Raw genomic sequence first — 88,183 nt, 5'->3', positions numbered from 1 at the left:
GGGGTCATCAATGTTGACGGAATCGAAACTTCCCATGGCTATATTGACCTTGTTCCTCTCTTTTGTTCTTTCTGATTTATGACTATAATTTAATCGGAATCAAACTTAAGCTGGCTATAATTCATTGTTCCCTATTGCCTTGAACTAAATCCCCTACTTTTTAAAAAACAGCCACTCGTAGCCGAGACCGTTGGCAAAAAGCCAAGCATCCCACTAAATATAAGATTCAGGCAACCTTTTTAACACAATTCACGTCTTTAGGAGTAGAGACCTGAATAACTATACTTAAAAATCGAAGACGATGTTGGAAAACCCAAAAATTAATATCAAAATAAAACTAGCTGCTTTGTGGGCCTCTGTTACCTTATGTTATTTATACGGAGACTACTTTGAGCTATACACACCAGATAAAGTCAATAGCTTAATCACTGGACAAAATAATCTGGACAGTCCCATCAAATTACTAATTGCATCCATAATTTTGGCAATTTCTTCCCTGATGGTTGCTACATCGGTTATTCTCAAATCTAAAACAAACCGAGTTCTGAATATCCTATTTGGTTCCTTATTTACCATAATGATGGTGGTTATAGGAATTTACTCCACCCATGAATGGTACCTATTTTATGCGTTCTTGGCTTTTTTGGAAAGTATTATAACTGCCATAATTGTTTGGTATGCTTGGAATTGGCCTAAAGAGACATCAAAATCTTAAGAAAAAACTTAAAATGAAAATTGAGCATATCGCCATTTGGACTTCGGATCTAGAAAAAATGAAAGAGTTTTACCAGCGTTTTTTCGAACTGGAATCCAACGAAAAATATTACAATCCAAAGAAAAAAATCAGTTCCTATTTTCTCTCCTTTAAAAAAGGGGCACTCATCGAATTAATGCACAGACCCGATATTTCAGAATTCATGGATAACGGGGATGCCCAACTTGGCCTTGCCCATTTTGCCATATCCGTGGGTTCAAAACAAAAAGTGGATGCCCTTACCGAAACCATCCGTAACAACGGATATACCGTAATCGGAGAACCCAGAACCACCGGAGATGGCTATTACGAAAGTGTTATTGCCGACCCAGAGGGCAATTGGATTGAAATAACGGAATAAAGTTCCGATGGAAAAATCCAGATTTCTCACACTCGCAGAGCTCGGTTCAAAATGACATTTTCCTTCATTCGTGCATATTCGTGCAATTAGTGTCAGCCCGTGAGCGTTTGATAGCAAAGCTGTGTATCTTTGAGGAAAGGAAATTAGTATTCCACATCTTGGGGAATGACTGCATTATGGAGAATAAAAAAATAATCCTGTTCGATGGCGTTTGCAACTTGTGCAACAACTCTGTCCAGTTTGTGATCAAACGGGATAAAAAGGATGTGTTCCGCTATGCCGCATTGCAAAGTGAAATCGGTCAGGAATTGGTAAACCAACGCCATATCGATATCAGCAAGGTGGATTCCATTATCTTAATAGAGCCAGGTGTGGCCTACTATACCAAATCCGACGCTGCTTTGGAGATAGCTCAGGATTTAGGAGGCTTATGGAAACTGTCCGCAATTTTCACTTGGATTCCCACATCTATTCGCAACCACATTTATGATTTTGTTGCTAAAAATCGGTACAAATGGTTCGGAAAACAGGATGCCTGTATGATTCCCACGCCCGAATTAAAGGCCAAATTTTTGGATTAGTTGTCGCTATCCTTTTGATAGTTGTCGTCCCAATTCTTCACTTTCGGCTCGCCCAATTTACCTACTGATTTTGCCACCACCATGGATACGGTCGCATCCCCAGAAACATTTACCACGGTACGGCACATATCCAGCGGTCGGTCCACTGCAAATATTAGGGCCAATCCCGCTTCTGGAATTCCCGCTTGTGCCAATACGATAACCAACATTACCATTCCAGCTCCGGGAACCGCAGCACTGCCAATGGAGGCTAAGGTAGCCGTTACAATGATGCCAAGTTGCGCGGACAGACTAAGGTCCATACCAAATGCCTGCGCAATAAATACGGCGGCCACAGCTTGGTACAAACTGGTGCCGTCCATATTAATGGTGGCTCCAATAGGCAACACAAAACTGGTAACTTCCTCTTCTACCCCCAGATGCTCCTCGACCCTTTCCATGGTCACGGGCAAGGTCGCCGCACTGGAACTTGTAGAAAATGCCAATAACTGTGCAGGAGACATCCCTTTCATAAAAAAGGCCGGGCTTCTTTTTGCAAAAACCCAAGCAATCAAGAGGTAAACACATAGCATTAACGCCAAACCAAGCAGCACACAGAACGAATACCAAGCCAACGCCTTGAACAAGTCCAAACTTGGCGATTCCACTACAAGCGCAGCCAACAGGGCGAATACACCATATGGTGCGGCCAACATGATGATATCTATCAATTTGAGGATGACCTCGTTAAAGCCATCGAAGAATTTTTTGACAGGTTTTGCGGTTTTTTCGGGAATCAAAATCAAACCTATTCCAAAGAAAATAGCGAAGAAAATGACCTGAAGCATGTTGCCGTTATCACTCGCCGCCTTAAAAATATTGCTCGGCACCAAGTCTTCCAAAGCCTGTAAGGGACCAGCTTCCTTCTGTTTATCCGCGGCAGTTTTAATGTTATCGGCGTCTCCTTTGTAGTTTTCCACCAGTTCGTTTCGGGTATCTTCGCTTATGGAGCTTCCCGGCTTAACCGTATTCACCACCAATAAACCTATGGTTACAGCAATAATAGTGGTCACGATATAAATACCAATGGTCCTACCACCCATTTGGGATAGCTTCGATATATCTTTTAAATCTGAAACCCCTTTGATAAGCGAAGCCAAAATCAAGGGCACAGCAATCAATTTTAGGGAGTTGATGAAAATATTTCCAAAAGGCTTGATCCAATCGGAGACAATTTTAGGTCCCCATTCAAATTGAACCATCAATAACGCGAACAAAACACCTGCGGCCATTCCGATTAGGATCTGCCAGTGTAATTCCAGTTTCTTCATAAAGAGTTAAGTTAGGGACGGAAAGATACTTTATTGAATGGAAACGTCCTAACCTCTACCTAGATTTTGTTGGTCCTAGCCAAAAGTGAATAGTCGGCCAAAACCAATGCAGCCATGGCCTCCACGATGGGAACCGCTCTTGGTACTACACAAGGGTCATGCCTTCCCTTACCTTGTGTGGTCACTTTTTCACCTTCCTTGTTGATGGTCTCATAGGACTGCAACACGGTAGCCACAGGTTTAAATGCAACACTGAAATAAATGTCCATACCGTTGCTAATACCTCCTTGCACACCGCCACTTCTATTGGTTTTGGTGGTCCCGTCCGTATTGAATGCATCGTTGTGCTCACTGCCCTTCATGGTTACTCCGGCAAAGCCACTTCCGTATTCAAAGCCTTTTACGGCGTTTATAGATAACATGGCCTCTCCCAAGCGCGCATGCAATTTGTCAAAAACAGGTTCTCCAAGACCAATTGGTACATTTTGAATAACGCAAGTGATAACGCCACCAATGGTATCGCCTTCTTTTTTAATGGATTTGATATAGTCTTCCATTCTTTGCGCCATTTCTGCGTCTGGACAACGAACGGCATTGGACTCAATCTTGGAAAAATCCAAGTCTTGGTAGGGTTTGTCCAATTTCAATTCTCCAACCTGAGAGACAAATGCATTTATCTTGATTTCACTTAAAAACTGTTTGGCAATGGCACCGGCCACTACCCTACTGGCGGTTTCACGGGCCGAGCTTCTACCACCACCTCTATAATCACGGAAACCATATTTTTTATCGTACACGTAATCCGCATGAGATGGTCGGTAGGAATCTTTGATGTGCGAATAATCCTTGGACTTCTGGTTGGTATTGTGAATCGCAAATCCTATGGGCGTTCCGGTGGTTTTCCCCTCAAATACTCCGGAATAAATTTCAACCGTATCAGGTTCCTTTCTTTGGGTTACAATGGCGGATTGTCCCGGTTTTCTACGATTCAATTCTTCTTGAACCTTATCCAAGTCCAATGTAATTCCTGCAGGACACCCATCAATGATGCCTCCCAATGCTTTTCCGTGAGATTCACCAAAAGTGGTGAGCTTAAAAAGTTGTCCAAAAGAATTTCCAGCCATTCGGTATAAAAATTATATCGCCATCAAAGGTAGATGTTACAAAGCTAATTCAAAAACAGGGGTTTGACTTAATGTTATTGTAACATAATTCATCTTAACGTGATATTATTTTAACAATATGCTCATGAATTAATGATTTGGATTTGATTTCTATTTTATTCCTACCGTTTTATTTTGTAATAAATCCTATACCATTGAAAAAAAGGAAGATAGAATTGGCCGTAATCTCGGATGTACATCTGGGAACCTACGGTTGCCACGCAGAAGAACTCATCACATACCTCAATAGTATTCAACCTAAAAAGTTGATTTTAAATGGTGATATTATTGATATTTGGCAGTTTAGCAAACGTTATTTCCCGCCTTCCCATCTTAAGGTTCTGAGAAAGATTATAGGTATGGCCTCAAAAGGCGTAGAGGTTTACTATATCACTGGTAATCACGATGAAATGCTCCGTAAGTTCAGTAATACTTCAATGGGAAATTTTAAGGTAATGGATAAACTGGTACTTAATTTGGACGGTAAAAAAGCGTGGATTTTCCATGGTGATGTGTTCGACGTTTCCATTCAAAATGCAAAATGGCTGGCCAAGCTCGGCGGCTATGGCTACGACCTTCTTATTTTGATCAACAGCTTCCTCAATTGGTGCTTGGCCAAAATGGGCCGCGAGAAATATTCCCTGTCCAAAAAAATCAAAAATAGCGTCAAGGGAGCCGTCAAATACATCAACAACTTTGAAAAAACCGCTGCTGATCTTGCCATAGAAAATGAGTATGATTATGTGGTATGTGGCCATATCCATCAACCCAAAAAAGAGGTATACGAGAACAAATACGGTAGCTGCACCTATCTGAATTCCGGGGATTGGGTGGAAAATTTAACCGCTCTTGAATACTCTTTCAAACGATGGAAGATTTACCATTATAACCATGATAGGCTTTCCCCGTTTTTTATGGACGAGGATCTAAAGGAAATGGATATGAACGACTTAATCGCTTCCATTACCGACAAGGAAGTGAACATGTATGATGTAACTGAAGAACACTTAAGCGAAACCGAAGAAGAGAATATCGAGAACGACTTCTTAGACGATAAGGGCCTGTCTCAAGATTGAAACCGGGTGTTGCGCCTCCCTTTTCGTCCCATCTTTTATTTGATGCCTACAACTGGTTCCGTTTGCCGCAATTAACGTATCCTCTGAACTCTTCTTCACTGCAGGGAACAGTTTTAGCCCACCTACCTGCATACTGACTTCATAATGTTCCTTCTCATACCCGAACGAACCCGCCATACCACAACAACCGGACGGTATAATGGTCACCGTATAGTTCTTGGGCAGATTTAAGATGTCAAAAGTTACTTTTTGATTGCTCAATGCCTTTTGATGACAATGCCCGTGTATTTTGATGGTCTTTTTCTCATCGGTAAAACTACTGGCAAAGATATGGCCTTTAATGATTTCACCAGCCAAAAACTCCTCTATCAAAAATGATTGTAAGGACAATTTTTGTAACTGTGCTTTATCATCGTGAAGACGCTGGTACTCATCCCTGAAAGATAAAATGGCCGATGGCTCCAATCCAATGATTGGGGTTCCTGCACTCAAAATATCCTTTAGGTTCTCCATGTTCTTGTCCACTAATTTTTTGGCCTGTTTTAGAAAACCTTTGGATAAATAGGTCCTTCCGCTTTCCCCATAGAACAATTCCACATCATAGCCCAATCGGCATAACAATTCAATGGCATCTTTACCCACCTGAATATCCAAATACCTAACGAATTCATCAATATATAAAACAACAGGTCGTTTGGAAACTTCCTTTCGCTGGCCACGGTTGGCTTTAAGATGCTCTTCAAAATTGAAACGACCTACTTTGGGCAAATTTCTTTCAGGAGCCACGCCAACAGCCTTTTTGAGCATACCACCCATAACTTTGGACTCGTACATCCAGTTGGTTATACCCGAAACCTTACTACCCAAGGCATTTAATTGGGTGTTGTGAGCGAACAATTTGCTTCGTAAGCTATATCCGTTAGCTTCTTGATAGTTGTACAGGAATTCAGCTTTTAAAGCCGAGACATCCACGTTACTGGGGCATTCGCTGGCACAGGCCTTACAGCTCAAACACAGGTCGAATGCAGATTTGAGCTCTTTGTGGTCGAACCTATTGGTTTTGCCTGAGTTCGTTAAAAATTCCCGTAGCGCATTGGCTCGGGCACGTGTTGTGTCTTTCTCATCTTTGGTAGCTTGATAGCTCGGGCACATACCCCCGTTCATGTGATGGCTCTTTCTACAGTCCCCGCTACCATTACATTTTTCAGCGGCCTTTAAAATTCCTTCGCTGTCCGAAAAATCCATAACGGTTGCCACATCCGGCTCCTTTCTATCGATCTCATAGCGAAGTGATTCGTCCATGGGATACGCATCCACGATTTTCCCTGGATTAAGAATCAAATTGGGGTCAAAAATAGCTTTGACCCTTTTCAACAGCTCATAATTCGCCTCTCCTATCATTAACGGAATAAACTCGGCACGAACAATACCATCTCCATGCTCCCCGCTAAAACTGCCATTGTACTTCTTTGTCAACTTGGCCACATCGGTGGTAATGCTTCGGAAAAGCACTACATCTTCCGATTTCTTAAGATTCAATATGGGCCTTAAATGAAGCTCACCTGCACCTGCGTGGGCATAATACACCGCACTTTGGTTGTACCCTTTCATTATTAGGGAGAACTCCGCAATAAAGTCTTTTAAATCTTCCAAGGCCACGGCGGTATCCTCGATACAGGCCACTGCTTTTTTATCGCCGACCATGTTGCCCAAAAGCCCAAGACCGGCTTTTCTCAATTCAATAGCTTTGTTGATGTCTTCACCATATAAAATGGGGTTGGCATAGCTTAATCCTGATGCTTCAATAGTTTTGAGAAGTGATTCAAGTTGTCTTTCCAGGTCTTCTTTGGAATTTGCTTTCACCTCCAACATCAAGATTCCTGCAGGATCTCCCTCAACAAAAAAGCGATTGGCCAATTGGGCCCTGTTATTTTTGGTGCAATCCAAGATTACCTTATCCATCATCTCGCACAAATGCAGGCTATGCTGCATTACGGGAGCAACATCGGTCAAGCAATCTTCCAAAGTTTTGTAGTGGGTGGCAACCATTGCCGCGAAGGATGGCGGTAAATCGTCCAACTGTAGGGTTATTTCCGTGGTAAAGGCCAATGTGCCCTCACTACCGGATAACAGCTTGCACAGGTTAAAATCCGCGTCATTTTCTCCAAAAATGGAGTTGTGCAGCAATTCATCTACCGCATAGCCCGTGTTTCTTCTATGAATACTTGGCTTAGGAAATTCTTCCCGTATCTTATTCTGTGTTTTCGGGTCCGAAAGCTCTTCGTACAGTTTCCTATAAATGGTAGCTTCCAAAGAGCTACCTTCTTTTTTCTTTTCAAACTCCTCTTTGGAAATATCGGAGAAGAATGCATCACTGCCATCGGACAGCACACATTGCATGGACAATACTTTATCCCGGGTGACACCATATTGTATGGATGTGGTTCCCGATGAATTGTTCCCGACCATTCCCCCTATCATACATCTATTGGAGGTAGAGGTATTTGGCCCAAAAAAGAGACCAAATGGTTTTAAATACTGATTGAGCTCATCTCTGACCACCCCAGGTTGAACGGTAACCTGTCTTTTATCCTTATCCAAACTGACAATTTTGGTAAAATGGCGACTGACATCCACAACGATACCTTCACCGACACATTGTCCAGCCAAAGAAGTTCCCGCAGTACGAGGTATAAGACCTACCTTATTTTTGGTTGCAAAAGCAAGCAAAGTTTTAAGGTCATCAGTGTTTTTTGGATATGCAACGGCTATTGGCAACTTACGATATACCGAAGCATCCGTAGCGTAGATTGCCTTACTCAAATCATCGAACAACAACTCACCTTTCAGATGTTCAGAAAGACCTTTTAACAAATTTTTATTCAATTTGGAATACTTTTTGGGAACTAAAACGGTTTTTCAAACGTAAATCTAACACAAAACTATCTCTAATTTTTAACTTAAAAGAGAAACTCATGAAGATTACCACATTATTTGCCGCTGTTATGTTATTTGCAACAGCTAGCGTAAGCGCTCAAAGTATTTCCGAACATGCCTTGGGGCTACGATTGGGAGACAGCGATGGCTTTGGGGCCGAAATTTCGTACCAAAATGCCCTTGGAGCCAATAACAGGTTGGAAGTTGACCTAGGCTGGAGGGATAGCCGACACTTTGATGCTTTTAAACTTGCCGGACTTTACCAATGGGTATTTCCTTTAGACGGCAATTTTAACTGGTACGTTGGTGCCGGTGGTGGATTGGGAAGCGTTGACTTTGAAGATCCCATTTTTGATGACGATGAAGGACTATTCATTTTCGGGGCCGGTGATATTGGTATTGAATACAATTTCAATATCCCTTTACTGTTATCATTGGACTTTAGACCGGAAGTCGGCCTTGTAGGCTATGATGGCTTCGATAATGATTTTGATTTTGACATTGCGCTAGGTATTAGATACCAATTCTAGTAGAGCACATATATGTAAAAACCCTTGGCCAATAAAAGTCAAGGGTTTTTTTATGCCATAAACATTGAATACCTTAGCAACTTAAACATTCTGAAATGAAAAGACTTTTAGCAATAACCTTGGGAGTTTTGTTTTTATCATCATGTAATTCAGACCCTAAAGGATACACATTGAGTGGAACCATTACCGGAGAGCCCGAAAATGGAACAAAAATATTTTTGAAGACCACAGATTCCATCAATCAATTGATTGATATTGACACTACTACGGTAGAGAATGGGCTGTTTAGTTTCAGCGGAAATCAGTCCGGTCCTAAAATGCACTACCTATTTGTGGATAAAGTTCGAGGAAACGTACCGGTAATTCTGGAAAACGGCACCATAGAAGTAGAGTTTCCGAAAGATAGCATTGAATATGCTAAACTAAAGGGTACGGAACAAAATGAATTGTTCATGGACTTTTTGGATGAATCCCGCAAACTGTCCGAAAGAGCAAGGTCTATGCAAAATGATATGCGAGTAGCAGCCCAACAACAAGATACGGCCACGGTCACCGCACTTCGTGAGGAGTTTATCGAGTTTCAAGAAGATGCGAAAAACTTTAATATCGATTTTGCGAAAAATAATCCAAATGCTTTTGTTTCCGTATTGGTTATTGGCAATCTTTTGGCCACAAAAGCAGTGCCTGTTGATGAAATCAAATCAATGTTTGAGGGTCTTACCCCTGAAATGAAGCAAACAGAACCCGCAAAGAAAATTGCGGAACAGCTTGAAAATTTAAAGTCGACCGAAATCGGTGCAGTTGCCCCAGATTTCTCGGCCCCTACCCCATCTGGCGATGTTTTGGCGCTCAGTGATGTGACCAGTAAGGCTAAACTTACGTTGGTGGATTTTTGGGCCGGTTGGTGCAGACCTTGTCGTGCTGAAAATCCGAACATTGTATCGGTTTACAAAAAATACCACGATAAAGGTTTTGATGTATTGGGCGTTTCTTTGGACAACAAAGAAGACCTTTGGAAAAATGCCATTGCTTCAGATGGGTTGGAGTGGAACCATATTTCCAATCTACAACGGTTCCAAGACCCGATTGCTCGACTTTACAATATAAATGCTATACCTGCCGCATTCCTATTGGATGAAAATGGGGTTATTGTAGCAAGGGACCTTAGGGGACCAGCCTTGGAAGAAAAAGTTGCCGAAATACTTGGAAAGAGCTAAACAGTAAAATATATTTTGATAAAAAGAAGGTCTTGATGTTTCAAGGCCTTTTTTAATACACTAAATCTTGCCCATCTTATCCAGCACAAACAAAATGATGATAGGAATGGCGAGCAAAATCACAATCAAAGTGTCCGTTACAAACAGCCCTGGCATAAACAATAAGGTAGTCGCATACCCACCTATGGCACCACCAAAGTGGGCCGTATGACCTATATTGCCCATTCTACTCTTCATCCCCCAGATAGAGTATAATAGATAGGCTATACCCAAAACATATGCAGGTAGCGGAATCGGTATAAACATAATGCCCAATTGCATATCCGGATTCAATAATATCGCGGCATAGAGAACTCCCATGACCGCTCCACTCGCTCCCACAGCACTGTAGTATGGCTCATTTTTATGAAAAACCAATGCCAAAAGACTTCCCGCGATCAAACTAACCAAATAGATGATCAAGAATTTTATGGGACCGAACCAACCTATAACAACTGGGGCAAAAAAATACAGCGTAAACATGTTCAAGAACAAATGCGAAATATCAACGTGCAAAAACCCGGAGGTCAGCATTCGTTCCTTTTGCCCTGCCTGAATGGCGCTGATACTGAATTTGTATCTATCAAAAAATGCCTGACTGTTGAATCCGCGAAGGGAAACCAAAACATTGGCGGCCATAATAGCAATGGTAGCGATATGTAAATTGAGCATGTAAATAAAGGTTTGGGTTCAAATATAGCTATATTTGTACACAAGAATAGTCTATGCAGCTGGTAGTTTATATCCTTGTTTATCCTTTGCTCTGGTTGATTTCCAGACTTCCCTTTAAAATCATATATTTTATTTCTGATGGTGTTTACGCACTGCTCTATCATGTAATCGGTTACCGTAAAAAAGTGGTCCGCAATAATTTAGCGTTGGTTTTCCCCGATAAACCGGAAAAGGAACGTTTACTGATAGAGAAAAAGTTTTACAAGCACATGTGCGATATGTTTTTGGAAATGATCAAGACCATGGGCATAAGTAAAAAGGAAATCCAAAAACGGTTTACAGTTACCAATATTGAGGTATTAAATGGTCTCGAAGACAAAGGAATAAACACCATGCTAATGCTTCCCCATTATGCCAGTTGGGAATGGGTATTGTCTTTGAACCTTCAGATCAAATCGAAAGGTTACGGGATCTATCAGAAAATACAGAACAAGTACTTTGATAAATTGGTGCGAAATATAAGGGGCAAATTTAACACTGAACTGATTTCCACAAGGGAGTCCCGAAAAATCTTAAAAGCAGCCAAAGACAGCGAAAAATTGACCATGGTCGGTATCATCAGTGATCAATCGCCCATGGTGAGCAAGGCTAAATATTGGACTAAATTTATGGGCATTAAAGTTCCTGCCCATGTGGGAGGCGAAGAAATCTGCAAAGCGAACAACTTTGTACCCGTCTACCTTAAGGTTAAAAAACTAAAAAGGGGATATTACCAAGGCACCTTTAAGGTGCTTTTCGGGGAACCTACGACTGTTCCCGATTACCAAATCACAGATGCCTTTTTAAGAGAAACAGAAAAATCCATCAGGGAAGCTCCAGAATATTATTTCTGGACACATAAACGTTGGAAACACAAGGACAAAGCACCTAAATCCCTGAAAAAGTAATATCTTAACAGGAAAAGGTAGTTCAGCATGAAAAAATCAATTGTTATCTTTTTTTGTCTTGGAATTGGTCTGTGCTTTGGGCAAACATCTCCCAAACAAATACCACAAGAAATCATGGAAGCCATTAAAAACGACGTTTGGGTCCCTTTTATGGAGGCTTACGATCAGCTGAATTCCAAGAAAATCAAATCCATCCATACTCCGGATATTGTTCGGGTTACCATTTCCCAAAACAATGTTGCATCCGGGGGTCAGTACCTGAATGAATTTGGCGGGTTTTTAGATGGCGTAAAAAATCAAGGAAATCATTTGAGTATAGCTTTTGCAATTCGTACCACCGCCCTCAATTTCAATGAAGATGTTGCCTACCAAACCGGTTATTACCGTTTAGTACGATATAATTCAACAATTGCCCAACCTCAATACACGGGATATGGTTTTTTTAACGTTGGACTTCGTAAGGAAAATGGAACTTGGAAAATTTGGCTGGATTCCGATAGCCGCACCGATATTTCTGACGATGAATTTGATAGTTCAAAAATCATCTATGAGCTGAAAAAATAGATTTATTCCAATCCTGCCACTTCTTTAATTTCACCAATAATTCGGTCCGCCAGACCATCAGCTTCATCCTGTGATTTTGCCTCGGTATAAATTCGGATAATGGGTTCTGTGTTCGATTTCCTCAGGTGTACCCAGTTTTCAGGGAAATCAATTTTTACTCCATCAATTGTGGACACTTCCTCATCTTTGTATTTGTGGTGCATGGCTTCCAAAAGAGCATCTACATCCAAATCAGGGGTGAGTTCGATTTTCTTTTTGCTCATAAAATAACTTGGGTAGCTAGCACGCAATTCGGCAACCGTCCCGCCTTTTTCCGCCATTAACATCAAGAATAATGCAGTTCCTACCAATGCATCGCGCCCGTAATGACTTTCTGGATATATGATTCCGCCATTGCCCTCTCCACCTATAATGGCATTGTTGGCTTTCATTTTGGTCACAACATTTACCTCTCCAACCGCAGCAGCTTCGTAAGTACCTCCATGTTTTTCGGTAACGTCACGCAAAGCTCTGGAAGATGATAGGTTGGAAACCGTGTTCCCTTGGGTTTTGGACAAGACATAATCGGCACAGGCCACCAATGTATATTCCTCCCCGAACATTTGTCCATCGTTGCTGATGAATGCCAAACGGTCCACATCTGGGTCGACCACAATTCCAAAATCAGCCTTTTCTTCAACCACTTTTTTACAGATGTCTCCCAAATGCTCCTTTAAAGGTTCAGGATTGTGCGGAAAATGACCGGTTGGGTCACAATATAACTTTACTACTTCCACTCCCAATTCTTCGAGCAATTTGGGTATGGCAATGCCTCCTGTGGAATTTACACCGTCCACAACCACTTTGAAACCTGCCTTCTTGATGGTATCCGCATCCACAACGGAAAGCTCTAGGACTTCATCAATATGAATATCGATATAGGAATCATTCTTAATGATTTCCCCAAGGTGATCGACTTCGGCAAACTCAAAATCCTCTTCCTCGGCCAGTTTTAAAATTTTGGCACCCTGTACGGCATCCAAAAACTCACCTTTTTCATTCAGAAGCTTAAGGGCGTTCCATTGTTTTGGGTTATGACTGGCGGTTAAAATGATACCACCATCCGCTTTTTCCAAAGGAACTGCAATTTCTACGGTAGGTGTAGTGGACAATCCTAGATCAATCACATCAATGCCAAGACCGACCAAAGTGGAGACCACCAAGTTCTGAATCATCTCTCCGGATAATCGGGCATCACGTCCAATGACAACTTTCAAATCATCGGTTTCCGAATACGATTTTAACCAAGTACCGTAGGCCGCTGCAAATTTAACCGCATCAACAGGTGTTAAATTGTCATTAGTTTGGCCTCCAATAGTGCCTCGTATTCCAGAAATTGATTTGATTAGTGTCATAATTGTTAAAAAAGTTTTTGCAAATATAATCGGGCATATCCGATTCCATGTTCTGAATTTGTAAATTTCGACAGAAAAGGAATTTGTCCCGATGAACTTCTTAGCGCATATCTATCTTTCTTTTGATGATGAAGAGATTACTTTGGGTAATTTCTTTGCCGATCATATCCGTGGAAACAAGTTTGGTCATTTGCCCATAAGGATTCAAAAAGGCATACTATTGCACCGCGAAATCGATACTTTTACCGATTCGCATCCCACGGTTCGGAAGAGCAGTAAACGTCTTCATAAAAATTACAGTCATTACAGTCGGGTCATTGTAGATATATATTACGACCATTTTTTGGCCAAGAACTGGAGCGATTATTCAGACGTGCCCTTGGATGAGTATGTGGAAAACTTCTATAACCTATTGGAAGACAACTATGATGTGCTCCCGATGGCCACCAAAAGAATGATGCCCTATATGATGGCGGACAATTGGCTGCTAAATTATGCCAACTTAGCCGGTATCAACAATGTTCTGCATGGCATGAACCGACGCACAAAGAACAAATCCAAAATGAACTTTGCCATTTTGGACCTTGAAGAACATTATACCGAATTCGAAAATGAGTTCACCTCCTTTTTTGAAGAATTAATTACCTTTTCCAACCAAAAATTTATTTCTCTATGCGAAGACTGATACTCCTTCTGCCCTTCCTAATCTTTTTTGTCAATTGTAAGCAACAGCCAGCGGAACCTACCGGATTAGTAGCCGAAAAGGCTATGGTTGTCTCTGCCCGTAAAGAAGCATCGCAACTCGCTGTTGATATTATGAAAAAGGGAGGAAATGCCTTCGATGCCATGGTAGCTACAGAGCTAACCTTGGTTATTGCATACCCTTTTGCTGGAAGCGTTGGTGGTGGTGGATTTATGGTGTACCGCAAGAGCAATGGTGAGGTCGGTGGAATCGATTATCGCGAAAAAGCCCCTCTGGCAGCCCATAAGGACATGTATTTGGACTCATTGGGCAATGTGATTCCCGGTTTGAGCACTTCTGGCGGAACAGCAGTTGGAGTCCCTGGTACTGTGGCAGGAGTGTTGGAAGTCCATAAAAAATTTGGAAAACTTCCCTTGAATGAAATTATTGAGCCGATTATTGCCCTTGCCAACAAAGGTGTGGTAGTTACGGAGAACCAAGCGAATAGACTGGAAAGAACACGTGAACGATTCATAGAGGCCAATGGCGATAGTACAAAATTTGCAGGACCTTTTGTAGCAGGTGATACCATAAAATATCCCAACTACGCCAAAACCCTTGGTAAAATAATGAATGAGGGGCGAGATGGCTTCTATAAAGGTGAAATCGCCCAAAAACTCGCCGCATTTGTTCAAGAAAAAGGTGGTCTGATCACCGAAGAAGACTTGGCAAAATACGAGGCGGTTTGGCGAGATCCCATTGTTTTCAGTTATAAGGATGTTAAAATTATTTCCATGAGCCCACCTAGCAGCGGAGGTGTGACCATCAATCAAATCTTTAAAATGATGGAGCCATACGACATTTCCGATTTCGGACATAACTCCGTCAAAACCATCCAGTTGTTTACCGAAGCATCCCGAAGGGCCTATGCGGATAGAAACTTTTACTTGGGAGACCCCGATTTTGTGGATATACCTTATAGTGTTCTTTTGAGCGATGATTACCTCCAGGATAGAATGGAAAATTTCTCATTTGATAAAGCAACCTTGTCATCAGAAGTAAGCCATGGCGAAATCGAAATAATTGAAAGCGACCAGACCACCCATTTTTCCATTGTTGATGGGGAAGGCAACGCTGTTTCGGTAACGTCAACATTAAATGGTGGATATGGTTCTAAATTGTTCTGTGAGGAGTTGGGCATCTTTTTGAACAATGAAATGGACGATTTTAGTGCTAAACCGGGAGTTCCCAATATGTTTGGTCTTATTGGGGCCAAAGCGAATAGCATTCAACCCGAAAAACGTATGTTGAGCAGTATGACCCCCACGATTGTGGAAAAAGATGGGGAACTGTACATGGTCGTGGGCACTCCCGGAGGGTCGACCATTATCACCGCTGTAGCACAAACTATCCTAAATGTATATGAATTTAATTTGAGCATGCAAGAAGCTGTCAATGCACCCCGCTTTCATCACCAATGGTTGCCGGATATGGTCATATTTGAACCACAAGGATTCTCGGAAGAGTTGATAGAACAACTAAAATCCAAAGGGTATATCATTAACGAAGAACGTACGCCCATCATCGGAAAAGTAGATGCTATTCGAGTACTGCCCAACGGTAAACTTGAAGGAGGAGCGGACAAACGTGGAGATGATACCGCAGTCGGATATTAACCCCATTTGAATGAAATACGATGTTGTTGTTTTAACGGACCATCGATATGTGTCCCCCAAAAAAAGCACCCCTTATGTTGAAAATGTGCTTTTGGAAGACCAACTGGTTGTAGATGCATTGAATAATAAAGGTTTAAAGGTAACCAGAAAAGCTTGGGACGACCCCAATTTTGATTGGTCGACGACCAAATATGCGTTGTTCCGAACGACTTGGGACTACTTTGACCGATTTGAAGAGTTTTCACTATGGCTGGAAAAAGCTTCTAATCAAACCCAGTTCATCAATTCTAAAAAATTGATTTATTGGAATATAGACAAGCATTACCTGCAAGATTTGTCCAATATTGGGGTGAACGTTCCAAATACCCTGTTTGTTGAGCAAGGCTCCGATAAAAGTCTCGCTGACGCTATCGCACATGCAAAATCGGAAGAAGTTTTTTTAACCGATACCTTTATTTTGAAACCATGTGTTTCCGGTGCGGCCCGACATACCTATAAATTGGACGATAGCACTGTTGCAGAGCACGAATCCATCTTTTCGGAACTGATTAAGGAGGAGGCCATGATGCTTCAAGAATTTCAACACCACATCGTATCCGAAGGGGAAATCTCCATGATGCTTTTTAACGGAGAGTTCACCCACGCAGTTTTAAAAATTGCCAAAACAGGTGATTTTAGGGTGCAAGACGATTTTGGCGGTACCGTACACCCCTATTCCCCGAGTGCAGATCAAATTGCTTTTGCCAAAAGTGTTGTGTTTGCCGCTCCCGAGCTCCCCATGTATGCAAGGGTCGATATTTTTAAGGACAATCAAGGCAAATGGGCTTTGGCCGAACTGGAGATTTTTGAGCCCGAACTATGGTTTAGACTCCATCCAGAAGCAGCGGACACCCTGGCCATTGGGATTAAGGAACATCTATTTCAAAAATAGAAACATCTTAAGATAGCGATGTCTTATATTTACGTAAATGATTAAAAATGAAAAAATTAGCCCTACTGTTTGTTCTTGTTACAATAAGTTGTTTTGGTCAAAACAAAACTAAATTGGTCGCATTGGATGATGCATTTTATGATTACATAGATAAAAATGCAAAAATTGAAGTGCTTGCCGAGGGTTTCATTTGGGCCGAAGGTCCTGTATGGGTGAAGGAAGGCTCGTTTCTTCTTTTTTCAGATGTTCCCCAAAACACCATTTTTAAATGGAGTGAAACGGAAGGTGTTACCGAATTTTTAAAACCATCCGGATATACAGGAATTTCTCCTTATAGTCGTGAACCAGGAAGTAACGGTTTGATCATAAACAAGCAAGGAGAACTGGTTTTCTGCGAACATGGCGACCGTAGGATTTCAAAAATGCCATTGGCAAATGGAGGCAAAGTCACCATTGCGGATAATTGGAAAGGCAAACGCTTCAACAGTCCAAACGATATTGTTCAAACCTCCAATGGCACCTATTACTTTACCGACCCACCTTACGGTTTGCCCGAGCAACAAGATTCACACTCCCGGGAAATTGATGCGTTCGGAGTCTATAAAATTGATTCCGACGGCAAGGTCGAAATGGTGGTCAGCAACCTCAAAAGACCCAACGGGGTGGCCCTTTCTCCAGATGAAAAATTACTTTATGTAAACCAATCCGATTCCGACGAGCCATACATCATGGTTTACCAAATAAAACACAACGGCACTTTGGATGAAGGCCGTATCTTTTTTGATGCCTCTCAGTTATTGAAAGAAGGATTTGTAGGTTCCTTGGACGGTCTTAAAGTAGCTGCGGACGGAACTATATTTTCCACTGGACCAAGTGGAGTTTTAGTCATCACTCCAAAAGGAAAGTTATTGGGACGAATTGAAACCGGACAGCGAACAGCGAATTGTGCATGGGGCAATGATGGTTCAGTCCTGTACATGACTGCTCATAATTATCTTATAAGAATCCAAACAAAATCAAAGGGTCTGGGATTCTAAAAGCCTATACTAACTTCCTGCTATTTGCTTTTTCAGCTCCTCCATCGATTCCTGTAACTGCCTTAAAAGTCCAGTTTCAGTTGTGGCATCCACATTGAAAGTCAATTTACTGCTCACTTCCCAAATCTCCTGTATTTGAAAGGGCTTTATTTCGTATGGCGGGTAGGTTTCGTTTAAAGAAACCAAGGTAATATTGTTGGAGTTTGGCTTTCGCTCAATCTTCTTTACCATAACAGAGTCCTGAAGGACCACCACATACATTTTATTTGGGCTCACATAATCGATATGTTCGATGGCACGGGCCAAGACCCAGTCATTAGGTCTTAGATTCGGCAACATACTGTCCCCTTCTACTTGAAACCCCCTATACGTTGCATTCCGGAACTCTGGAATGGGCATGTCAAAAGCAGGCAATTGTCTGTACCAACTCGTATCGGAAATATTCTGCGGATAGCCCGCAGCGGCCTTGGCATTTACCATCACCATGTTATCGTTATCTGAATTATCAACCGTTACGACTTTTGGGATTACGCTAGTTTTGGAGGTATCCAGATGTTTCTGGTCACTTTCCCCAAACAACCAAAGAGGATTGATTTTAAATTGCTTTAAAAGTTCGGTCACCACTTTCCCCGAAAGTTTGGTCCTCCCCCGCTCTATATCCGCTGTTGTATTCTTAACACCGAGTAAATCGGCAAATTCAGTTTGAGTAAAACCAAGTTCCCTTCGTAAATCGGTAAATCTTTTTAAGGTTATTTCATTTTCCATCATCAAGTCAATAATGTCATGTCTAAGAGAATCATTCAGACAATCTATTCTCAAATATAAGGTTTTTGGAATATTTCCAAAAATATTTATGGATTATTTCCATTTATTGGAATATTTCCATATTTTTGATTGGAATATTTCCAAGTTATGGATTTTGATAGGATACGAGAAAAACTGAACATATTGGCCGATGCCGCTAAATACGATGTTTCTTGTGCAAGCAGTGGCAGTGACCGCACCAACAAGAACAAAGGTTTGGGCAATGCTTCTAAAATGGGGATTTGCCATACGTATACCGCAGATGGTAGATGTGTTTCCCTGTTGAAAATTCTGTTGACCAATCATTGTATTTTTGATTGCGCTTATTGTGTGACCCGAAAAAGCAACGATGTACCAAGGGCTGCTTTCAAGGTGCAGGAAGTGGTGGACCTCACCATAAATTTTTATCGTAGAAATTATATCGAGGGGCTTTTTCTGAGTTCTGGAATTTTCAAAAGTCCGGACCATACCATGGAACGTCTAGTGTCCGTAGCCAAAAAACTTCGTGAAGAGGAAAATTTTAATGGGTATATCCATTTAAAATCCATCCCCGGTGCCAGCGATGAGTTAATGTACGAGGCCGGCCTTTATGCCGACCGCCTTTCTGTCAATATAGAGGTGCCGACCGTTTCAGGATTAAAATTGTTGGCTCCCGACAAAAAACATGAAGACTTCATCAAACCCATGCAAAAGGTGAAAAATGAAATTGTACGGTATAGCGCAGAACGAAAAATCATAAAAAGTACACCCAAATACGCCCCTGCAGGCCAAAGTACCCAAATGATCGTAGGAGCTTCTGGCGAGTCGGACAAAGATATTATGTATTCGGCGACCTATTATTACAAGACTTTCAACATGAAACGGGTTTATTATTCCGGGTACGTGCCGGTAACACATGATTCGCGCTTGCCAGCCATAGGTTCTCAAGTGCCTATGTTGCGTGAAAACAGATTGTACCAAACCGATTGGCTATTACGTTTTTATGACTTTTCTGTTGGAGAACTTCTGAACAACCAACATCCTAACTTGGACATGGATGTGGACCCAAAGCTTTCTTGGGCGCTGCGGAACCTTCATCACTTTCCCGTAAATGTGAATACAGCTGACAAACAATTGTTGGCTCGAATTCCAGGAATAGGCATGCAATCGGTGCATAAAATTATGAAAGCAAGAAAATTTAGAAAATTGAACTGGGACCACCTTAAAAAAATCGGAGTGGCCCTCAACCGTGCCCAATATTTTATGGTCTGCGATTCCCGACTATGGGAGCGTCGTGACATGGACGCGGATAAGATAAAAAGAATGATTCTGCAGTCTTCCTCTGGAAAATTCCGGAATCAGTACAGTACACAGTTGTCATTGTTCAATTAGCAACAGGCAATTGACTTGCAAGTCATTTCGACCGAAGGGGAGAAATCTAGATTTCTCAGTCGTAAACTCCTTCGAAATGACAATAATGAAACTAAAAAGCAAACATTATGAATGCTTCAACAACCTTAGTTTATGATGGAAGTTTTAATGGATTTCTTACCTCCATCTTCGTGGCCTTTGATGAGAAAATCAATGTGACCGACATTCAAAAGAACAATCAATCCCAAAACGGATTATTCTCTGAAACCGAAACCGTTTTTACGAACGTGGAGAAAGCGAAGCGTGTATGGAACGGAATTCGAAACAAGAGCCATAACGCCATTTCCAATGTGTACTTTGCTTTTTTGAGCGAAGCCGAAGGCGTCGAAATGATGCTCTACACCTACATTCAAAAATTGATGCGCGCCAAAAGCGGTAAGTATTTAGATTATTCGGACAGCACGGTACTCTTTATCGCCCAATTGGCCAAAAAAGTAGGTCGGGAGAAACATCGCATGGAAGCATTTGTTCGATTTCAATTGACAAAGGATAAAATCTACTTTGCCAACATTGAACCTGATTTTGATGTGTTGCCGCTCATCTCCAAACATTTTCGAGACCGCTACGCAGACCAAAAATGGTTGATTTATGATGTAAAGCGCAGGTATGGCATCTACTATGACCTAGACCATGTGGAGATGGTATCCCTAAACTTAAAGGACATACACCATAACAAAACCGTGAAAAGTGATTCCTTTGCCTCCGAAGAATATGAATGCCAAACGCTTTGGAACGATTATTTTAAAAGGACCAATATCGCATCTCGCATTAACCCTAAACTGCATAAACAACACGTACCTAAACGCTATTGGAAGTATTTGAGCGAGAAAAAGGAAGCGGTTTGATTATCCCTTACTCTTCTCCCCTACAAAATGGTCGCTCTTGGTCTTGAAGAGCACATTAAAACTGGTCAAACTACCATAAACACGTGTTATATATTGCTGTAGGTCTACCTTTTCTTGATCATCAAGGTTCTTGCTGCTGTTAATCTTTTGCTCCATCACCCGTATCCGGTCACGTACCATTACAATTTTATGAAAGAACGTATCAATAGGCATATCCTTGTTGGCCGTACCATCACCGGATTCCAAAACCAATTTACCATCTTTCCATTTATCGGCCATGGCTACTTTTTCGTGCGTGTCGCTCCATTTTTCCAGTATTTTCACCAAGGAACGCTCCACGTCAAAAAAACTAACGCTATCCACTTCATCTTCCACAGCTTCAATGACTTCAAAATCAGCATTCAAATCAATAGTTTCCAATCCATTCTCCAAAAAAGTAACCCAATAATGTTTGGACGATACGTTGGTGACCACACCTTTGCCATATTCCGGATGATCTATCCGAGAGCCAATGCCAAGTAAATTCATAAGTTGCGTTTTAATAACTACAGGGTAAAAATAAAGCATCGAGCAACAAAAACGAAACTGGGCCACACTTCATTTTTACATCCCAATTCGCTATTTTTGAGGTTTGCTATGATTTATGATCAATTACGAAGAACATATTGAGGTTAAGGGCGCAAGAGTCCATAATCTTAAAAATATAGATGTCACCATTCCCCGTGAAAAACTGGTGGTGATTACCGGTCTTTCGGGTAGCGGGAAATCCTCTTTGGCATTCGATACCATTTACGCCGAAGGTCAAAGAAGATATATTGAAACCTTTTCTGCCTACGCCAGACAATTTTTGGGCGGGTTGGAACGCCCAGATGTTGATAAAATCGATGGGCTTTCCCCTGTAATCGCCATTGAACAAAAGACCACATCAAAATCTCCGCGCTCCACGGTCGGTACCATCACAGAGGTTTACGATTTTCTTCGCCTTCTTTTTGCCCGCGCCGGAGATGCCTACAGTTACAATACGGGTGAAAAAATGGTAAGCTATAGCGATGAGCAGATCAGGGATTTGATCATTGAATCGTATAAGGACAAAAAAATAAATGTGCTTGCCCCCGTAATTAAATCACGTAAAGGACATTATCGCGAATTATTTGAACAAATCGCCAAGCAGGGATTTGTAAAGGTGCGTGTAGATGGTGAGATTACTGACATCACCAAGGGAATGAAAGTGGACCGTTACAAAACCCACGATATCGAAATAGTAATCGACCGCTTGAAGGTGGGCGATAGCGAAGATTTCCATAAACGGCTGAGTGAAACCATCAATACGGCCATGTACAGTGGAGAAAATGTTCTGATGATACTGGAAGAGGGTGAAACTGTACCTAGGTATTTCAGTAGAGATTTAATGTGTCCATCGACGGGTATTTCCTATCCCACACCAGAGCCAAATACGTTTTCCTTTAACTCTCCCAAAGGAATGTGCCCAGAATGCAGTGGGTTGGGACATGTGCATCAGGTTAACGAGAATAAAATCATTCCCAACAAAAAAATATCCATTAAATCTGGTGGACTTGCCCCTTTGGGCGAATACAAAAAATCTTGGGCCTTCAAACAATTGGAAACCATTGCGCAGCGCTATAATTTTGATTTGACAGATGCCATTGAAAAGATTCCGGAAGAAGCCATGAACCTTATTTTGAACGGTGGCAAGGAAAGTTTTGAGGTAGATTCCAAAAGCTTGGGCGTTAAAAGACAGTACAAAATTGATTATGAAGGTATTTCCAACTTCATAAAGACCCAGTATGAAGAAGCTAACTCAACATCGATAAAACGATGGGCCAAAGATTACATGGACAAGGTGAAATGTCCAGAATGTGAAGGCTCCCGCTTGCGGAAAGAATCTCTCTATTTTAAAGTAGATGGTAAAAATATTGCCGAATTGGCCCAAATGGACATTGTAGAGTTGAACAATTTCTTCCACAATCTAGAAGATACCTTGGAAGGCAACCAAAAGAAAATTGCCGAGGAAATCATCAAGGAAATCAAAGCACGTGTCGGGTTCTTATTGGATGTAGGGTTGGATTACCTATCATTGAACCGCAGTTCCAAGTCATTGTCAGGTGGTGAAGCGCAACGTATTCGTTTGGCCACGCAAATTGGCTCACAATTGGTGGGCGTACTCTACATTTTGGACGAACCTAGTATCGGTTTGCACCAGAGGGACAATGAACGCCTGATTCATTCTTTGGAAGCCTTACGGGATATCGGAAACTCAGTAATTGTAGTGGAGCACGACCGCGACATGATCGAATGTGCAGACCATGTTATCGATATAGGCCCAAAGGCCGGCAAGCACGGCGGAGAAATCATTTCAGAAGGAAGTCCAAAGGATTTGGTCAACCAGCAAACATTGACCGCACAATACATTACAGGGGAACTGGAAATTCCAGTACCAGCAGAAAGACGTAAGGGAACCGGCAAAAAGATTACTCTTTCGGGTTGTACCGGCAATAACCTTAAAAATGTGACCGTGGATTTCCCATTGGGGAAACTGATAGGGGTCACCGGGGTCTCCGGGAGTGGCAAATCCACTTTGGTTAACGAAACCCTCTACCCTATTATGAACGCCCACTATTTTAATGGCGTTAAAAAACCAATGCCGTATAAAAAAATCAAGGGTTTGGAACATATCGACAAGGTCATCGATATCAACCAGTCTCCCATTGGCCGTACTCCACGATCAAACCCAGCCACCTACACTGGGGTTTTTAGTGAAATACGCTCGCTTTTCGCCAAAACCACGGAGGCTACCATACGCGGATATAAACCGGGGCGTTTTAGTTTCAATGTGGCCGGAGGAAGATGTGAAACCTGTCAAGGGGGCGGCCTAAAAGTGATTGAAATGAACTTTTTGCCCGATGTATACGTAGAATGTGAAACCTGTAATGGCAAACGATTTAACCGGGAAACCTTGGAAATCCGATATAAAGGCAAATCGATAGCCGATGTTTTGGAAATGACCATCAACGAAGCTGTAGATTTCTTTGAGAATATTCCAAAAATTCATCGTAAACTTAAGACAATAAAAGATGTAGGTTTGGGTTATATTTCATTGGGTCAACAGTCCACTACCTTATCCGGTGGTGAAGCCCAAAGGGTAAAGTTAGCTACGGAACTTTCCAAAAGGGACACTGGAAACACCTTTTATATCCTCGACGAACCAACAACAGGCTTGCATTTTGAAGACATTAGAGTACTTATGGACGTACTCGACCGTTTGGTGGACAAGGGCAACACCATTTTGGTAATAGAGCACAACATGGATGTAATCAAAATGATGGACCACATTATAGACATAGGTTATGAAGGAGGAAGAGGTGGTGGAACAGTTGTTGCTACCGGTACCCCGGAAGAAGTCGCCAAGGACAAAAAAAGCTTTACCGCCAAGTTTTTAAAGAAAGAATTGGAAAATACTAAACAAAAAATTGCACGCGCAGTTTAGATAAAAGTTATGCATATGCGAAGAGAGCAACATTCCAAGGGATGGAATGAAATAAAGACAAACGATTCATGGGCCATATTCAAAATTATGGGCGAGTTTGTCAATGGATTTGAAAAAATGAGCAGAATAGGACCTTGTGTCTCCATCTTTGGGTCGGCACGGGTTCGTGAAGGACATCAATATTACGATTTGGCCGTAAAAATCTCCCAAAAAATTGCCGAGGCCGGCTATGGTGTCATCACCGGAGGAGGTCCCGGAATCATGGAAGCCGGTAACAAAGGAGCTAGTTTAGCTGGAGGAACCTCTGTTGGATTGAACATAGACCTGCCATTTGAGCAGCATGACAATCCTTATATCGACGATGATAAAAGTCTTGATTTCGATTACTTTTTTGTACGAAAAGTAATGTTTGTGAAGTATTCTCAAGGTTTTGTGGTAATGCCTGGAGGATTCGGAACATTGGATGAGTTCTTTGAGGCGCTCACCTTGATTCAAACTCATAAAATACATACATTTCCTATTATACTTGTTGGTACCGAATTCTGGAAGGGATTGATGGATTGGATCAAAAATACTTTGGTCGAAGCCGGTAACATTAGTCCAAAAGACCTTGATTTGATCAAATTGGTGGACACCGAAGATGAAGTTGTTGAGATTATAGACGCCTTTTATAAGGGCAGAACATTGAGTCCAAATTTTTAATCCTACTACATTGATTATCCATCGAGCTTTACTTAGCGTTTCGCTGCTTATCATTCTGGTGTGCCCCAAACTTTGGTCGCAACACCGAAATGAGATTGTGGCTACACTCGATGGGCCCACCAATCAAATTCGTATACGACAACACTTCACCTATGTGAATCAGTCCCAAAAGGGGCTCTCCACGTTGTACTTCAACGACTGGAACCATGCCTACTCTAATAAAAATACTGCCTTGGCCAAAAGGTTTGGTGAAGAATTCAATAGGAGCCTGCACTTGGCAAAGGACAGGGAGCGAGGACAAACCACGATTAAGTCCATTGTGGACAACAACTACGCAGGTTTGGACTGGAAACGGCGCGGCAATACGGATATCATTGCCGTTAACCTGAATGAAATTCTTAAACCCGGAGAGTCTGTTAAGCTGTTTTTCACCTACACCATTAAATTGCCGGAAGCCAAGTTTACTGGATATGGGCATACGGGCAACGGGTATAATTTAAAGGATTGGTACCTTACCCCTGCGGTTTTTACAAATGGAGACTGGGAGCTGTACGATAATATGAACCTTGACGATCTGTACACCGACCTCACCGATACCCGTATCAACTTTACTTTTCCGAACCTGCTATATGTTGCCTCCAATTATCGTATGTCCAGTATTTCCAATTTTCCAGAAGGACAACACGTGCAACTCATTGGCGACAAACGAAAAAGTTGTGAAATCATACTTACTATTGACGAAAGATTCACCAAGCACATAACCAGCTACGTTACCATAACCACAGATATTGAATCCAATAAATATGAGGAAATAGCCCAGGGCATATCCATAAACAAGATTTCACAGTTTCTTTATGAGAATATGGGTGAATACCCGCACGATAATCTTTTGGTAAGTGAATTTGACTACAATAGGTCTCCACTCTACGGAATCAGTCAACTTCCATCTTTTATCAGGCCATACGAAGAGCAATTTCAATTTGAAATGAAATTCCTAAAAACGGCCATCCGAAATTACTTGAAGGAATCATTATATCTGAACCCAAGAAAAGAACGATGGGTAAACGATGCCATCGGGTATTACCTCATGATAAAATTTGTGGAGGAACACTACCCTGATCAAAAATTGATTGGAAAACTTTCAAGAATTTGGGGCCTTAAAAACTTCCATTTGGCACAAATGGACTTTAATGAACAGTACTCACTGTTCAGTATGCTGTCCGCTCGAAAAAACATTGACCAAGCACTGACCACCTCCAACGATTCATTGATCAAGTTCAACGAAAAAATCGCCAACGGCTATAAAGCTGGGCTTGGAATGTCATATTTATCCGCTTATTTGGGTAAAAAGGAAATCGATAGCACCGTGCTTGACTTCTATAAAAATTACAAACAGAAGCAAAATGTAAGTGCTTCGGATTTTAGAGCAACCATTGAAAAATATGCAGACAAAGATGTCAACTGGTTTTTTGATGAATATGTGTCTACTGACAAAAAAATAGATTTCAAGATCAAAAAAATCCAGAAGACGGAAGACTCCATCACTTTTACTTTGAAAAATAAAAGGGGTACCAATGTTCCCATATCTGTTTTTGGGCTGGAAAATGATTCTGTGGTTTCCCAATATTGGTTTTCGGAGATAGATAGCACTAAAAGCTTTACCATTCCTCGCCAAAGTGAGGATCGACTAGTGCTCAACTACGATCAAAAAATCCCTGAGTTTAATCAAAGGGACAACTGGAAGACCCTCAACGGATGGTTATCCAGTAACAAAAAACTAAAGTTCCAGTTTTTCAAGGATACGGAAGACCCATATTACAATCAAGTTTTTTATGTACCAATTGCAAACTTCAACCTTTATGATGGTATTACGCCTGGTTTACGATTGTACAACAAAACTTTCTTGGAGCGCCAATTCCAATACGATATCTCCCCTACCTATTCCTTTTTGGAGAAAACAATGGTAGGAAAAGTTGGTTTCAGGTATAGAAAATACCACAAGAAAACTGGGCTTTACGTCACCAATTATTCGTTTTCGGCTTCCACGTCGCACTTTCAGGAAAACTCTCGATTTACTACGATTACGCCGGCCGTAAGTTTTGGGTGGCGCCCCAATGACCTACGTTCTAACCGGAGACAAAACCTTCTTTTTCGTTATCGCAGTGTTTACCGGAACATAGACGAGAGCCTTGTTGGGGAGTTGGATACCGACCCAGACTACGGGGTCCTTAATGCGCGATATACAGATGTGGACAACAACATTCTTAACTACTCTCTTTGGTCTGTAGATGCCCAACACTCCAGTGAATTCACTAAGCTTGCCTTTGAGTTCGAATACCGAAAGCTTTTCCAGAGCAACAGGCAGTTCAATCTACGCTTTTATGCAGGTAAATTTCTAAGAAACGACACGGAATCCAATTTCTTCAGTTTCGCGTTGGACAGGCCCACCGATTATATGTTCGACCTTGCCTATCTGGGAAGATCCGAGGATTCCGGCTTGTACAGTCAACAGGTCATCATTGCCGAAGGAGGATTTAAGTCAAAATTGGAAAATCCCTTTGCAAACGATTGGATCGCCACCACTAACGCCAGTACCAATATTTGGCGATGGGTCGAGGCATATGGTGACTTGGGGTTCATAAGAAACAAAGGCAATGACCCTCGTTTTGTATACGATTCCGGTATCCGCTTAAATTTGGTGACGGACTATTTTGAACTCTACTTTCCCGTATACTCCAATCGAGGGTGGGAAATAGCTCAAGACAACTATGGAGAGCGTATTCGCTTTATAGTCACTATTAGTCCTAGGACCTTGACAGGTTTGTTTACTCGAAAGTGGTTTTGATTATCAAATCAATAATTTAATATCCAATAAACCAACCTAAATTAATATATATTTATTTTTTGATGGTTTATTTTAATAAATTCTCATTTTATTAACGAGATTTGATGTTGCTATTTTGATGTATTTTTAATAGTTTTGCATAAATCTTCAAACATCCATGGAACCTAAACCTAGTACAAGTAACGACATCTCTTTTGACGATTTCAAATCTCAAATTCTTCAAGATTACGAGACCGCCGTTATGAGTAGGGAATGTAGTCTATTGGGACGTCGCGAAGTACTTTCGGGAAAAGCCAAGTTTGGAATATTCGGAGACGGTAAAGAGCTTCCTCAACTTGCTATGGCAAGAGCATTCCAGGATGGTGATTTTAGAAGCGGTTACTATCGTGACCAAACCTTTATGATGGCGTTGGGTCACTTAAGCCCCAAAGCATTTTTTCATGGACTTTATGCCACAACGGACTTGGAGAAGGAACCCATGAGTGCCGGAAGGCAAATGGGCGGTCATTTTGTGACCCACAGCCTAAATGAAGATGGAACATGGAAAAACCTGACCGAACAAAAGAACAGTAGTGCCGATATTTCCTGCACCGCAGGCCAAATGCCCCGTTTGCTCGGTTTGGCACAAGCCTCAAAAATATATAGACATGTCGAGGGAATCGACCAATCCAATTTTTCCAAAAACGGGAACGAAGTAGCATGGGGGACCATTGGCAACGCAAGCACAAGCGAAGGTCATTTTTTTGAAACCCTGAATGCAGCCGGGGTAATGCAGGTACCCATGGTAATAAGCATCTGGGATGACGAATATGGAATCTCGGTACCCTCCGAATTCCATACCACCAAAGGTGATATCTCCGAAGCGTTGAGCGGATTACAACGGGATGAAACACATGATGGCTTTGAAATCTTAAAAGTAAAGGGATGGGATTATACAGCGCTGATACATGCCTTTGAAAATGCATCTGACATTGCACGCGAAGGCCATGTGCCCGTATTGGTCCATGTAACAGAATTGACCCAGCCTCAAGGTCACTCGACATCCGGATCGCACGAAAGGTACAAATCCACAGAAAGGCTGGAATGGGAACGCAAAAATGATTGCAACAAACGTTTTAGAGAGTGGATCATAGAAAATGGCATAAGCACAGAAGAAGAGCTTAAAAAGGTAGAACGCGAGATAAAGCACAAAGTACGTTCCGCCAAAAAAGAAGCTTGGTCCGAGTTCTTAAAGCCACAATTGATCGCAAAAAAGGAATTGGTGCAACTATTGGAAAAAGTGTCCGCACAAAGTCCCAACAAAGCGTTCATCAATAAATTAAAAAATGATCTAATTGCTACTGAAGAACCTCTAAAGAAAGATTTAGCATCAAAATCCAGACAAGCACTTCGTTACCTTTTAGGTGAATCCACCCCGGAAAAAAAGCAGCTCCAGCAGTGGATAGATAATTTTTTAAAGTCCAACGAACCTCATTACAGTTCGCACCTCTATAACGAACTTGACAATAAGGCCACAAAAATAGAGTCCGTAGCACCTTCTTATCCTGAAAAAACCGAGGAAGTCGACGGAAGAATCATTTTGAGGGACAATTTTGACGCTCTTTTCTCCAAATATCCTGAGGCACTTATTTTTGGTGAGGACACTGGAAATATTGGTGATGTTAACCAAGGACTTGAGGGCCTTCAAAAGAAGTATGGCGAACTAAGGATTGCCGATACAGGAATTCGTGAAACATCTATCATAGGTCAAGGAATCGGTATGGCCCTCCGTGGTTTAAGGCCCATTGCTGAAATACAATATCTGGATTATATCCTTTATGCCATCCAAACATTGAGTGATGATTTGGCCACTTTGATGTACCGGACCGTGGGTAAACAAAAGGCTCCGCTCATCGTCCGTACACGCGGGCACCGTTTGGAAGGAATATGGCACTCTGGATCCCCTATGGGAGGATTGGTGCATTTATTAAGAGGAATGTACATTTTAGTACCCAGAAATATGACTCAAGCAGCAGGTTTTTACAATACACTTATGAAAAGTGACGAGCCCGCTTTGGTCATAGAAAGCCTTAACGGGTATCGCCTAAAAGAACAAAAACCCGCTAATCTAGGAGAGTTCTGCACACCAATTGGCAAGGTAGAAACCCTTAAAGAAGGAACGGATATTACACTCCTATCATACGGTTCCACACTTCGTATTGTGGAAAAAGTAGCAAACGATTTATTGGAAGTAGGCATTGATGCAGAGGTTATCGACGCACAGTCACTTCTACCATTTGATTTAGACCATGACGTGGTGAAAAGTCTTCAGAAAACCAATCGCTTTTTGGTGATTGATGAAGATGTTCCAGGAGGGTGTTCGGCCTATTTGATGCAAGAAGTGGTCGAAAAGCAAGGTGGCTATAAATATTTGGACAGTGCACCCCAAACTTTATCGGCCAAGGAGCATAGGCCGGCTTATGCTTCTGATGGGGACTATTTTTCCAAGCCCAATGCCGAAGATATTTTTGAGAAGGTATATCAGATTATGCACGAATCGGACCCAAAATCATATCCATCTTTACGTTAGTATTTCTCATAAGTCAATTCAAAAGCACTTTTCGTCAATTAATGTTACGTTTTTTAAAACATAATTTATATTTTCACGTGCATTAATTTTCCCCACATGAAAAACAATACTTTGATACACCTGGGTCTGGCATTATTAAGGATAGTTCCATCAGCATTTATGCTTACTCATGGTTATCCAAAACTTATGAAACTTATCAATGGCAACACGGAATTTGCTGATCCTTTTGGGATAGGCCAAGCTCCCTCATTGTTTTTAGCCGTTGTTGGTGAATTTATCTGCCCCCTATTAATGATTATCGGGTTTAAAACCCGTTGGGCCGCAATACCTGCAGCCATTACTATGTTCGTTGCAGCTTTTATCGCCCATGGTGCTGATCCTTTTGGAAGAAAAGAGTTACCATTGCTTTATCTTGCCTTTTTTGTAATTATAATGCTATTGGGCCCGGGCAAGTACAGTGTGGATAAAAAATAACCTTTAGATTATTTCGGAGAGTAGTTCTTTCAGCAAATCAGCCTGTCCCATATTGCTGGCACCTACTCCTTTTCCTTTTAGATCTAAATTCCTTAAGCTGGAAATAATGCCGCTCACTCTTTTCATGGGATAATTTTTTGCGGCCACTACATACTCGTTCACAAAATAGGGGTTGACTCCAAGTACCTTGGCCACATTTCCCGGAGAATGGTCCTTGAGTCCATGATACTGTAAAAGTTGGGTAAAAAAGGTGTTCAGAAGAGTAACCGTAACCACAAAGGGATTGTCTTTTGGGTTCTGTGCGAAATAATCGATGATTCGTGATGCCTTTTTAACGTCCCGCTCCCCTATTGCCTTTTTCAGCTCAAAATTATTGAAGTCTTTGCTTATACCGATATGCTCTTCGATCAGTTCGGGGCTTATTTCCGTGGTAGGTGGGACAATCAATGTCAATTTATCAAGTTCGTTGCTGATTTTGCTCAAATCGGTTCCAAGATATTCCACCAACATGATACAAGATTTGGGGGAAATCTTGTACTTTTTACTCGCCAAGGTCCTTCGAATCCAATCTGCCACTTGATTATCATACAGTTTTTTACTTTCGAACAACTCACCACTTTTGTTGACGGCCTTATATAGTTTTTTACGCTTATCAAGCTTCTTGTACTTATAACAAAGTACCAAAATTGTGGTCGGTTGTGGGTTTTCGGCGTACGGAACAAGGTTTTCGATAGTTCTTGACAAATGTTGGGCTTCCTTTACAATAACCACTTGGTACTGAGCCATCATAGGAAATCGCTTGGCATTGGCAACTATATCATCAACAGTGGTATCCTTGCCATAAAGCACCATCTGATTAAAACCTTTTTCATCTTCCGTAAGTACATTTTCGGCAATATATTGAGAAATCCTATCAATATAATAGGGCTCCTCCCCCATTAAAAAATATATAGGTTTTGGATTTCCCTTGTTGATTTCCGACACAATCTCCTTTACTTTGTCCATTCAAATTATATCACCAGTTTTGTAGAATGCAAGATTTGAATTTTCCACCCTATTCGTTTCGAATCAAAAATAGCCAAAATAGGCAGTACATTTTTGATGGGCTACGTAAAAAATTTGTAGTCCTCCAACCGGAAGAATGGGTTCGCCAGCACGTGCTCAGATATTTGGTCTTTACCAAAAATTATCCTAAAAGCTTGATCAATGTTGAAAAACAGTTGACGGTCAACGATTTAAAAAAACGATACGATGTTGTCCTATTTAAACCTGATGGCTCTATTTATCTTCTCATCGAGTGCAAAGGTCCCGATGTAAACATCACTCAAGATACTTTTGACCAAATAGCCCGTTACAACTACGAGTTGAAGGCTGAATACTTAATGGTGACCAATGGTCTAGATCATTATTATTGCAAAATGGATCATGAGAATGAAAAGTATGCGTTTTTGAAGGATATTCCTGATTTTAGCCGTTAATTTGCCTCCGTTTTGAAAATCGCCGTCGTCATACTCAACTGGAATGGAGAAGCCTTGCTCGAAAGGTTCCTGCCTTCTGTTATGAAGCATTCGGATGGAGCCGATATATATGTGGTGGACAATGCCAGCACCGACGGATCGGTTGATTTCTTACAACAGCACTACCCTAGCATCGGAATAATTCAAAACAGCTCTAATGGTGGTTTTGCCAAAGGATACAACGATGGCCTTGAACATATTAAAGCAGATGTTTTCTGTTTATTGAATTCTGACGTGGAAGTAACTCCTAATTGGTTGGAGCCTATCAAAAATACTTTTAAGTCGATTCCCGAAGCATCCATTATTCAACCAAAAATTTTGGACCTAATCCAAAAAGACCGCTTTGAATATGCTGGTGCAGCAGGTGGATTCATTGATATGTTCGGGTACCCGTTTTGCAGGGGTCGCATTTTCCAAACCATTGAAAAGGACGAAGGCCAATACAATGACATCAAAGAAGTGTTCTGGGCCACGGGCGCCTGTATGTTCATTAAAAGTGACGTGTTTCAGAAATTAGGAGGGTTTGACGAGGACTACTTTGCCCACCAAGAAGAGATAGATTTATGTTGGCGCGCAAAAAATGCTGGTCATAAAGTATATTATGTAGGCCACAGTAGCGTGTATCACTTGGGCGGTAGCACCCTTTCCAATATGAACCCGAAGAAAACATTTCTCAACTTTAGGAACTCGCTGTACTCCATCACAAAAAATCTTCCCAGAAAAAAAGCAATCCCGCTGGTATTTGCGCGATTGGTCTTAGACGCCTTGGCAGCATTACGTTTTGTTTTCCAATTAAAATTCGACCACTGCTTCGCTATCTTGAGGGCTCATCTTAGCTTTTATGCTAACTTTATAAAAATGTACAGAAAGCGCGAAAAAGCTAATTTTATATTAAAATACCATATTACGACATCCATAGTATGGTCCTACTTCGTACATCAAGTAGAGAATTTTAACATTTTAGTAAAAGATTAACGAAGCCGAAATATAGGTACCTTGCTTTTTATCTAATTTTGGTGTAGTTTTTTAACATTTGATATATCTAACAATCCTTAAATTATAATCTGAACTATGAAAAAAGTTTTTCTAGGAACATTGGCAATGACGATTCTATTATCCTCTTGCGTATCGCAAAAGAAATATGCCGAATTGGAGGCCAAGCACAAAGAAACGCAAGACCTATTAAATTCCGCAACCGTTAAATTGAACGATTGTTTGGAAGATAAAGCAACCGCTGACTCTAGGTTGAAAACTCTCGAAGACCAAAATGCATTCCTTAAAGCGAACAACCAAGAACTCATCAACAATATGGGCAACTTGACTACGCTTACCACAAAAGGCGCAGAAAACCTTGAGAAGTCTTTGGAAAGCCTTAAAGAAAAAGATCTTACTATTAGAAAACTTCAAGATGCCGTTACACGTAGAGATTCTGTAAACCTTTCTTTGGTACAGAGCCTAAAAGGTGTGTTGGGCAACTTGGACGATGAAGATATCGAAATCAGTGTTGAAAAAGGTGTTGTATTCGTTTCTATCTCTGACAAACTATTGTTTAGAAGTGGTAGCTACAACGTAACCAACGCTGCTAAGGAAGTACTTGGTAAAGTAGCCAAAGTAGTGAACAACAAGCCTGATTTTGAATTTATGGTAGAAGGTCACACTGATAATGTACCTTATAGAAGCGGTGTTCTACTTGACAACTGGGATTTGAGTGCTAAAAGAGCAACATCCGTTGTTAGAATACTACAAGATGATTTTGGTGTAGACCCTGCAAGAATGACCGCTGCCGGACGTAGCTACTACGTACCACTAGTAGGTAACGATACTTCTGCAAACAGAGCTAAAAACAGAAGAACACGAATTGTTGTACTTCCAAAAATCGATCAGTTCTATAGCATGATCGAAGAAGGAATGAAAGACCCAGCAATCGGTGGTTCTGGAAAATAAGAAATAAGCTTTAGCTTATAGAATAAGAAAGCGGCCAAATAGGCCGCTTTTTTTATTAATATATCTCAAGGCTTCCCTTGCCTTCCCGAATCACTATCGGTTCATCACCCGATAAGTCTATTACGGTGGAAGCAACATTATCCCCATACCCCCCATCGATTACAATATCCACCAAGTTCTCCCATTTTTCAAAAATTAGTTCAGGGTCGGTGGTGTATTCCAAAATATCATCTTCATCACGGATAGATGTAGAAACAATAGGGTGTCCCAATCCTGTTACTAAGGCACGGGCAATCGAATTATCGGGCACACGAATACCCACCGTTTTCTTTTTCTTAAAGTCCTTTGGTAAATTATTATTCCCCGGCAGGATAAAAGTATAGGGGCCTGGCAAGGTTCTTTTAAGAATCTTGAATGTAGGGCTATCTATTTGGCGAACATAATCCGAAAGATTGCTCAAATCGGCACAGATAAACGACCAATTGGCCTTTTCCAACTTAACTCCCTTTATACGGGCAATGCGTTGCAATGCTTTTGAATTGGTAATATCGCACCCAAGACCATATACGGTATCGGTGGGATAAATTACCAGGCCACCTTTCCTAAGCACGTCAACTACCTGTTGAACCTGCTTTGGATTAGGGTTTTCCTCATATAATTTTATCAATTCTGCCATAAGTCATCAAAAAAAGTTATACCCATTTCAAAAGAACAACTACAAAGATAATACTTATTGAACGTGAGGATGGTACATAGATTGATGGCCACCATCAATCTACATATTCAGCAAATTGAAGTCTATTTATAGCGTACCGTAAAACCTACTTGTCAAGATAGAACCCTATATCATCCAAAATAACCACGCCCAAAGTGTCCTTATCAAAAACCATATGAATGCTTTTAATTTTATCCAGATTTAGGCTATCATTCTTTTTCAAAAAAGATGAAATAGGCAGATAGCAGCTTTTTAATTGGTCTTCAGCGTTTTTTCCTATCATGGTTTTGTCAAAAAAATCAAACTTGGTAAACTTGGTTTTGATTACTCCCGGTAAAGCATTGTAATCCGATACTGCCACCGATGAAGTGTTTCCGGTACTATCCTTCAGCATCACACTAAAATTGAAACCAAATGTTGGCACATCCTCTTTCTTATCCTTATCCTTTAATTCCAATTCTGAGATATCGCCCATGGCCATGGATAAAGCCAAAGTATCGGCTATACTGAAATTCCTCAAAGTATCGGGCAACATAATACTGTATATCGGAAGGGAGTCCTTTTGTACGTTCTTACCATGCTGCCAACCCAAGACCAAAGTATTGTTTTGCTGGCTCCCGCCGTCTCTGGACATCAATTCGGTTTCTCTCCAGATTTTGAAGTTTTTGGCAGCCAATGTTATACTGTCAGACGCACTGTTCAAATCCAAATCCCCTTCAAAATCAACCAGCACTTGCTTGCTTACATCGCTGTATTGACTTCTATAAGTTTCTTTGGGCAACCAATCATGCGCCAAATCCACGTTTTTGAACATAGGCAGATAATCCTTATCCTTTTTGAACACACTCTCTGCAAATGCACTCACATAAACCTTGGCCACTTGCCGTTGCTCCTCTCCTGTGACCAACGGCTCAAGATTGAGCAACCATTTCATTGGAGCGCCAAAATCCGAACGGCCCCACGATGAATTAAATTGACCATGATTGGCATGGTTCATATATAAGCCAGTTTTAAAGCCATCAAAACCATCGGAGAACGTTAATCTGTGATACGGACGCATTCCCCAAAAACTTGTTTCATCAGCATCTGATGCTCCTTGAATGCTCAAATAGTTGATATCTTTTAAACTAATCTCACGATTGTACCTATAATCTGTGGGTGCTACTGTGATAATACCTTTAATCCCAAAATCAAAGTCGAACTTTTCATTACCATTATCGGGAAACCTCTCTAATTTATTAAAAGCTGCCGCAATGGATACGGCTTCACCTCCTCTGGAATGCCCCATTAAGATTACATTTTCCAAATCTGCCTTTCCCGCCAATTCAGAACTCTCATCATTGTTCCAATTTCTCCATTGTTCCAGATGTTTGAGCAGCAACCAACCACGAGTTGGCATCTCCTTGCCCATAAAATCACCGGACCAATGTCCGTTAATGAAGTTTTCATCCACTGAGACCCCAATAATACCTCGGCTGGCCAAAAGCTCTCCGAGATAGGCATAACCTCCATCGGAATAATCGAGCATACTGTGGTTACCATGCACCATCATTACCATTGGAAAGGGCCCCTTGCCCTTGGGCATATACACATGGGCATTCAAAGGAAAACCATCCACCCCAAAGCCCCAATATTTTTCGCGCCACTTTTTCTTTTTGCCCTTCCATTCCGGTAGTAACAGTGATGCATCAACAGTTGATGTCTTAATCCTAACACCTTCGGCGTATTCCGGTCTTTTCTCATCGGTTCCACTACCATAGGTAAAAACTTCAATATCAAAATTTCCCTTTTCAGAAGGGTCTGCAATACCCAATTTGCCCAAAGTAGTTACGGATATGTTCTCTTCGGATGTTGATTCTTCCAAATATGGGTCGCCATCCAGGGCATTGAATCCATATAGCCCAAGGACAATCAGCACAATACCAATAAGTATTAGAACACCTCCCCTTGCGATATTTTTATTTTTCAAGATTTGCCAAATACCGAAAACAATCAATACCAAGCAGATAAAACCGAATAAAGCGAGCGTATAAAACAATACGGATGGCCACCTGAAAGCATACATCCGCATAATGTAGAGTGCCAAAAACCCTCCCAAGATTGTAGTTGCAATGGGCAATGGGATTTTCCTGCCCAGTGGAAAAAGCAAAGTGAGCAATAATTTTAATACAATAATCAGTACTATGCCTATCAGTATTCCGGCAGCCATGGTCACCCATGCGGGGTATCCAATTGCGTAGTGATAGCCGGCCACTCCAAAAATCGTGACAACAAGAATGGCGACTGCTAAAAAAACAGGTTTAAGAAAGAGATTCTTCATAGGGGGAGGTTGGTTGGTTTGGTCTTAGAATTCAAAATACTAGCTCTGAATTTAAGCATTTTTACCCATTGCAGCCTACTCCCAAAAATTAATTAGAAAATAACTAAACCAGCTAAGGTTAAATTGTGAGAAAGTGAAAATTTGTATTAGGCATTGTCCAAAACCTCAAGTTTGGCAAAGCGCAGCAATAGTTTTTTTATGCCACCCTGGTCAAAATGTATTTCCGCTTTTCTATCGTTGCCGACTCCTTCGATATTTAGAATTTTTCCCCTGCCAAAACGGGTATGGTTGACGCGTGCTCCCGTTACCAAACCAGGGTCCAGGTCCTGCGCTTGGGCCGGAGAAGATATCTCGGGTTTTAGTTTGCGCAGCTTGCGCAATTGGTTTTCATTTGGGCCCTGAACACTGGGAGGTGTTCCGTTCGATGGCTTTACCTGACGCAGCTTGCTCTTGTCCACCTCACCGAAAATATTCTTATCTATTGTTGATTTATATCGGTAACCATCATTGACAGGCGTTAGGTTCTCGACATACTTTTCCTCAATCTCTTCCAAAAAACGACTAGGTTCGGCATCGATCAATTTTCCCCAACGATAACGGTTTTGGGTATAGGTTAGGAATGCCTGTTTCTCTGCCCTCGTGAGTGCCACATAAAACAATCGTCGTTCTTCTTCCAGCTCGCTCCTAGTGTTCATACTCATGGCTGACGGAAACAAATCTTCCTCCATTCCCACAATATATACATAGGGGAATTCCAGACCTTTGGCCAGGTGAATGGTCATAAGGGCCACTCTGTCGTCATCCTCAATATCCTTGTCCATATCGGTGGCAAGGGCTACATCCTCCAAAAATTCGGTCAAACTTCCTGTGGCATCTGCAATTTCTTTTTGGCCCTCCACAAAATCCTTGATACCGTTCAAAAGTTCCTCGATATTCTCCATTTTGGCGATTCCCTCTGGAGTGCCATCTTTTTTGAATTCTAGCAGGAGACCCGTTTTTTTGGCCACATGCTCGGCCAATACAAAAGCATCGGAGCCTTCGTTCATAATTTGAAAGCTCTTGATCATAGTGACAAAATCCGCCAATTTACGTTTGGTACCTGCATTGATGTTTAGATTCAACCGGTCCAAATTGTCCATCACCTCATAAATGGAACGTCCATAATGGTTGGCTGCGACCACTAGTTTGTCTATTGTGGTCTGTCCTATTCCACGCGTGGGGAAGTTGATCACCCGTTTCAAGGCCTCCTCATCTTTTGGATTGATGACCAACCTCAGATAAGCGAGTACATCCTTAATCTCTTTCCGTTGATAGAAGGACAATCCTCCATAAATCCGGTAGGGAATATCCCTTTTGCGGAGTGCATCCTCAATGGCTCGTGATTGTGAATTGGTCCGGTACAAAACGGCAAACTCCCCATTCTGCATTTGATTTTGCATCTTGTTCTCGAAAATTGAACCTGCTACATATCGGCCTTCCTCGGCATCGGTAACGCTTCGGTGGATTTTTATGAGCCCACCATCGTCATTCGAGGTCCACACATTCTTCTCCAACTGATTTTTATTGTTTGCAATGATGGAGTTTGCTGCGTTTACAATATTCTTGGTGGAACGGTAATTCTGTTCCAATCGATACACGGCCACGTCGTCATAATCCCGTTGAAAGTTGAGAATATTACTGATGTTCGCCCCACGGAACGAATAAATACTCTGCGCATCGTCGCCTACCACACAAATATTTTGGTAACGGTCGGAAAGCGCCTTTACAATTAAATATTGCGAGTGGTTGGTATCCTGGTACTCATCCACCAAAATATAACGGAAACGATCTTGGTATTTCATCAACACCTCAGGAAACCGGGTCAATAGTTCATTCGTCCTTAGCAACAAATCATCAAAATCCATGGCACCCGCCTTAAAGCATCTGTCCACATAATTCTGATAGATTTCTCCCAAACGTGGACGCTTTGCCATGGCATCGGCTTCCATTAATTCAGGATTTTGAAAGTATGCTTTCACCGTAATCAAGCTGTTCTTGTAGGATGAAATGCGATTCTGGACCTGCTTGTACTTGTAGACATCTTTATCAAGCCCCATTTCCTTGATAATGGCTGCGATCAAGCGTTGTGAGTCTTGGGTGTCATAAATGGTAAAATTGCTCGGATAGCCCAGTTTGTCACCATCAAAACGGAGCAATTTGGCAAAAACGGAGTGGAACGTACCCATCCATAGGTTTTTGGCCTCCGAATTCCCCACGATGGTGGCAATACGCTTCTTCATCTCACGTGCCGCCTTATTGGTAAAGGTCAACGCCAGAATATTAAAGGAATCCACGCCCTGTTCCATCAAATGGGCGATTCTGTACGTAAGCACACGGGTCTTTCCAGAGCCAGCACCGGCAATTACCATTAGAGGTCCATCCTTGTGCAGCACGGGAGCGCGCTGCGCATCATTCAATTCATCTATAAAATTACTCAAGGGCCAGAAGCTTTTAAAAGTAGGCGTGAAATTAGCCAATAATGATCTTTTGCTAAAATCAAGCTGTCAATTTTTATAAACATCGTTTTCGGATTTGGATTGAATTTTAAATATATTTAGACCCTCAACCCTATTAGCTGATGAATTTTCAACGTTTATCCCAATTTCTTCTAGTTTTTCTTTCTTTTTATGGATTTTCCCAAACCACAAAAACAGGTCCTGTAATCGACGGTTACGGTGCCGTATGGGAAATCAACAATCCTGATTTTGAAACTGACAAATCACAAGATTTCAAAGTCGTTTTCGATGTTAAGGATGGACCCGAGTCCGATACCGAAATCAACCGGAACATCAATACCGTTGCCCGTTTTTTGAATATGCATGCCCAAAGTGGGATTCCCTCCTCACAAATAAAGGCGGCATTGATAGTACATGGCACAGCAGCAAGGAATTTACTGTCCGATGATGCACATAAAGCCCGATATAAGGTTGAAAATCCAAATCGAGAACTGGTAGAAAAACTCTTATCCGCAGGTGTAGAAATAATCATGTGCGGACAATCGTCCAAAACAAGGGATCTCCCAAAAGAAGATTTGATTCCCGGCGTAAAAATCGCGCTCTCCGCTATGACGGCCAATATTCAATTGCAAAACCAAGGCTACCGCCCGATCAAACTATAAACTAACTCAACACAATTATTTTATGAAGCACATTTTAGCACTTGCACTTTGTACCGCAAGTTTATCCATTTATGCCCAAGACCATGGACTGGAAAAGGACATCGCCGCCGTTGAATCAAAAGTGATTGAATGGCGACGCGACATGCACCAACATCCCGAACTGAGCAACCGAGAGTTTAAAACAGCGGAAAAGATTGCTGCCCACCTAAAATCCCTCGGCATCGAAGTGCAGACAGGTGTTGCGCATACCGGTGTTGTGGGACTTTTAAAAGGAGACCATCCCGGAAAAGTGGTCGCTTTGAGAGCCGATATTGATGCCCTACCGGTGACGGAAAGAAACGACCTTCCGTTTAAATCGGTGGCAAAATCCGAGTATTTGGGCGAAGAGGTTGGAGTAATGCACGCCTGTGGACACGATACTCACATCGCAATTATGATGGGAACTGCCGAAGTCTTGGCCAAGAACAAGGACAAAATCCATGGTACCGTAAAATTCATATTCCAACCTGCAGAAGAAGGCGCGCCTCCGGGAGAAGAGGGCGGGGCTGAACTTATGGTCAAAGAGGGGGTTCTTGACAATCCCAAAGTGGATGCGATTTACGGACTTCACATAGGTTCTTACTTGCCAGTGGGTCATATTGCCTACAAACCGGGCGGTGCTATGGCCGCGGCCCAACGTTTTGTTGTGACCGTTAAAGGAAAACAATCCCATGGTTCACAGCCTTGGGGCGGTATCGACCCCATTTTTGTGGCATCCAAGATTGTGGATGGGTACCAGTCCATCATCAGTCGGGAATTGGAATTGACCAAGGAAGCTGCAGTAATTACCGTTGGTAAGATAAGTGGTGGGGTACGTAACAACATCATCCCGGAAAGTGCTGAACTTATCGGAACCATCCGTACGTTGGATTATGACATGCAAAAACAAGTTAACGATAGAATGAAAGAAATGGCAGAAAACATTGCCAAAGCCTACCGCGCCGAAGCAACTGTGGAAATTGCCAAAGGGGTTCCAATCACGTACAACGACCCTGATTTAACAGCAACATCATTGCCCAGTCTTCAAGAAGTGGCTGGAGCAGAAAATGTACACTTGATCAAGGCCATTACAGGGGCCGAAGATTTTTCGTTCTACCAAGAAAATATACCTGGTTTCTTTTATGTTTTGGGAGGAAAAGACCCCAATGCAGGTCCTGATGAGCACTTTCCCCATCACACTCCCGATTTTAAAATTGATGATAGCGGATTACAATTGGGTGTGAAAGCCATGACGGAAATCGCTTTGGATTACTTGGATAGAAGTAAATAGGTTTCATTAAAAAATAAAAAACTTTAAGCCCCAATGTCCTCCAATATTTGGAATTTGGATGTTGGGGCTTGATATTTGTTCAATCAGAGATTTTATTTGATTATATTTTCAATCAATTTTAAGGCAAATCCTTTGAACAATAAAGTCCAAATTGCAGAATTCACACATCCCTTTCCAGCTAAAATTTTTGAAAAAGAGCTTGTGGAAAATGACATAGAATTTGATACTTTTTTAAAATCCTCCTCAGAGGGTTTTGATTCAACCCTTTTTTATGTGAAGAGGATTGATTTTGAAAAGGCTTTTGAATTAAAAGAAAAAATAGATAGAGAGAATACAGCTTCAGAGATAAAACATCATCATCCTATAAGAAAAGTGATTGCGTATATTGGCTTATTGTTCATCCTCTATTTCCTTATTGAGAAGATTATCAAATTATTCGATGAAGACTTTTCAATTTTCAACTTTTAATTATCGATGTTAAGAATGGAAGAATTTCTTGATTTTTTAGGCGATATCCCTTGGTGGACTTGGGTTTTGATTTTTTTGGCACTTGTGGCCATACGTGATATCTTTTTTCAAAAGGCCCATACCATAAGCCACAACTATCCGGTAGTGGGACACTTAAGGTACTGGCTGGAAAGTATAGGGCCAGAAATGCGTCAATATTTTGTGGCCAACAATAGAGAAGAACTTCCTTTTAACAGAATAGAGCGAAGCTGGATATACGCTTCGGCAAAAAAAGAAAACAATTATGAAGGGTTTGGTACCGACAGGGACATTTACAAGCACCAACATCTTTTTATAAAAAATGCCATGATAGGGTTTCAAGTGCCCGAAAAACACCCAAACATTGAACATCCTTATTTTGTACCGTGCGCCAAAGTAATGGGGGCCTATAATAAGCGAAGAAAACCGTATCGCCCAGCATCTATCATCAATGTATCCGCAATGAGTTTTGGCTCGCTTTCCGCAGCTGCCATCGAATCTTTGAACAAAGGGGTTGAAAAGTGCGGTGCCTATCATAATACGGGTGAGGGCGGCCTTTCACCCTACCATAAACAAGGAGGGGACGTGATTTTTCATTTTGGAACTGGATATTTTGGAGTCCGTTCAAGAGATGGTGGTTTTTCCATGGACAAATTAAAAGTTTTGGTAGATGAAAACCCATGTGTCAAAGCCATTGAAATCAAGCTTTCACAAGGAGCCAAACCCGGAAAGGGCGGAGTACTACCTGGTTCTAAAATAACCCATGAGCTTGCTGAAATACGTGGCGTGGAAGTTGGTAAAGATGTCATCTCCCCTCCTACCCACAAAGCATTTTCTACTATTCCAGAGCTTATGGAGTTTATTGAGTCCATTGCTGAGGAAACAGGACTCCCCGTCGGAATTAAGGGTGCCATCGGAAAAATTGACCAATGGCAGGAACTTGCCGATATCATGAAGAAAACAGGAAAAGGACCAGACTTTATTACCATTGATGGTGGTGAAGGAGGAACGGGAGCAGCACCTCCAAGTTTTGCCGATCATGTCTCCCTACCTTGGACTTATGGGTTTTCTACGGTCTACAAGATTTTCCTAGACCACGGACTCACGGATAGGATTGTTTTTATCGGAAGTGGAAAACTAGGGTTTCCAGGAAAGGCGGCCATGGCTTTTGCTATGGGCGCAGACTGCATCAACGTGGCCAGGGAAGCCATGATGAGTATAGGTTGTATTCAAGCTCAGGTGTGCCACACCAATAGATGCCCTGCCGGTGTTGCGACGCAAAGCAAATGGAGACAGAGCGGAATCAACGTACCATTAAAATCGGATAGATTGGCCCAATACTTCAATACCTTCAAAAAGGAGTTTTTGGAAATCACCCATGCTGCGGGTTATGAACATCCCTGCCAATTTCATATGGAGGATATACAAGTGAATGTGGATGATGATTATCTTAGCAGCGATATTAGAAGGGTCTACAAGTACCAAAAAGAGAAAGTGCCCTTCACCTCCATGCAGGATCTCTATAATTGTGAGCATCTTGGAGGCAAGAAAACAACTTAATTAAAAACATTATAACTTAGACCCAAATAATTGTACTACTTATGAAAAACAATCTACTCGTCATTGCGCTTCTTATTATAACCACAAGTGTTTATCCGCAGAGAAAAAGTGATTTGATTGCAGAAATAGATAATCTAAAATCGAAGATATCCGAAGTCGAACAGGAACTGGCTGTTGCAAAAAGGGAAATATCATCCAGTAACGCAGAAGCTGAGGCCTTGAAATCGGAAAACTTAACGCTTCGTGATGCAAATGCGACCCTACTGGGGAACATGAGCAATTTTTCGCAGTTGTCAAAGCAGAACTCGGACAACGTCGACCGCGCAATGGCGGCTCTTGCCAGAAAAGAAAGACAATTGAGCGGAATTAATGATATGATTTCCGCGAACGACTCTACCGCTATTGTTTCTCTCACACGAATAAAACAGACCTTGGGAGAAAATGCCAAAGTAAGTGTTGAAGCTGGCGTAGTGGTCATCAGTAATAGTTTGAATACGCTTTTTGGTTCGGATACCTCCGACAAATTGACGGAAGAAGGAAAAACATGGCTGGCCGGGGTTGCAAACATCATCAAATCGAATCCAAATTTTAAGGCCGAGGTCGAGGGATTGAACATTACTGGTGAATTTGGACCTACCTATGGCCAAGTGGCTTCTGTGGCTTCTGAATTGGTGACCAGTTTGGAAGTGCCCGCCGAAAACATTGGCATTTCGGCCAAGGATGGCAATTTTAAAGAAGGGATCAATATTAAATTGCAACCCGATTACAAAGGTTTTTACGCTAAGGCCAAAGAAAGTGCCAAGGCGACCCAATAACCTTTAATCAAAAATACTTTTTACAATTTTGATGCGTTCTTGGTAGTGTAAAATCAATAAAAAACCAGACTACCTTATGAGTGGAGATCAAATCCTTCAGTTATTCGCTTATTTAATGCCGGCCGTTGTAACCGGAGCCGTGGCCTTCTACTTTTTTAGATTGCATACCCGCAATGAAGATGGGCGCAGACGATTTTTATTGCACAAAGATTCCCAAAAGGACACTTTGCCAATTCGTTTACAGGCCTATGAGCGCATGGCCTTATTTTTAGAGCGTATTGCCCTGAACAGCTTAGTGGTTCGTGTTGCGCCGACGAGTAAAAACAAAGGTGATTACGAAAACTTGCTCATAAAACAGATTGAAACCGAGTTCGAGCATAACCTCTCCCAGCAAATTTACATGTCGGATGCTTGCTGGAATATTATCAAAACAGCAAAGAACACTACTATACAGATAATCCGTTCAGCTGGAATGAGCGAAACCGATTCTCCCGATAAATTGCGAGAAGATATCTTGAACCAGACCATGGAAAAGGAATCACCATCGAATGCAGCCTTGGCTTACGTTAAAAAAGAGGTTAGCGACCTTTGGGCTTAATCATTCCTGTTTTTCAGGTTCTATAGGACTTGTTTCCTCATTCTTGTTCTTGGCATACAAATAACCGCGCTTCCACCACAAGGTCATACGCTCCTTATTGAATATCAATGAGTTTGTGGTGAGAACCGTTGGTGTATAATAAAAATTGATGATGGCATCCTTCTGATTGGCCACCAACTTCCCGATACGCACATTTTGGTTCTCGATACGATCCAGCATAAAACCAAAAATGGTTGTTATCAAATCAAAAGGGTTTTTAGAGGACATACGGTTCAAGTGGTTTACCTCGGTATGAAGGACAATAACATCCACCTCGGTCGCACCACGTAACAAAGCCTCCTCTATCGGAACTAAAGTGCCAAGTCCGCCATCTGCATATTCACAGCCATCCTTTTTTACCAAGCTCATAAAAGGGGTGTAATTGGAGGAAATCCAAATCCAATCACAGAACTCATCGTAGGTGCAGTCATTAATGGATTTATATTCCACCTGGTTCAATGATAGATTAGAGACGGTAACCACCACATCCATCTTACTTTTTTTAAGCTTATTGAACTCTTGGACGGTAATGGAACTACGAATCAATGTTCTAAGGTTCTCACTTTCCCCAAAGGTCTTTTTACCCTTGATGAAGTTTTTTATAACGTTCCAGTGGTTGATGGCGATGGTCTCAACACCATGTTTTTTCTTGATGACAAACGGACAATTATTGAAGATGCTGTCCTGATTTACATTGGAATAGATGTTCTTGATCTTATCCAGTTTATTCAGGGCCAAATGGGAAATCAACAGGCTACCCGTGGACGTTCCAACAAACAGGTCATAGTCGTGTTTGGCCTCTTGAATCAAAAATTGAGCAACACCGCCCGCAAAGGCACCCTTACTTCCTCCTCCCGAAATGACCAATGCCCTCATTCACCTAAAGTTTTCTCCAAATATTGCTTTTCTTCCTGACTTAGCAAAGGGTAAAGTCCCTTAATGCGGGCCGTGTTCCCTTCAGATTGCAAAAAGTCGTTCAAGATGGTCCGGGCCGATTTTTTAAAATGCCACACATGATGACTACAGGACTCGACCAAATTTTTGAGAACCGTATCCGTAAAGCCCCCGATGCTCTTCAAATATTGAAATGCAATCAAACGTGTCTCAAAATGATGCTCGGAACTGGTATACCCACTCAATTCATCAAAATATGTTGCTTTTGAATCCGGATTATACTCGGGAGTCACCAAAGCTAATGTTAACCAAAGTAATCGAATGTTCTTATTGGGGAATCCAGTAATGTTTTCGGTCTCACTTAGGTATTTACTCCTGTTTTTGGGGAAATCCGTCCACAATCGATATAAGGCAGTCTCAATGGTAGTATAACTTTTATCCTTTAACAGATTCTCCGCAGCGATTTTAAGTTCAGATGGTATTTTGTTCTGAGACAAGATTACGGCCTGTCTTGTTTTTACATCTCCCGATTGGAGAACGGAGCCTAAAAATTCAGGTGATAATTTGATTCCATAATCTAAAACCAGATTTTCCTTTAATTGACTTGATTTTATTTTTTTCCACCTACGTTTTAAAACAGCTTCGGCTTGACCAATCTCCTCTATCTGGTTTTTTATCTCAAAATAGGTTTTTATTGATGCGTTTTTCTTCCGCAAAAAAGAAACCACCTGATTATAGGGAAAATCTGGGTTCTGCAACCACAATTTCTCAAAATCACTAAGATCAGTGTTCGAAATCTCCTCAAGTTCTACCATTAAATTGGGTATGGTCACATTTTTAAAAGCATATTTGTTCAAATAGTTTCGAACCCCTTTTTTAAAGGCTTCCTCTCCTACTCTATCTTGTAGCATTACCAAGGCCCAGGCACCTTTCTCATAAAAGGTAAGGCTACCCGCCCCCGAGTTTCGTAATGCTTCGCCCTGATCGTCCTCGGAGAAGTTCCGCAAGGCTTGTGCAGTCTTCAATAAATGCCAGTAAAAGTAATCTTCCCCAAAAATGTCCCTTTCGGCCAAGTACGCATAAAATGTGGCAAACCCCTCATGCAGCCAGTGATGTTCACTGCTGGTTTCCGTGACCAAGTTACCGAACCATTGATGCGCTAATTCGTGCGCATTGACATTTACATAGTTTTTGTCCACAAAAGCCGTGGAATCTATCACATATTGATTTGAAAATATGGTACAGGTCGTGTTCTCCATTCCTGCATACAAAAAATCCTGAACAGGAACCTGTTTATAGTTCTGCCATGGGTATGCAACCTCAATTTCTGTTTCTAAAAAATCAAAAATGTGTTTAGTATATCGGTAGGTAGGTTCTACTTTGGTAAAATCCGTTGGTTCGTAATACAGTTCAATGGGTATTCCCGAAGATGAGATTATGGCTTTTTTATTGTAGTCTCCAATGGCAAAACCAACCAAATAACTGCTCATTGGTTTTTCCATATCAAACTGCCACAAATGACCATTTGAGTCAGGCAAACTTTCTTTTTTGATGAGTTTCCCGTTGGCGATTACGGTATAATTCTCTTTGAGTTGTATTTTGATATCAAACTCCACTTTTTCGGTCATATCATCAAAACTGGGCAACCAATGACTGGTATATTTTCCCTGACCTTGGGTCCATACCTGTTCATTGTTCCTGACGGCATCATCCCATCCTAAAAAATATACCGTTTGTTTTGGTTTTGCCACATATTCCATTGAAACGATATGATTCTCCCCTGCTTTCATCGCATTTTTGATGATAATTCTCTTGCCATTGTAGTCATAATCCAAATTTTCACCATCCAAAGTAAGATTGGAAAACTCAAGGTTCACGGCATCCAAAAAAATGGAATCCACATCGTCGATTACATTAAATTGATACGAAACGCTACCATTGATGCGATTTTCAATAGGTGTAGGTTCAATCAAAACATCTGCATGGATAAAATCCACTTTATCCTGAATTTGAGCGGACAGGAACTGTACAAATAAGAAAAATATAAGTGCGGGGCTCAGCTTCATACCATCATCTTATCAAAAGTCCTTCCAAATTACATATTTTAGTTCGATGAATCCCAATTTTCTACAAACTCCCATAGCATATTTAAAAGGCGTTGGCCCCAACCGGGCCGATATTTTAAAGGCCGAATTGGGCATTGAGACCTTTAGGGACCTGCTACATCTGTTCCCCAACCGCTATTTGGATAGAACGAGTTACTATAAGATAAATCAATTGCAACCGAGCGGTGCCGATGTACAGGTGGTTGGCAAAATTGTCCATATAAAAATGGTGGAACAAAAACGGGGTAAGCGTTTGGTGGCCACTTTTGTAGATGAAACGGGACAAATGGACCTGGTTTGGTTTCGAGGCCACAAATGGATCAAGGAAAATTTGAAACTGAACGAACCCTACGTGGTTTTTGGACGGGTCAACAAATATGGCAGCACGTTCTCGATGCCCCATCCCGAAATGGAAACCTTGCAAAAGCATCAACAAGGATTAAAAATGGTGATGCAGCCCATCTACCCTTCCACTGAAAAATTGAGCAACAAGGGGATTACCAATCGGATTATCGGGAAAATGATCCAACAATTGTTCCTAGAATGCAAGGGTAAATTCCCTGAATCCCTGTCCCCCAATATTTTGGAAGAATTAAAACTGATTTCAAAAAGCTCCGCGTTGTTCAATATTCATTTTCCGAAGAATCAAGAATTATTGGCAAGAGCTCAGTTCCGGCTAAAGTTTGAGGAGTTATTTTTTGTGCAATTGCAGCTCATTTCCAAAAATATGATGCGCAAACAAAAAATCAAGGGGATGCCTTTTGACGCCGTAGGCGAAAAGTTTACCGAATTCTTTGAAAACCACTTGCCCTTTGAATTGACCGATGCACAAAAACGGGTTATAAAAGAAATCCGAAACGATTTAGGGAGCAACGCCCAAATGAACCGACTTTTGCAGGGTGATGTAGGTTCCGGAAAGACTATTGTAGCTTTAATGTGCATGCTTTTGGCGATTGATAACGGCTTCCAGACCTGTTTGATGGCTCCAACCGAAATTTTGGCGACCCAGCACTACAACGGACTCAAAGAGCTATTGGAGAACATGGACGTTAAAATTGCTCTCTTGACAGGGTCTACAAAAAAATCCGAACGCACCTTGCTCCACAATCAACTGGAAAATGGAAATCTGAATATACTGGTGGGTACCCACGCGGTTTTGGAGGACAAAGTTCAATTTAAAAACCTCGGTTTGGCCATTGTGGATGAACAACACCGTTTTGGTGTGGCACAACGATCAAAGTTGTGGCATAAAAACAACACGCCTCCCCATGTTTTGGTGATGACGGCCACTCCCATCCCTAGAACTTTGGCGATGAGTCTTTACGGTGATTTGGATATTTCGGTGATTGATGAGCTGCCTCCTGGCAGAAAGCCTATTAAAACAGTCCACAGGTTCGACAGTAATCGATTGAAGGTGTTTGGCTTTATCAAAGATGAAATCAAAAAAGGAAGGCAAATCTATATTGTGTATCCACTGATTCAAGAATCTGAAGCTTTGGACTACAAGGACTTAATGGACGGATATGAAAGCATTGCCCGCGACTTTCCACAGCCCGAGTATCAAATCTCCATTGTGCACGGACAAATGAAACCTGCGGACAAGGACTACGAAATGGAGCGCTTTGTTAAAGGAGAAACACAGATTATGATTGCCACAACAGTAATTGAAGTAGGTGTAAACGTACCTAATGCTTCAGTCATGATTATTGAAAGTGCTGAACGTTTTGGCCTTTCCCAATTACATCAGCTTCGAGGGCGTGTGGGAAGAGGTGCAGAACAAAGTTTTTGTATTTTGATGACGGGCAACAAACTTTCCGAAGATTCCAAGACCCGATTACAGACCATGGTGCGCACCAATGATGGTTTTGAAATTGCGGAGGTCGACCTAAAACTCCGTGGACCCGGCGACTTAATGGGTACGCAACAGAGCGGTATGCTCAATCTTAAGATTGCTGATATTGTAAAGGACAATCAAATCCTGAAAACAGCCCGTTATCATGCTATCCAGTTGCTGAAAGAAGACCCAAGATTGGAAAAAGCGGAAAGCGCACCTATTTTAAATGCCTATTCCAAAATGATGGCCAACAAAACCATCTGGAATTATATTAGTTAGCAGCGATTTAGGTTTGTAATTGAAACATGCCGCAATTCTCCACACTTCTTTGTTATAAATTGAAAATCAACCCTTACCATTTGTTAACTTTAAAAATAACCCATTGAAATTGCGGTTGAACATCGTAATTTTACAACTAACCGAAAATCGGTTTACACACAAATTTTAACTTTGTAGGCTTACAAATTATCGAATACACAATGAGCAAGACACTTTTTGATAAAGTTTGGGATTCCCACGTGGTAAAGCATATTGAAAACGGTCCGGATGTACTTTTTATCGACAGGCATTTGGTCCACGAAGTAACGAGTCCCGTAGCTTTTTTAGGATTAAAAAACAGAGGAATAAAAGTATTGTATCCAGAGCGCACCTTTGCGACCGCCGACCACAATACACCTACCCGAAATCAACACTTGCCCGTCAAAGACCCCTTGTCTGCCAATCAGTTAAGGGCTTTGGAAGAAAACGCCAACGCTCACAACATACCTTATTGGGGACTTGGACATAAGAAAAACGGAATCGTTCACGTAATTGGCCCAGAAAACGGAATTACCGTACCTGGGGCCACTATTGTTTGCGGGGATTCACACACTTCCACACACGGAGCATTTGGTGCCATCGCTTTTGGTATCGGAACCAGCGAAGTGGAAATGGTATTATCGACCCAATGCATCATGCAGCCCAAACCTAAAAGTTTGCGCATCAATGTGAATGGGCAATTAAGCGAAGCTGTTACCCCTAAAGATGTAGCGCTTTTCATTATTTCCAAATTGTCCACTTCAGGTGCAACCGGCTATTTTGCCGAATATGCAGGTGATGTCTTCAAAAATATGTCGATGGAAGGTCGTATGACGGTTTGTAACCTAAGTATTGAAATGGGTGCCCGTGGCGGTATGATCGCTCCCGACGAAACCACTTTTGAATACATTAAAGGAAGGGAATACACTCCAAAAGGGAAGGATTGGGATGCAGCCATGGAATATTGGAGCACTCTTTATTCTGATAACGATGCTGAGTTTGACAAAGAAGTGACTTTTGACGCCAGTGAGATAGAACCTATGATCACTTTCGGTACCAACCCAGGGATGGGCATCGGTATAAGCAAGGATATTCCTTTGGCAGAGAGTATTGATGGCTCTCCTGCCACTTACAAAAAATCCTTGGAATATATGGATTACAATGAAGGTGAGGCCATGGTCGGCAAACCTATCGATTTTGTGTTCTTGGGAAGCTGCACCAATGGTAGAATTGAAGATTTTAGAGCTTTTGCCTCTATCATTAAAGGGAGAAAAAAGGCAGATAATGTGACTGCTTGGTTAGTTCCCGGTTCCCACAAGGTAGAAGCAGCCATCAGAGAAGAAGGTATCTTGGATATTTTGACCGAAGCTGGTTTTGAATTGAGAGAGCCTGGCTGTTCCGCTTGTTTAGCGATGAACGATGATAAAATTCCAGCTGGAAAATATGCGGTGAGTACTTCCAACAGAAACTTTGAGGGACGACAAGGGCCAGGGGCTCGTACCCTATTGGCAAGTCCTTTGGTGGCTGCAGCAGCCGCTGTTACAGGAAAAGTGACCGACCCAAGGGAATTAATGCAAGAAGAAGTTTTAGCTTAACAATAAACAATGCGCAATTAGCAATGCAGAATCAATTGCTAATTGATAATTGAAAACTGATAATTGAAAGAAAAATGGCTTACGATAAATTCAACATACTAACAAGTTCCGCGGTACCTTTACCTATCGAGAATGTGGATACCGACCAGATTATTCCTGCTCGTTTCTTAAAAGCTACCGAGCGTAAAGGTTTCGGGGACAATTTGTTCCGTGATTGGAGATATAACTCTGACGACACACCCAAAGAGCAATTTGTACTCAACAATCCTATCTACTCCGGTAAAATCTTGGTAGGAGGAAAAAACTTTGGTTCCGGTTCTTCAAGGGAACACGCAGCTTGGGCGGTATATGACTACGGCTTTCGTTGTGTAGTTTCTAGCTTTTTTGCAGATATTTTTAGAGGTAACTGTTTGAACATCGGTGTTCTTCCGGTTCAGGTGAGCCCTGAATTTTTGGACAAAATCTTTAAGGCAATTGAAGCCGACCCAAAAACCGAGTTGGAAATCAATCTTCCGGAACAAAAAATTACCATTTTAGCTACGGATGAGAGTGAAAGCTTTGACATCAACGATTACAAAAAAGGTAATATGCTCAATGGTTTTGATGATATCGACTACTTGTTGAACATCCAAAAAGATATTGAGAAATACGCTGAAAGCACGCCTTTATAATCCATCGTCTGGAACACTACGGCATTAAAGAATGAAAACACGCACCATAGAAATTATGGACACCACCCTACGGGATGGTGAACAAACCTCTGGGGTTTCCTTTTCCGCCTCGGAAAAACTCACCTTGGCCAAACTCCTGCTGGAAGAACTCAAGGTGGACCGTATTGAGGTGGCCTCTGCCCGTGTTTCGGAAGGAGAACTGCAAGCAGTTAAAAACATTACCGAATGGGCTGAAGCGGAAGGCTTGATTTCAAAGGTAGAAGTATTGACCTTTGTGGATAACGGAGTATCTCTAAAATGGATGAGAGAAGCCGGGGCAAAAGTTCAGAACTTGCTGACAAAGGGTTCATTAAACCATTTAACTCATCAACTTAAAAAGACTCCAGAACAGCATTTTGCAGAAATTAAAAATGTAGTTTCCGAAGCTCAAAAGCTCGGCATTGAAACAAATGTCTACCTAGAGGATTGGAGCAATGGAATGCGCAATTCCAAAGACTATGTTTTCCAGTTTTTGGATTTTTTAACTCAACAACCCGTTAAACGAATTCTGCTTCCAGATACCTTGGGCGTACTGACCCATACAGAAACAGGAGCGTTTTTTAAGGAAATCATTGAAAGATATCCAAATACGCATTTCGATTTTCACGGACACAACGATTACGATTTGAGCGTCGCCAATGTGATGGAAGCATTGAAAGCTGGCGCCCATGGTTTGCACCTTACCGTAAACGGAATGGGGGAACGAGCGGGCAACGCACCGTTAGCAAGCGCCGTAGCCGTAATCAATGATTTTTTACATGAAATTAAGATTGGGGTAAAAGAATCATCACTTTACAAAGTAAGTAAATTGGTGTCCGCCTTTACCGGTTTCAGCATACCTGACAACAAACCTATTGTTGGTGACAATGTATTCACTCAAACAGCTGGAATACATGCGGATGGAGATAGTAAAAAGAACTTATACTTTAACGATTTATTGCCCGAGCGTTTTGGTAGAAAACGTAAATATGCGCTAGGTAAAACATCAGGAAAGGCCAATATCCAGAAGAACCTTCAGGAGCTTGGATTAACCTTGAACGATGACGAATTAAAAAAAGTCACAGAGCGAATCATTGAGCTTGGCGACAAGAAAGAACGCGTTACAAAGGATGACCTGCCCTACATCATTTCCGATGTTTTGGACAGCAACCTTCATCAACAAAAGGTATTTGTGAAATCTTATGTATTGACACACTCCAAAGGATTAAAACCCTCTACTACCCTTTCCATTGAAATCGAAGGAAAGATTTATGAGGAAAATGCCCAAGGTGACGGGCAGTTCGATGCGTTTATCAATGCTTTGAAAAAGGTGTACAAAAAAGAGGGACGTTCATTACCAAAACTGGTGGATTATGCCGTTCGTATTCCTCCAGGAAGTAATTCTGACGCCCTTTGTGAAACCGTCATCACTTGGCAGACCAAAGAAAAAGACTTTACCACTCGTGGATTGGATTCGGACCAAACGGTATCTGCCATCAAGGCCACGGAGAAAATGTTGAACTTAGTATAACAGACTTTGATAATTGTTTATTGATAACTGATAATTGATATAATGAAACTAAACATAGCGCTCTTGGCCGGAGATGGAATTGGCCCCGAAGTAATTGATCAAGCCGTAAAAGTATCAGATGCCGTAGCCGCAAAATTCGGTCACGAAATTAGCTGGACTCCAGCCCTAACCGGTGCTGCTGCGATTGATGCCGTTGGTGAACCTTACCCGGACGAAACCCACGAAGCCTGTGTTGCTGCCGATGCCGTTCTTTTTGGCGCTATTGGCCATCCACGATTTGATAACGACCCTTCCGCCAAGGTACGTCCCGAGCAAGGTTTGTTGAAAATGCGTCAAAAATTGGGATTGTTCGCCAATGTTAGACCAACATTTACTTTTCCATCACTGATCGATAAATCCCCTTTGAAAAAAGAAAGGATTGAGGGAACTGACCTCGTTTTTCTTCGTGAACTGACAGGAGGCATCTATTTTGGAAAGAGAGGTCGAGAAGATAACGACAATACCGCTTACGACACTTGCACCTATACACGCGCCGAAGTAGAGCGTTTAGCAAAGAAAGGCTTTGAAATGGCAATGCAACGTAATAAAAAACTGTGTTGTGTGGACAAGGCTAACGTGTTGGAAACTTCCCGTTTATGGAGGGAAACCGTTCAGAAATTGGAAAAAGACTATCCCGAAGTGGAAGTGTCCTACGAATTTGTGGACGCCGTAGCCATGCGTTTGGTGCAATGGCCGAGCTCCTATGATGTTTTGATTACGGAAAACTTGTTCGGAGACATCTTAACGGATGAAGCTTCCGTGATTTCTGGATCTATGGGATTGATGCCTTCTGCTTCTTTGGGAGAGAAGACATCTTTGTTCGAACCTATCCACGGTTCTTATCCACAAGCTGCTGGAAAAGACATTGCTAACCCATTGGCAACGGTTCTTTCTGCCGCAATGATGTTCGAAACGGCATTTGGACTAAAGGATGAAGCTGAAGCCATTCGTGAGGTAGTGAACAAATCATTGGCCGAAGGTGTGGTGACCGAAGATCTTGCTGATGGCGGAAAAGCATATAAAACCAGTCAAGTTGGGGACTGGCTGGCAGAACATATTTAATCAACTCCACATAAAACCAAGAAAAAAGCCCCGAAATTCGGGGCTTTTTATTTTTTAAAAGTTTTTAAGCTTACAATATATAGTCAGTACTCAAAAAGTTGCTCACTTTTGCCTCCATTAGTTGTTCCACCGTTTGAACGTTCAAGTTGTTGTCTTTGAACGCCACAAAGGTCCTGATGGAGAAGGAACGCAACGCATCGTGAACACTTAAGGTGGATTGTGCCGAATCTTTTCTTCCTGTAAATGGATACACATCCGGCCCACGCTGGCACGAGCTGTTCAGATTCACTCGGCATACCAAGTTCGCTAACGTGTCGATGAGCGGAGATAGTGTATACACATCCTTGCCGAACAAACTTACCTGCTGTCCGTAGTTGGATTCTGCCATATCATCCAAGGGCTCTTCAATATCCTGAAAAGAGAGCACTGGAATTATTGGTCCGAATTGCTCTTCTTGATACACCCGCATATCCTTAGTTACCGGGTACAATACCGCTGGCCAGATATAATTATCAAAATGCTTCCCTCCTTTTTTATTGATGATTTTTGCACCTTTCGACAACGCGTCATCCAACAACTCTTGGATATAAGCTGGCTTATCCGGCTCAGGAAGTGGCGTCAAACTTACACCATCATCCCAAGGATTACCGAATTTCAATGCATCCACTTTCTCGGCAAAGCGTTTCAGGAAATCATCCTTTACTTCATCGTGTACATACACCACCTTTAACGCTGTACAGCGCTGCCCATTGAAGGACAATGTACCCGAAATACACTCATTGATGGTCAAATCCAGCTCGGCATCCGGAAGTACAATGGCCGGATTCTTGGCCTCCAAGCCCAAAACCAAACGCAATCTGTTGCTCTTGGGGTGCTGCTCTTGCAAAGCATTCGCAGACTTACTGTTCCCTATCAAAGCTAACACGTCCACCTTGCCTGTTTGCATTATGGGGGCCGCTACGGTTCTTCCTCGACCAAAAAGTATATTTACCACTCCTTTTGGAAAACAACTCTGAAAAGCTTCCAAAAGTGGTGTAATCAACAAAACTCCATGTTTTGCCGGCTTAAAAATAGTTGTATTCCCCATGATGATGGCTGGAATCAACAAAGCAAAAGTCTCATTCAACGGATAGTTGTATGGCCCAAGGCACAACACCACCCCAAGAGGCCCTCTACGGATGTGGGCATAAACGCCATCATGCTTTTCAAATTTGGCATTGTTGCGATCCAATTGTTTATATTCCTCAATGGTGTCATAAATATACTCAACGGTACGATCAAACTCTTTATATGAATCTGGTTTGGATTTACCTATCTCCCACATCAAAAGCTTTACGACCTCTTCACGCTTTTGCTCCATTTTCTTTACGAAGGACTCCATGCATTCCACACGGTCCTTCACCTTCATGGTAGGCCAAAGTCCCTGCCCCTTATCGTAAGCAGCTAAAGCGGAATCCAAGGCGTCCAAAGCTTCCGCCTCCCCCATATCAGGAACACTCCCTAAAGTTGTTGGGGCGTATTCTTCCGTGGATGATATCGTGGAAATTACAGGACTGGTTTCACCATCCCATTTTCGTAGTTCCCCATTGACCAGATATGTTTTTTGATGAATCTCTTCGGTAATTTGAAAAGCTTCCGGTATTGCTGTTGTAGTTGTTGCCATTAGTTGTTGTTTTTAAGCGATTAGTGTTGATAAATGGTCGCCCATTTCACACAAAGCTAACATAAAAACCCTTGAAAATCATGCTGTTTTTACGCAAACGCTTTCGTGTAGATTGAAAATCAAACTTTATAATAACGATGCTTGAAAATGTTGGTAGCATCACACCAAATACTGAAACAAATCGGGTTTGTTGTTGAGATAATCCCCAAAGAAATTATTGTCTTTCATACGTTGAACCAAAGGTTCTAGGTCTTCGGGCGATTTAAGTTCCACCCCGACAATAGCGGGAGCATTTTCCCTGCTCGATTTTTTGGAATATTCAAAGTGGGTAATGTCGTCATTCGGACCTAAAATATCTACCACAAACTCTTTCAATGCGCCTGGGCGCTGTGGGAACCTAACTATGAAATAGTGCTTCAACTGGGCGTAAAGCAAAGCCCTTTCTTTGATTTCGGCGGTACGGGTAATATCGTTGTTGCTTCCACTCACCACGCAGACCACATTCTTACCTATGATTTCTTCCTTGAAATAATCCAAGGCTGCGATCGTCAAGGCACCTGCGGGCTCCACTACAATGGCATCCCTATTGTATAGGTCCAGAATCGTTTGGCACACTTTACCTTCGGGAACGGTCATCATTTGATGCAGGTATTCTTTACAAATGGGATAGGTCAATGAGCCTACTTTCTGCACTGCTGCTCCATCGATAAACTTATCGATGTTCTCCAGTTCCACCAATTTCCCTTGCTCAATGGATTTTAGCATGGATGGTGCTCCTTCCGGCTCCACTCCTATAATTTTGGTCTTGGGCGATAAAGCTTGGAACGTACCGCACAGTCCCGATGCCAATCCTCCTCCACCAACGGCCACAAACAAGTAATCGATGGGCTCGCTGGATTGTTGCAATATCTCCAAACCAACAGTTGCTTGCCCTTCGATGGTTTTTTCATCATCAAACGGATGGACAAAGGTTTTCCCTTCTTGCTCGCAGAACAGTTCGGCGGCTTTTTTGGAGTCGTCAAAAGTGTCTCCTTCCAAAACTACATCCACCCATTCGCCTCCGAACATATTGGTCTGGTCTATTTTCTGTTTTGGGGTAACCACGGGCATATAAACGGTCCCTTTTACCTGTAAATGACTGCATGCAAAAGCAACGCCCTGCGCGTGGTTGCCAGCGCTGGCACAGACCACACCATTAACCAGTTGATTTTTGGAAAGTGAGCTTATTTTGTTGTATGCGCCACGTATTTTATAACTACGTACCCTGTGAAGGTCTTCCCGTTTAAGAAGAATATTGGCCCCATGGGTTTTGGAATAGCGGATACTTTGCTGCAAAGGTGTGACCTCGGCCACTTGGGCAATGGTTTTTGCTGCTTGATAAATATCCGCTATTTGCGGAAAGTATGTTTCCACAGTTTCACTCATAGGGCCAATGGTTTTGTTTTATCCGATTGGCTTCATGGCAGTCATGGATGCACGCAATCTAGCACCAACAACCTCTACATCATGCTCACGGATGGCCTTGTTCACTGCGATCAACCTTACGTTATCCACACCAGCGTCTTTACCTTCTCCGAAATGTTTACCTATGATGTCGGTCTCCACAGTTTTCATGAAATCGGTCAACAACGGCTTACAAGCATGGTCGAACAAGTAACAACCGTACTCTGCCGTATCGGAGATAACGCGGTTCATTTCGAACAATTTCTTTCTTGCAATGGTGTTGGCGATAAGCGGGGTCTCGTGCAGAGATTCATAGTATGCAGACTCGCCAATGATGCCAGATTCGGTCATGGTCTCATAGGCCAATTCCACTCCTGATTTCACAAAAGCGACCATCAAAACACCATTATCGTAGTATTCTTGCTCAGAGATTTCCATATCACCTGCCGGAGTCTTTTCGAAAGCGGTCTCCCCTGTGGCAGACCTCCAGTCCAATAGGTTTTTATCGCCATTGCCCCAGTCTTCCATCATGGTTTTGGAGAAATGTCCGCTCATGATGTCATCCATATGTTTTTGGAACAACGGACGCATGATAACTTTTAGTTCTTCAGCCAAATCAAACGCTTTTATTTTGGCAGGATTGGATAAACGGTCCATCATATTGGTAATGCCACCTTGCTTCAAACCTTCGGTAATGGTTTCCCATCCGTATTGGATCAATTTGGAAGCATAGGCTTTATCAACTCCTTTTTCAACCATTTTGTTGAAGGAAAGAATAGATCCCGTTTGCAACAAACCACAAAGAATGGTCTGCTCTCCCATCAAATCCGACTTTACTTCCGCCACAAATGATGATTCCAGCACGCCCGCTTTATCCCCACCTGTTCCTGCAGCATAGGCCTTGGCTTGTTCCAAACCTTTTCCTTCCGGATCGTTTTCTGGGTGTACGGCAATCAAAGTTGGCACACCGAAACCTCTTTTGTATTCTTCACGCACTTCGGAACCTGGACTTTTTGGCGCCACCATGATCACTGTAAGGTCCTCACGCACCTGCATTCCTTCTTCCACAATATTGAATCCGTGGGAGTATGATAGGGTTGCCCCTTTTTTCATCAAAGGCATTACTGTGCTTACCACATTGGTGTGCTGTTTGTCCGGAGTAAGATTGATGACCAAATCGGCGTCTGGGATCAATTCTTCATAAGTACCCACAACGAAGTTGTTTTCCTTGGCATTTTTGAACGATTGCCTTTCTTCTTTGATAGCTGCTGCACGCAAGGCATAAGAGATGTCCAACCCGGAATCACGCATGTTCAATCCTTGGTTCAACCCTTGGGCTCCACAACCAACAATTACAATTTTCTTTCCTTTTAGTGCGGTAACACCATCAGCGAACTCGCTGGAATCCATAAATCTACATTTTCCCAACTGTGTCAGTTGTTCGCGAAGTGATAGTGTGTTAAAGTAATTTGCCATTTTAATATTTGATTTTACGCTATTTAGTTTTCTTGAAATTCTTGTAATATTTCGCTTATCGGCATTGCCGCTTTAGTTACCGTTATACGACCTGAACGAACAAATTGCATAATGCCATAGGGCAAAAGTGCATCGTGCATTTCATCGATTTCATGTCTACGGCCAGTTTTGGCCAATGCAAAAAACTCACGGTTTACGGTTACGATTTGTGCATTGCTTTCTTTGATGATGTTTTGAATCTGCCTTTCATCGAACAACAAGTGCGAAGCAATTTTGAACAATGCCGATTCTTGATAAATGGTTTCATCATCGGTGTGATAGTATGCCTTGATGACTTCAATCTGTTTTTCAATTTGACCTACTATCTTGCGTGTCCAATCCTCGGTGGTAAAGACTACAATCGTGAATTTAGAAACACCTTCAATCTCTGATTTTGAAACATTTAAGCTTTCAATATTGATGTGTCGCTTTAGGAATATTCCAGATATTCTATTGAGCAGTCCCACATGATTTTCGGAATACACCGAGATGGTATACCATTGTTTTCCCATGTTATTTTTTATTTTTTTACTGCAACTATAAGTCCTGTGGACCAGTCCATCTTTGTTATTGTAATATCTTTTCTTTTCTCGATCGTTTTGACCAATTTGTTGGCCTTTTCTTCATGTCCCTCAGGCCAATTGGGTTGCTTCTTCATATCATCGATTACATAAAATCCGCCTATTTTGAGCATACCCAAAACAGTGTCCAAATGACTGTATTTTCCTGGCCATGCGTCGGCAAAAATCAAATCGAAAGTATCACCGTTGTATTCCTCCAACCATTTCTCTCCATCATCACACACAAGCTCCAATCTATCTTCGTCTTCAAAAAACAGCTGGGCCGCTTCAATAAGCTCGGAATCATTGTCAACGCTTAATATTCTTGAATCCTCGTCCATTCCTTGAATCATCCAAGATAAGGACAAACCGATTCCTGTGCCCAACTCCAAAAAGTTACCAGCAGGTTTTGATGCCACTAAGGTCTTCAAGAGAGTGCCAATATAAATATCAGAAGGCATGGTGAATCCCATCTCCTTGCTCTTCTCAAGCAAATCTTGATATTGCTTGGGCCGTTCTATGATAGCGGATTGATCCATTTATTTCAATCTAATATCAGATACCGAAGCTCCAGATGGAATCATTGGAAATACATTATCCTCTTTTTCCACTTTAACCTCCAAGAAATATGGGTCTTTGGATGCCATCATTTCTTGAACGGCCTCTTGAAGGTCGCCTCGCTCGGACACCCTTCTTGATTTGATATGATATCCTTCGGCAATTTTCACAAAATCAGGATTTGTCATCACAGTTGACGCATATCTCCTGTCAAAGAAAAGTTCTTGCCATTGACGCACCATCCCCAAGTGATCGTTGTTCAATACCACAATCTTGACCGGTACATTATGTTGGAAAATAACACCTAACTCCTGAATGGTCATCTGATACCCGCCATCACCGATAATTGCGACCACTTCGCGGTCCATGGCCCCCATTTTGGCTCCAATGGCCGCAGGAAGACCAAATCCCATGGTCCCTAATCCTCCCGAGGTTATATTGCTCTTGGATTGCTTGAACTTGGCATATCTACACGCAATCATTTGGTGTTGACCCACATCGGAAACCATTACGGCCTTGTGACCGGAAGCTACATTGATCTGTTCAATAACCTCACCCATGGTCAACCCTTCTTTGGTCGGGTGAATATCGTTTTTGATCAAAGTATCGTATTCGATTTGATACATTTTATCAAACTCGCCCTTCCAATCCTTATGTTCCTTTTTGTCAACCAATGGCAGTATGTCGGCCAAGGTTTCTTTGGAATTGCCCAAAACGGCAACATCTACCTTCACATTTTTGTTGACCTCGGCAGGATCTATTTCAAAATGAACAATTTTGGCCTGCTTTGCATAGGTGTTCAAATCACCTGTTACACGGTCATCAAAGCGCATTCCAATAGCTATGAGCACATCGCATTCGTTAGTCAGCATATTGGGCCCATAGTTCCCGTGCATGCCCACCATTCCAACATTCAACGGATGGTCCGTATCCATGGCGGAAAGACCGAGAATGGTCCAGGCCGCTGGAATACCTGTTTTTTCAACAAATGCCTTGAGTTCGGCTTCGGCCTCGCCCAAAATCACACCTTGTCCAAAAACGATAAATGGTTTTTTGGCACTGTTGATCAATTCGGCAGCTTTTTCCAAACTACCTATCTCAGGCTTTGGAGCCGGTTTGTAGCTTCTGACCTTGGTGCATTTTTCGTATACAAAATCAAGCTCATCAAACTGGGCGTTCTTTGTAATATCTATTAAAACTGGGCCCGGCCTACCAGATTTGGCAATATAAAATGCCTTTGCCATGATTTCGGGTATTTCCTCTACCCTTGTTATTTGATAGTTCCATTTGGTAACCGGAGTGGAAATACCAACAATATCTGTTTCTTGGAATGCATCGGAACCCAACAAACTTCTTGTCACCTGACCGGTAATACAAACCATTGGGGTCGAATCTATCTGCGCATCGGCAATTCCCGTCACCAAGTTAGTGGCTCCAGGTCCAGAAGTCGCCATGGCAACCCCTACTCTGCCCGTAACCCTTGCATATCCTTGAGCTGCGTGCGTAGCGCCTTGCTCGTGCCGCGTAAGGATATGGGTAAGTTTATCCTGAAACTTATATAATTCATCATAAACGGGCATAATTGCTCCACCAGGGTAACCATAAATCAAATCGACACCCTCTGCCAACAAACAATGAATAATGGCCTCTGCGCCGGTGATTCTGATTGCTTTTTGACTCTTACTATCTTTTTTTTGCGCTTTTAATGTCTCCATAAGCTTAAATTAAGGGAGATGCCCCTATTGTAAATTGTTAGAACAAATCGGTAACGCAACCTTTGGCTGCGGAGGATACCGTTTTGGCATATTTATACAAGCTTCCCGATTTTACTTTGAGCTCAGGTTGCTTCCATTCTTTTCTTCGTTGTTCGAACTCTTCATCCGAAATATTAATGTTGATGGTGTTGTTGACGGCATCAATAGTGATTTCATCTCCATCTTTCACCAAAGCGATTCCACCACCCACTTGGGCTTCCGGTGAAACGTGGCCCACCACAAATCCGTGGGAACCACCGGAAAATCTTCCATCTGTGATCAACGCTACATCTTTTCCAAGTCCAGCCCCCATGATAGCGGAAGTCGGCTTCAACATTTCGGGCATTCCCGGGGCGCCTTTTGGGCCTTCATATCGAATGACGACCACATCGCCTTTTTGCACCTTACCAGTATGAATACCTTCGTTTACGGCAACTTCACTATCAAAAACGCGAGCTGTCCCCGTAAATTCAAGACCTTCTTTACCTGTGATTTTTGCCACTGCCCCTTCAGAAGCCAAGTTTCCATATAAAATGCGGATATGGCCTGTTTCTTTTATGGGCTGGTCCTTTTTTCTGATGATATCTTGACCTTCTTGCAAATCTGGGGCGTCCAATAAGTTTTCGGCTAAGGTTTTTCCGGTAACCGTCATGCAATCACCGTGAAGCATACCTTCCTTCAACATATATTTCAATACCGCGGGGACTCCCCCAACTTTATGAAGGTCCTCCATCAAGTATTTTCCACTTGGTTTTAAATCGGCCAATAACGGGGTGGATTCACTGATTCTAGTGATATCATCCAACGTAAAATCAACCTCAGCAGCGTGTGCAATGGCCATAAAGTGCAGTACGGCATTAGTAGAACCACCAAGAACGGTCACCAACCTAAAGGCATTTTCCAAGGCCTTTTTGGTAACGATATCTCTTGGTTTGATGTCTTCTTTCAATAAATGGTACAATGCTGCACCAGACGCTTCGCAATCCGCTTGTTTTTTATCGTTCACCGCCGGAATGGACGAGTTGAACGGCATGGACATGCCCATGGCTTCAATGGCAGACGCCATGGTATTTGCCGTGTACATTCCTCCACAGGCTCCCGCTCCCGGACAAGCTTTATGGATTACTTCTTTATATTCAGTCTCATCGATAGCTCCGGCCACTTTTTGTCCGTAAGCCTCAAAGGCCGATATGATATCCAAGTTTTTGTTGTTGTGGCATCCCGGTGCAATGGTTCCGCCATATACCAAGATGGAAGGACGGTTCAAACGTAATTGGGCCATTAGGGCCCCTGGCATGTTTTTATCGCAACCTACCACGGTGACCAAACCATCATAACTCATAGCATGAATCACAGTTTCAATAGAATCCGCAATGATATCTCGCGATGGCAAAGAGTAACGCATTCCCGGGGTTCCGTTGGAAATTCCATCACTCACCCCAATGGTATTGAAAATAAGCCCTACCAAATTGGATGACTCCACCCCTTTCTTTACATCAAGGGCCAAATCATTTAAGTGCATGTTGCAGGGGTTACCCTCGTAGCCCGTGCTTGCTATTCCAATTAAAGGTTTTTGTAGGTCTTCGTCTGTGAGTCCAATCGCATGCAACATGGCCTGAGCGGCTGGCAGCGTTGGGTCTTGTGTAACTTTCTTACTAAACTTGTTCAATTCCATTATCAAATTTCATTCAAATACAGTATTCTTCTGAATATATACCGTAATTCAAAGATAAATGTTTAAAAAGCCCTAGATTTTTAACAGTTCTTCGCTGTTTAAATCCACTGGAAACATAATACACATAAATTACTGTTATTCAGTTTTTTAGACTGATTAAAATTCCAATATTCAATTAATTTTATTGCAAATAAAAAAGGCCTGTATCGTGTGGGATACAGGCCTTTTTAAGTCAATAGCAAGTCTGTATCACTCCATTTCCGGAATAATAATGACCTCAATAATGACTTGTTTATTTGCTTTCATATTGTAATGGTACGAAAAAAATGCTTCTGATTTAAATCTTGGGCGCTTTTTTCATCAAACCAATTTAAACTTCAACTCATCCCCATACTTCTTCTGTGCAAGCACCGAAATGGATTCCTCGCTCAATTGCAATATGCGAGGATAGCCACCTGTGGTTTGACCATCTTTCATTAAAATGATCATACGGCCTGCAGGGGTCAATTGAATAGTGCCGGGCAACGTACCCGATGTAAGCATAGAATGTGAATGTCCGCTAATCAGTTCGGAAAGCTGATAGGCCATTCGGTTGTTTTCTTTGGAAACGGTATACGGTTTGGCAAAAATCTCTGTAAGCTGGCCATCGGACAACAATGAAAACTCAGGCCCTTTATAGACCTTTAAAATATTATTTTCGAAATGTTCTTCAATTTTTACCTCTGAGATTTTTGGTTCATAGTTTTTGGTCTCGCTGTATGGCACCTCATCACCATCTTTAAGTCGTGCCGATTTTGTCACGGGATAAAACTGTGAGCGACTATCGAGTACCTTTTTGGTCTGAAAACCGCCCTTTATGGCGATATATCCCCTAAAACCCAATTCCAATCGGCCGTAGGACAAAATGTCCCCTTTGCCAATTTTGATGACCGAGTAATTATCTATCGGCTCATTGTTCAAAGTGGCCACAATATGGGCTCCTGACAGACTTATATATGTGTCCGTATCAAATTGAAGTGTTGGTCCGGTCATGGTTATTTCCAGAACCGCATCATTTTCATCATTTTCCAATAGCAGATTGGCTTTTTTTACCGATTCCACATCCATTGCCCCTGCAATCGGCACTCCAATATCTCTGTGACCGTACCTTCCTAAATCCTGAACGGTCGTATAAAGTCCGGGTTTTAAAACTTTAAGCATTCAGAACAACTTTTTCGGGTTCGTAAATACCAACTTCACCTTCAATCTTGTGCAGTTTATACTCGGCCTTGGATATACTTTCAAATTGAATCTTGTCCCCTACTTTCACAAAACAGGGTTCGTCCTTCGCCGGGTTGAACAAATCAACGGGACAATTTCCGATAATGTTCCAACCTCCCGGAGAATCCTGCGGATAAATTCCGGTTTGCTTACTGGCCAGCCCCACGGAACCTTTCTGTACCTTTAACCTTGGCTCCGCCCTACGTGGAATCTCCAAAGTTGATGGAAGTCCACCCAAATACATAAAGCCCGGCAAAAACCCGATGCCATACACCACATATTGATGCGAGGTATGCTGTTGGATAAGTTCTTTCACCGAAATACCCAAGGTTCTGGAAGCTTCTTCGATGTCCATTCCAAATTCAAGATCGTAGCATACCGGCAACGTCCATAAATGCTGAATCCGTTCGGTCTTGGATTTTGCTTGTTGCTCTTGGCACTTCAAAATCATTTCCTTTGTTTCCTCAAAATCGATATGATCTTGGTTATAGACCATCGTCAAGGAATTGTAGGCCACCGACATTTCCCAACCCGGGATTTCCAATTCCTTAAATGCGTCCATAAAATCTAGGATGTCCGCCAAAATGGATTCACTAACCTTTTCTGGCCATTCCACTAAAACAGCTCGTTCTCCGAAGGGTTTGATGCTAATGGGGTAACTTTTCATTTTTGTATCCGCACCTGTTTTTGGGGTAATTGTTTAGAAAGATACGTTAATATTTTTAAGGCGGAAACTGTATCTCCATGAATGCAAAGTGTATCTGCTTGAATTTTGAGTAATCTACCGTCAACAGTCAAAACCTCACTTTTTTTAATAATGGGCAAAATATGTTTTAAAACACCTTCGGGTTCTTCAATCAGTGCATTTTCTTGTTTTCTGGAGACTAGGGACAGGTCTGAATTGTAATTACGGTCCGCGAATGCTTCAAACCAGACTTTAAATCCACGGGCAACCGCCTGCTCGGCAATGACCGACCCAAAAGGCACATACAAAATGGCCCTTTCCTTATAATCATTAATGGCTTCCAGATATATCTTGGCTACATCTTCATCCTTTGCTGTTTTATTGTACAAAGCTCCATGGGCTTTGATATGATGCAAATGGATTCCTTGCTGTTCCAAGACTTCATCAAAATCCGATAATTGTTGCTTTATGCTCTGTATTAAATCCCTGTTTGAAATATCCATCACTTCGCGACCAAAATTAGCTTTATCGGGGTATGATGGATGGGAACCCACCTTAATAGTATGCTGCTTGGCCAATGATGTTATCTTCAGCATGGTTTCCTTATCTCCTGCGTGACCACCACAGGCAATATTGCAGGAACTTATATACGGAAAAATATCGGCTTCATTACCAACACCTTCCCCAACATCACAATTAATATCTATGCTAAACGTATCCATTAGAACAATCCTATCACTTTTAGTATGCTTTTTGCGCCAAGGAATATAGCGAATACCACAATAGCGATTCCTGCTATATTTTGCAAAAGACTGTTCTTGTTTTCACCCATTACCGATTTTTTGTTAACCACCCACAGTAATAATGTAGCCATTACGGGAAGCAAAACACCATTGGCTACTTGTGCAAATTGAATCACTTCGATTGGTTTTATATCAAAAGAAAGAAATACCACACCACACAGCAAAACAATGACCCAGACCATTTTAAACTTTTTGTTCTGCATGCCGCCCTCCCAACCAAAACAACTACTGGCAACATAGGCTGCTGCCAAGGGCGCCGTAATGGCAGATGTGATTCCTGCAGCCAAAAGCCCTATTGCCATAAACAAAAAAGCCATTTTGCCAAATAAGGGCTCGAGCGCTATGGCCATGTCCAGAGCATTGTTTATTTCGGAAATCGGTGCTGCCGATGCGGTAATCAATATCGCCATGGAAACCAATCCACCCAGTCCAATGGAAATTATCGTATCCCAATTCACTGCTTTTAAATCGGTCTGGTTATTCCATTTTTCTTTCACCAAGGATGCATGTAAAAAAAGGTTGTAGGGGACCACTGTGGTTCCCACTAGGGCGATGACCGTAAGCAGTCCTTTTTCAGGCAACTTAGGAACAAACATCCCTTTCAATATGTCAATCATTGATGGTTGTGTTATGATGGCACAAACAACAAAACTAACCCCCATGATACCAACGAGTCCAACGAATATCTTTTCCAAAATCTTATAGCTACTGAACCACAGCAAAAGAAATATGATGCTTCCGATAACAGTCGGTAAAAAGGGTCTTAGTTGCGGCTGTGGCAACAATTGTTCAAGCCCCAAAGTTGCACCTCCAATATTACCGGCTTCGTAGGCTGCATTACCAACCAATATAGCGCCCAAAACAATGGCAATCACAACGTTTCTGATCCATGGGGTCTTAAGTTCGGTCCGTACCACATCCACTAATCCATTTTGGGTCACAAGGCCAATCCTTCCGGCCATCCCTTGCAATATGATCGTGGCTATAATAGAGACTAACAAAGCCCATATCAAAGCATATCCAAATTGGGCTCCGGCGAGCGTGCACATGGTTATGGTGCCCGGACCTACAAAGGCTGCGGCAACAAGAACACCCGGTCCTATTTTCTTAAACATTGGTACGTCGGTTTTGGAGGATTAATTTAAAGGTATAAATGGACAAATCATGCATTTCATCCGAAAAAGTGTATTTCGTCTAAAAGTGGATTGCCGTACGTCGATTTTTTATACTAATTCGAAAATGTTAAAGTTATAATAGTCCCAAATCGTACTAAGACTTAAACCTTGAAAACAACTTATGACATGTAAGGATTGCGGAAAAAGCATAAACCCCCGACAGTATATCGCATCAAAAGAATCTTTAGGTGTTACGCTTTGCGAACGACATACAAAACTTATTAAAAAGGTAATTCTCGATAACGACACTCCTATTGAAGCCATTCACCTTTTTTATGCCCTAAGAGACGCTGGTGTGCATCCCATGCTGGAGTGGTGGGACGGCAAAAAATCCGTAGACATTGCTATCTCCCGAGTTAAACTCAACATTGAGATTGACCAGAATTACAATATGATTACGCACGAACAAGCCATAAATGACCTCGAAGATGCAATGCACTCTTTTAAAAATGGGTTCACCACCATCAGAATTCCCCATTTGGCCATAAAATATTATTTGGATGAAACTGTGGAAAATATTCTTGGAATCATCTCGGGATTAAAGGCTAATATTAAGGCGATTTAATTACAGAACAATAGGCTGTTCTGTTTTTTGGTCTGTTTATATTCCAAAATATTGATGACGACCATGTCCTCTCCAATGTTTTCCAAATCGTTAATGTAGTTTTTGCCCCTATTTTCAAAATACTCGGTATCTCCCTGGTTTAATTTGACCATGTCGATTTTTCCGTTACCGTATCTTGTTATCAATAATCCTCCAGTCGTGCAAACCCATCCATAATTGGTATTGTGCCTCCTAAAGTTCAACCGCTCTCCTGGGAGTAAACGAAGATCCCAAAGCTTGATGCTCTCGTCCTCAAATATCAACCTATTGCTTAACGACTCCTTAATTTGTTGATGTAGCAACTCATCAATCTTCTCCTGCTCCCAAGGGTCAAAATTGCCCACTGGGTTCAACTCCACAAACTGCATGTTCCCTGTTTTTTAATAAAGTTGTGCAAAAATAAATTATAAACCCCTTTAAAACAGAGAGTTAAATAACATTTAACGAATTAGTTGATTATTCCATCGATTATCCTGGCTTATTTGTGAATTTATTCAAAAACAGTGGTTTAAATTATTTTTTTATGATTGACTGTTCTTTGATTTTTATCTAATTTGGAACCAACAACCAAAACCAACCATGAAAAAAGTTCTTCTCACCATTTTAGGCCTAATAGTGGTATTAGCCGCAATTTTGGTCTTCAACACATTGTCTTTAACCTCCAAACAGGTTGAAGCCGAGCCTTTGGAGGCCATGGAATTTCCTAAAAATGCCTTTGTAAATTTATCCAAGGCTGTACAGTACAAGACTATTTCCTTTAATGAAGATGCCATTCCAGATTCTACTGCTTTCAACGGGTTTCATCAGTTTTTAAGTGAAGCCTACCCTCTTTTGCATCAAACTTTAGAATTGGAAAAAATAAACGGATACAGTCTACTGTACAAATGGCAAGGTTCCGACCCGTCGCAAAAACCAATTGTCTTGCTTTCCCATCAAGATGTGGTCCCTGTAGACCAACCCACATTATCAGAATGGGAAGCTGGCCCCTTTGAAGGAAAGATTACGGACAGTCATGTCATTGGAAGGGGAACATTGGATGACAAGAGTTCCTTGATGGCACTGATGGAGTCGGTTGAAACTTTATTAAAAGAATCTTTTACCCCCAAACAGACCATTTATCTTGCGTTCGGTCACGATGAGGAACTTGGGGGAAACAAAGGAGCCAAAGCTATTGCTTCCTATTTGAAAGAAAATGGAATTAGTGCTGCAATGACATTGGATGAAGGCGGCTTTTTGGCCCAAAACATGATTCCTGATTTTGATAAAACCGTTGCGATGGTGAACTTGGCAGAAAAGGGGTATGCATCATTTGATCTAATTGTGAAGACAAGCGGAGGCCATAGTTCTGCTCCTCCTGAAGATAACACACTTGGCATGCTTGCCCAGGCCATTGTAGACTTGGAGAATAATCAACTGCCCTATAAATTGGTAAAACCCTTGGATTATCAATTTGAGTACATGGGTGCGGAAATGCCCTTCTTCAAAAAAATGGCTTTTGCCAACCCTTGGCTTTTTAAAGGACCTGTACTCAAAGCCCTAAATGCTCATACCACAACAGCACCTACCATAGTGGAGGGCGGGGTTAAGGACAATGTTATTCCCACGGTGGGCAAAGCCACCATTAATTTTAGGATATTGCCCGGCGAAACCATTGAATCTGTTAAAGAACATATCAAGAAGACGATTGGAGATGGAATAGATGTTGAACTCAGTGGCTTTGCCACCAACCCATCCCCTGCCTCTGGAATAGATTCAGATGCGTTTAAAAACTTAGAAAAAACCATTAGATCTGTGTTTCCCGAAGCCGTTGTGGTGCCGGGCTTGATAGGTGGCGGTACGGATGCCAGATATTTTTATGATGTTTCTGATGATGTATACAGGTTCTACCCTATTCGAATAGGTCCGGACAGTATGACAAGATTCCATGGAATTGATGAAAAAATTGGCAAAGAGAACTACAAGGAAATGATAGTGTTTTGCTATAATCTAATCAAAAGGTTCGACTAAAATCAAATTTACCTATGAAAAACATTAGAATCGTTATTACGTTGATACTAACACTAAGCGTTGCAATCGCTAATGCGGGTTACCCTAAAAACAATACAAAGGGTAAAATTGAAAATCCAAATGATTCGTTAAGACTAGCAGAACTAAATAATTTTTGGGCCGAGGTTTCGAGAACGGTAAATGAGGGAGACTTTGAAGGCTATAAAGCTACTTACCATGAAGATGCGGTCGTTATATTTACAACTGGGGAAAACAAAACATCTGTATCAATTGCAGATGCATTGCAGCACTGGAAGCAAGGTTTCATGGATACCAAGACAGGAAAAACGCAGAATAGTGTGGAATTCCGTTTTTCACAGCGAATAGGTGACGAAACTACCGCACATGAAACAGGAATTTTTGCTTACCAATCCAATAATGGGGCTGGTAAAGCCAGTCAAAAACAATTCGTACATTTTGATGCCTTGCTCATAAAACGTGATCAAGCTTGGTTGTTGGTAATGGAATATCAAAAATCCAAAGCAACTGAAGAAGAGTGGAACTTATTGGAATAATCTTGAAATCTATACTAAATTGTATATGGGTGTTATTTTAGCACAGAAAAGAAAAATAGCCTTGTATCATCCCAACCAGCCTTCTCTGTCCAGACTCCGGTACTGAATGGCTTCCGATATATGGTTTTCCACTACCCCCTCAACACCCTCTAAATCGGCAATAGTACGAGCCACTTTCAGAATTCTGTCGTATGCCCTAGCAGACAAATTCAGCCGTTGCATCGCTTCTTTTAATAGGTTTTTGGAAGATTCGTTGAGTTTGCAGAACTCCCTGATATGCTTAGTACCCATTTGGGCATTGTAATGAATGCCTTCAATCTTTTTGAATCTTCGGGTCTGTAACTGGCGTGCTGCCTCTACTCGTTCCCTGATAATGGCACTGCTCTCCCCTTTTCGTTCATCAGATAATTTATCAAAAGGCACAGGGGTTACTTCAATATGAATATCGATTCTATCCAATAAAGGTCCAGAAATTTTTCCTAGATAGCGTTGCATTTCCGCAGGCGAAGATGTCACTGGGGCATCAGGGTCGTTAAAATATCCGCCCGGACTTGGGTTCATGCTGGCCACCAACATAAAGCTACTTGGATAAGTAACTGTAAACTGTGCACGGGCAATGGTGACTTCCCTATCCTCCATGGGTTGACGCATCACTTCCAAAACTCGCCTTTCGAACTCTGGCAGTTCATCCAAAAACAACACTCCATTATGGGATAATGAAATCTCTCCCGGTTGGGGGTAGCTTCCCCCTCCTACCAAGGCAGCGCTGCTAATAGTGTGGTGCGGGTTTCTAAAAGGTCGCTGACTCATCAAACCCTTGTTCTTTACCTTGCCCACCACACTATGGATTTTAGTGGTTTCCAGCGCTTCATGAAGCGTCATTGGTGGCAAAATGGATGGTAAACGTTTGGCCAACATGGTCTTTCCGGCCCCGGGCGGGCCAATCAGAATAATGTTGTGTCCGCCCGCCGCGGCAATTTCCATGCAGCGTTTTATACTCTCTTGACCTTTTACGTCCGAAAAATCAAATTCGGGTAAATGTAAATGGTCATAAAATTCCTGTCTTGTATCTATTTCTGTTTGCTGAAGCGGTTTGTCCTCGTCAAAAAAACCGATAACCTCTTTTATGTTCTCAACCCCATATACTTTCAGTCCATTTACCACCGCTGCTTCATTCGCGTTTTCTTTGGGCAGTATAAACCCCTCAAAACCTTCCTCTTTTGCTTTGATGGCAATGGGCAGAGCACCTTTTATTGGCTGTAAGCTCCCATCCAAGGAGAGTTCTCCCATAATCAAATATTTATGGATGTTTTGAGAACGGATTTGGTCCGAGGCGGCCAAAATACCAATCGCCAAAGTAAGGTCGTAGGCAGACCCTTCCTTTCGTAGGTCGGCAGGCGCCATATTGATGGTGATTTTTTTTCCGGGAATACGGTACCCGTTATTCTGAAGAGCCGCAGCTATCCTAAAATTGCTTTCTTTAATAGCGTTATCCGGTAATCCAACCAAATGATAACCAATGCCTTTATCTATATTTACCTCTACAACAATTGTTGTTGCTTCGATTCCAAAAACGGCACTTCCGTAAACTTTTATAAGCATATAACCTTTCTTAATTGAAAAAAGACTGAAAAAATAGCCAATCTCCAATCAAAAAAATCAATGGTTTGACGGATACCCTAATTTGAATTGACGAATGCCCCTTTTGAATTAACGAAAGATCAAAACAGATGCAGCAGTTTCTTCAATTTCCTGCTTGTTCATCATCATTTTACGGAACTCTCCGTTGACATACATCTGTGCTTGATCATCGTAATGTTTGCTCAGGGGGTTACCGGATTGCCCGGTCGGCAAAATACTGATACTGTTCTCAATATCAGAGAAATCTATGATTCTACGGGTCGAAGGTCCTGAATTCACCTTATAGAAACCGGTGCTGTCGTAAGGAAAAGCAAGGTTGTTTATTACCTCACGTGTACCTTCTACAGGGAATGGTCCCACATTGAAGTATTTTCTCAAGGATGCCACTTGGCCAAAGGGGTGCCCATGTTCCAAAGTATGTACCTTGTCCCAAGTCCACTGGCTAGTATCCTCTCCAAAGTCTTTAATCAATGATTCCCATGTCTGAGCGAACGACATCAACACGATATCCTGCCTTGTTTCCACTACATCTGGAGTGTTGACGTTGTCCCACCATTTTCCGGATTTCATGCTGGAGCCCCAAGCTATCTGTCTCTTAAATAGATGCGTGGACAAGAATTGTTTGAACATTTCTGGGCCCAATTCGTCTTCCATGGTGTTCTTCACCATAAAATATAGCGTCCTGTGGTATATCACCGGGCTAATGGATTTGAGCTTATATTCCCCGTTCCAATTTTTCATAGAGTCCAAAAGCACCAATTGCTCATTGTTCAAGCTTGAAACATCGAACAATTTAATCAACTCGGTTACCACCTCCGTGTTCACTGGAGAGGTAACATCCAATATCATCTCAGAAATGGATTCCCTGTCCCAATCATCTTTGGCTTCCAATAACTGCACAATCCGCTTGGCACGGTTTTCAGGCAAATAATAACCGGGATAGAGCATTCCTGCAATGGAGTCGGGCTGGTTGTTGGCAGAATACACATAGTTCCATGGTGGATTCTCGGCCATGGGATTTTCCGAAAAGTCCAAATAGCGCAATGGCTCCTCTTTGCCTGATGTGCCATCCAAAATAAACTTGGTGGACAAACTGTCCGGCATCTCGTAAAGCTTGGCGGTTGCCCACCATGCTACATTTCCTTGGGCATCACCATACATTACATTGAGTCCTGGCGCATGGATATTGGGCAAAGCGCTTTTAAACTCTTCCATGTTGGTGGCATGACTCAACCCATACAAGGCATGTATCACCATATTCTTGGGTTTGGTATATATCCAAGACATGGCAACTGGTTTTTCCTCCGAAATTTGGTCAGCAATATTGTTTAAGACAGGTCCGTGGTGTGTTTTCTTGTAAGTAAACGATACATTCTCACCATCTTTTACTTTAATGGTTTTATTTACAAATTCATAGTCCTTCCATCCTTCTGCTGTTTTGTATTTGGTACTATCGGATGGATGGGTTTCTTCATAATAAAAATCGATGTCATCGTTCTCGAACATGGTAAGGCCATAGGCCAAGTTTCTATCGTGACCTAACAATGGAAACGGAACTCCTGCCAAATGATATCCATATTTTTCGTAGGTGGGAGTACTCACATGGGCCTCATACCATACCGAAGGTTGTGCAAACCCAATATGAGGGTCATTGGCCAAAATTACCTTTCCATTTTTGGTTTTTTGCGGAGCAACGACCCAACTGTTGCTTCCTTCGAATTGCGGAATGGGCAGCTTGCTTAAGGTACTATTCACACTTGCGGTAATATTTGTCCCAAGAGTATCGGCAACTTCTCCTTTAAAATTTTTAATCCATACAGTAGAGGTATCCGAACTTATGGCCAAATCCTTCATGTACTCGTCACCCAATTTGTTGCGCATGCTTGTCAACAAAGGGTCTGTTTTGTGGGCCATGGCAAAACTGAAAGCCATATATCCCACCGCATTGTACACATCTTCAATACTAAAGAGCTCCTTATTTATACCGGTCAAATAAAACTCAATAGGGGTTGGTCCTTGTTTTATGAACTCATTGATACCATCCAAATAGGCCTGTGCAAGCACAATGGCCTCACTGTTCTTGTCCAGACTGGCAACGGTTTCCTTTGTGTGATTGGCAATGCCCAGTGATAGAAAAAACTTGTCCGTTCCAATCATATCCTTTCCAAAAACCTCAGAAAGTCTTCCCTTGGCCACCCTTCGGAGCAACTCCATCTGCCATAATCTATCCTGAGCATGAACATACCCCAGTGCCTTCAGCGCATCAGTTTCGTTTTCGGCATATATATGCGGTATCCCATAGGGGTCAAAATAAGTGGTTACCTCATTGGAAATACCGGGCAGTTTTTTTTCACCGCTATAATCCGGCTTTAAGGAATTTAAGAATATAGCAATACCAATAATTACAAGTAGAAGGAATCCTGCAATTGCAAGAAGAATCTTTTTGTACTTTTTCACGAAGATGGGTTAAGTCAATTAGTACCCTAAGGTATAATTAATTTCTTAGATGACTTAAAAAAGATGTTGACAAATATCAACTACTTGTTCATAGATAAATGGTGCTTTTCCAAGCCTGACTTCAACCATTTCTCATACGTTTCAACATCAACATATTGGACTGCTTCATTGAGAATTTCAAGATTTGGGGAAAGCAGTACATAGTAAGGTTGCGAAGCAGCATTAAAATTGATGGTTTGGAAAGTCCCCCATTTTTGGCCAATCGTCTGGATGGATTTCACCCGTCCAGAGTCGTATTTAAAGTCAAATTGCTCTGCTTCGGGAAGTTCCTTTCTATCGTCCACATAGAGAGAAATCAATACATAATCTTCCTTTAGAATGGGGTAAATATTGGAATCACTCCATACATTTTCCTCCATTTTTCTACAATTTACACAGGCCCAACCAGTAAAATCCAACAAAATGGGTTTGTTCACCTCTTGTGCATATGACACACCTTCTTCAAAATCCTTATAGCAATCCAATCCAAGCGGACAATCACTTTCTGTTTCCACTACGCTGTAAAAACTAGGGGGAGGGAAACCGCTTAATAATTTTAGATTACTGACATTGAAAATTCCAAGAACCAAATAAACGGTAAAGGTAAAACTGAGGACACCTATTGTTTTTCTTGCCGGAGACAGGTTCTTTTTGGGTCCATCATGCGGGAACCTAAAGATCCCGAACAGATAAAGCGTCATCAAAACAAATAGCACTACCCAGATGCCTACAAAGATTTCTCTTTTAAAAATGCCCCAATTTCCGACCAGATCTGCGTTGGACAGGAATTTGAAGGCCAAAGCCAGTTCCAAGAACCCAAGCACCACTTTTACGGTCGTCATCCATCCGCCAGATTTTGGCAATGAGTTCAACCAAGCCGGAAACATGGCGAACAAGGCGAACGGAAGCGCCAAAGCCAGACCAAAACCTACCATTCCGGAGGTTAGATTGGTAGCCACATTACCCTCTGCCAATGTTGTACTTCCTAAAAGCCCGCCCAAAATAGGGCCTGTGCAGGAAAATGATACGATTGCCAATGTCAAGGCCATAAAAAAGATGCCCAATCCCCCTCCTACTTTGGAAGAAGCTGAATCCATTTTATTGGCCCAAGAACTGGGCAATGTCAGTTCATAATAACCGAAGAATGAAAAGGCAAAGAATACAAAAATGATAAAGAAGAACACGTTCAACCAGATATTGGTCGCAATGGTGTTCAAAATTTGTGAGTCTACCGAATTGAACAAATGGAAAGGTAAACTCAACAAGAAATAAATCAAAACGATAAAGAAACCGTAGAGCAAGGCGTTTGCTATTCCCTTGGATTTATTTTGGGTCTGCTTGGTGAAAAAAGACACTGTCAACGGAATCATAGGAAAAACGCATGGTGTCAACAATGCTATCAAACCACCGATAAAACCTAATCCAAAAATCATCCATAGGTTAGATTTTCCTTCAGAATCCGTAACTCCGTTTTGATTTAAAAGGTTTTTGTTTTTTAAATCTACCTTAAGTGATTTTCCCAAGGCAACGCTGCGTTCGTCCAGATTAGCCTCTTCAGCCACAAACCCTGTTCCGTCCAAAGAAATTTGGAATAGTTCGTCAACAGGGATGCAAACCTCCTTGCAAATTTGGTAGAACAAGTTCACTGAAATCTGGTTGACTTCAGGGTTTAATAATTTGATTTTTTGAGTGAATATGGCCTCTTTCTTAAAGAAAGTCTCGTCCACCTCAAAAATATCGCTATATTCTTTTAGGGTCTCGCTCTCCTCTGTTTTACCAATGAGTTCGTAATCATCACCTGCTTTTTCAAAGGTAAACTCACTGGGCAAAGAACCGTTTTCATCCGTATACTGGGAATAGACATGCCAGCCGTCCATAATTTTGGCCTTGAACACCAATTCGTATTCGGTGTCGGACAGCTTATTTACCTCATGGCTCCAAACGGCAGGATTCTTGTCCGTTTGGGCAAATACACCCAGATTAAACACCAATAATCCTAAAAAGAGAAGCGATAATTTTATGTTAGCCATGTAATCTTTACTATTTTTCTGGTCGATTCCTCAACCTTGAATCGTTCATCGGCTCTTCTGCCCACAATCCAGACTATATCATTGCCGGAGCAGAGCAACCATTGCTTTTCCTTAGAAATCAGGTCCATCTTTTCATCCTTAAAAAATTTGGAGAGCTTTTTCTTGCCCTTCATTCCAAATGGATAAAAATAGTCGCCTTTTTCCCAGTTTCTTAACACCAACGGAAAGTTTAACTTTTCCTTATCCAAAAATACGACATTTTGTCCCTGTTTTTCAAAGGATTCCACCTCTTCTAACTGTATTTTAATGGGCAATTCACCTGAAGCTTTATTCAAATGAATGTAATACGTTCCTTTAATTTCAGGTGCGATTTCGGCAAGAATCAAATAATCTCTATCCTTAAGCAGTCGATGTGTATTGGAAAAAACCTGTTTGCCACTCTCTGCGGTCAATAAATCCTTAACGTCGTTCCATTCAATAAACCCATACCCATTCAATAATCCATACAAATAAGCATCCAAAGGCTGCAGTTTTTGCAGCTCGGAAATTTTGATTTCTATATCATCATTTCTTTGTTGAAACAATCTTGACTTCAACTCATTTAAATGGTTGTTTGCCAAATCATTGGTTTGACCCAAATGATGTTGTGTGTTGAGAAAATTTTGTAAAAAAGACGGAGACAATCCCTTTAAAATGGGAACAACGTTATGGCGTATTTTATTACGAAGGTATTTCGTACTCGCGTTACTGCTGTCCTCCCTCCATTGAATACTTTCTGACTTTGCATATTCCATAATCTCGTTCCTGGAAAAGGGCAACAACGGTCGAACAATATTCCCATTTACTTCAGGAATGCCTGAAAGTCCTTCTATTCCGGTTCCCCGGGAAAGGTTGATGAGAAAAGTCTCCAAACTGTCATCTGCATGGTGGGCAGTCAGTACATAATCGTACTCTATGGCCTGTAACAGTTCCTCAAACCATTTGTAACGTAATTCCCGTGCTGCCATCTGCACTGATAAACGTTGCTCCTTTGCATAATGCTCGGTATCAAACTGTTTTACATAAACATTAATCTCAAATTTAGAGGCCAACTCACGTACAAAATGCTCATCGCCATCACTTTCGCTGCCCCGCAAAGAAAAATTACAATGGACCAATGCAAAATCCAAATCCGAAGCGTCGCACAAATGTGCCAATACTACGCTATCAAGGCCAGCACTGCAGGCCAACAACAACTTTTCTCCCTGAAGAAAACAAAGAGAACTCGCAATGTGCTGTTTGAATTTTTGGACCATGATGCGAATTTACGAATAAACCTTAGTCCGTCTCTAAAACCATCCGCATGGCTTTGGCTTTCAACAGACATTCCTCATACTCCTTTTCTGGGTCGGATTTAGCCGTAATGGCACTACCAACGGAAAAGGAAACATACCTTTTGCTTGCATTGTACAAAATACTGCGAATTACCACATTGAAATCAAAATCACCATTTGGTGAAAAGTAACCTACAGCCCCGCTGTATAGACCTCGTTTAGTTTCCTCCAACTCCTCGATAATCTTCATCGCAGAAATCTTTGGAGCTCCGGTCATACTGCCCATGGGAAAGGTTTCCTTGATTAATCCCAAAGAATTTTTGTCCATTGCAACTTTTGAAACTATTGTGGAAATAAGTTGATGTACTTGCTTAAAAGTGTGTGGCTTACAAAGTTGTTCTACTTGCACCGAACCCTTTATTGCACTCTTGGACAAATCATTACGGACCAAATCGGTGATCATAATATTTTCGGAGCGTTCTTTTGCATCTTGGGCTAACTCTTTTTTGATTCTTTCGTCTTCTCGTTCATCAATTCCTCTCCTTGCAGTTCCTTTTATAGGTTGCGATATCACCTTTTGCCCCTGCTTTTTTAAATACCGTTCTGGTGAGGCACACATCAGATAGTTATCATTGAAGTGTGCAAAAGCGGCAAACGGTGGTTCCGATATGTCATTCAACTTTTGGTAGGTTTGCCATGGATCTATGGTAGCATCTTCGGCATAAAACTCTTGACAAAAATTGGCTTCATAAATATCGCCACGGTGAATATGCTCCAAAAACCGATGGGCCTTATCAAAATACGCATCCTTGTGAATCCTCATTTTTATTTTGATAGGGTCTTGCGGTTCAGATGGGGTTGGTGCAGCAGTAAAACTGCTGATTTCTATATAATCCTCTTCAATTTCCTGAGACACTCCATTCAAGTAACTGAAATGGAGTTCATCATCCTTAATCTGGATAACTTTTACCGGTTGAAAAAACTGTACTTCCGGAAATTCGAGACCGTCAAAATTAGTTGAGGACAAGTCCTCCAACTCGTTCTTTACATCGTAGGAAAAGTAACCAAACAGCCAATCCTTTTCATTTTCTAAATAAGTGCGGAGCGTTTTAGTGGTTTCAAACTTTTTAGATACGCCAACCGCTAAACAGACTTCAAAACTGGAATATTGGTCTTGATGGGAATTGCTGTCCAGCCAAACGGCCGTATCAAATTGTTTGGACCACCAAAAAAGTGCCTCTTTACTTTGTAAAAAGGATTTTATCTTAAAAGAGCGATGTGTCCGCAATGGTTATGAGTTTAACGAATCCAAAAATGTACTCAGCGCCTGTTGGTGTTCCATTCGAAGGGTTTCATCCAAAATGCCCTCATCACCAAAATTTTCATAAAAGGATGGCAATGAAAAGCTTGCCGTTATTTCCGCACCAAATCTTGTCAACATGCCATCAATCACAGTAAAAGAACCTTTTGCACCACGCCTGCCGCCCGATGTGGACATCAAAAACACTTTGGTGCCTTCCAAAAAATTCCGGTCCATTCGGGATAGCCAATCCAGTACATTCTTAAAATATGCCGATGGGTTTCCGTTATGCTCGTTCACGGACAATATTAATCCATCCGCACTGTTGATTTCCGCCTTCAACTTCATCAAGTCTGCTGAATAGCCTTCTGCTCTTTCCAAATCCTCGCTGAACATTGGAAAGACCCGTTCTGCCATGTTTATGAGTTGAATATCATGCTGTTGAACTAAGGAAACGGTATATTTTACCAGTTTAAAATTGATAGAAGTGGAAGAATTGCTCCCCGCTAATGCCAAAATTGCAGCCATATAATGGAATTGTTGATTGTTTCGCTAAAATACCGCAATTGGAAGTTAGATGCGACTATTTTGCATATTTTTGGTGCGACCAACATCCAAAGTACTTGCTAAACAAGTATATAGGGTGAATCGATTCTAAAATGACGGTAAAGACAAACAGACTATTTTTTGTGGACGCCATGCGTGCATGGGCTATTTTGATGATGCTGCAAGGGCATTTTATAGATGGTCTGTTGGACCCCGTTTTTAGAGATACCAGCAACACAGCCTACAACATCTGGTTGTATTTTAGGGGAATTACGGCTCCCGTGTTCTTTACGGTTTCCGGTTTTATTTTCACCTACTTACTGATTCGCGTTCCGCAAAACGGCATAGAAAACCCAAGGGTTTCCAAAGGAATCCGACGCGGTTTACAGCTATTACTCATTGGATATTTACTACGGATGAACCTTGGCGGGCTGTTCAAAGGCGAAATTTACGATTCGTTTTATTTAGTGGATGTGCTCCATTGTATTGGGCTATCTATTTTGGGCCTAATCGGCATCTATGTGCTGACTGCCAAAAAGAAAGCCTATGTTTTCCCGACTGTTCTTGTCCTCATCACTTTGGTGCTTTTCCTTTTTGAAAGAGTTTATAAAGATTGGTCCTATCCCTTTTTGCCCGACTTTTTGGCGAATTATTTGACGAAGGCCAACGGGTCTGTATTTACCATAATCCCGTGGTTTGGCTACACGACGATTGGGGCATTTATATCCGTGCTATTTACTAGGTTTAAAAATTATAGGTATTTGTATCCTGCAGCCATTTCCATTGCCTTGGCCGTTGGTTATATTTTGATTTATCAATCGTCCAATTTCTTTGAGTTCCTTTACGAAAGTACCGGATTGAACTTTCTTGGACTGCTCCTTACCAATAACTACCTATTTATTCGACTGGGCAATGTTTTTGTTGTTTTTGCCGTATTTATGATACTCCGTCAGCTAATGACTAACAAAACGGTATTAAAAATCGGGGCAAGCACTTTATCCATCTACGTGATTCACTTTGTTATCCTTTACGGCAGTTTTACAGGGTTGGGGCTATATCGGTTCTTTAACCACTCGCTATCCCCTGCCATTGTGATTCCAGGAGCATTGGCATTTATGATTGTTTGCACTTGGTTGGCCCTTCAATACAACAAGTACGAATTGGGCATCAAAACACAGATTTCTTCAGGTCTTGCGTTCATCAAAACCCAGGCAATCGAACTAAAGGAATTATCCATACCAGTACTTCGTGAAGTTTTTATACGTATTCGTATTTTCTTGAGGCGCATTTTTCGTACCGTACGGAGCTAAAAAAAGCATCCAATCCGCAGACTGAATGCTTTGCTATAAATTCATTTTGATTTTCTATTTACACATGCAATGCCCTATCATCCGTAGCGGCCAATGCAGCTTCCTTAACGGCTTCGGCAAAGGTCGGGTGCGCATGGCTCATACGCGAAATATCCTCTGCAGATGCCCTGAATTCCATCGCGGTAACGCCTTCGGCGATCAAATCGGCACAACGGGCGCCGATCATGTGGATACCCAATACCTCATCGGTGTTTTTGTCGGCCAAGATTTTTACAAAGCCATCCAAATCCATACTGGCGCGGGATCTTCCCAACGCTCTCATGGGGAACTGACCTGATTTGTATTCCACGCCTTCTTCCTTCAATTGCTCCTCCGTTTTGCCCACAGCGGCAACTTCCGGCCAAGTGTAAACAACACCCGGAATCAAATTATAATCGATGTGTGGTTTCTGACCTGCCAACAGTTCCGCCACCATGGTACCTTCTTCCTCAGCTTTGTGGGCCAACATGGCTCCTTTTACCACATCACCTATGGCGTAAATGTTGGATACATTGGTCTGTAGGTGTTCGTTCACCTCTACTCTGCCCCTATCATCCAATTTTACACCGGCGGCTTCGGCGTTCAATCCATCGGTATATGGTTTCCGGCCAACGCTTACCAAGCAATAATCACCTTTAATAGTGACCTCTTCTCCTTTTTTATCGTCGGCTTTTACGATGACCTCATCGCCTTTACGCTCTACGGATTTCACTTTATGGGAAAGGTTGAACTTCACCTTTTGCTTTTTCATCACTTTGGTGAGTTCTTTGGACAATGCACCGTCCATTCCTGGAATAATTCGGTCCATGAACTCCACTACGGTAACATCGGCCCCTAGTCTTTTATAAACTTGGCCCAATTCCAATCCGATTACACCACCTCCGATAACGATCAGGTGTTTTGGAATTTCCTTCAATTTTAAGGCTTCCGTGGACGTGATTACACGCTCCTTATCAATCTCGATAAATGGCAAGGATGATGGTTTGGAGCCAGTTGCTATAATCGTATTTTTAGCTTCAATGGTCTCTTCGCCATCCTCTTTTGCAATGTTGATGTGCGTGGCATCCTTAAAGCTTCCGACACCGTGATAAACATCTATTTTGTTCTTGTCCATCAAAAACTCGATGCCCTTGGTAGTCTGGTCCACAACGCCTTGCTTGCGGGCTATCATTTGCTCCAAGTTTACTTTTATTTCACCTGGAATATCGATACCGTGTTCCTCAAAGTGCTTTACGGCATCCTCATAGTGGTGTGATGAGTCCAAAAGCGCCTTAGATGGGATACAGCCTACGTTAAGGCAAGTTCCGCCAAGGGTGGCATACTTTTCTATAATTGCGGTTTTCATTCCCAATTGGGCACATCGAATGGCCGCCACATAGCCTCCTGGTCCAGAGCCGATAATGGCTACATCATATTGATTCATATTGTAATAATTGTAAGGATAATTGCTAAAAAACTGTGTTTTTGTAAAAACAAGTGTAAAAATACGAATGTTTTTCGGGACAGTACCAAGGAATTATGTAGGATTGTCAGTGATATGAACAAAGGGGAAAGTGTGAAGGGTTAAAAGGATTATTGGATTGTTCGATTATTTGATTGTTGACTGTGTACTGCCTACTGATTATATTCTGAACTGGACCCTGAGCTGAGTCGAAGGGACATGGTGGTCGTTATTCCGTGAGTGCGAAGGTTAATGGGTTCTCGACTGCGCTCGAACTGACAATTGACAACTGTTAACTGCCTACTGATTATTGTATTCTGAACCGGGCCCTGAGCAGAGTCGAAGGGCAGTGATCAATATATATTGATAGAGATAATAGATTCTCGACTGCGCTCGAACTGACAATTGACAACTGTTTATTGTTAATTTTAGACTGATCTATCATTCCCAAAAACAAAAAGCACCGGAAACCAATTGGCTTCCGATGCTTTTACAAAAAAATAATTGATAAATTAAAGGCAATTAGGGTCAAAACCATCATCATTAATGGTCCATGAAAAATCGTCAACCAATACAGTTTTACCAGCGGAGGTACAATATGTCAAACCTGTTGCTCCCAAGGTAATGTTTAACGGAACTTGTGTTTCACCTTCATCCAATACGCTCCATCCCAGCAACGTATTTTCATAGTTAACAGTACTCATTCCGCTATTGGTCAACATCAATCCCATCTGTTCTACATTACTTATATCCCAGCTTTCAAGGTTTTGGTTAAAAGATAATGCTCCTCCAAACATACCTTCCATAGTGGTTACATTACTTGTATCCCAACCACTTATATCGTTGTTGAACAATTCTGCCTCATAAAACATTGCCAACATATCCGTTACATTTGAAGTATCCCATTCACTCAGGTCCCCATTGAACGAAGTCGCCACAGCAAACATATAGGACATGTTCGTAACGTTGCTAGTAATCCAATCGCTAATGTCGCCATTAAAGCTAGTAGCTTCTGCGAACATATGGGACAAATTGGTCACCTCGGAAAGGTCTGGCATATCGGTGGCATTGTAAACCATATTGGCACATGAGGCAAAGGCATAAGATAAATCTTGCCATACATTATTTCCCCATTGGTCCATACTGGATAGCTTTAAAGCATTCTGGTTCTCCGGCCCAACTACGAACCAAGGCATTTCCCCATATATGGCTACAGAATAAGCTCCTGCACTACTGTACGTATGGATTACCTCTCCATTTGCTGGAAACGCATCTGCTGTATTAATAGTCTCAACGGTACCATCGCCCCAGTTTACAACAAAATTATAGGCGTAATCATCTGATAAGTAAAAGCTTACATCTTCCTCATCATTCTCTGTTTTCCAAGTGGTCACAAAAGCAGCTTTATCTTTGGGGTCGGCTTCTGCAACATCCTCAACGGTTATGGTAATGGTGGCATCCACGGTATCCTCGCCATTGGTAACGCTTACCGTAATAATGTGTGAGGTCGCTGTTTCAAAATCCAGCAGTTTGCCTTGGGCCAAAGTAAGCATTCCCGTATTGGAGATGGCAAACAGTTCGCTGTCTGTAATGCTAAAGGTCAAGGTGTTGCCACCTGCTCCCGTTATCGTTACTTGGCCTATCTCATCGGAATCGGTAAAATCCTCGGAGGCCGTAAATTCTTGGTCGGCCATTTCCAAGGTTTCCGTATTCACCGTAAAGGTATCGGTGCTGGTAGCGGTTTCATCATCGACGGTCACGGTAATCTTGGAAGTGATGGCTCCTACCGGTACATGTACCACAATTTTAGTGGGCGTAGTGTTGCTGACATTGGCAGCTACCGTACCGAACATTACCTCGTTGTCCGCGGCAGTGGCGGAGAAGTTGGTTCCCGTAATCGTGACTTCGGTGTACACTGTACCCGATTTAGGTGTAAAATCGGTTATCGTTGGTTTACTGGATGCCGGTGGCGGACCTGGACTATCATCCTTTGCACAGGACGATATTATGGCCATAATTGCTAGGGTAAAAAGCAGTTTTTTCATAATAATTTCTTTTTTAAGGTTTAAAATTCACGGCAAATTCGGGAGTTATGCTGAGTTTTTCGGCCACCAATTGACCAATGCCCTATTTGGATTGACGGATGATGGGTTTGGGTTGATGGGGGTTACGGGTGAAGGATTGAAAGGTGAAGGGTTAAGGGGTTAAGGGGTTAAGGGGTTAATGGATTATTGGATGGTTGAATGATTAGAAGTATGGACCCTGAGCGTAGTCGAAGGGGCATGGTTGTTCGTTATTCGTTATTGGTTGATTGGACTATTAGATTGTTCGATTTTTGGACGGGTCGATTGTTAGTAGTCATCTTGACGCGAATTCCACGAATTTTCACTAATTGAATGCCGGGCCCTGAGCCGGGTCGAAGGAAATTCAGATTCTATGGTGTAGAGGTAATTGGCAAAGGGTTCTCGACTGCGCTCGAACTGACAAGTGATAATTATTGACTGCCAACTGCCCACAGATCTCTGACTTCTGACTTCTGACTTCTGACTTCTGACTTCTGACTTCTGACTTCTAAAAAACAAAAACCGGAAGAGCACTTGGCCCTCCCGGTTAGTTCTATTACATATTGCAAGTGCTATGTTAATTGCACTCTGCTTCTACATTTATTGCCCCTTGCAAATTCCATTCATAGCTCGCTACCAAATCAGTAGCTGCCTCAAAGGCGGTCAAACCGCAAAGGGTTAATCCCTCTGTCCCCAATGTTACTTCCAACGGTCCATTATTATCGTCGACAAAACCATGCCAACCAATAATGGTAGCGTTAAAATTTTCCTTGGACATTCCACTATTGTCCAACATATTGGCCATAGTTGTAATACTGCCAATGTCCCAACTGCCCAGATCTTGATCAAAAGATGTCGCACTATGGAACATACCGCCCATATTTATTACACTGGAAACATTCCAACCACTGATATCCACATTAAAGGAAGTGGCTCCTTTGAACATATTCTGCATATCATTTACCTCGGCCGTATTCCAAGCACTTATGTCCCCATTAAAGGAAGCAGCATTGAAAAACATATATTGCATTTCGATGACATTGGAAGTTTCCCATCCACTGATATCCCCATCAAAAGATGTTGCGCCACTAAACATGGATTCCATATTGGCGACATTGGTTAAATCCGGAGCAGCGGAAGCATTATACACCATATTTTCTGCCTTTGAAAAGGCATATCCCATGGTTTTCCATTGTATACTCCCCCATTGTTCAATGCTGGTTATTTTTTCTCCTGTCGTAGCAGTATAAATGTTACCTGTTACAATAGCAGGGAAGTTTCCTTTGATAGCTACCGTATATGTACCTGCCGTTTCATAGATATGTGCAAACTTTGTCGGATTTGATTCGGTTATTTCCTCTACCGTACCGTCTCCCCAATCTATAATGAAATCATAATCGTATTCAGGATTTGCCCCGACAATCACTTCCCCATCATCAACCTCTGTTTTCCAAGTAGTGACAAAAGAGGCAGGGTCATCTACAATGTTCTCATACACATCTTCCACGGTTATGGTAATGGTAGCCTCTACGGTCTCCTCGCCATCGGTAACGCTTACGGTAATGCTGTGCGAGACCGCTGTTTCAAAGTCCAAGGTCTTGCCTTCGGCCAAGGTGAGCACTCCACTTTCAGAAACGGCAAACAGGTCATTGTCGTTTGCTGTAAGTTCAAAGGTAAGTGTATCATCCTCGTCCGGATCTGTAGCCGCCACTTGGCCAATTTCGTTAGCCTCGGTAATGTCCTCGGAGGCCATAAACTCTTGGTCGGCCATTTCGGGGGCTTGGTTCTGGGTTTCGGTGCTTACCGTAAAGTTATCGGTACTTGTGACGGTCTCGCCATCCACGGTAACGGAAATCTTGCCCGTTATGGCCCCGGTAGGTACAGCTATCTTGAGCTGGGTGGTGCTGGCTGTGTTCACGGTGGCGGTAGTGCTTCCAAATTTGACCACATTGTCGGCCTTGGTGGTGGAGAAATTCGTCCCGGTGATGGTCACCTCAGTGCCCACTGGGCCCGTTTTGGGCGTAAAGTCGTTTATCGTGGGCGTGGTGGATGCCGGTGGTGTACTCGGACTATCGTCCTTTCCGCAGGACCAGAGCATGGCCACAACAACTACTGAAAAAAGTATCTTTTTCATAATCATTAGTTTTTATTGATTAAACATTCTGGCAAATTCGGGAGTTTCTACAAGGTTTTAGTCCACCAATTGACGTATGCCCC

Annotated in this window: 71 protein-coding genes; 37 read left to right on the top strand and 34 right to left on the bottom strand. The window is 41.9% G+C overall.

Translation table 11 applies throughout. From position 1 onward, the window contains the following. The first annotated feature begins 301 nt into the window (after positions 1 to 301). From DCK90_RS17130 to DCK90_RS15100, 3 genes are all read left to right on the top strand, one after another. The gene (locus DCK90_RS17130; RefSeq protein WP_108247044.1) at positions 302 to 715 is read left to right on the top strand and encodes a DUF6326 family protein; all 414 of its coding nucleotides are present in this window, start codon (positions 302 to 304) and stop codon (positions 713 to 715) included. Between the two features lie 13 nt (positions 716 to 728). Continuing rightward, complete coding sequence (locus DCK90_RS15105; RefSeq protein ID WP_108247049.1) at positions 729 to 1,115, top strand: VOC family protein; 387 nt, start codon at positions 729 to 731, stop codon at positions 1,113 to 1,115. Positions 1,116 to 1,291: 176 nt separating this feature from the next. Further along, a complete protein-coding gene (locus tag DCK90_RS15100; RefSeq protein ID WP_108247043.1) occupies positions 1,292 to 1,696 on the top strand; it encodes a thiol-disulfide oxidoreductase DCC family protein in 405 nt (134 codons plus the stop codon). Here DCK90_RS15100 and DCK90_RS15095 read toward each other — a convergent pair. After that, positions 1,693 to 3,006 (bottom strand): dicarboxylate/amino acid:cation symporter, encoded by a 1,314-nt coding sequence (locus DCK90_RS15095; protein ID WP_108247042.1) that lies wholly within the window; start codon positions 3,004 to 3,006, stop codon positions 1,693 to 1,695. The two genes, DCK90_RS15100 and DCK90_RS15095, sit on opposite strands and share 4 nt — an antisense overlap. A gap of 59 nt (positions 3,007 to 3,065) precedes the next feature. Continuing rightward, positions 3,066 to 4,130 carry a chorismate synthase gene (gene aroC / locus DCK90_RS15090; protein ID WP_108247041.1) on the bottom strand — a complete coding sequence of 355 codons (1,065 nt, stop codon included), beginning with the start codon at positions 4,128 to 4,130 and terminating at the stop codon, positions 3,066 to 3,068. A 194-nt stretch (positions 4,131 to 4,324) separates the two neighbouring features. Between aroC and DCK90_RS15085 the strand changes: the two genes are divergently transcribed. Next, on the top strand, positions 4,325 to 5,245 hold the full coding sequence (locus tag DCK90_RS15085) for a UDP-2,3-diacylglucosamine diphosphatase (RefSeq protein ID WP_108247048.1): 921 nt from the start codon (positions 4,325 to 4,327) through the stop codon (positions 5,243 to 5,245). Here DCK90_RS15085 and DCK90_RS15080 read toward each other — a convergent pair. After that, the gene (locus tag DCK90_RS15080; protein ID WP_108247040.1) at positions 5,216 to 8,131 is read right to left on the bottom strand and encodes an FAD-binding and (Fe-S)-binding domain-containing protein; all 2,916 of its coding nucleotides are present in this window, start codon (positions 8,129 to 8,131) and stop codon (positions 5,216 to 5,218) included. The two genes, DCK90_RS15085 and DCK90_RS15080, sit on opposite strands and share 30 nt — an antisense overlap. 89 nt (positions 8,132 to 8,220) lie before the next feature. Here DCK90_RS15080 and DCK90_RS15075 point away from each other — a divergent pair, with 89 nt between their 5' ends. Both DCK90_RS15075 and DCK90_RS15070 read left to right on the top strand, forming a co-directional pair. Further along, a complete protein-coding gene (locus tag DCK90_RS15075) occupies positions 8,221 to 8,712 on the top strand; it encodes a hypothetical protein (RefSeq protein WP_108247039.1) in 492 nt (163 codons plus the stop codon). Positions 8,713 to 8,807: 95 nt separating this feature from the next. After that, positions 8,808 to 9,929, top strand: coding sequence for a TlpA disulfide reductase family protein (locus tag DCK90_RS15070; RefSeq protein WP_108247038.1), 1,122 nt, complete (start codon positions 8,808 to 8,810; stop codon positions 9,927 to 9,929). A 60-nt stretch (positions 9,930 to 9,989) separates the two neighbouring features. On the opposite strand, the gene DCK90_RS15065 is transcribed toward DCK90_RS15070, so the two are convergent. Next, positions 9,990 to 10,640: a rhomboid family intramembrane serine protease gene (locus DCK90_RS15065; RefSeq protein ID WP_108247037.1), complete on the bottom strand. Its 651-nt coding sequence runs from the start codon at positions 10,638 to 10,640 to the stop codon at positions 9,990 to 9,992. A 53-nt stretch (positions 10,641 to 10,693) separates the two neighbouring features. On the opposite strand from DCK90_RS15065, the gene DCK90_RS15060 reads away from it, so the two are divergent. Together DCK90_RS15060 and DCK90_RS15055 are read left to right on the top strand one after the other, a co-directional pair. Beyond that, positions 10,694 to 11,587, top strand: a complete 894-nt coding sequence (locus tag DCK90_RS15060; protein ID WP_108247036.1) for a lysophospholipid acyltransferase family protein — start codon at positions 10,694 to 10,696, stop codon at positions 11,585 to 11,587. Between the two features lie 27 nt (positions 11,588 to 11,614). Next, on the top strand, positions 11,615 to 12,151 hold the full coding sequence (locus DCK90_RS15055) for a Cif family virulence factor (protein ID WP_108247035.1): 537 nt from the start codon (positions 11,615 to 11,617) through the stop codon (positions 12,149 to 12,151). A 2-nt stretch (positions 12,152 to 12,153) separates the two neighbouring features. Here DCK90_RS15055 and glmM read toward each other — a convergent pair whose 3' ends face one another. Beyond that, positions 12,154 to 13,545 carry a phosphoglucosamine mutase gene (gene glmM, locus DCK90_RS15050; protein ID WP_108247034.1) on the bottom strand — a complete coding sequence of 464 codons (1,392 nt, stop codon included), beginning with the start codon at positions 13,543 to 13,545 and terminating at the stop codon, positions 12,154 to 12,156. A 91-nt stretch (positions 13,546 to 13,636) separates the two neighbouring features. Between glmM and DCK90_RS15045 the strand changes: the two genes are divergently transcribed. From DCK90_RS15045 to DCK90_RS15030, 4 genes are read left to right on the top strand one after another with little or no spacing between them, the layout of a single operon-like run. Continuing rightward, positions 13,637 to 14,230 carry an acyl carrier protein phosphodiesterase gene (locus tag DCK90_RS15045; RefSeq protein ID WP_108247033.1) on the top strand — a complete coding sequence of 198 codons (594 nt, stop codon included), beginning with the start codon at positions 13,637 to 13,639 and terminating at the stop codon, positions 14,228 to 14,230. After that, entirely contained in the window at positions 14,218 to 15,903 is a 1,686-nt protein-coding gene (gene ggt / locus DCK90_RS15040) for a gamma-glutamyltransferase (RefSeq protein WP_108247032.1), read from the top strand. The genes DCK90_RS15045 and ggt overlap by 13 nt, the downstream gene beginning before the upstream one ends. Before the next feature lie 10 nt (positions 15,904 to 15,913). After that, complete coding sequence (locus tag DCK90_RS15035; RefSeq protein WP_108247031.1) at positions 15,914 to 16,834, top strand: ATP-grasp domain-containing protein; 921 nt, start codon at positions 15,914 to 15,916, stop codon at positions 16,832 to 16,834. Between the two features lie 47 nt (positions 16,835 to 16,881). Continuing rightward, complete coding sequence (locus DCK90_RS15030; RefSeq protein ID WP_108247030.1) at positions 16,882 to 17,871, top strand: SMP-30/gluconolactonase/LRE family protein; 990 nt, start codon at positions 16,882 to 16,884, stop codon at positions 17,869 to 17,871. 9 nt (positions 17,872 to 17,880) lie between these two features. On the opposite strand, the gene DCK90_RS15025 is transcribed toward DCK90_RS15030, so the two are convergent. Further along, positions 17,881 to 18,636 (bottom strand): XRE family transcriptional regulator, encoded by a 756-nt coding sequence (locus DCK90_RS15025; RefSeq protein ID WP_108247047.1) that lies wholly within the window; start codon positions 18,634 to 18,636, stop codon positions 17,881 to 17,883. Between the two features lie 147 nt (positions 18,637 to 18,783). Between DCK90_RS15025 and DCK90_RS15020 the strand changes: the two genes are divergently transcribed. Both DCK90_RS15020 and DCK90_RS15015 read left to right on the top strand, forming a co-directional pair. After that, the gene (locus tag DCK90_RS15020) at positions 18,784 to 20,046 is read left to right on the top strand and encodes a putative DNA modification/repair radical SAM protein (protein ID WP_108247029.1); all 1,263 of its coding nucleotides are present in this window, start codon (positions 18,784 to 18,786) and stop codon (positions 20,044 to 20,046) included. 107 nt (positions 20,047 to 20,153) lie between these two features. Continuing rightward, positions 20,154 to 20,930, top strand: a complete 777-nt coding sequence (locus DCK90_RS15015; RefSeq protein WP_108247028.1) for a TIGR03915 family putative DNA repair protein — start codon at positions 20,154 to 20,156, stop codon at positions 20,928 to 20,930. On the opposite strand, the gene DCK90_RS15010 is transcribed toward DCK90_RS15015, so the two are convergent. Continuing rightward, a complete protein-coding gene (locus DCK90_RS15010) occupies positions 20,931 to 21,458 on the bottom strand; it encodes a hypothetical protein (protein WP_108247046.1) in 528 nt (175 codons plus the stop codon). It abuts the gene before it with no gap. Positions 21,459 to 21,573: 115 nt separating this feature from the next. On the opposite strand from DCK90_RS15010, the gene uvrA reads away from it, so the two are divergent. The 5 genes from uvrA to DCK90_RS14985 all read left to right on the top strand — a co-directional run bounded on the left by uvrA (position 21,574) and on the right by DCK90_RS14985 (position 31,025). Next, the gene (gene uvrA, locus DCK90_RS15005) at positions 21,574 to 24,435 is read left to right on the top strand and encodes an excinuclease ABC subunit UvrA (RefSeq protein ID WP_108247027.1); all 2,862 of its coding nucleotides are present in this window, start codon (positions 21,574 to 21,576) and stop codon (positions 24,433 to 24,435) included. Between the two features lie 15 nt (positions 24,436 to 24,450). After that, positions 24,451 to 25,137, top strand: a complete 687-nt coding sequence (locus DCK90_RS15000) for an LOG family protein (protein ID WP_108247026.1) — start codon at positions 24,451 to 24,453, stop codon at positions 25,135 to 25,137. Positions 25,138 to 25,234: 97 nt separating this feature from the next. Next, the gene (locus DCK90_RS14995; RefSeq protein WP_234414770.1) at positions 25,235 to 27,982 is read left to right on the top strand and encodes a gluzincin family metallopeptidase; all 2,748 of its coding nucleotides are present in this window, start codon (positions 25,235 to 25,237) and stop codon (positions 27,980 to 27,982) included. A 157-nt stretch (positions 27,983 to 28,139) separates the two neighbouring features. Then, positions 28,140 to 30,551 carry an alpha-ketoacid dehydrogenase subunit alpha/beta gene (locus tag DCK90_RS14990; protein ID WP_108247024.1) on the top strand — a complete coding sequence of 804 codons (2,412 nt, stop codon included), beginning with the start codon at positions 28,140 to 28,142 and terminating at the stop codon, positions 30,549 to 30,551. Positions 30,552 to 30,647: 96 nt separating this feature from the next. Beyond that, positions 30,648 to 31,025, top strand: a complete 378-nt coding sequence (locus DCK90_RS14985) for a DoxX family protein (RefSeq protein ID WP_108247023.1) — start codon at positions 30,648 to 30,650, stop codon at positions 31,023 to 31,025. 3 nt (positions 31,026 to 31,028) lie between these two features. Here DCK90_RS14985 and holA read toward each other — a convergent pair whose 3' ends face one another. Then, entirely contained in the window at positions 31,029 to 32,030 is a 1,002-nt protein-coding gene (gene holA / locus DCK90_RS14980; RefSeq protein WP_108247022.1) for a DNA polymerase III subunit delta, read from the bottom strand. Positions 32,031 to 32,056: 26 nt separating this feature from the next. On the opposite strand from holA, the gene DCK90_RS14975 reads away from it, so the two are divergent. The 3 genes from DCK90_RS14975 (at position 32,057) to DCK90_RS14965 (ending at position 34,486) form a co-directional block, all read left to right on the top strand. Further along, the gene (locus DCK90_RS14975; RefSeq protein ID WP_108247021.1) at positions 32,057 to 32,503 is read left to right on the top strand and encodes a type I restriction enzyme HsdR N-terminal domain-containing protein; all 447 of its coding nucleotides are present in this window, start codon (positions 32,057 to 32,059) and stop codon (positions 32,501 to 32,503) included. Positions 32,504 to 32,515: 12 nt separating this feature from the next. Beyond that, positions 32,516 to 33,517 (top strand): glycosyltransferase family 2 protein, encoded by a 1,002-nt coding sequence (locus tag DCK90_RS14970; RefSeq protein ID WP_108247020.1) that lies wholly within the window; start codon positions 32,516 to 32,518, stop codon positions 33,515 to 33,517. A 96-nt stretch (positions 33,518 to 33,613) separates the two neighbouring features. Continuing rightward, positions 33,614 to 34,486: an OmpA family protein gene (locus tag DCK90_RS14965; RefSeq protein ID WP_108247019.1), complete on the top strand. Its 873-nt coding sequence runs from the start codon at positions 33,614 to 33,616 to the stop codon at positions 34,484 to 34,486. Between the two features lie 55 nt (positions 34,487 to 34,541). Here the strand turns inward: DCK90_RS14965 and DCK90_RS14960 are convergent, their stop codons facing one another. From DCK90_RS14960 to DCK90_RS14950, 3 genes are all read right to left on the bottom strand, one after another. Next, positions 34,542 to 35,162, bottom strand: coding sequence for an L-threonylcarbamoyladenylate synthase (locus DCK90_RS14960; RefSeq protein WP_108247018.1), 621 nt, complete (start codon positions 35,160 to 35,162; stop codon positions 34,542 to 34,544). 145 nt (positions 35,163 to 35,307) lie between these two features. Further along, a complete protein-coding gene (locus tag DCK90_RS14955) occupies positions 35,308 to 37,521 on the bottom strand; it encodes an alpha/beta hydrolase (protein ID WP_108247017.1) in 2,214 nt (737 codons plus the stop codon). A 146-nt stretch (positions 37,522 to 37,667) separates the two neighbouring features. Continuing rightward, positions 37,668 to 39,998: an ATP-dependent helicase gene (locus DCK90_RS14950; protein ID WP_108247016.1), complete on the bottom strand. Its 2,331-nt coding sequence runs from the start codon at positions 39,996 to 39,998 to the stop codon at positions 37,668 to 37,670. Between the two features lie 140 nt (positions 39,999 to 40,138). Here DCK90_RS14950 and DCK90_RS14945 point away from each other — a divergent pair, with 140 nt between their 5' ends. The 6 genes from DCK90_RS14945 to DCK90_RS14920 all read left to right on the top strand — a co-directional run bounded on the left by DCK90_RS14945 (position 40,139) and on the right by DCK90_RS14920 (position 45,446). Then, positions 40,139 to 40,678, top strand: coding sequence for a DsrE family protein (locus DCK90_RS14945; protein WP_108247015.1), 540 nt, complete (start codon positions 40,139 to 40,141; stop codon positions 40,676 to 40,678). A gap of 22 nt (positions 40,679 to 40,700) precedes the next feature. Next, a complete protein-coding gene (locus tag DCK90_RS14940) occupies positions 40,701 to 41,987 on the top strand; it encodes an amidohydrolase (RefSeq protein WP_108247014.1) in 1,287 nt (428 codons plus the stop codon). A gap of 132 nt (positions 41,988 to 42,119) precedes the next feature. Beyond that, positions 42,120 to 42,455, top strand: a complete 336-nt coding sequence (locus DCK90_RS14935) for a hypothetical protein (RefSeq protein WP_159075857.1) — start codon at positions 42,120 to 42,122, stop codon at positions 42,453 to 42,455. Positions 42,456 to 42,470: 15 nt separating this feature from the next. Beyond that, positions 42,471 to 44,033, top strand: a complete 1,563-nt coding sequence (locus DCK90_RS14930; RefSeq protein WP_108247012.1) for an FMN-binding glutamate synthase family protein — start codon at positions 42,471 to 42,473, stop codon at positions 44,031 to 44,033. A 41-nt stretch (positions 44,034 to 44,074) separates the two neighbouring features. Further along, positions 44,075 to 44,848 carry a coiled-coil domain-containing protein gene (locus tag DCK90_RS14925; RefSeq protein ID WP_108247011.1) on the top strand — a complete coding sequence of 258 codons (774 nt, stop codon included), beginning with the start codon at positions 44,075 to 44,077 and terminating at the stop codon, positions 44,846 to 44,848. Positions 44,849 to 44,924: 76 nt separating this feature from the next. Beyond that, the gene (locus DCK90_RS14920) at positions 44,925 to 45,446 is read left to right on the top strand and encodes a DUF7935 family protein (RefSeq protein WP_108247010.1); all 522 of its coding nucleotides are present in this window, start codon (positions 44,925 to 44,927) and stop codon (positions 45,444 to 45,446) included. Here the strand turns inward: DCK90_RS14920 and DCK90_RS14915 are convergent, their stop codons facing one another. After that, entirely contained in the window at positions 45,447 to 46,361 is a 915-nt protein-coding gene (locus DCK90_RS14915; RefSeq protein WP_108247009.1) for a patatin-like phospholipase family protein, read from the bottom strand. Beyond that, positions 46,358 to 48,445: a M1 family metallopeptidase gene (locus tag DCK90_RS14910; RefSeq protein WP_108247008.1), complete on the bottom strand. Its 2,088-nt coding sequence runs from the start codon at positions 48,443 to 48,445 to the stop codon at positions 46,358 to 46,360. Before DCK90_RS14910 ends, DCK90_RS14915 begins: the two co-directional genes overlap by 4 nt. Before the next feature lie 46 nt (positions 48,446 to 48,491). On the opposite strand from DCK90_RS14910, the gene recG reads away from it, so the two are divergent. From recG to leuB, 5 genes are all read left to right on the top strand, one after another. Continuing rightward, positions 48,492 to 50,597: an ATP-dependent DNA helicase RecG gene (gene recG, locus DCK90_RS14905; RefSeq protein WP_108247007.1), complete on the top strand. Its 2,106-nt coding sequence runs from the start codon at positions 48,492 to 48,494 to the stop codon at positions 50,595 to 50,597. 200 nt (positions 50,598 to 50,797) lie between these two features. Next, a complete protein-coding gene (leuC, locus tag DCK90_RS14900) occupies positions 50,798 to 52,210 on the top strand; it encodes a 3-isopropylmalate dehydratase large subunit (RefSeq protein WP_108247006.1) in 1,413 nt (470 codons plus the stop codon). 74 nt (positions 52,211 to 52,284) lie between these two features. After that, entirely contained in the window at positions 52,285 to 52,881 is a 597-nt protein-coding gene (gene leuD, locus DCK90_RS14895; protein ID WP_108247005.1) for a 3-isopropylmalate dehydratase small subunit, read from the top strand. 31 nt (positions 52,882 to 52,912) lie between these two features. After that, a complete protein-coding gene (locus DCK90_RS14890) occupies positions 52,913 to 54,430 on the top strand; it encodes an alpha-isopropylmalate synthase regulatory domain-containing protein (protein ID WP_108247004.1) in 1,518 nt (505 codons plus the stop codon). Between the two features lie 42 nt (positions 54,431 to 54,472). Then, positions 54,473 to 55,531 carry a 3-isopropylmalate dehydrogenase gene (gene leuB, locus DCK90_RS14885; RefSeq protein ID WP_108247003.1) on the top strand — a complete coding sequence of 353 codons (1,059 nt, stop codon included), beginning with the start codon at positions 54,473 to 54,475 and terminating at the stop codon, positions 55,529 to 55,531. 70 nt (positions 55,532 to 55,601) lie between these two features. On the opposite strand, the gene DCK90_RS14880 is transcribed toward leuB, so the two are convergent. From DCK90_RS14880 to DCK90_RS14830, 11 genes are all read right to left on the bottom strand, one after another. Then, complete coding sequence (locus DCK90_RS14880; RefSeq protein WP_108247002.1) at positions 55,602 to 57,194, bottom strand: NADP-dependent glyceraldehyde-3-phosphate dehydrogenase; 1,593 nt, start codon at positions 57,192 to 57,194, stop codon at positions 55,602 to 55,604. A 159-nt stretch (positions 57,195 to 57,353) separates the two neighbouring features. Beyond that, on the bottom strand, positions 57,354 to 58,619 hold the full coding sequence (gene ilvA, locus DCK90_RS14875; protein ID WP_108247001.1) for a threonine ammonia-lyase: 1,266 nt from the start codon (positions 58,617 to 58,619) through the stop codon (positions 57,354 to 57,356). An 18-nt stretch (positions 58,620 to 58,637) separates the two neighbouring features. Further along, positions 58,638 to 60,113, bottom strand: a complete 1,476-nt coding sequence (gene ilvC / locus DCK90_RS14870; protein ID WP_108247000.1) for a ketol-acid reductoisomerase — start codon at positions 60,111 to 60,113, stop codon at positions 58,638 to 58,640. Between the two features lie 23 nt (positions 60,114 to 60,136). Next, entirely contained in the window at positions 60,137 to 60,664 is a 528-nt protein-coding gene (ilvN, locus tag DCK90_RS14865) for an acetolactate synthase small subunit (protein WP_108246999.1), read from the bottom strand. Between the two features lie 8 nt (positions 60,665 to 60,672). Beyond that, positions 60,673 to 61,251 (bottom strand): O-methyltransferase, encoded by a 579-nt coding sequence (locus DCK90_RS14860; RefSeq protein ID WP_108246998.1) that lies wholly within the window; start codon positions 61,249 to 61,251, stop codon positions 60,673 to 60,675. Then, on the bottom strand, positions 61,252 to 62,985 hold the full coding sequence (gene ilvB, locus DCK90_RS14855; RefSeq protein ID WP_108246997.1) for a biosynthetic-type acetolactate synthase large subunit: 1,734 nt from the start codon (positions 62,983 to 62,985) through the stop codon (positions 61,252 to 61,254). Between the two features lie 37 nt (positions 62,986 to 63,022). After that, the gene (ilvD, locus tag DCK90_RS14850) at positions 63,023 to 64,699 is read right to left on the bottom strand and encodes a dihydroxy-acid dehydratase (protein WP_108246996.1); all 1,677 of its coding nucleotides are present in this window, start codon (positions 64,697 to 64,699) and stop codon (positions 63,023 to 63,025) included. Between the two features lie 360 nt (positions 64,700 to 65,059). Then, positions 65,060 to 65,899 carry a 5-oxoprolinase subunit C family protein gene (locus DCK90_RS14845; protein WP_108246995.1) on the bottom strand — a complete coding sequence of 280 codons (840 nt, stop codon included), beginning with the start codon at positions 65,897 to 65,899 and terminating at the stop codon, positions 65,060 to 65,062. Then, positions 65,892 to 66,626, bottom strand: coding sequence for a 5-oxoprolinase subunit PxpB (gene pxpB / locus DCK90_RS14840; protein ID WP_108246994.1), 735 nt, complete (start codon positions 66,624 to 66,626; stop codon positions 65,892 to 65,894). The genes DCK90_RS14845 and pxpB overlap by 8 nt, the downstream gene beginning before the upstream one ends. After that, a complete protein-coding gene (gene pxpA / locus DCK90_RS14835) occupies positions 66,623 to 67,366 on the bottom strand; it encodes a 5-oxoprolinase subunit PxpA (RefSeq protein WP_108246993.1) in 744 nt (247 codons plus the stop codon). Before pxpA ends, pxpB begins: the two co-directional genes overlap by 4 nt. Continuing rightward, positions 67,366 to 68,562 (bottom strand): Nramp family divalent metal transporter, encoded by a 1,197-nt coding sequence (locus tag DCK90_RS14830; RefSeq protein WP_108246992.1) that lies wholly within the window; start codon positions 68,560 to 68,562, stop codon positions 67,366 to 67,368. The genes pxpA and DCK90_RS14830 overlap by 1 nt, the downstream gene beginning before the upstream one ends. A 181-nt stretch (positions 68,563 to 68,743) precedes the next feature. Between DCK90_RS14830 and DCK90_RS14825 the strand changes: the two genes are divergently transcribed. Further along, positions 68,744 to 69,187, top strand: coding sequence for a hypothetical protein (locus DCK90_RS14825; RefSeq protein ID WP_108246991.1), 444 nt, complete (start codon positions 68,744 to 68,746; stop codon positions 69,185 to 69,187). On the opposite strand, the gene DCK90_RS14820 is transcribed toward DCK90_RS14825, so the two are convergent. Then, on the bottom strand, positions 69,184 to 69,594 hold the full coding sequence (locus tag DCK90_RS14820) for a hypothetical protein (protein WP_108246990.1): 411 nt from the start codon (positions 69,592 to 69,594) through the stop codon (positions 69,184 to 69,186). The genes DCK90_RS14825 and DCK90_RS14820 overlap by 4 nt on opposite strands. 211 nt (positions 69,595 to 69,805) lie before the next feature. Between DCK90_RS14820 and DCK90_RS14815 the strand changes: the two genes are divergently transcribed. Together DCK90_RS14815 and DCK90_RS14810 are read left to right on the top strand one after the other, a co-directional pair. Further along, entirely contained in the window at positions 69,806 to 71,233 is a 1,428-nt protein-coding gene (locus DCK90_RS14815) for a M20 family peptidase (protein ID WP_108246989.1), read from the top strand. Positions 71,234 to 71,247: 14 nt separating this feature from the next. Continuing rightward, a complete protein-coding gene (locus DCK90_RS14810; RefSeq protein ID WP_108246988.1) occupies positions 71,248 to 71,787 on the top strand; it encodes a DUF4440 domain-containing protein in 540 nt (179 codons plus the stop codon). A gap of 66 nt (positions 71,788 to 71,853) precedes the next feature. Here DCK90_RS14810 and DCK90_RS14805 read toward each other — a convergent pair whose 3' ends face one another. From DCK90_RS14805 to DCK90_RS14780, 6 genes are all read right to left on the bottom strand, one after another. Next, entirely contained in the window at positions 71,854 to 73,389 is a 1,536-nt protein-coding gene (locus DCK90_RS14805) for a YifB family Mg chelatase-like AAA ATPase (protein ID WP_108247045.1), read from the bottom strand. Between the two features lie 108 nt (positions 73,390 to 73,497). Beyond that, positions 73,498 to 75,885: a penicillin acylase family protein gene (locus DCK90_RS14800; RefSeq protein WP_108246987.1), complete on the bottom strand. Its 2,388-nt coding sequence runs from the start codon at positions 75,883 to 75,885 to the stop codon at positions 73,498 to 73,500. Positions 75,886 to 75,965: 80 nt separating this feature from the next. Beyond that, on the bottom strand, positions 75,966 to 77,954 hold the full coding sequence (locus DCK90_RS14795) for a protein-disulfide reductase DsbD family protein (RefSeq protein WP_108246986.1): 1,989 nt from the start codon (positions 77,952 to 77,954) through the stop codon (positions 75,966 to 75,968). Next, a complete protein-coding gene (gene tilS, locus DCK90_RS14790) occupies positions 77,942 to 79,249 on the bottom strand; it encodes a tRNA lysidine(34) synthetase TilS (protein ID WP_108246985.1) in 1,308 nt (435 codons plus the stop codon). The genes DCK90_RS14795 and tilS overlap by 13 nt, the downstream gene beginning before the upstream one ends. A gap of 22 nt (positions 79,250 to 79,271) precedes the next feature. Next, complete coding sequence (locus DCK90_RS14785; protein WP_108246984.1) at positions 79,272 to 80,555, bottom strand: anthranilate synthase component I family protein; 1,284 nt, start codon at positions 80,553 to 80,555, stop codon at positions 79,272 to 79,274. A gap of 3 nt (positions 80,556 to 80,558) precedes the next feature. Next, a complete protein-coding gene (locus DCK90_RS14780; protein ID WP_108246983.1) occupies positions 80,559 to 81,095 on the bottom strand; it encodes an NADPH-dependent FMN reductase in 537 nt (178 codons plus the stop codon). A 131-nt stretch (positions 81,096 to 81,226) separates the two neighbouring features. Between DCK90_RS14780 and DCK90_RS14775 the strand changes: the two genes are divergently transcribed. Next, entirely contained in the window at positions 81,227 to 82,423 is a 1,197-nt protein-coding gene (locus DCK90_RS14775) for a heparan-alpha-glucosaminide N-acetyltransferase domain-containing protein (protein ID WP_108246982.1), read from the top strand. 58 nt (positions 82,424 to 82,481) lie between these two features. On the opposite strand, the gene lpdA is transcribed toward DCK90_RS14775, so the two are convergent. From lpdA to DCK90_RS14755, 3 genes are all read right to left on the bottom strand, one after another. Further along, positions 82,482 to 83,885 carry a dihydrolipoyl dehydrogenase gene (gene lpdA / locus DCK90_RS14770; protein ID WP_108246981.1) on the bottom strand — a complete coding sequence of 468 codons (1,404 nt, stop codon included), beginning with the start codon at positions 83,883 to 83,885 and terminating at the stop codon, positions 82,482 to 82,484. A 530-nt stretch (positions 83,886 to 84,415) separates the two neighbouring features. After that, complete coding sequence (locus tag DCK90_RS14765) at positions 84,416 to 85,948, bottom strand: BspA family leucine-rich repeat surface protein (RefSeq protein WP_108246980.1); 1,533 nt, start codon at positions 85,946 to 85,948, stop codon at positions 84,416 to 84,418. A 595-nt stretch (positions 85,949 to 86,543) separates the two neighbouring features. Then, positions 86,544 to 88,100 (bottom strand): BspA family leucine-rich repeat surface protein, encoded by a 1,557-nt coding sequence (locus DCK90_RS14755; RefSeq protein ID WP_159075856.1) that lies wholly within the window; start codon positions 88,098 to 88,100, stop codon positions 86,544 to 86,546. Positions 88,101 to 88,183 lie beyond the last annotated feature (83 nt).

The organism is Muricauda brasiliensis (genome assembly GCF_003057865.1).
GTDB lineage: Bacteria > Bacteroidota > Bacteroidia > Flavobacteriales > Flavobacteriaceae > Flagellimonas > Flagellimonas chongwuensis.
Note: the sequence above shows the minus strand (reverse complement) of the source record. Positions and strands in the feature narration are given on the sequence as shown.

Excerpts from the sequence above, each read along its gene's own strand:
- DCK90_RS14880 (WP_108247002.1), bottom strand. The coding sequence starts at position 57,194 with ATGGCAACAACTACAACAGCAATACCGGAAGCTTTTCAAATTACCGAA.
- DCK90_RS15020 (WP_108247029.1), top strand. The coding sequence starts at position 18,784 with ATGGATTTTGATAGGATACGAGAAAAACTGAACATATTGGCCGATGCC.
- DCK90_RS14820 (WP_108246990.1), bottom strand. The coding sequence starts at position 69,594 with ATGCAGTTTGTGGAGTTGAACCCAGTGGGCAATTTTGACCCTTGGGAG.
- DCK90_RS15055 (WP_108247035.1), top strand. The coding sequence starts at position 11,615 with ATGAAAAAATCAATTGTTATCTTTTTTTGTCTTGGAATTGGTCTGTGC.
- DCK90_RS14960 (WP_108247018.1), bottom strand. The coding sequence starts at position 35,162 with ATGGCAGAATTGATAAAATTATATGAGGAAAACCCTAATCCAAAGCAG.
- ggt (WP_108247032.1), top strand. The coding sequence starts at position 14,218 with ATGCGAAGACTGATACTCCTTCTGCCCTTCCTAATCTTTTTTGTCAAT.
- DCK90_RS14755 (WP_159075856.1), bottom strand. The coding sequence starts at position 88,100 with ATGAAAAAGATACTTTTTTCAGTAGTTGTTGTGGCCATGCTCTGGTCC.
- DCK90_RS14795 (WP_108246986.1), bottom strand. The coding sequence starts at position 77,954 with ATGGCTAACATAAAATTATCGCTTCTCTTTTTAGGATTATTGGTGTTT.
- DCK90_RS14965 (WP_108247019.1), top strand. The coding sequence starts at position 33,614 with ATGAAAAAAGTTTTTCTAGGAACATTGGCAATGACGATTCTATTATCC.
- holA (WP_108247022.1), bottom strand. The coding sequence starts at position 32,030 with ATGGACAAAGTAAAGGAGATTGTGTCGGAAATCAACAAGGGAAATCCA.
- DCK90_RS14930 (WP_108247012.1), top strand. The coding sequence starts at position 42,471 with ATGGAAGAATTTCTTGATTTTTTAGGCGATATCCCTTGGTGGACTTGG.
- DCK90_RS14780 (WP_108246983.1), bottom strand. The coding sequence starts at position 81,095 with ATGGCTGCAATTTTGGCATTAGCGGGGAGCAATTCTTCCACTTCTATC.
- DCK90_RS14955 (WP_108247017.1), bottom strand. The coding sequence starts at position 37,521 with ATGAAGAATCTCTTTCTTAAACCTGTTTTTTTAGCAGTCGCCATTCTT.
- DCK90_RS15070 (WP_108247038.1), top strand. The coding sequence starts at position 8,808 with ATGAAAAGACTTTTAGCAATAACCTTGGGAGTTTTGTTTTTATCATCA.
- DCK90_RS15000 (WP_108247026.1), top strand. The coding sequence starts at position 24,451 with ATGCGAAGAGAGCAACATTCCAAGGGATGGAATGAAATAAAGACAAAC.
- DCK90_RS14985 (WP_108247023.1), top strand. The coding sequence starts at position 30,648 with ATGAAAAACAATACTTTGATACACCTGGGTCTGGCATTATTAAGGATA.
- ilvD (WP_108246996.1), bottom strand. The coding sequence starts at position 64,699 with ATGGAATTGAACAAGTTTAGTAAGAAAGTTACACAAGACCCAACGCTG.
- DCK90_RS15025 (WP_108247047.1), bottom strand. The coding sequence starts at position 18,636 with ATGGAAAATGAAATAACCTTAAAAAGATTTACCGATTTACGAAGGGAA.
- leuC (WP_108247006.1), top strand. The coding sequence starts at position 50,798 with ATGAGCAAGACACTTTTTGATAAAGTTTGGGATTCCCACGTGGTAAAG.
- DCK90_RS14940 (WP_108247014.1), top strand. The coding sequence starts at position 40,701 with ATGAAGCACATTTTAGCACTTGCACTTTGTACCGCAAGTTTATCCATT.
- ilvA (WP_108247001.1), bottom strand. The coding sequence starts at position 58,619 with ATGAGTGAAACTGTGGAAACATACTTTCCGCAAATAGCGGATATTTAT.
- DCK90_RS14775 (WP_108246982.1), top strand. The coding sequence starts at position 81,227 with ATGACGGTAAAGACAAACAGACTATTTTTTGTGGACGCCATGCGTGCA.
- DCK90_RS15030 (WP_108247030.1), top strand. The coding sequence starts at position 16,882 with ATGAAAAAATTAGCCCTACTGTTTGTTCTTGTTACAATAAGTTGTTTT.
- DCK90_RS14990 (WP_108247024.1), top strand. The coding sequence starts at position 28,140 with ATGGAACCTAAACCTAGTACAAGTAACGACATCTCTTTTGACGATTTC.
- DCK90_RS14890 (WP_108247004.1), top strand. The coding sequence starts at position 52,913 with ATGAAAACACGCACCATAGAAATTATGGACACCACCCTACGGGATGGT.
- DCK90_RS15100 (WP_108247043.1), top strand. The coding sequence starts at position 1,292 with ATGGAGAATAAAAAAATAATCCTGTTCGATGGCGTTTGCAACTTGTGC.
- DCK90_RS14920 (WP_108247010.1), top strand. The coding sequence starts at position 44,925 with ATGAGTGGAGATCAAATCCTTCAGTTATTCGCTTATTTAATGCCGGCC.
- DCK90_RS14945 (WP_108247015.1), top strand. The coding sequence starts at position 40,139 with ATGAATTTTCAACGTTTATCCCAATTTCTTCTAGTTTTTCTTTCTTTT.
- DCK90_RS15105 (WP_108247049.1), top strand. The coding sequence starts at position 729 with ATGAAAATTGAGCATATCGCCATTTGGACTTCGGATCTAGAAAAAATG.
- DCK90_RS17130 (WP_108247044.1), top strand. The coding sequence starts at position 302 with ATGTTGGAAAACCCAAAAATTAATATCAAAATAAAACTAGCTGCTTTG.
- uvrA (WP_108247027.1), top strand. The coding sequence starts at position 21,574 with ATGATCAATTACGAAGAACATATTGAGGTTAAGGGCGCAAGAGTCCAT.
- recG (WP_108247007.1), top strand. The coding sequence starts at position 48,492 with ATGAATCCCAATTTTCTACAAACTCCCATAGCATATTTAAAAGGCGTT.
- DCK90_RS14860 (WP_108246998.1), bottom strand. The coding sequence starts at position 61,251 with ATGGATCAATCCGCTATCATAGAACGGCCCAAGCAATATCAAGATTTG.
- DCK90_RS14805 (WP_108247045.1), bottom strand. The coding sequence starts at position 73,389 with ATGCTTATAAAAGTTTACGGAAGTGCCGTTTTTGGAATCGAAGCAACA.
- DCK90_RS14975 (WP_108247021.1), top strand. The coding sequence starts at position 32,057 with ATGCAAGATTTGAATTTTCCACCCTATTCGTTTCGAATCAAAAATAGC.
- DCK90_RS14810 (WP_108246988.1), top strand. The coding sequence starts at position 71,248 with ATGAAAAACATTAGAATCGTTATTACGTTGATACTAACACTAAGCGTT.
- pxpA (WP_108246993.1), bottom strand. The coding sequence starts at position 67,366 with ATGGATACGTTTAGCATAGATATTAATTGTGATGTTGGGGAAGGTGTT.
- aroC (WP_108247041.1), bottom strand. The coding sequence starts at position 4,130 with ATGGCTGGAAATTCTTTTGGACAACTTTTTAAGCTCACCACTTTTGGT.
- DCK90_RS14845 (WP_108246995.1), bottom strand. The coding sequence starts at position 65,899 with ATGCTTAAAGTTTTAAAACCCGGACTTTATACGACCGTTCAGGATTTA.
- tilS (WP_108246985.1), bottom strand. The coding sequence starts at position 79,249 with ATGGTCCAAAAATTCAAACAGCACATTGCGAGTTCTCTTTGTTTTCTT.
- DCK90_RS14910 (WP_108247008.1), bottom strand. The coding sequence starts at position 48,445 with ATGAAGCTGAGCCCCGCACTTATATTTTTCTTATTTGTACAGTTCCTG.
- ilvB (WP_108246997.1), bottom strand. The coding sequence starts at position 62,985 with ATGGAGACATTAAAAGCGCAAAAAAAAGATAGTAAGAGTCAAAAAGCA.
- ilvC (WP_108247000.1), bottom strand. The coding sequence starts at position 60,113 with ATGGCAAATTACTTTAACACACTATCACTTCGCGAACAACTGACACAG.
- lpdA (WP_108246981.1), bottom strand. The coding sequence starts at position 83,885 with ATGAATCAATATGATGTAGCCATTATCGGCTCTGGACCAGGAGGCTAT.
- DCK90_RS14825 (WP_108246991.1), top strand. The coding sequence starts at position 68,744 with ATGACATGTAAGGATTGCGGAAAAAGCATAAACCCCCGACAGTATATC.
- DCK90_RS14815 (WP_108246989.1), top strand. The coding sequence starts at position 69,806 with ATGAAAAAAGTTCTTCTCACCATTTTAGGCCTAATAGTGGTATTAGCC.
- DCK90_RS15075 (WP_108247039.1), top strand. The coding sequence starts at position 8,221 with ATGAAGATTACCACATTATTTGCCGCTGTTATGTTATTTGCAACAGCT.
- DCK90_RS15035 (WP_108247031.1), top strand. The coding sequence starts at position 15,914 with ATGAAATACGATGTTGTTGTTTTAACGGACCATCGATATGTGTCCCCC.
- glmM (WP_108247034.1), bottom strand. The coding sequence starts at position 13,545 with ATGACACTAATCAAATCAATTTCTGGAATACGAGGCACTATTGGAGGC.
- DCK90_RS14830 (WP_108246992.1), bottom strand. The coding sequence starts at position 68,562 with ATGTTTAAGAAAATAGGACCGGGTGTTCTTGTTGCCGCAGCCTTTGTA.
- DCK90_RS14915 (WP_108247009.1), bottom strand. The coding sequence starts at position 46,361 with ATGAGGGCATTGGTCATTTCGGGAGGAGGAAGTAAGGGTGCCTTTGCG.
- DCK90_RS14925 (WP_108247011.1), top strand. The coding sequence starts at position 44,075 with ATGAAAAACAATCTACTCGTCATTGCGCTTCTTATTATAACCACAAGT.
- DCK90_RS14765 (WP_108246980.1), bottom strand. The coding sequence starts at position 85,948 with ATGAAAAAACTGCTTTTTACCCTAGCAATTATGGCCATAATATCGTCC.
- leuD (WP_108247005.1), top strand. The coding sequence starts at position 52,285 with ATGGCTTACGATAAATTCAACATACTAACAAGTTCCGCGGTACCTTTA.
- DCK90_RS15095 (WP_108247042.1), bottom strand. The coding sequence starts at position 3,006 with ATGAAGAAACTGGAATTACACTGGCAGATCCTAATCGGAATGGCCGCA.
- leuB (WP_108247003.1), top strand. The coding sequence starts at position 54,473 with ATGAAACTAAACATAGCGCTCTTGGCCGGAGATGGAATTGGCCCCGAA.
- DCK90_RS15060 (WP_108247036.1), top strand. The coding sequence starts at position 10,694 with ATGCAGCTGGTAGTTTATATCCTTGTTTATCCTTTGCTCTGGTTGATT.
- DCK90_RS15065 (WP_108247037.1), bottom strand. The coding sequence starts at position 10,640 with ATGCTCAATTTACATATCGCTACCATTGCTATTATGGCCGCCAATGTT.
- pxpB (WP_108246994.1), bottom strand. The coding sequence starts at position 66,626 with ATGAAAAGTTACCCCATTAGCATCAAACCCTTCGGAGAACGAGCTGTT.
- ilvN (WP_108246999.1), bottom strand. The coding sequence starts at position 60,664 with ATGGGAAAACAATGGTATACCATCTCGGTGTATTCCGAAAATCATGTG.
- DCK90_RS15015 (WP_108247028.1), top strand. The coding sequence starts at position 20,154 with ATGAATGCTTCAACAACCTTAGTTTATGATGGAAGTTTTAATGGATTT.
- DCK90_RS15010 (WP_108247046.1), bottom strand. The coding sequence starts at position 21,458 with ATGAATTTACTTGGCATTGGCTCTCGGATAGATCATCCGGAATATGGC.
- DCK90_RS15045 (WP_108247033.1), top strand. The coding sequence starts at position 13,637 with ATGAACTTCTTAGCGCATATCTATCTTTCTTTTGATGATGAAGAGATT.